This window comes from Georgenia sp. Marseille-Q6866 (genome assembly GCF_965111665.1).
The window spans coordinates 169276-261433 of the sequence record NZ_CBCOOR010000004.1 but is presented as its reverse complement, the minus strand read 5'-3'; the positions used below and the strand labels follow the sequence as shown (position 1 = coordinate 261433).

General features: G+C 72.7%; 84 protein-coding genes and 3 pseudogenes (1 of these 87 cut by a window edge). 46 read left to right on the top strand and 41 right to left on the bottom strand.

Going from position 1 to position 92158, the window contains the following annotated elements:
* Positions 1 to 207, bottom strand: a pseudogene (locus tag ACWPXV_RS05750) (hypothetical protein); the annotation flags it as partial.
* A gap of 158 nt (positions 208 to 365) precedes the next feature.
* On the opposite strand from ACWPXV_RS05750, the gene ACWPXV_RS05745 reads away from it, so the two are divergent.
* The 8 genes from ACWPXV_RS05745 to ACWPXV_RS05710 all read left to right on the top strand — a co-directional run bounded on the left by ACWPXV_RS05745 (position 366) and on the right by ACWPXV_RS05710 (position 12293).
* Entirely contained in the window at positions 366 to 1844 is a 1479-nt protein-coding gene (locus ACWPXV_RS05745) for a LysM peptidoglycan-binding domain-containing protein (protein ID WP_454084333.1), read from the top strand.
* A gap of 76 nt (positions 1845 to 1920) precedes the next feature.
* Complete coding sequence (pknB, locus tag ACWPXV_RS05740; protein WP_454084332.1) at positions 1921 to 3840, top strand: Stk1 family PASTA domain-containing Ser/Thr kinase; 1920 nt, start codon at positions 1921 to 1923, stop codon at positions 3838 to 3840.
* Between the two features lie 169 nt (positions 3841 to 4009).
* Positions 4010 to 5842, top strand: a complete 1833-nt coding sequence (locus ACWPXV_RS05735) for a ribonucleoside triphosphate reductase (protein ID WP_454084331.1) — start codon at positions 4010 to 4012, stop codon at positions 5840 to 5842.
* A complete protein-coding gene (locus ACWPXV_RS05730; protein ID WP_454084330.1) occupies positions 5839 to 6597 on the top strand; it encodes an anaerobic ribonucleoside-triphosphate reductase activating protein in 759 nt (252 codons plus the stop codon). The genes ACWPXV_RS05735 and ACWPXV_RS05730 overlap by 4 nt, the downstream gene beginning before the upstream one ends.
* Before the next feature lie 158 nt (positions 6598 to 6755).
* The gene (locus tag ACWPXV_RS05725; RefSeq protein ID WP_454084329.1) at positions 6756 to 9023 is read left to right on the top strand and encodes an HAD-IB family hydrolase; all 2268 of its coding nucleotides are present in this window, start codon (positions 6756 to 6758) and stop codon (positions 9021 to 9023) included.
* A complete protein-coding gene (locus tag ACWPXV_RS05720; RefSeq protein ID WP_454084328.1) occupies positions 9020 to 9841 on the top strand; it encodes an SDR family NAD(P)-dependent oxidoreductase in 822 nt (273 codons plus the stop codon). Before ACWPXV_RS05725 ends, ACWPXV_RS05720 begins: the two co-directional genes overlap by 4 nt.
* Positions 9838 to 10608 (top strand): lysophospholipid acyltransferase family protein, encoded by a 771-nt coding sequence (locus ACWPXV_RS05715; protein WP_454084327.1) that lies wholly within the window; start codon positions 9838 to 9840, stop codon positions 10606 to 10608. The genes ACWPXV_RS05720 and ACWPXV_RS05715 overlap by 4 nt, the downstream gene beginning before the upstream one ends.
* On the top strand, positions 10605 to 12293 hold the full coding sequence (locus ACWPXV_RS05710) for an FAD-binding oxidoreductase (protein ID WP_454084326.1): 1689 nt from the start codon (positions 10605 to 10607) through the stop codon (positions 12291 to 12293). The genes ACWPXV_RS05715 and ACWPXV_RS05710 overlap by 4 nt, the downstream gene beginning before the upstream one ends.
* Before the next feature lie 95 nt (positions 12294 to 12388).
* Here the strand turns inward: ACWPXV_RS05710 and ACWPXV_RS05705 are convergent, their stop codons facing one another.
* From ACWPXV_RS05705 to ACWPXV_RS05690, 4 genes are all read right to left on the bottom strand, one after another.
* Positions 12389 to 12910, bottom strand: coding sequence for a molybdopterin-dependent oxidoreductase (locus ACWPXV_RS05705; protein WP_454084340.1), 522 nt, complete (start codon positions 12908 to 12910; stop codon positions 12389 to 12391).
* Between the two features lie 103 nt (positions 12911 to 13013).
* On the bottom strand, positions 13014 to 14366 hold the full coding sequence (locus ACWPXV_RS05700) for a class II 3-deoxy-7-phosphoheptulonate synthase (RefSeq protein ID WP_454084325.1): 1353 nt from the start codon (positions 14364 to 14366) through the stop codon (positions 13014 to 13016).
* A gap of 91 nt (positions 14367 to 14457) precedes the next feature.
* Positions 14458 to 15687 (bottom strand): pyrophosphate--fructose-6-phosphate 1-phosphotransferase, encoded by a 1230-nt coding sequence (locus ACWPXV_RS05695; protein WP_454084324.1) that lies wholly within the window; start codon positions 15685 to 15687, stop codon positions 14458 to 14460.
* Positions 15688 to 15795: 108 nt separating this feature from the next.
* The gene (locus ACWPXV_RS05690; protein WP_454084323.1) at positions 15796 to 16674 is read right to left on the bottom strand and encodes a lysophospholipid acyltransferase family protein; all 879 of its coding nucleotides are present in this window, start codon (positions 16672 to 16674) and stop codon (positions 15796 to 15798) included.
* 71 nt (positions 16675 to 16745) lie between these two features.
* Between ACWPXV_RS05690 and ACWPXV_RS05685 the strand changes: the two genes are divergently transcribed.
* On the top strand, positions 16746 to 17219 hold the full coding sequence (locus ACWPXV_RS05685) for a hypothetical protein (RefSeq protein ID WP_454084322.1): 474 nt from the start codon (positions 16746 to 16748) through the stop codon (positions 17217 to 17219).
* A gap of 43 nt (positions 17220 to 17262) precedes the next feature.
* Here ACWPXV_RS05685 and ACWPXV_RS05680 read toward each other — a convergent pair whose 3' ends face one another.
* A complete protein-coding gene (locus tag ACWPXV_RS05680) occupies positions 17263 to 18201 on the bottom strand; it encodes an ROK family glucokinase (RefSeq protein WP_454084321.1) in 939 nt (312 codons plus the stop codon).
* A 126-nt stretch (positions 18202 to 18327) separates the two neighbouring features.
* Here ACWPXV_RS05680 and ACWPXV_RS05675 point away from each other — a divergent pair, with 126 nt between their 5' ends.
* On the top strand, positions 18328 to 20151 hold the full coding sequence (locus ACWPXV_RS05675; RefSeq protein ID WP_454084320.1) for an AMP-dependent synthetase/ligase: 1824 nt from the start codon (positions 18328 to 18330) through the stop codon (positions 20149 to 20151).
* A 115-nt stretch (positions 20152 to 20266) separates the two neighbouring features.
* Here the strand turns inward: ACWPXV_RS05675 and ACWPXV_RS05670 are convergent, their stop codons facing one another.
* Positions 20267 to 20464 (bottom strand): hypothetical protein, encoded by a 198-nt coding sequence (locus ACWPXV_RS05670; RefSeq protein WP_454084319.1) that lies wholly within the window; start codon positions 20462 to 20464, stop codon positions 20267 to 20269.
* Positions 20465 to 20550: 86 nt separating this feature from the next.
* On the opposite strand from ACWPXV_RS05670, the gene ACWPXV_RS05665 reads away from it, so the two are divergent.
* Complete coding sequence (locus tag ACWPXV_RS05665; RefSeq protein ID WP_454084318.1) at positions 20551 to 22323, top strand: DEDD exonuclease domain-containing protein; 1773 nt, start codon at positions 20551 to 20553, stop codon at positions 22321 to 22323.
* Positions 22324 to 22341: 18 nt separating this feature from the next.
* Here the strand turns inward: ACWPXV_RS05665 and ACWPXV_RS05660 are convergent, their stop codons facing one another.
* The 3 genes from ACWPXV_RS05660 to ACWPXV_RS05650 form a co-directional block, all read right to left on the bottom strand.
* Positions 22342 to 22623, bottom strand: coding sequence for an Lrp/AsnC family transcriptional regulator (locus ACWPXV_RS05660; RefSeq protein ID WP_110850950.1), 282 nt, complete (start codon positions 22621 to 22623; stop codon positions 22342 to 22344).
* Between the two features lie 69 nt (positions 22624 to 22692).
* Positions 22693 to 23769: an anthranilate phosphoribosyltransferase gene (gene trpD, locus ACWPXV_RS05655; RefSeq protein WP_454084317.1), complete on the bottom strand. Its 1077-nt coding sequence runs from the start codon at positions 23767 to 23769 to the stop codon at positions 22693 to 22695.
* Complete coding sequence (locus ACWPXV_RS05650; RefSeq protein ID WP_454084316.1) at positions 23766 to 24197, bottom strand: hypothetical protein; 432 nt, start codon at positions 24195 to 24197, stop codon at positions 23766 to 23768. Before ACWPXV_RS05650 ends, trpD begins: the two co-directional genes overlap by 4 nt.
* 282 nt (positions 24198 to 24479) lie before the next feature.
* On the opposite strand from ACWPXV_RS05650, the gene ctaE reads away from it, so the two are divergent.
* The 5 genes from ctaE to ACWPXV_RS05625 all read left to right on the top strand — a co-directional run bounded on the left by ctaE (position 24480) and on the right by ACWPXV_RS05625 (position 29535).
* On the top strand, positions 24480 to 25130 hold the full coding sequence (gene ctaE / locus ACWPXV_RS05645; RefSeq protein ID WP_454084315.1) for an aa3-type cytochrome oxidase subunit III: 651 nt from the start codon (positions 24480 to 24482) through the stop codon (positions 25128 to 25130).
* 55 nt (positions 25131 to 25185) lie between these two features.
* On the top strand, positions 25186 to 25965 hold the full coding sequence (gene qcrC / locus ACWPXV_RS05640; RefSeq protein WP_454084314.1) for a cytochrome bc1 complex diheme cytochrome c subunit: 780 nt from the start codon (positions 25186 to 25188) through the stop codon (positions 25963 to 25965).
* A complete protein-coding gene (gene qcrA / locus ACWPXV_RS05635) occupies positions 25962 to 27056 on the top strand; it encodes a cytochrome bc1 complex Rieske iron-sulfur subunit (RefSeq protein ID WP_454084313.1) in 1095 nt (364 codons plus the stop codon). Before qcrC ends, qcrA begins: the two co-directional genes overlap by 4 nt.
* Positions 27053 to 28801: a cytochrome bc1 complex cytochrome b subunit gene (qcrB, locus tag ACWPXV_RS05630; protein ID WP_454084312.1), complete on the top strand. Its 1749-nt coding sequence runs from the start codon at positions 27053 to 27055 to the stop codon at positions 28799 to 28801. The genes qcrA and qcrB overlap by 4 nt, the downstream gene beginning before the upstream one ends.
* Positions 28802 to 28899: 98 nt before the next feature.
* Positions 28900 to 29535: a superoxide dismutase gene (locus ACWPXV_RS05625; RefSeq protein ID WP_251838283.1), complete on the top strand. Its 636-nt coding sequence runs from the start codon at positions 28900 to 28902 to the stop codon at positions 29533 to 29535.
* 608 nt (positions 29536 to 30143) lie between these two features.
* On the opposite strand, the gene ACWPXV_RS05620 is transcribed toward ACWPXV_RS05625, so the two are convergent.
* The 7 genes and pseudogenes from ACWPXV_RS05620 to ACWPXV_RS05590 form a co-directional block, all read right to left on the bottom strand.
* On the bottom strand, positions 30144 to 30599 hold the full coding sequence (locus tag ACWPXV_RS05620; protein WP_454084311.1) for a cytochrome c oxidase subunit 4: 456 nt from the start codon (positions 30597 to 30599) through the stop codon (positions 30144 to 30146).
* Positions 30599 to 32413 (bottom strand): aa3-type cytochrome oxidase subunit I, encoded by a 1815-nt coding sequence (gene ctaD, locus ACWPXV_RS05615; RefSeq protein ID WP_454084310.1) that lies wholly within the window; start codon positions 32411 to 32413, stop codon positions 30599 to 30601. Before ctaD ends, ACWPXV_RS05620 begins: the two co-directional genes overlap by 1 nt.
* Positions 32413 to 33294 (bottom strand): aa3-type cytochrome oxidase subunit II, encoded by an 882-nt coding sequence (ctaC, locus tag ACWPXV_RS05610; protein WP_454084309.1) that lies wholly within the window; start codon positions 33292 to 33294, stop codon positions 32413 to 32415. Before ctaC ends, ctaD begins: the two co-directional genes overlap by 1 nt.
* Positions 33295 to 33452: 158 nt before the next feature.
* Positions 33453 to 33818, bottom strand: coding sequence for a HesB/IscA family protein (locus ACWPXV_RS05605; RefSeq protein WP_454084308.1), 366 nt, complete (start codon positions 33816 to 33818; stop codon positions 33453 to 33455).
* Positions 33819 to 33892: 74 nt separating this feature from the next.
* Positions 33893 to 35014: a glycerate kinase gene (locus ACWPXV_RS05600; protein ID WP_454084307.1), complete on the bottom strand. Its 1122-nt coding sequence runs from the start codon at positions 35012 to 35014 to the stop codon at positions 33893 to 33895.
* 28 nt (positions 35015 to 35042) lie between these two features.
* Positions 35043 to 36400, bottom strand: a pseudogene (locus ACWPXV_RS05595) (M20/M25/M40 family metallo-hydrolase).
* 32 nt (positions 36401 to 36432) lie between these two features.
* Positions 36433 to 37179: an MBL fold metallo-hydrolase gene (locus ACWPXV_RS05590; RefSeq protein WP_454084306.1), complete on the bottom strand. Its 747-nt coding sequence runs from the start codon at positions 37177 to 37179 to the stop codon at positions 36433 to 36435.
* Positions 37180 to 37312: 133 nt separating this feature from the next.
* Here ACWPXV_RS05590 and ACWPXV_RS05585 point away from each other — a divergent pair, with 133 nt between their 5' ends.
* Positions 37313 to 37894: a DUF3043 domain-containing protein gene (locus ACWPXV_RS05585; RefSeq protein ID WP_454084305.1), complete on the top strand. Its 582-nt coding sequence runs from the start codon at positions 37313 to 37315 to the stop codon at positions 37892 to 37894.
* 26 nt (positions 37895 to 37920) lie between these two features.
* Positions 37921 to 38943: a quinone-dependent dihydroorotate dehydrogenase gene (locus tag ACWPXV_RS05580; protein WP_454084304.1), complete on the top strand. Its 1023-nt coding sequence runs from the start codon at positions 37921 to 37923 to the stop codon at positions 38941 to 38943.
* Between the two features lies 1 nt (position 38944).
* On the opposite strand, the gene ACWPXV_RS05575 is transcribed toward ACWPXV_RS05580, so the two are convergent.
* Both ACWPXV_RS05575 and ACWPXV_RS05570 read right to left on the bottom strand, forming a co-directional pair.
* Entirely contained in the window at positions 38945 to 39400 is a 456-nt protein-coding gene (locus ACWPXV_RS05575) for a hypothetical protein (RefSeq protein WP_454084303.1), read from the bottom strand.
* Positions 39397 to 39750, bottom strand: coding sequence for a hypothetical protein (locus tag ACWPXV_RS05570; RefSeq protein ID WP_454084302.1), 354 nt, complete (start codon positions 39748 to 39750; stop codon positions 39397 to 39399). Before ACWPXV_RS05570 ends, ACWPXV_RS05575 begins: the two co-directional genes overlap by 4 nt.
* A gap of 76 nt (positions 39751 to 39826) precedes the next feature.
* Between ACWPXV_RS05570 and ACWPXV_RS05565 the strand changes: the two genes are divergently transcribed.
* Positions 39827 to 41449, top strand: coding sequence for a leucyl aminopeptidase (locus tag ACWPXV_RS05565; protein ID WP_454084301.1), 1623 nt, complete (start codon positions 39827 to 39829; stop codon positions 41447 to 41449).
* Here the strand turns inward: ACWPXV_RS05565 and ACWPXV_RS05560 are convergent.
* Positions 41394 to 41720, bottom strand: coding sequence for an oxidoreductase (locus ACWPXV_RS05560; RefSeq protein ID WP_454084300.1), 327 nt, complete (start codon positions 41718 to 41720; stop codon positions 41394 to 41396). The two genes, ACWPXV_RS05565 and ACWPXV_RS05560, sit on opposite strands and share 56 nt — an antisense overlap.
* A gap of 132 nt (positions 41721 to 41852) precedes the next feature.
* Here ACWPXV_RS05560 and lpdA point away from each other — a divergent pair, with 132 nt between their 5' ends.
* Both lpdA and sucB read left to right on the top strand, forming a co-directional pair.
* Positions 41853 to 43241, top strand: coding sequence for a dihydrolipoyl dehydrogenase (lpdA, locus tag ACWPXV_RS05555; protein WP_454084299.1), 1389 nt, complete (start codon positions 41853 to 41855; stop codon positions 43239 to 43241).
* Positions 43242 to 43267: 26 nt separating this feature from the next.
* Positions 43268 to 45108 (top strand): annotated as a pseudogene (gene sucB, locus ACWPXV_RS05550) (2-oxoglutarate dehydrogenase, E2 component, dihydrolipoamide succinyltransferase).
* A 58-nt stretch (positions 45109 to 45166) separates the two neighbouring features.
* Here sucB and ACWPXV_RS05545 read toward each other — a convergent pair.
* The gene (locus ACWPXV_RS05545; protein ID WP_454084298.1) at positions 45167 to 46759 is read right to left on the bottom strand and encodes a protein kinase domain-containing protein; all 1593 of its coding nucleotides are present in this window, start codon (positions 46757 to 46759) and stop codon (positions 45167 to 45169) included.
* 96 nt (positions 46760 to 46855) lie between these two features.
* Between ACWPXV_RS05545 and ACWPXV_RS05540 the strand changes: the two genes are divergently transcribed.
* The 3 genes from ACWPXV_RS05540 (at position 46856) to glnA (ACWPXV_RS05530) (ending at position 49512) form a co-directional block, all read left to right on the top strand.
* On the top strand, positions 46856 to 47578 hold the full coding sequence (locus ACWPXV_RS05540; RefSeq protein WP_454084297.1) for a DUF4191 domain-containing protein: 723 nt from the start codon (positions 46856 to 46858) through the stop codon (positions 47576 to 47578).
* Positions 47579 to 47598: 20 nt separating this feature from the next.
* Complete coding sequence (locus ACWPXV_RS05535; RefSeq protein ID WP_454084296.1) at positions 47599 to 47952, top strand: RDD family protein; 354 nt, start codon at positions 47599 to 47601, stop codon at positions 47950 to 47952.
* Positions 47953 to 48087: 135 nt separating this feature from the next.
* Entirely contained in the window at positions 48088 to 49512 is a 1425-nt protein-coding gene (gene glnA / locus ACWPXV_RS05530; protein ID WP_454084295.1) for a type I glutamate--ammonia ligase, read from the top strand.
* Between the two features lie 51 nt (positions 49513 to 49563).
* Here glnA (ACWPXV_RS05530) and ACWPXV_RS05525 read toward each other — a convergent pair whose 3' ends face one another.
* Entirely contained in the window at positions 49564 to 50151 is a 588-nt protein-coding gene (locus ACWPXV_RS05525) for a GNAT family N-acetyltransferase (protein WP_454084294.1), read from the bottom strand.
* Positions 50152 to 50227: 76 nt separating this feature from the next.
* Positions 50228 to 50737: a metallophosphoesterase family protein gene (locus tag ACWPXV_RS05520; RefSeq protein ID WP_454084293.1), complete on the bottom strand. Its 510-nt coding sequence runs from the start codon at positions 50735 to 50737 to the stop codon at positions 50228 to 50230.
* Positions 50738 to 50985: 248 nt separating this feature from the next.
* Between ACWPXV_RS05520 and ACWPXV_RS05515 the strand changes: the two genes are divergently transcribed.
* Positions 50986 to 51516, top strand: coding sequence for a hypothetical protein (locus tag ACWPXV_RS05515; RefSeq protein WP_454084292.1), 531 nt, complete (start codon positions 50986 to 50988; stop codon positions 51514 to 51516).
* A gap of 30 nt (positions 51517 to 51546) precedes the next feature.
* On the opposite strand, the gene ACWPXV_RS05510 is transcribed toward ACWPXV_RS05515, so the two are convergent.
* Positions 51547 to 52227 carry a histidine phosphatase family protein gene (locus tag ACWPXV_RS05510; protein ID WP_454084291.1) on the bottom strand — a complete coding sequence of 227 codons (681 nt, stop codon included), beginning with the start codon at positions 52225 to 52227 and terminating at the stop codon, positions 51547 to 51549.
* A gap of 56 nt (positions 52228 to 52283) precedes the next feature.
* Between ACWPXV_RS05510 and ACWPXV_RS05505 the strand changes: the two genes are divergently transcribed.
* The gene (locus ACWPXV_RS05505; RefSeq protein WP_454084290.1) at positions 52284 to 52718 is read left to right on the top strand and encodes a DUF1801 domain-containing protein; all 435 of its coding nucleotides are present in this window, start codon (positions 52284 to 52286) and stop codon (positions 52716 to 52718) included.
* Positions 52719 to 52821: 103 nt separating this feature from the next.
* On the opposite strand, the gene ACWPXV_RS05500 is transcribed toward ACWPXV_RS05505, so the two are convergent.
* The 4 genes from ACWPXV_RS05500 to ACWPXV_RS05485 form a co-directional block, all read right to left on the bottom strand.
* Positions 52822 to 55863, bottom strand: coding sequence for a bifunctional [glutamine synthetase] adenylyltransferase/[glutamine synthetase]-adenylyl-L-tyrosine phosphorylase (locus ACWPXV_RS05500; protein ID WP_454084289.1), 3042 nt, complete (start codon positions 55861 to 55863; stop codon positions 52822 to 52824).
* 6 nt (positions 55864 to 55869) lie between these two features.
* Positions 55870 to 57207: a type I glutamate--ammonia ligase gene (gene glnA, locus ACWPXV_RS05495; RefSeq protein ID WP_454084288.1), complete on the bottom strand. Its 1338-nt coding sequence runs from the start codon at positions 57205 to 57207 to the stop codon at positions 55870 to 55872.
* 102 nt (positions 57208 to 57309) lie between these two features.
* Complete coding sequence (locus tag ACWPXV_RS05490; protein ID WP_454084287.1) at positions 57310 to 58251, bottom strand: 5'-3' exonuclease; 942 nt, start codon at positions 58249 to 58251, stop codon at positions 57310 to 57312.
* 18 nt (positions 58252 to 58269) lie between these two features.
* A complete protein-coding gene (locus ACWPXV_RS05485; RefSeq protein WP_454084286.1) occupies positions 58270 to 58632 on the bottom strand; it encodes a hypothetical protein in 363 nt (120 codons plus the stop codon).
* Between the two features lie 93 nt (positions 58633 to 58725).
* Between ACWPXV_RS05485 and ACWPXV_RS05480 the strand changes: the two genes are divergently transcribed.
* Positions 58726 to 59166: an acyl-CoA thioesterase gene (locus ACWPXV_RS05480; protein ID WP_454084285.1), complete on the top strand. Its 441-nt coding sequence runs from the start codon at positions 58726 to 58728 to the stop codon at positions 59164 to 59166.
* A 90-nt stretch (positions 59167 to 59256) separates the two neighbouring features.
* Here ACWPXV_RS05480 and ACWPXV_RS05475 read toward each other — a convergent pair whose 3' ends face one another.
* The 7 genes from ACWPXV_RS05475 to ACWPXV_RS05445 form a co-directional block, all read right to left on the bottom strand.
* Positions 59257 to 60270: a PHP domain-containing protein gene (locus tag ACWPXV_RS05475; protein ID WP_454084284.1), complete on the bottom strand. Its 1014-nt coding sequence runs from the start codon at positions 60268 to 60270 to the stop codon at positions 59257 to 59259.
* A 40-nt stretch (positions 60271 to 60310) separates the two neighbouring features.
* A complete protein-coding gene (locus ACWPXV_RS05470) occupies positions 60311 to 60964 on the bottom strand; it encodes an META domain-containing protein (RefSeq protein WP_454084283.1) in 654 nt (217 codons plus the stop codon).
* Between the two features lie 232 nt (positions 60965 to 61196).
* Positions 61197 to 62837 carry a RecQ family ATP-dependent DNA helicase gene (locus tag ACWPXV_RS05465; RefSeq protein WP_454084282.1) on the bottom strand — a complete coding sequence of 547 codons (1641 nt, stop codon included), beginning with the start codon at positions 62835 to 62837 and terminating at the stop codon, positions 61197 to 61199.
* Between the two features lie 45 nt (positions 62838 to 62882).
* Positions 62883 to 63833, bottom strand: coding sequence for a DUF368 domain-containing protein (locus ACWPXV_RS05460; RefSeq protein WP_454084281.1), 951 nt, complete (start codon positions 63831 to 63833; stop codon positions 62883 to 62885).
* Positions 63823 to 64593 (bottom strand): LLM class F420-dependent oxidoreductase, encoded by a 771-nt coding sequence (locus ACWPXV_RS05455; RefSeq protein ID WP_454084280.1) that lies wholly within the window; start codon positions 64591 to 64593, stop codon positions 63823 to 63825. Before ACWPXV_RS05455 ends, ACWPXV_RS05460 begins: the two co-directional genes overlap by 11 nt.
* 50 nt (positions 64594 to 64643) lie before the next feature.
* Positions 64644 to 65570, bottom strand: coding sequence for a quinone oxidoreductase family protein (locus ACWPXV_RS05450; RefSeq protein WP_454084279.1), 927 nt, complete (start codon positions 65568 to 65570; stop codon positions 64644 to 64646).
* Positions 65571 to 65614: 44 nt separating this feature from the next.
* A complete protein-coding gene (locus ACWPXV_RS05445) occupies positions 65615 to 66412 on the bottom strand; it encodes an SDR family NAD(P)-dependent oxidoreductase (protein WP_454084278.1) in 798 nt (265 codons plus the stop codon).
* Between the two features lie 137 nt (positions 66413 to 66549).
* Between ACWPXV_RS05445 and ACWPXV_RS05440 the strand changes: the two genes are divergently transcribed.
* The 3 genes from ACWPXV_RS05440 (at position 66550) to ACWPXV_RS05430 (ending at position 69427) form a co-directional block, all read left to right on the top strand.
* Positions 66550 to 68061, top strand: a complete 1512-nt coding sequence (locus tag ACWPXV_RS05440; RefSeq protein WP_454084277.1) for an SIR2 family protein — start codon at positions 66550 to 66552, stop codon at positions 68059 to 68061.
* 94 nt (positions 68062 to 68155) lie between these two features.
* Complete coding sequence (locus ACWPXV_RS05435) at positions 68156 to 68491, top strand: STAS domain-containing protein (RefSeq protein ID WP_454084276.1); 336 nt, start codon at positions 68156 to 68158, stop codon at positions 68489 to 68491.
* Positions 68492 to 68542: 51 nt separating this feature from the next.
* Positions 68543 to 69427 carry an oxygenase MpaB family protein gene (locus tag ACWPXV_RS05430; protein WP_454084275.1) on the top strand — a complete coding sequence of 295 codons (885 nt, stop codon included), beginning with the start codon at positions 68543 to 68545 and terminating at the stop codon, positions 69425 to 69427.
* On the opposite strand, the gene ACWPXV_RS05425 is transcribed toward ACWPXV_RS05430, so the two are convergent.
* Entirely contained in the window at positions 69414 to 69617 is a 204-nt protein-coding gene (locus tag ACWPXV_RS05425; protein WP_454084274.1) for a DUF3072 domain-containing protein, read from the bottom strand. The genes ACWPXV_RS05430 and ACWPXV_RS05425 overlap by 14 nt on opposite strands.
* Before the next feature lie 41 nt (positions 69618 to 69658).
* Positions 69659 to 70234: a CueP family metal-binding protein gene (locus tag ACWPXV_RS05420; protein WP_454084273.1), complete on the bottom strand. Its 576-nt coding sequence runs from the start codon at positions 70232 to 70234 to the stop codon at positions 69659 to 69661.
* A gap of 70 nt (positions 70235 to 70304) precedes the next feature.
* Between ACWPXV_RS05420 and ACWPXV_RS05415 the strand changes: the two genes are divergently transcribed.
* Complete coding sequence (locus tag ACWPXV_RS05415) at positions 70305 to 71300, top strand: asparaginase (protein WP_454084272.1); 996 nt, start codon at positions 70305 to 70307, stop codon at positions 71298 to 71300.
* Positions 71301 to 71303: 3 nt separating this feature from the next.
* On the opposite strand, the gene ACWPXV_RS05410 is transcribed toward ACWPXV_RS05415, so the two are convergent.
* Positions 71304 to 73193, bottom strand: coding sequence for a penicillin-binding transpeptidase domain-containing protein (locus tag ACWPXV_RS05410; protein WP_454084271.1), 1890 nt, complete (start codon positions 73191 to 73193; stop codon positions 71304 to 71306).
* Between the two features lie 81 nt (positions 73194 to 73274).
* Between ACWPXV_RS05410 and ACWPXV_RS05405 the strand changes: the two genes are divergently transcribed.
* The 4 genes from ACWPXV_RS05405 to ACWPXV_RS05390 all read left to right on the top strand — a co-directional run bounded on the left by ACWPXV_RS05405 (position 73275) and on the right by ACWPXV_RS05390 (position 76131).
* Positions 73275 to 74237, top strand: coding sequence for a TIGR03885 family FMN-dependent LLM class oxidoreductase (locus ACWPXV_RS05405; protein ID WP_454084270.1), 963 nt, complete (start codon positions 73275 to 73277; stop codon positions 74235 to 74237).
* 137 nt (positions 74238 to 74374) lie between these two features.
* Positions 74375 to 75082 carry an alpha/beta fold hydrolase gene (locus tag ACWPXV_RS05400; protein ID WP_454084269.1) on the top strand — a complete coding sequence of 236 codons (708 nt, stop codon included), beginning with the start codon at positions 74375 to 74377 and terminating at the stop codon, positions 75080 to 75082.
* A 234-nt stretch (positions 75083 to 75316) separates the two neighbouring features.
* Positions 75317 to 75658 carry an ArsR/SmtB family transcription factor gene (locus ACWPXV_RS05395; RefSeq protein WP_454084268.1) on the top strand — a complete coding sequence of 114 codons (342 nt, stop codon included), beginning with the start codon at positions 75317 to 75319 and terminating at the stop codon, positions 75656 to 75658.
* Positions 75655 to 76131: an SRPBCC domain-containing protein gene (locus ACWPXV_RS05390; RefSeq protein ID WP_454084267.1), complete on the top strand. Its 477-nt coding sequence runs from the start codon at positions 75655 to 75657 to the stop codon at positions 76129 to 76131. The genes ACWPXV_RS05395 and ACWPXV_RS05390 overlap by 4 nt, the downstream gene beginning before the upstream one ends.
* A 207-nt stretch (positions 76132 to 76338) precedes the next feature.
* On the opposite strand, the gene ACWPXV_RS05385 is transcribed toward ACWPXV_RS05390, so the two are convergent.
* The gene (locus ACWPXV_RS05385; RefSeq protein WP_454084266.1) at positions 76339 to 76866 is read right to left on the bottom strand and encodes a class I SAM-dependent methyltransferase; all 528 of its coding nucleotides are present in this window, start codon (positions 76864 to 76866) and stop codon (positions 76339 to 76341) included.
* A 322-nt stretch (positions 76867 to 77188) separates the two neighbouring features.
* On the opposite strand from ACWPXV_RS05385, the gene ACWPXV_RS05380 reads away from it, so the two are divergent.
* The 7 genes from ACWPXV_RS05380 to ACWPXV_RS05350 all read left to right on the top strand — a co-directional run bounded on the left by ACWPXV_RS05380 (position 77189) and on the right by ACWPXV_RS05350 (position 86702).
* Positions 77189 to 78829 (top strand): ABC transporter substrate-binding protein, encoded by a 1641-nt coding sequence (locus ACWPXV_RS05380; RefSeq protein WP_454084265.1) that lies wholly within the window; start codon positions 77189 to 77191, stop codon positions 78827 to 78829.
* Between the two features lie 79 nt (positions 78830 to 78908).
* Positions 78909 to 79985: an ABC transporter permease gene (locus ACWPXV_RS05375; RefSeq protein WP_454084264.1), complete on the top strand. Its 1077-nt coding sequence runs from the start codon at positions 78909 to 78911 to the stop codon at positions 79983 to 79985.
* Between the two features lie 2 nt (positions 79986 to 79987).
* Positions 79988 to 80989 (top strand): ABC transporter permease, encoded by a 1002-nt coding sequence (locus tag ACWPXV_RS05370; protein ID WP_454084263.1) that lies wholly within the window; start codon positions 79988 to 79990, stop codon positions 80987 to 80989.
* Positions 80989 to 82653 (top strand): ABC transporter ATP-binding protein, encoded by a 1665-nt coding sequence (locus tag ACWPXV_RS05365; protein WP_454084262.1) that lies wholly within the window; start codon positions 80989 to 80991, stop codon positions 82651 to 82653. The genes ACWPXV_RS05370 and ACWPXV_RS05365 overlap by 1 nt, the downstream gene beginning before the upstream one ends.
* A gap of 158 nt (positions 82654 to 82811) precedes the next feature.
* Positions 82812 to 84485, top strand: a complete 1674-nt coding sequence (locus ACWPXV_RS05360) for an alpha-amylase family protein (RefSeq protein WP_454084261.1) — start codon at positions 82812 to 82814, stop codon at positions 84483 to 84485.
* Positions 84486 to 84570: 85 nt separating this feature from the next.
* Positions 84571 to 84819: a hypothetical protein gene (locus tag ACWPXV_RS05355; protein WP_454084260.1), complete on the top strand. Its 249-nt coding sequence runs from the start codon at positions 84571 to 84573 to the stop codon at positions 84817 to 84819.
* Entirely contained in the window at positions 84816 to 86702 is a 1887-nt protein-coding gene (locus ACWPXV_RS05350) for an NHL domain-containing thioredoxin family protein (protein WP_454084259.1), read from the top strand. Before ACWPXV_RS05355 ends, ACWPXV_RS05350 begins: the two co-directional genes overlap by 4 nt.
* Before the next feature lie 126 nt (positions 86703 to 86828).
* On the opposite strand, the gene ACWPXV_RS05345 is transcribed toward ACWPXV_RS05350, so the two are convergent.
* Together ACWPXV_RS05345 and ACWPXV_RS05340 are read right to left on the bottom strand one after the other, a co-directional pair.
* Entirely contained in the window at positions 86829 to 87527 is a 699-nt protein-coding gene (locus ACWPXV_RS05345; RefSeq protein ID WP_454084258.1) for a sortase domain-containing protein, read from the bottom strand.
* A gap of 222 nt (positions 87528 to 87749) precedes the next feature.
* On the bottom strand, positions 87750 to 88394 hold the full coding sequence (locus ACWPXV_RS05340; RefSeq protein ID WP_454084257.1) for a DUF4142 domain-containing protein: 645 nt from the start codon (positions 88392 to 88394) through the stop codon (positions 87750 to 87752).
* 155 nt (positions 88395 to 88549) lie between these two features.
* Here ACWPXV_RS05340 and ACWPXV_RS05335 point away from each other — a divergent pair, with 155 nt between their 5' ends.
* The 4 genes from ACWPXV_RS05335 to ACWPXV_RS05320 form a co-directional block, all read left to right on the top strand.
* Positions 88550 to 89347, top strand: a complete 798-nt coding sequence (locus ACWPXV_RS05335) for a hypothetical protein (RefSeq protein WP_454084256.1) — start codon at positions 88550 to 88552, stop codon at positions 89345 to 89347.
* Between the two features lie 10 nt (positions 89348 to 89357).
* Positions 89358 to 89861, top strand: coding sequence for a thermonuclease family protein (locus ACWPXV_RS05330; protein WP_454084255.1), 504 nt, complete (start codon positions 89358 to 89360; stop codon positions 89859 to 89861).
* Positions 89862 to 89981: 120 nt separating this feature from the next.
* Entirely contained in the window at positions 89982 to 91319 is a 1338-nt protein-coding gene (locus ACWPXV_RS05325) for a M20 family metallopeptidase (protein WP_454084254.1), read from the top strand.
* A 15-nt stretch (positions 91320 to 91334) separates the two neighbouring features.
* On the top strand, positions 91335 to 92158 hold the 5' portion of the coding sequence (locus tag ACWPXV_RS05320; RefSeq protein ID WP_454084253.1) for an AbgT family transporter. It continues 754 nt past the right edge of the window; 824 of the gene's 1578 nt are visible here — the first part of the coding sequence; its start codon is at positions 91335 to 91337; its stop codon lies beyond the right edge, outside the window.

Sequence of the window (92158 nt, the reverse complement as noted above, 5' to 3'; positions counted from 1 at the left end):
GCGCAGCGAGGGCACCGGCCCGGGCTGCGCGGCGCCGTCCTCCGCGGTGACGATGAAGTCGCGCGGGACGAGGAAGGGCCCCTCCGCCTGCGGGCGCGTGCCGGCCAGGTGGTGGTCGCGCAGGAGGTCCCGGACGTCGCGCAGCCGCACGTCGAGAATCTCGGCGACCTCGGGCAGGGAGCACCAGCGAGGGTCTGAGTCGGTCATCCCGGCAGCCTACTGAGCCCTGGAGGCCACTGCCGTCCCCCGCCTTTACGTGCCGCCTCGATAACGCTAGTGTCACAGCGTTCACACTCGCCCCACCAATAACACCAGCCACTGTGGTCCCGTGAGCGACACGCCGGGACCTGTCGCGGAGGACATCGATGAAGGCTCGCACTCGCACCCGGGCGCCCCGCCCCGCCGGCCGCACCGGCGTGGGCCTCGTGCTCGCGGCGACCACCGTCGCGGCGATGACCGTGCCGGCCGGCGCCGCCACCGCGGCCCCGGCCGCGCCCACCGTGGGCGCCACGGCGCTCGCGCTCACCGCGCCCGCCACCCAGCGCAGCCTGCCGACGGGCACCTACCTGGTCCGCGCCGGTGACACCGTCAGCACCATCGCCGCCCGCGCGGGCACGACCGTCTCCGCGATCGTCTCGGCCAACAACCTCAACTCCCGGGCCCTCATCAAGGTGGGACAGGTGCTGCGCCTACCGGCCGCCGGCAAGGCCGCGACCGCTGCCCCCACCCGCGCCGCCAGCTCCACCACGCACACGGTCGCAGCGGGTGACACCGTCTCTGCGCTCGCGAAGCGGTACGGCAGCACGGTCGAGAAGATCGTCTCCGCCAACCGCCTCGGCTCGCGCGCGCTCATCATCATCGGCCAGCGCCTCACCATCCCCGGCACCTCAGCGCCGGCCACCGGCGTGAGCGCCGCCCCCGCGGCGAGCCGCTCGGCCGCCCAGAGCGCGAGCACCCACGTGGTCCGCGCCGGGGACACCGTCTCGGGCATCGCCCAGCGCTACGGCACCACGGTCGAGCGCATCGCCTCCGCCAACGGCCTCAGCGACCCCGGCCTCATCCGTATCGGCCAGCGCCTCACCGTCTCGGGCGGCGGCTCCGGCTCGGCCCCCGCCGCCAAGCCCGCCGCCAGGCCGGCCACCGTCCCGGTGAGCAGCACCGCCTCCCGCACGCACGTCGTCGCGGGCGGCGACACCGTCTCGGGCCTCGCCTCGCGCTACGGCTCGACGACGTCGGCGATCATCTCCGCCAACAACCTCCCCAGCTCCGGGCTCATCTACGTCGGCCAGCGGCTCACCGTGCCCGGCCGCTCCGGTGGCGGCGCGAGCGCGGGCGGCGGCGGCAGCACGAGCGGCGGCCAGCTCGTCGGCAGCACCTTCCTCGGGCGCACCTACGCGAGCGACGTCGTGGGGGCGGCCAACACGAACAAGGCGACGCTGCTGTCGATGAGCGTCCCCTCCCGCGACCAGATGCGCGCCATGGTGCGCAGCACCGCGGTGAGCATGGGCGTGGACCCGGCGCTGGCCCTGGCCATCGCCCAGCAGGAGTCCGGCTTCGACGCCCGCGCCGTCTCCCCGGCCAACGCCGTCGGCGTCATGCAGGTCATCCCGAGCTCGGGCCAGTGGGCCTCGGACCTCGTCGGGCGCCAGCTCAACCTGCTCGACCCGCAGGACAACGTCGTCGCCGGCGTCGCGATCCTGCGCCAGCTCGTCCGCACCGCCGACAGCTTCGACCAGGCCGTCGCCGGGTACTACCAGGGCCTGGCCGGGGTCAAGCGCAACGGCATGTACGCCGACACCCGCAACTACGTCGCGGGCATCAAGAACCTCATGCGGCAGTTCTGACGGAGCACGACGACGCGGCCCGCCTCACCGGTCCCCTTACCGGTCGGGGCGGGCCCGCCGCTCTAGACTCGGCCCCGTGCAGCGCACCGTGAGCGACCCGATGCTCGGCCGTCTCGTCGACGGCCGGTACGAGGTGCGTGCCCGCATCGCACGGGGCGGGATGGCCACCGTCTACCGGGCGCTGGACCGGCGCCTGGACCGCACCGTGGCCCTCAAGGCCATGCACCCGCACCTGGCGGAGAGCGCGGACTTCGTCGCCCGCTTCCGCCGCGAGGCACGGTCGGCCGCCCGGCTCAACCACCCCGGGATCGTCGCGATCTACGACCAGGGCCTGGCCGACGACACGAGCTACCTCACGATGGAGCTCATCGAGGGCCACAACCTGCGCACCGAGCTGCGCCGGCAGGGTGCCCTGCCGCTCGGCCGCGCGCTCGACGTCGTCGACGGCGTGCTCGACGCCCTCGCCTGCGCGCACCGCGCCGGCGTGGTCCACCGCGACGTCAAGCCGGAGAACGTCCTCCTCGAGCGTGACGGGCGCCCCAAGGTCACCGACTTCGGCCTCGCACGCGCCGTCACCGAGGCCACGGCCGCCTCGACCGGCACCGTGCTCGGCACCGTCGCGTACCTCGCCCCCGAGATCGTCACCTCCGGGGTCGCGGACGCGCGCGCCGACGTCTACGCCGTCGGGATCGTCCTGTTCGAGCTCATCACCGGCGCCCAGCCCTTCGTCGCCGACCAGCCGATCCGGGTGGCCTTCCAGCACGTCAACGACGGCGTGCCGCGGCCCTCCACCCGGGTCGAGTGGCTCCCGGCGGAGGTGGACGAGCTCGTCGCCGCCCTCACCGCGCGGGACGCCGAGGACCGGCCGACCGACGCCGACGGCGCCCTCGCGCTCCTGCGCCGCACCCGTGCCGCCCTGGACGAGGCCACCCTCGCCCGCCGCGCGGACGTGGCCCCCGCCGTCGAGGGAGAGGACGCCGAGGCGGCGGGCGGCTCCCCCACCGACGTCACGCCGCTGCCCGCCGGCACGGTCGCCCTGCCGATCGGCGCGATCCACGCCGGCGCCCCCGACCCCGGACCCGCCGGGCCGGCCCGTCGCCGCCGTCGTCGCCGGGTCTTCGCGCTCACCATGGTGCTGGCCCTGCTCGCCCTCGCCGGCGGCGGCTCGTGGTGGTGGTTCACCCACGGGCCCGGCGCCTACGTCACCGTGCCCGAGGTCGTCGGGCTGCCCGAGGACGACGCCGTCGCCGTGCTCAGCGAGGCGGGTATCGACCTCACCGTCGAGCGCGAGCACCACGACACCGTGCCCGAGGACGAGGTGGTCTCCGCCGACCCCGCCCCGGGCGACCGCGTGCGCACCGACGGCACCGTCGTCCTCCACGTCTCCCGCGGCATCCTCATGGTCGAGGTGCCCGAGCTCGTCGGCCTCACGCAGGACGAGGCGACCACCGTGCTGGAGGAGGCGCAGCTGGGCGTCGGCGAGGTCGAGACCCCGTACGACGCCGACGTCCCCGAGGGCGAGGTGATGTCCGCGAGCCAGGAGGCCGGGGAGGTCATCCCCTACGACCAGCCCGTGGACCTCGTCGTGTCCGCCGGCCGGGAGCCGGTCGAGCTCGTCTCCGTGGTCGGTGCCGACACCGACACCGCCGTGTCCGACCTCGAGAACGCCGGCCTGAGCGCCGTCGTCGAGGAGGACCACCACCCCGACGTGCCGGCCGGCCGGGTCGTGAGCCAGAGCCCCGAGCCGGGCGAGGACGTCCAGCTCTACCGTGGCGACGAGGTGACCATCACGGTCTCCCTCGGCCCGCAGCCGGTCGAGCTCCCCGACCTCATCGGCCGCCAGGTGGGTGCCGCCACCGACGAGCTCGAGGCCGCGGGCTTCGTCGTCGAGGTCGAGCGGGTGCTCGGCGGGATCTTCGGGACCGTGCGCAGCATGTCGCCGGACGCGGGCGAGCTCGCGGTGCCGGGCACGACCGTCACCCTCACCGTCGTCTGACGCCTCCTGGTGCCGGGACCATGGTCCCATGACGGTCGCCTTCGTCCCGTTGGACCACTACATCTTGTGGCCCTCGGCGCGACTCACCCCAACACCTGGCGGGTCCTCCATCGCGCGCCGGCTCTAGCGTCTGTCCTGCCACAGACCGCACGAGCCTCGGGAGAAGCCCATGGACCACCGCCCCACCCACGTCGACCCGGTCACCACCGTCGAGGAGTACCTGGACCGCAGCGACTGGCGGGTCAACGCCAACGCCAACCAGGGCTACTCCCTGGGCGGGATGATGCTCAACACCTCGGGCAAGGTCGTGGCCAACTACTGGCTCGACCGCGTCTACTCGCCCGAGGCGGGCCGCGCCCACCGCGAGGGCGACCTCCACATCCACGACCTCGACATGTTCGCCGGCTACTGCGCGGGCTGGTCCCTGCGCCGGCTCCTCGAGGAGGGCCTCAACGGCGTCCCCGGAGCCATCTCCGCCGCGCCCGCCCGCCACCTCTCCTCCGCCGTCGGGCAGGTCGTCAACTTCCTCGGGACCCTGCAGAACGAGTGGGCCGGAGCGCAGGCCTTCAGCTCCTTCGACACCTACATGGCACCCTTCGTCCGGCTCGACGACATGACCTACGACCAGGTCAAGCAGTGCGTGCAGGAGCTCGTGTACAACCTCAACGTCCCCTCCCGCTGGGGCACCCAGACCCCCTTCACCAACCTCACCTTCGACTGGACCTGCCCGGCCGACCTGCGCGAGCAGGTGCCGCTCATCGGCGGGGAGCCCTGCGACTTCACCTACGGCGAGCTCCAGCACGAGATGGACCTCGTCAACCGCGCCTACATGGAGGTGATGACCGAGGGGGACGCGAACGGGCAGGTCTTCACCTTCCCGATCCCCACGTACAACATCACCAAGGACTTCGACTGGGACGCGGAGAACACCGAGCGGCTCTTCGCGATGACCGCGAAGTACGGGCTTCCCTACTTCCAGAACTTCATCAGCTCCGACCTCGACCCGGGCATGATCCGCTCGATGTGCTGCCGGCTGCAGCTCGACCTGCGCGAGCTCCTCAAGCGCGGCAACGGCCTGTTCGGCTCGGCGGAGCAGACCGGCTCGCTCGGCGTCGTCACCGTCAACATGGCCCGCCTCGGCTACGTCCACGCCCACGACGAGGCCGGGCTCGTGCGCCGCCTGGACGAGCTCATGGACATCGCCCGCGACACCCTCGAGCTCAAGCGCATCGTCATCCAGCAGCACATCGACGGCGGCCTGTTCCCCTGGACCCGTCGCTACCTCGGGACGCTGGAGAACCACTTCTCGACCATCGGCGTCAACGGCATGAACGAGATGGTCCGCAACTTCACCCTCGGCGAGTACGACCTCACCGACCCGCGGGGGCACGCGCTGTGCGCCCGTCTCCTCGACCACGTGCGCGAGCGGATGGTCGAGTACCAGGAGGCCACCGGGCACCTGTACAACCTCGAGGCGACGCCGGCCGAGGGCACGACCTACCGCTTCGCCAAGGAGGACCGCAAGCGCTTCCCCGGCATCCTCCAGGCCGGCACCGACGCCAACCCCTACTACACGAACTCCTCCCAGCTGCCGGTCGGCTTCACCGACGACCCCTTCGAGGCGCTCGAGCGGCAGGAGGAGCTGCAGGGGAAGTACACCGGCGGCACGGTCCTGCACCTGTACATGAGCGAGCGGATCTCCTCGGCGCAGGCGTGCAAGGAGCTCGTCCGCCGGGCGCTGGAGAGCTTCCGCCTGCCCTACATCACCATCACCCCGACCTTCTCGGTGTGCCCGAACCACGGCTACCTCTCCGGTGAGCACCACACCTGCCCGCGCTGCGCCGTCGAGCGCGAGGAGCCGGTGGCCTGCGAGGTGTGGACCCGCGTCATGGGCTACTTCCGGCCCGTCAGCTCCTTCAACATCGGCAAGAAGGGCGAGCACGCCGAACGGGAGCTCTTCACCGAGCAGGCCGCCGCCTCCTCCCCCGTCGTGGCGCCGTGACCGCCGTCGCGGCGGGCCGGCCGCCCGCACCGGCCCGCGCCGACGACCTCCAGGTGGCTGGCATGACGCCGCTGTCGACGGTCGACTGGCCCGGACGGCTCGCCGCGACGGTCTTCTGCCAGGGCTGCCCCTGGGACTGCTCCTACTGCCACAACCCGGCGCTCATCGCGCCGCGCACCCCCGGCACGCTGCCCTGGGCGGACGTGCTCGCCTTCCTCCGCCGACGACGGCGCCTCCTGGACGCCGTCGTCATGTCCGGCGGGGAGGCCACCCGGCAGGGCGCGCTCCTCCCGGCCGTCCGCGAGGTGCGCGGGCTGGGGTTCGCCGTCGGCCTGCACACCGCGGGCCCCTACCCGCGGCGGCTGGCCGCGGTGCTGGGTGACGTCGACTGGGTGGGCCTGGACCTCAAGGCGCTGCCCGCGGACTACGACGACGTCGTGCGGCGGCCCGGCTCCGGCCACCTCGCGTGGGAGTGCCTCGACCTGCTCGTCGCGTCGGGCGTCGACCACGAGGTGCGCACGACCGTCGTGCCCGGCTCCCCCGCCGCCCGCCACGCCGTCGAGATCGCCCGGCGCGCACGCGACGCCGGTGCCCTCGCCTTCGCCCTCCAGGTGGTCCGCACCGCCGGCACGCGCCCGGAGTTCGCCGCCGCGCACACGTCGGCCGACCACCGCGCCTGGCAGGAGGAGGTGGCAACCCTCGACGAGCAGATCGGCGCGCTCGGCCTGCCGCACTACGAGCTGCGCCCCGCCTGATCCGCCCCGACGAACCGCATATGCGGGAAAGCCGCGGTCCTCGCGGGCGAACGGCTGCAGGGATCCCGCATATGACGGGTGGTGGTGGAGGTGGCCGGGCGGCACGCGGGACCGGAGGGAGTTCTGGACTCGGGGCCCTCGGCTATAGAGTTCGGCAAATGCACTCACCGTTGGAGCACGCGCACGTCCTCGTCACGGGCGCCACCGGCTTCGTCGGCCAGGCCGTCGTCGAGAAGCTGCTCGCCGCCTACCCGACAACCCGTGTCAGCATCCTCGTCCGCCCCCGGGGCGACCTCAGCGCCCAGCGCCGCGCGGAGAAGCTCCTGCGCAAGCCGGTCTTCCGCAGCTGGCGCGACTCGGTCGGCGAGGAGAACGCGCTGGCCGCGTTCACCGAGCGGGTCACCGTCATCCCCGGCGACCTCGAGGACGTCCCCGAGCTGCCCGACGACCTCGACGTCGTCGTCCACTCCGCCTCGAGCGTGTCCTTCGACCTGCCCGTGGACGAGGCCTTCGCCGCCAACGTCGCCGGGCCGGTCAACCTCTACGAGCGGCTCCTCGCCACCGGGACCGACCCGCATGTCGTCCACGTCTCGACGAGCTACGTCGCCGGCCTGCGCAAGGGCGTGGCCGAGGAGCGCAGCCTCGACCACGAGGTCGACTACCGCACCGAGCTCCGCTCGGCCCTCGCCGCCCGGCAGACGGCCGAGGAGGCCTCCCGCCGTCCCGAGGTTCTCGAGCCGCTGCTGCGCCAGGCCGACGCCGACCACCGCCGCGCCGGGCCCCGCGCCGTCTCCCAGGCCGCCGAGGCCGCCCGCTCCGCGTGGGTCCGCGAGGAGCTCGTCCACCACGCCCGCACCCGCGCCGAGTCCCTCGGCTGGCCCGACGTCTACACCTTCACCAAGGCGATGGGCGAGCGGGTCGCGGAGACCCTCTGGCAGGGCGGCGGCCACCGCCTGTCGGTCGTGCGCCCCACGATCATCGAGTCCTCCTTCCGCCACCCCTACCCTGGCTGGATCGACGGCTTCAAGGTCGCCGACCCCCTCATCGCCGCCTACGGGCGCGGCATGCTCCCGGAGTTCCCCGCGCTGGCGGACACGGTCCTCGACGTCATCCCCGTCGACTTCGTCGTCAACGCGATCCTCGCCGCAGCCGCCGCACCGCCGCAGACGGGTGAGGCCAACTACTTCCAGGTCTCCTCGGGGATCACCAACCCGCTGCGCTTCGGCAAGCTCTACGAGTACGTCCGCGAGTACTTCTCCGCCAACCCGCTCAAGGACTCCAGCGGCTCCCACGTCTCGGTCCCCTCGTGGTCCTTCCCCCACCGCGGCGCCGTCGAGCGCGCGGTGCGCCGCCGGGAGAAGGCCGTGGAGATCGCCGACCGCGCCGTCGGGCGCCTGCCCGCCCGCGCCCGCACCCGCGAATGGATGTCCACGCTGTACAAGGCGCGCCGCGACATCAACACGCTGCGCAAGTTCACCGCGCTCTACCAGCCGTACACGCAGATCGAGGTCATCTTCGACGACGCCCGCACCCGGGCGCTGCACGCCTCCCTGCCTCCGGAGCGGCAGGTCGAGCACGGCTTCGACGTCACCGCGATCGACTGGCGCCACTACCTCCAGGACGTCCACATCCCCGGGGTGCCCGGGCTCATGCGCGGGGAGCGGCCCAAGGCCGCGACGCCGCGGGTGACCGAGCTGCCCGAGCGCAGCGACGTCGTCGCCGTCTTCGACCTCCAGCGCACCGTCATCGCCGCGACCCTCGTCGAGCAGTACCTGTGGGTCGAGCTCGCCACGCAGCCGCCCTCCGGCTGGCCCAAGGCGCTGAGCAACCTCGTCGCCCTCGGCCCGCGCTACCTCCAGGCCGAGATGCGCGACCGCGGTGACTTCATCCGCACGTTCATGCGCCGCTACGCCGGCACCCACGAGACCGAGCTGCGGGCCGCGATCGCGGAGCGCGTCCAGGACTCCCTGCGCCGTGACGTCCTCGTCGAGGCCGTCCGGCAGATCCGCGCGCACCGCGCCGCCGGCCACCGCACCGTCCTCGTCACCGGGGAGATCGACGTCTTCGTCGAGCCGCTCGCCCCGCTCTTCGACGTCGTCGTCGCGGGACAGATGGAGAAGGACGACGACGGCCGCTGGACCGGCCACCTCCTCGCCTCCCCGCTGGTCGGGGAGTCGCGGGCCACCTGGCTGACGCGCTACGCCCGCGACGAGGACCTGGACCTGTCCGCGTCCTACGCCTACGGCGACAGCTACGCCGACCGCCCCTGGCTCGAGGTCGTCGGCAACCCCCGTGTGGTCAACCCCGACGCCCAGCTCTACCGTTACGCACGTGCCCAGCGCTGGCCCGTCCTCTCGTGGACGACGACGGTCGAGGGCCGGGTGGCACCCGTCCTGCGCAGCCTCAAGGAGGGCGTCCAGCGATGACGACCAGTCCCCGGCGCCCGCTCTCGGCGCCCGCCGAGTCCTCCGTCCTGGGCGGGCGGGCGCTCGTCACCGGCGGCACCTCCGGCCTCGGGCTCGAGTTCGCCCGCGCGCTGGCCGCCCGGGGCCTGTCGCTCGTGCTCGTCGCCCGGAACCAGGAACGTCTGGAGAAGACGGCCGAGCAGCTGCGGTGGCGCTACGGTGTCGAGGTGGAGACGCTCGTGGCCGACCTGGCGGCGCGCGACGACGTGGACGCCGTCGCGGCGCGGCTCCTCGACGCGGACTCCCCCGTCGACGTCCTCGTCAACAACGCCGGCCACGGCGTGCACGTGCCCCTCCTCGCGGAGGACCTCACCGAGGTCGAGCGGTCGCTGGACGTCATGGTCCGCGCCGTCCTCGTCCTCGGCAACGCCGCGGGCCGCGCGATGGTCACCCGGGGGCGCGGCGTCATCGTCAACGTCGCCTCGGTGGCCGGGCTCGTCCCCATGGGCGCCTACTCGGCGATCAAGTCCTGGGTGGGGACCTACTCCGAGTCCCTGTCCCTCGAGCTCGCCGGGACCGGCGTCCAGGCCACCGCCCTCGTGCCGGGCTGGGTGCGCACCGAGTTCCACGAGCGGGCGAAGATCCGCACGAGCGCCATCCCCGGCTTCCTCTGGCTCGAGGCCGACCGCGTCGTCGCCGACGCGCTGGAGGACGTCGAGAAGGGACGGGTCCGCTCGGTGCCCTCCCTCCGCTTCCGCGTCATCGCGTTCCTTGCCGCGCACGCGCCGCGGCCGCTCGTGCGGCGCGCCACCGCACTCATCCAGGGAGGTCGGTCGTGACCGAGGGGGACTCCGCACGCGGCGGCCGTGGGGGCGAAGAAGCCTCCAGCCTGAGCCGCTACCACGCCCGCTGGCACCGGGCCATGCGCTTCGTCGCGCAGCGGCTCGTGCTGCGCCCCGTGGTCTCGGCGGTGACGACGACGTCGGTCGAGGGCACCGACAACGTCGACTCGCTGCGTGGCCCCTTCGTCGTCGTCGCCAACCACTGCAGCCACCTGGACACCGGCGTCCTCGTGTCCCAGCTGCCCTACCGCCTCACCAAGCGGCTGACCGTCGGCGCCGCCGCCGACTACTTCTACTCCCGCTGGTGGGTCAAGGCACTCACCTCGCTCTTCTTCAACACCTACCCGATCGAGCGCACCGGCGGCCGCGGGCGCAACAAGGGCATGTCCCAGCGCCTGCTCAGCAGCGGCCTGCCGATCCTGCTCTTCCCGGAGGGCACGCGCAGCCGTGACGGCGTCATGCGCCCCTTCAAGCCCGGTGCGGCCGTGCTGTGCTCGACCTCCGGGGTCCCGTGCGTGCCGGTCGCGCTCCTCGGCACCCACGAGGCGATGCCGGTGGGCCGCTTCTGGCCCGTGCCCGGCCGCCCGAGCGTCCGGGTGCTCGTCGGCCGACCGATGCGGCCCCACCCCGGGGAGACGGCCCGCGAGTTCAGCGACCGCGTCGCCCAGCACATCAGCACCATGATGACCATGCAGACGCCGTACGTCGTCGGCGACTCGAGGAGGGGCGGGCCGGAGGGCCGGTCCCAGGAGGAGGCTTCGTGACGGGAGTGACACACCAGAAGTGGTGGGGCTGGGGAGTGGAGGGCATCGCCTTCAACTACCGGGACAAGCCGAAGATGGCGCCCTTCGTCCTGGACAGGATCGGGATCGACCTCTCGGCCCCGGGCACGCCCCCGCCGTCCTTCGACGACATCGACGTCCCCGCCTCCCGCCTCCCCGAGGAGCTCGCCGCCGAGCTGCGCTCCGCCCTCGGTGAGGACCACGTCGTCACCTCCGACCTCGACCGTGTCGTCCACACCTACGGCAAGGGCCTCGCCGACCTCGTCAAGATCCGCGCCGGCCACCTGCCGCGCGTGCCAGACGTCGTCGTCTACCCCGGCACCGAGGAGGAGGTGCGCGCCGTCGTCGACGCCGTCGTCGCGAGCGACGCCGTCCTCATCCCCTTCGGTGGCGGCTCGAACATCTCCGGCTCCCTCACCCCGCCCGCCGAGGAGGCCCGCCCGGTCGTCTCCCTCGACCTCGGACGCCTCAACCGCGTCCTGGAGGTCGACGAGGACGCGGGCCTGGCCCGCGTGCAGGCCGGCGTCCTGGGCCCGGACCTCGAGGAGCAGCTGACCGCCCGCGGGTGGACGATGGGCCACCAGCCCGACAGCTTCAAGCACTCGACGCTCGGCGGGTGGATCGCCACCCGCTCCTCGGGCATGCAGTCCGACAAGTACGGCGACATCGCTGACATCACGCGCGGCATGCGGGTCGTGCTGCCGGGCAAGGTCATCGCCCTGCGCCCGCTGCCGAGCACGTCCTCGGGCCCCAGCGTGCGGGAGATGATCCTCGGCTCCGAGGGGCGCCTGGGCGTCATCACCGAGGCGTGGGTGCACGTGCACCGGCTCCCGGAGAACCGCGAGATCATCGCCTACCTCTTCCCCAACTGGGGCAGCGCGGTCCAGGCCATGCACGCCATCTCGGTGTCCGACGCCCGCCCGTCCGTCACCCGCGTCTCCGACGGCAACGAGACGACGTTCTCGCTGTCGACACAGAAGGCGTCCAAGGGCGCGAAGAAGGCTGTCCAGGACGGGCTGTTCGGCTTCCTCGAGAAGCGCGGCTGGGACCTGGACAAGGCCTGCCTCAGCTACGTCGGCTACGAGGGCGGCAGCGCCCGGGTCAAGGCCGACAAGGCGACGGTCGGGAAGATCGTCCGGGAGCACGGCGGCGTCAAGCTCGGCAAGGGCCCCGGCGCGCTGTACGACCAGAAGAAGTTCGACACCCCCTACCTGCGCGACTTCCTCCTCGACATCGGCGCCCTCGCCGACGTCTCGGAGACGGCGATGCCGTGGTCCCGGCTCATGGAGGTCTACCACCTCACCGTCCGCGCGGCCCGGGACGCCTTCGACTCCCTCGGCGTGCGCGGCTACATCATGTGCCACCTCTCGCACAGCTACCACTCCGGCGCCTGCCTGTACTTCACCTTCGCCTTCGTGTCCGGGAGCCCGGACATGGAGGAGCAGCTGCGTCAGTACTGGGTGGTCAAGAGCGCGATCCAGCAGTCCTTCGTCGACAACGGCGGGACCATCTCCCACCACCACGGCGTGGGCACCGACCACACGCCGTGGCTGGAGGAGGACATCTCCGCCGCCGGCGTCGACGTCCAGGTGACCCTGCTCAAGGGCGTGGACCCGGGCCGCAACCTCAACCCCGGCACCCTCATCCCCGCCGCCCGCGAGTGGTGACAGAGTAGCCCCGCGCCCCCCAGAACCGCCGAGAGCTGAGTTGTTACCGGATCCGGTCACAACTCAGCTCTCGGCGTCTATGGGGGGAGGTGAGGTCACTCCTGGTAGGAGTAGCGCTCCTCGCGCCAGGCGTCGCCGCGCAGGTGGTAGCCGCGCTGCTCCCAGAAGCCGCGCTCGGGGGCGGCGGTGTAGTTCCAGCCGCGCACCCACTTGGGGCCCTTCCACGAGTACAGGTGCGGGATGACCAGGCGCAGCGGCGCGCCGCGCTCCTGGGTGAGGGGCACGCCGTCGTGGTGGGTGGCGAGGACGGCGCGGGCGGACATGAGGTCGTCGACCCGGATGGTGGCGCTGTAGCCGTACTCGGCGAAGACGAGGACGTCCTCGATGCCGTCCGCCGGGGGCGCGGCCTCGACCAGCGCGCGGGCCGCCACGCCGGACCACCGCTCGTCCAGCGTGCTCCACCGCGCCGAGCAGTGGAGGTCACCGAGGACCTCGACCGGTGCCATCGCGAGCACCTCGTCCAGCGAGAAGCGGTGCTCCGCGCCGTCGCGGGTCAGCCCACCGACGGCGAAGTCCCACCGGTCCGGCCGCGGGCGCGGCACCGGGCCGTAGTGCATGACCGGTGCCTCGACGACGAGGTGCTGCCCGGGCGGGACGCTCCGCTCGGGCGGAACCTCGATCGCCCCCGCCGTGCTCACCGCTCCCCCCGATCCCTGGCCATCAGCTCCCGCGGAGCATCTCCGCGACGGCGAAGGCCATCTCCAGCGACTGCTGGTGGTTGAGCCGGGGGTCGACGAGCGTCTCGTAGCGGCGGCTGAGCGCGCCCTCGTCGATCTCCTCGCCGCCGCCGAGCACCTCGGTGACGTCGTCACCGGTGAGCTCCACGTGCAGGCCACCGGGGACGGTGCCCGCCGTCTGGTGCGCCTCGAAGAAGCCGCGGACCTCGTCGAGGACCGTGTCGAAGCGGCGGGTCTTGTACCCGCTCGGCGAGGAGAAGGTGTTGCCGTGCATCGGGTCGCACACCCACGTGACGGGGCCGCTCTCCGCGGCGACGGCGGACAGCAGGCCCGGCAGGACGTCGCGGATGCGCTCGGCGCCCATGCGGGTGATGAAGGTGAGGCGCCCGGGGGTGCCCTCCGGGTTGAGCCGCTCCTGCAGGGCGAGGGCGGTCTCCGGCGTGGTCGTCGGCCCGAGCTTGACGCCGATGGGGTTGTGCACGCGGGAGAGGAGGTCGACGTGGGCGCCGTCGAGCTCACGGGTGCGCTCCCCGATCCACAGGAAGTGTCCCGAGGTGTTGTACGGGTGCCCGGTGCGCGAGTCGATGCGCGTCATCGCGCGCTCGTAGTCGAGGAGCAGCGCCTCGTGGCTGGAGTAGAAGTCCACGGTGCGCAGCGCGTCGAAGTCGGCGCCCGCGGCAGCCATGAAGCGCACCGCGCGGTCGATCTCCGCGGCCAGCTGCTCGTAGCGCTTGTACGCCGGGTTGGTGGTGAAGCCGCGGTTCCACTCGTGCACGAGCCGCAGGTCGGCGAAACCACCGCCGGTGAAGGCCCGGATGAGGTTGAGCGTCGTGGCGGACCGGTGGTAGGCGGACAGCAGCCGGTTCGGGTCCGGCACCCGCGACTCGGGGGTGAAGGCGTGCCCGTTGACGGCGTCCCCGCGGTAGGCGGGCAGCTCGACGCCCTCGCGCGTCTCCATCGTGTTGCTGCGCGGCTTGGCGTACTGCCCGGCCATCCGGCCCATCTTGATGATGGGCAGGCTTGCGCCGTAGGTGAGGACGACCGCCATCTGGAGGATGGTGCGGATCTTGTTGCGGATGTTGTCCGCCGTCGACTCCGCGAAGGTCTCGGCGCAGTCACCGCCCTGGAGGAGGAACGCCTCACCCCGGGAGGCCTTGGCCAGGTGCTCACGCAGCTGGTCGGCCTCGCCGGCGAAGACGAGCGGCGGGGAGGCGGCGAGCTCGTCGGTGACGGCGCGCAGCTCCTCGGCGCTGCGCCACTCCGGCTGCTGTGATGCAGGAAGGTCGCGCCAGTTGTCCAGCCCGCGCAGGACCGCGGGATCAGCCTCGATACTCACGGGCGTCAGGATACGGGAGGTCCGGAACGTGGAACGCCGCCGGTCCGCACCGTGGGAATCGGTGGGACCGGCGGCGCCTGGGGCGGCCGGGTCAGTGGGAGGGGTGCTCCGCCGGGGTGACGTCCTGGCCGAGGCTCGCCATGAGCTCGGTGAACCACGGCTGGGTGATGTCGAAGGCCTTGCCGCCGGCGATGCGCGGGAAGGCGATCGTCGTCAGCTCGTCGCCGTTCTCCTCGTCGTGGCCGACGACGCCGGAGACGTCCTTGAAGGCGCTGTCGACCGCGAGGTCGACCATCGACTTGATGAGCGCGATGTCCTGGTCGTTGGCCGCGGCCGAGCGGGAGAAGTAGCCCGACTTCTGGACCATGACCTTCTCGGCGCCGATGAGCTCGGCGAACTGCTTGGCGAACCACTGGCCGGGGTTGATCGTGTCGAGCTTGACGTGGCCGAAGGGGTCGCGCTGGACCTCCTCGCCCTTCGCCTCGAGCTCGGCGATGATCTCCGGCACCCCGGCGCCCTCGGAGAGGAAGATGTTGACGTTGCCGATCTCGTCCATGACGGCGCGCAGACGCTGCGCCTCGCCCTCGAGGTCGAGCTTCATCTCGGGCAGGAAGACGGCGTGGACGTCCCAGCGCTCCTTGCTCAGGCCGGCGCTCGGGTTCCACTCGGGACGCTCGGCGACCCACTGGTGGTAGTCGCGGGCGGCGGCGGCGGTGAGCCAGCCGCAGTGACGCCCCATGACCTCGTGGACGATGAGCATCCGCGGGTTGGAGCGGTGCTCGCCGATGATGTTCTGGGCGAAGCGGCTGGCCTGCTCCGCGGCGGTGTGGGCGCCGAGGGACTGGCGGATCGGGATGATGTCGTTGTCGATGGTCTTCGGCAGGCCGACGACGGCCATGTGGTAGCCGTTGTCCTCGAGGTAGGCGGCGAGGTCCGCGGCCGTCGTGTTGGTGTCGTCGCCACCGATGGTGTGGAGGACATCGACGCCGTCGGCGCGCAGCTGCTCGGCGGCGACCTTGAGCGGGTCGTCACCCTCCTTGACGAGACCACGCTCGACGAGGTTCTTGGCGTTGGTGAGCTTGACGCGACTGTTTCCGATCGGGCTGCCACCGAAGTCGTGCAGCACGCTCGCCTTGGCGCGCGCCTCGTCGTCGATGACGACCTTCGTGCCCGTCAGCAGGCCGTGGTAGCCGTACTGGTAGGCGATGATCTCCACGTCCGGCGCCACCTCGGTGTAGCGCTCGATCAGGCCTCCGACCGCGGAGGACAGGCAGGGGGCGAAGCCACCTGCGGTGAGCAGGGCGACACGGCGGACGGACATCGGCAACCTTTCGTCGGGTGGCGGCCGCGGGGCAGCGGCCGGCGAGCAGGGAGTGCTCGCGCGCGTGCCCCCAGTGTAGGTCCGTCGGCGGGGTGGGCCGGGGTCCTCCTAGCTCGTGGACGACGACGGCGGGGCGCCCGCGCCGTCCTCGTCCTCGCCGGACGCGGCCTCGGCCTCCTGGGCGGCGGCCTCGAGGAGCTCCTTGCCCTCGGCGAGCTCGCGCTCGGTGGGCTCGGGCACGCCCGTGCCCGGGACGCGGCGGCCGCCGGGGCCGGCCGGGGCGGCGGGCGCGGCGGTGGCCGGGGCCGTGCCGGAGGCGGCGCGTGCCTTGACCGAGGCGGCGTAGGCGTCGACGTACTCCTGGCCGGACAGGCGCAGGATCTCGTACATGATCTCGTCGGTGACCGAGCGCAGCACGAAGCGGTCGTCCTCGAGGCCGGCGTAGCGGCTGAAGTCGAGGGGCTTGCCGATGACGATGCCGATCGGACGCAGCCGCGGGATGCGGGTGCCGATCGGCTGGGCGATGTTCGTGCCGATCATCGCGACCGGGATGACGGGGGCGCCGGACTGGAGGGCGAGGCGGGCCACGCCGGTCTTGCCGCGGTAGAGGCGGCCGTCGGGGCTGCGGGTGCCCTCGGGGTAGATCCCGAACAGGCCCCCCTCCTCGAGGCGGCGCAGCCCGGTGCGCAGTGCGGCCTCGCTGGCGCGTCCGCCGCTGCGGTCGACCGGGATCGTCCCGACACCGCGCATGAAGCCGGCCACGAGCTTGCCCTTGACGCCGCGCCCGGTGAAGTAGTCCTGCTTGCCGAGGAAGACGACGGACCGGCGCACCATGAGCGGGAGGAAGAAGGAGTCGATGACGGCGAGGTGGTTGCTCGCGAGGATCGCCGCGCCCTCCTCGGGCACGTTCTCCGCGCCGCGGATCCACGGCTGGTAGAAGACGCGCAGCGTCGTGCCCAGCGTCGCCTTCATCAAGCCGTAGAACACTCACTACCCCTTTTGCTGCCGACGGCGCCGGATCGGGCCGCACGTTCCTGAAGCACTCTAGAGTGCTCCCCATGGCTGGTCCTACCCGGGGCGCCGCTGACGGCGACCACGTGCCCGACGACGACCTCGACGCCCAGTGGGCCGAGCTCACCGCGCGTCTGGGTGAGCTGCGCCTGCCTCCGGAGGAGGAGTCCGGGCAGGACCCCGAGCCGCTGCCGCCGGCCGCGCCGCCCGCGCCGGGGCCGCGCGACTACTCCCCCGCCGCCGAGACGGAGGACGACGACCGCGCCCGCGACGTCGTCGACGGCTTCACCGAGCCCGACCCGGACCCGCTGTCCCGTTCGGAGCCGGTGCTCGTCGTCGCCTGGGGCGGGGTGCTCGGCGGGCTGGCGGTCATGGTGCTGTGCGTCCTGCTGTGGCGCTCGGCGCCGGGCGTGGTCTGGCTCGTCGCCGTCGGGGCGCTGGCGGTGGGCGTGGGCCTGCTCCTGTGGCGCATGCCGGCCCGCAAGGACACCGACGACTACGGCGACGGCGCCGTCGTCTGACCCCGGGTACCGCCCGGCCCCGCGGGCCGGGCGGTACCCGACGTCAGTGACGGACGAGGTCGGCGGCGCCGACGATGCCGGCCTCGCTGCCCATCTCGGCGAGGACGATCTGCGCCTCGGGCCGGTAGCCGCGGGCGGAGAGCTGGTCACGGAAGGACGCCCGGGCGGCCTCGAGGACGAGGTCCCCGGTGTCGGCGACGCCGCCGCCGATGACGAAGAGCTCGGGGTCGAGGATCGCGACGAGGTCGGCGATCCCGGCCCCCACCCAGCGGCCGAGCTCAGTGACGAGGTCACGGGACAGCGGGTCGCCCTCGGCGGCGGCCAGCGTGACGTGCTGGCCGCGCACCTTGCCGCCGTCGGCGGCCGCGAGCTCGCGCAGGCGGCCGGCGCGGTCCTCGTCGGTGATGAGGGCGTTGCGGGCGGCGCGGGTGAGCGCGCGGCCGGAGGCGTACATCTCCCAGCAGCCCTCGTGGCCGCAGCCGCAGTAGTGGCCCGAGGGCACCACGCGCATGTGGCCCAGCTCGGCCGCCACGCCGAAGGCCCCGCGGAGCAGACGGTCGTCCAGGACGATCGCGCCGCCGAGCCCGGTACCGAGCGTGAGCATGACCATCGAGCGGGCGCTGCGGCCGGCGCCGAAGCGGAACTCCGCCCAGCCGGCGGCGTTCGCGTCGTTCTCGATGACGATCGGGACCTCGATGCCGCGCGCCAGCCGGTCACGGAGCGGGTAGTCGCGCCACGCGATGTTCGGGGCGAAGCGCATGCCGTCGCGGTTCGGGCTGACGAAGCCGGCCGCGGCCACGCCCACGCCGGTGATGTCGTACCCGGACCGCAGCTCGGCGACGCACGCGATGACCGCGCTCTCGATCGCCTCGGGGTCCAGCGCGTCCGTCGCGCGGCGGGTCTGCGCGAGCACCCGGCCGGTCTCGTCGACAACACCGGCGGCGATCTTCGTCCCGCCGATGTCGATACCGATCGTCGTCATCGATGATTCCTGTCCGTCGTCGTGGACACGGCGCCGCTTCCCTGTGGAGGTGGCCCCGAAACGCCCAGATCTGCCATATCGTGGAGCCGGTAGTCATTCCCTCCTACCGCTGCCACTGGAGTCAGTATGGACGAGTTCCATGTCCCCCTTGCCGTGACGTCCGAATCGTCGACCAGCGTGAGCGACCTCCTCATCGCGCAGGCCACGTCCTCCCCCTCCAAGGTGCTCATCGAGCGCCAGGAGAACGGGGTCTGGCGCGAGCACACGACCAGCGCGGTCCTCGAGCTCGTCGAGAGCGTGGCGAAGGGGCTCATGGCCGCCGGCGTCGGTCCCGGGGACCACGTCGCGATCATGTCCCGCACCCGCTTCGAGTGGACGATCCTCGACTTCGCGATCTGGCACGCCGGCGCCGTCCCGGTGCCGGTCTACGAGACCTCCTCCCCCGACCAGTGCGCGTGGATCCTCGGGGACTCCGACTGCGTGGCCGCCGTCGTGGAGACCCCCGCCCACGCCGCGACCGTCGCGCAGGCCCGCGAGGAGAACGGCGGCCTGCCGCACCTCGGGGAGGTGTGGACACTCGACGACGGTGCCATCGACACCCTTGTGGCCCTCGGGCGTGAGGTCAGCGACGCCGACCTCGCCGCCCGTCACTCCGCCGTCGGCCTCGACGACATCGCGACGATCATCTACACCTCCGGGACCACCGGCCGCCCCAAGGGCGCCGAGCTCACCCACGGCAACTTCGTCGAGCTGTGCCGCAACGCCATCGAGGACCTCCACGAGGTGTTCGACTACCCCGGCGCACGCACGCTGCTGTTCATGCCGCTGGCCCACGTGTTCGCACGCTTCGTCCAGGTCCTCGTCATCGCCGCCGGCGTCCCGCTCGGCCACACGCCGGACACCAAGGACCTCGTCGCCGACATGGGCACCTACCGCCCGACCTTCATCCTCTCGGTGCCGCGCGTCTTCGAGAAGGTCTACAACGCCGCCGAGCAGAAGGCCGCGGCCGGCGGCAAGGTGAAGATCTTCCGGTGGGCCGCGAAGGTCAACATCGCCTACTCCCGTGCGCTGGACCAGCCGGGCGGCCCCGGAGTCCGGCTCAAGGCGCTCCACAAGGTCGCCGACGCGCTGGTGCTCAAGAAGATCCGGGCCGTGCTCGGCGGGCAGGCCGTCTACGCGGTCTCGGGCGGCGCCCCGCTCGGCGAGCGTCTCGGGCACTTCTTCCGTGGCCTGGGCCTCGTGGTGCTCGAGGGCTACGGCCTCACCGAGACCACCGCGCCCGTCGCCGTCGCGCGTCCCGGACGCGTGAAGATCGGCACCGTGGGCACCCCGTTGCCCGGCTGCGGCATCAGGATCGCCGACGACGGCGAGATCCTCGCCAAGGGGATCGCGGTGTTCCGCGGCTACCACAACAACCCCGAGGCGACCGCGGAGGCCTTCTCCGACGGCTGGTTCCACACCGGCGACGTCGGACAGCTCGACGAGGACGGCTGCCTGACGATCACCGGCCGCAAGAAGGAGATCATCGTGACGGCCGGGGGCAAGAATGTGGCACCCAGCCAGCTCGAGGACCCCACGCGCGCCCACCCGCTGATCTCCCAGTGCCTGGCGATCGGCGACCGCCGGCACTTCATCAGCATGCTCATCACGCTCGACGCCGAGATGCTGCCCAGCTGGCTGAAGAACCACGGCAAGGAGCCGATGAGGGTCGAGGAGGCCGCCCAGGACCCGCTCGTCCGTGAACACATCCAGATGGAGATCGACCGGACGAACAAGAAGGTCTCGCGCGCCGAGTCCATCCGGAAGTTCGTCATCCTCGACGAGGACTTCACCGTGGACAACGGCTACCTCACGCCCTCGATGAAAGTGCGACGCAACGCGGTGCTCCGCGACTACGCGGAGACCATCGACGACCTCTACGCCGAGGCGCCCGCCGCCGCCCGCGGCTGACGTCCTCGACCCGACCTCCACGGCCGGTGCCCGCGACCGCGCGGGTACCGGCCGTGGCACGTGCGGGGCGCGGCACACCGCCGCCGGGTCCCGGGCGCGGTGGGCGGGCACGGGCTCAGGCCGTCCCGGCCCGCCGCAGCCGCAGCGGCGGCACGAGCCCGCTGTCGGCGAGGACGGCCAGCGCCGTCCGCTCGTCCTCCCCGAGGTCACGGGCCCCTGGCGCCTGCTCGCGGCCGGGGCCGGTGAGGAAGCTGACCACGCAGTCGTCGCAGGCGATGGTCCGCATGGTGCAGGAGTCGCAGTCGATGATCATGCCGTGACCGTAGGGGCGACCTCTGACATCGCGGGTCTCGGCACGGCACCGGTGGCTTGTCGGTGGTCGCACGTACGGTCGGACTCGTGACCGCGAACCTGCTTGCTCCCGCCCCCGGTGGTCGGCTGGACCTCGAGGGCGCCACCCGCGCCGGGGCCGGGACGCCGCTCCAGATCGGCTTCGACGAGATCGGCGTGCCGCTGTCGGAGGTCACCTTCGTCGTCGTCGACCTCGAGACCACCGGCGGCTCCCCCACCCAGTGCGCGATCACCGAGGTCGGCGCGGTCAAGGTGCGCGGCGGCGAGGTCCTCGGGGAGTTCCAGACCCTCGTGGACCCCGGCGGGCCCGTCCCGCCGATGATCACCGTCCTCACCGGCATCACCGACGCCATGCTGGTCGGCGCGCCACGGATCGGGGAGGTGCTGCCCGCCTTCCTCGAGTTTGCCGGCTTCGGCCCCACCACCGTGCTCGTCGCGCACAACGCCCGCTTCGACGTCGGCTTCCTCCGCGCGGCCGCCTCACGTCTCGACATGCCGTGGCCCTCACCCGCCGTCGTCGACACCGTCGCCCTGGCTCGCCGCACCGTCACGCGCGACGAGGCGCCCAACAACAAGCTCGGCACGCTCGCCGCCCTCTTCGGTGCCACCACCAGCCCCGACCACCGCGCACTGCACGACGCACGGGCCACGGTGGACGTCCTCCACGGCCTGCTCGGCCGGCTCGCGCCGCTCGGAGCCACCCACCTCGAGGACCTCGCCACCCTGGGGGACCCCGTCCCCCACAAGCGGCGCCGCAAGGCCACCCTCGCCGACTCCCTGCCCACCGGTCCCGGCGTCTACCAGTTCCTGGGCCCCGGGGGCGAGGTGCTCTACGTGGGCAAGGCCGTCAACCTGCGCCGGCGGGTGCGGTCCTACTTCACCGCCGCGGAGAAGCGCAAGCGCATCGGGGAGATGGTCGACCTCACCCAGGAGGTCCGTCCCATCCCGTGCGCCACCGAGCTCGAGGCAGCGGTGCGGGAGCTGCGGCTCATCGCCGAGCTCGACCCTCCCTACAACCGCCGCTCCCGCAAGCCGCACCGCCGTCCGTGGATCAGGCTCACCGACGAGCCCTTCCCGCGTCTGTCGATCGTCCGCAGCGTGCCCGCCGGGCGCAGCGCGGAGGCGATCGGCCCCTTCGCCTCCCGGGCCGCCGCGCAGTCGGCGCTCGAGGCGCTGGAGGAGGCCTTCACCGTGCGGCGCTGCAGCCAGCGCCTGCCCGTCGTCCCCTCGGCCGAGGCCCGCGCCTGCGCCCTGGCCGAGATGGGCCGCTGCGGTGCCCCGTGCACCGGGGCCCAGAGCCTGGAGGAGTACGCGGAGGTCGCCGACTCCGTGCGGGCGGGCCTCACCTCCGCGGCTGGGCCCGTCGTGGCCGCGCTGCGCGCCCGGATCAGCACGCTCGCGGGGCAGCAGCGCTACGAGGAGGCGGCCGCCGAGCGTGACCGGCTGCGTGCCTACCTCGTCGCGGCGCGGCGCACGCAGCGCCTGCGCCCGCTGTGGCGCAGCCCGCAGCTCGTGGCCGCGCGGCGCACCGAGGACGGCGGCTGGGAGGTCGTGCTCGTGCGGTACGGCCGGCTCGCCGCCACCGGCACGGTGCCCCGCGGGGTCAACCCGATGCCGACCATCGACGCCCTCGTCGCGACCGGTGAGGAGGTCCCGGCGCCCTCCACCGTCCTCGGTGCCTCCGGCTCGGAGGAGGCCGAGCTCATCGCGGACTGGATCGAGCACCCCGCCACGCGCCTGGTCCAGCACGAGGAGGGCGACGAGCCGCTCGCGTGGCCCGTGGACGGCGCCGCCAAGTACCCCCTGCCCCCGACCGCCTAGCCGGGAGCGGGGGCGGCGTCAGTCGCCCAGGCCGATGGCGAAGGCCGACTCGAGGTCGTGCTTGGAGTAGGCCTGGAAGGCGATGTAGGTGCGGGTGTTGGTCACGCCCTTGACCTTGCCCACGCGGTCGGCGACGACGTCGGCCAGGTCCTCGTGGCGGCGCACCCGCGCCAGCGCGATGAGGTCGACGTCGCCGGTGACCGAGTAGACCTCGCTGATCCCGTCCAGCTCGGCGACCTCCTTGGCGACCTCGGGCACGCGTGAGGCGTCGGTGTCGATGAGGACGATGGCGGTGAGCATGGGGTCTCCTTCGTCTCGGTGTCGGCGGGAACCCGCCGACGGTCTCGCGGACGGCCGGTGCCGTCCGCGTCAGAGGGCGGCGCTGGCCGCCGCCCACCGGTCGAGCACGCCGCGCGCCCGTCCCTCGTCGATGGCCGCGGCGGCCAGGTCCATCCCGGCACGCAGCCGGGTGACGAGGTCACCGTCGTCGGCCCCCGTGCCGGGGAGGGTGCCGTGCGCGACGAGCGCGGCGGCGGAGTTGAGCATCACGGCGTCGCGGACGGGTCCGGTGGCGCCGTCGAGGATCTCCCGGGCGACCCCGGCGTTGAAGCCGGCGTCCGCGCCGCGCAGGTCGGCGATGGTCGCCGGCGCGAGGCCGAAGACCTCCCGGGTGTCGAGGAGGTGCTCCGTCACCTCGCCGTCGGCGACGTGCCACACCCGGCTGGGCGCCGTCGTCGTCAGCTCGTCCAGGCCGTCCTCGCCGCGGAAGACGAGCCCGCGCGTCCCCCGGCGGGCGAGCACACCCGCGACGAGGGGGGCGATACGCCGGTCGGCGACGCCGATCGCGGCGGCCCGCGGGCGGGCCGGGTTGGTGAGCGGGCCGAGCACGTTGAAGGCCGTGGCGACGGCGAGCTCCCGGCGGGCGACGGCGGTGTGCCGGAACGAGGGGTGAAAGGTCTGCGCGAAGCAGAAGGTGATCCCGACCTCGCGGAAGACCGCCTCCACCTGGGGGACGGACATGTCGAGGCGGACGCCAAGCGCCTCCAGGACGTCGGCGGAGCCGCTCGCCGAGCTCGAGGCCCGGTTGCCGTGCTTGACCACGGGTACCCCCGCGCCCGCGATGACGAGGGAGGACATCGTGGAGATGTTGACCGTCCGGGCGCGGTCCCCGCCCGTACCGACGATGTCGACGACGTCGTCAGGGACGTCGATCGGCACCGAGTGCTCGAGCATGACGTCGGCCAGGCCGGTGAGCTCGGCCACCGTCTCCCCCTTGGCCCGCAGCGCAATGAGGAAGCCGGCGAGCTGGACGGGACTGGCCAGGCCCGACATCACCTGGTCCATCGCCCAGCCGGTCTGCGTGGCGCTGAGGTGCTCCCCGGCGACGAGGGAGGTGATGACGTCCGCCCACGTGGGCTGGACCGGCTCGACGCCCTCCACCGTCACCGACGACCGCCCGAGCGCAGCAGTCCGGCCACGGCCTCCTGGATCTCGATCGGGTCGATCGGCGCCTGGACGATCGCGTCGGCCTGCGCCCACGTCGCCAGCCACGCGTCCTGCGGGCGGGCGGTGAGGATGACGACGGGCGGGCACTGGTACATCTCGCTCTTCAGCTCGCGGCTCACGGCCATGCCGCCGGCCTTGGCCGCCTCGCCGTCGAGCACGATGAGTGCGAAGTCACCCTCCCTGGCCTTCATCACCACACCCTCGTGCGTGGCCGCCTCCGTCCACCGGATCCGGGGGACGTCGACCGCGGCACGGCGGCCGATGGCCCGGCGGACCTGCTCACGGGTCGTGACGTCGTCGCTGTAGAGCAGCACGTCCACGACGTCGGTGTCGGTGGTCGCGGCTGCGTCGGGCTGCGCGGGCGTCATCGTCGTCCTCCAGGTTCGCTCGGTACACACCGCGAGGCGCGGTGACCTCCTCGAATGGTAGTCACGCCGCGGGACCAGGGCGCACAAGCCGCGGCCGCGACCACGCCGTCGTCGCCATGAATGAGACGAAGCGGACACCGGCCCCACCGGCGTGTTGTGTCGTGACCGGATCGGGACCAAGGACTCAGGCGCGAGATGTCGCGGAACTCCTAGCCTGAGGCGGAGGCTCGGGAGGAATCGCACGCGCCCGGAGTGGTCACCCACGTGAACTTTCGGGCCATAATGGCAATCGTGTCGTCTACTACGGCTGCTCCGAGCGCCCCCCACGTGAACGTCAACCGGCCGAACGCAGTGTCGGTCGGCACCATCGTGTGGCTGTCCAGCGAGCTGATGTTCTTCGCTGGTCTCTTCGCCATGTACTTCACCCACCGGTCGGTGTCGGCGGAGATCTGGCCCGAGAACTACTCGATGCTCAACATCCCCTGGGCACTGACCATCACCCTGGTCCTCGTCGCCAGCTCCGTGACCGCGCAGATGGGTGTGTTCGCCGCCGAACGCTTCCAGCCGCGCCGCACCGGCAAGCTGCTGGACGTGCGCCGCTGGGGCATGGAGGAGTGGTTCGTCCTCACCTTCATCATGGGCGCGTTCTTCGTCGCCGGTCAGACCTTCGAGTACGCCGAGCTCGTCTCGCACGGCATCACGGTGTCCTCCAGCCCCTACGGCTCGGTCTTCTACATCATGACGGGCTTCCACGCCCTCCACGTGCTCGGCGGCCTCATCGCCTTCCTCTTCATCCTCGGCCGCTCGTTCGCGGCCAACCGCTTCGGCCACTACGAGGCCACCGGCGCGGTCGTCGTGTCCTACTACTGGCACTTCGTCGACGTCGTCTGGGTCGCGATGTTCTTCATCATCTACTTCCTCGAGATGTTCTAGAGCACCGGCGACCCGCCCCCGTTCCACCCGCAACGCCAGAGAAGGACACATCACCGTGAAGGCACTCGCCGCCAGCAGGAGGCACCGGCTCGCGCCGGTCGTCCTCCTGCTCCTGGCCCTGATCCTCACGGGGGTGGCGTACTCAGCCGTCACCTCCGAGCCGGCCAACGCGCAGGCCGCCAGCCAGGACATGATCGAGGAAGGCGAGGCGCTGTTCCGCTCGAACTGCTCCACCTGCCACGGCCTGGACGCCCAGGGCACCGACCTCGCGCCGTCGCTGGTCGGCGTGGGTGCCGCCTCCGTGCATTTCCAGGTCTCCACCGGCCGCATGCCGATGGCCAACAACTCCCCGCAGGCGGAGCGCAAGGACCCGCAGATGAACGAGGAGCAGACGGCCGCGCTCGCCGCGTACGTCGCCAGCCTCGGCCCGGGCCCGGCCATCCCCTCCGACGAGCAGGTCGACCCCGAGCTCGGTGACGCCGCGAACGGCATGGAGCTGTTCCGCACGAACTGCTCGATGTGCCACAACGCCGTCGGCGCCGGTGGTGCGCTGACCGAGGGCAAGGTCGCCCCGCCGCTCGACGACGCGACGCCCACCCAGATCTGGGAGGCCATGCGCATCGGCCCGCAGTCCATGCCGATCTTCAACGAGGCCTCGGTGACCGACGAGGGCGCCCGCGACGTCATCGCCTACATCATGGAGCAGCGTGAGGTCTCCCCCGGCGGCTTCTCGCTGGGCAACCTCGGTCCCGTCTCCGAGGGCTTCTGGGTCTGGCTCGTCGGCATCGGCGGCATCATCGGTATCGCAGTGTGGATGGGAGCACGGTCCTCGTGAGCACGAATCGTCCCTCTGGTGACCTGACCCCCGCCACGGGCGGGGCACCGGTCGCCGACGTCCCCGAGCGTTTCGAGGACCCGGGTCTGCCGCACCACCCCGAGCGCATGGCCGACCGCGACCCCAAGGCCGCCAAGCGCGCCGAGCGCCAGGTCGTCACCCTTCTGCTCGTCTCGATCCTCGCCTCCGTCGGCGGGGTCGTCGGTTTCCTCTTCATCCCGGTCGGGACGACCCTCCTGGACGTGCGCCTCTCCACGATCGCGCTCGGCGTCGGGCTGGGTCTGGGCATGCTGGGGATCGGCCTCGCCGCGGTCCACTGGTCCAAGACCCTCATGTCGAACACCGAGTACGTCGAGCAGCGCAAGCCCGCCGCCTCCTCCCCCGAGGTCCGTGAGCAGGCCGTGACGATGCTCGAGACCGGTGTCGCCGAGGCCGGCATCGCCCGTCGTCCCGTCCTCAAGGGCGCCCTCGTCGGTGCCGCGGCCCTCGCGCCGCTGCCCTTCGTCGTCCCGCTCGTCGGTGAGCTCAGCCCGTCGTGGGACACCCGCAAGTTCCGCTACACCGCCTGGGGCGACGTCCCCGAGGGCACCGGTGGCCGCCTGCCGGACGGCTCGATGGGCCGCCGCCTCGCGACCGACCCGGACAACCGCCTCATCCGCGCCGCCGACGTCACCAACGGGTCCGCCTTCCAGGTGATCCCCCACGGCATCAGCGACCAGGAGCACTACCTGGAGGAGAAGGCCAAGGCGGTCGTGTTCATGACGCGCATCGACCCCTCCGAGCTCAACATCTCCCCCGAGCGCCGGGACTGGAGCTACGACGGCATCGTCGCCTACTCCAAGGTCTGCACCCACGTGGGCTGCCCCGTCGCTCTCTACGAGCAGCAGACGCACCACCTGCTGTGCCCCTGCCACCAGTCCACCTTCGACATCGCCAACGAGGCGAAGGTGGTCTTCGGACCGGCCAAGCGCGCCCTTCCGCAGCTCCCCATCACCGTGGACACCGAGGGCTACCTCGTGGCCCGCTCGGACTTCCACGAGACCGTGGGCCCGAGCTTCTGGGAGCGCGAGCGAATGGATGAGAACCGATGAGCACGACCACGGCTCGCAAGCCCAGCAAGGCGGCACCGGCCGCTGACTACCTCGACCAGCGCACGGGCATCGGCAAGGCCGTCAAGGAGTTCGCGCGCAAGGTCTTCCCGGACCACTGGTCCTTCCTCCTCGGCGAGGTCGCGCTCTACAGCTTCATCGTCCTGGTGCTGTCGGGCTTCTTCCTCACGATGTTCTTCGTGCCCAGCATGGGTCACATCACCTACCCCGAGGACGCACTGCCCGAGGCGATGCAGGGCGTGGCGATGTCCGAGGCCTTCGCCTCGACCCTGCGCATCTCCTTCGAGGTGCGCGGCGGCCTGCTCATGCGCCAGATCCACCACTGGGCAGCGCTGCTGTTCGTGGCGTCGATCGTCGCCCACATGCTCCGCGTCTTCTTCACCGGCGCCTTCCGCAAGCCCCGTGAGCTCAACTGGCTCGTCGGATTCTCGCTGATGATCCTCGCGCTCCTCGCCGGCTTCTCCGGCTACTCCCTGCCCGACGACGTCCTGTCGGGCAACGGCCTGCGCATCGCCGACGGCGTCGCGCGAGCCATCCCGATCATCGGGTCCTACGCCTCCCTCGCCCTCTTCGGCGGGGAGTTCCCGGGAACCGACATCGTCCCGCGCCTGTTCACCATCCACATCCTCGTCGTGCCCGGCCTGATCATCGCGCTGGTGACGGTCCACCTCATCCTCGTCGTCGTGCACAAGCACACGCAGTACCCCGGGCCCGGCAAGACGGAGAAGAACGTCGTGGGCTACCCGGTCCTGCCGGTGTACGCCGCGAAGGCCGGTGGCTTCTTCTTCATCGTCTTCGGCTTCCTCGCCCTCCTCGGCGGCCTCGTGTCGATCAACCCGGTGTGGACCCACGGGCCCTACGACCCCTCGCCAGTGGGCGCGGGTGCCCAGCCCGACTGGTACATGCTCTTCCTCGAGGGCGCGCTGCGGCTGATGCCGGGCTTCGCCGAGTTCACGATCTTCGGCTACGTGCTGTCGCTCAACGTGCTCATCCCGGGTGTCGTCGTACCGGGCATCCTGTTCACCGCCCTGGCCGCGTGGCCCTTCCTCGAGGCGGCCGTCACCAAGGACCGCGGCGAGCACCACGTCCTGGACCGTCCGCGCAACGCACCGACCCGTACCGCCGTCGGTGTCGCGATCGTCACCGCCTTCATGGTGCTCAACGTCGCCGGTTCCAACGACCTCGTCGCCACGCACTTCGAGCTGTCGCTCAACGGCATCACGTGGTTCCTGCGCGTCGCCTTCTTCGTCGCGCCGGTCTTCGCGTTCTGGCTCACCAAGCGCATCTGCCTCTCGCTGCAGCGCCGTGACCGCGAGCTCGCGCTCCACGGCCACGAGACCGGCCGCATCGTGCGCATGCCCACCGGTGAGTTCCTCGAGGTGCACCAGCCCCTCACGCAGGAGGAGCGCTGGCTGCTCGTCCACCACGAGGCGGACCGCATGCTCGAGATCGAGCCGCCCGAGGACGAGAACGGTGTGCGCCGCCCCGGCGCCGCCAAGGACAAGCCGCTCCTGCGCCTGTCCCGCTTCCTCTACGAGGACCGTGTCGAGCCGGCGACCCCGGCCGAGCTGGCCGCTGCGAACGCCGAGCACGGCGCCCACGGCAACGGCAACGGCAACCACGCCGAGGTCGAGTCCGGGGGCCTGCGTGAGGCCTTCGACCGTCCCGAGGAGCGCGCGTCCATCGGCGCTGGAACCGACGGGCGGAACAACCCGACATCGTCGTAGGTTAGACCGATGAGTGCATGTGCCCGGCATCACTGCCGGGCACATGCCATATGTAGGCCGGTGCGTTCCCGCACCGGGACGACCTGAGGAGGAGACACATGACCGTGTACACCCTGCCGGAGCTCCCGTACGACTACAGCGCCCTCGAGCCGCACATCAGCGGCAAGATCATGGAGCTGCACCACTCCAAGCACCACAAAACCTACGTCGACGGTGCGAACACCGCCCTCGAGAAGCTGGCCGCGGCCCGCGAGAGCGGCGACAACGCCGCGATCAACCTGCTCGAGAAGAACCTCGCGTTCAACCTCGGCGGCCACGTCAACCACACGGTCTTCTGGAACAACCTCTCTCCCGAGGGTGGCGGTGAGCCCGAGGGCGAGCTCGCCGAGGCCATCAAGGACCAGCTCGGCTCCTTCGAGGGCTTCAAGGCGCAGTTCACCGCCAACGCGACGAGCATCCAGGGCTCCGGCTGGTCCGTCCTGGGCTGGGACTCGATCGGCCAGAAGCTGTCGATCTTCCAGCTCTTCGACCAGCAGGGCAACGTCCCGCTGGGCCTGACCCCGGTGCTCATGCTCGACATGTGGGAGCACGCCTTCTACCTCGACTACCTCAACGTCAAGGCGGACTACGTCAAGGCGTTCTGGAACATCGTCAACTGGCGCGACGTCGCCGCTCGCCTCGAGCGCGCGCGCACCCAGACGGCGGGTCTCATCACCCCCGTGACGGTCGTCTGACGCCCCTGTAGCGCCCGCGAAGGCCCGGCAGCCCCCAGGGGGGGTGCCGGGCTTTTGCGTGCCTCTGTGCCTGCGCCTGTGCCTGGTACGCGCCTCCCGACCGCTGGACGCCCCTGCCGCACGCCACGGAGGTACCGGAGGTGCGTCCCAGAGACGCAGCTGCCCGCCCGCCCTGAGCGCGCGCGCACCCCGACGGGCGGGCTCACCCCGTGGACGGTGGTCCGACGCCCCCGTACCGCCCGCAGAGGTGCGGCGGTCCCTGGGCGGTGCCCCGTCTGGGTGCCTCGCCTAGGACGCACGTCCGGACCTCTGGACGCACGTCCCGCGCGACGCTGGGGTACCGGAGGTGCGTCCTAGAGACGCAGCTGCCTGCTCGCGGCCGCCGGCCCGCTCTCGCCCTCCGCCCGTCCGGACCCTCGTCGCGTTTCCGGACCCGACGTCGCGCCACGCCTCGTGTGTGACGCCCCTGCGGTCGTCTCAACGCACGTCCGGGCTCCTCACCACGTGCCGGGTGTGCGTCCCCCGGCCCCGGGCTGCCCACGGGAATGCCGAACGGGCGGCACTCCTGGTGGAGTGCCGCCCGTTCAGGGACGTGTGAGGGGTCCGGCTCAGTGCGCGTGCGGGCCCCGCGAGAACTCGTAGGTGTGACCCACGAGGCCGACGACGCCGACGGCGATGCCGATCCCGAAGATCCACCAGCCGACCGCCACACCGGCGAAGGCCAGCGCCGCGGCGACGCCGAGGACGAGCGGCCACCAGGAGTGCGGCGCGTACACGCCGATCTCACCGGCGTGCTCGTCGACGTCGCTGACCGGGTTGTCCTCCGGGCGCGGGTCGACGCGACGGGCCACCAGCGCCAGGTAGAAGCCGGAGAGGCCGTACAGCCCGACGAGGAGGAGCAGGGCGACCGTCCCGATCGGCTCCCAACCCGTCCAGAAGCCGTAGACCAGGCCCACGGGGAGGAAGAAGGCGACGCCGGCGATGAACAGCCACTTCTCGACGCCCAGCGGCTTGGGGTGCTCGGCGGACTGCTCGCCGGGTGCGCGGTCGTGCTCGCGTGCCATCAGGCCTTGCCCTTCTTCTCGTCGTCGTCCTCACGCTCGAGCGTGGCCGTGGACGTGCGTCCCGGCTGCGGCTGGGACGCGGCGTCCCCGCCGCCGGTGCGCTGGGCGTCGCCCAGTGCCTGCTCGAGGACACCCTGGTCCGGCACCGCCGCCTGGTCCATCGCTGCGACCTCGGGGTGGTGCAGGTCGAAGGCGGGACGCTCGGAACGGATCCGGGGCAGGGAGGTGAAGTTGTGCCGCGGCGGCGGGCAGCTCGTGGCCCACTCGAGGGAGTTGGCGAAGCCCCACGGGTCGTCGACGAACACGGTGCGCGGGCCGCGCGAGGTGACGTAGACGTTCCACAGGAACGGCAGCGTGGACAGCGTGAGCAGCGCGGCGCCGGCGGTGGAGACCTGGTTCATCAGCGTGAACCCGTCCTCGACCATGTAGTCGGGGTAGCGGCGGGGCATGCCCTGCGCGCCGAGCCAGTGCTGGATGAGGAAGGTGCCGTGGAAGCCGAAGAACAGCATCCAGAAGTGGACCTTGCCCAGACGCTCGTTGAGCATCCGGCCGGTCATCTTGGGCCACCAGAAGTAGAAGCCGGCGAACATCGCGAAGACCACGGTGCCGAAGACGGTGTAGTGGAAGTGCGCGACGACGAAGTAGGAGTCGTGGACCTGGAAGTCCATCGCCGGGCTCGCGAGGATGATGCCGGTGACACCGCCAAAGAGGAAGGTGACGAGGAAGCCGAGCGACCACAGCATCGGCGTCTCGAAGGTGAGCTTGCCCCGCCACAGTGTGCCGACCCAGTTGAAGAACTTCACGCCGGTGGGCACCGCGATGAGCATCGTCATGAGGGCGAAGAAGTCGAGCAGCGCTCCGCCGGTCGTGTACATGTGGTGCGCCCACACGGTCATCGACAGGGCGGCTATCGCGATCGTCGCGAAGACGATGCCCTTGTAGCCGAAGATCGGCTTGCGGGCGAAGACCGGGAAGATCTCGCTGACGATCCCGAAGAACGGCAGCGCGATGACGTACACCTCGGGGTGACCGAAGAACCAGAAGAGGTGCTGCCACAGCAGGGCACCGCCGCTCTCCGGGTTGTAGATCTGCCCGCCGAGGACGCGGTCGAAGGCCAGCCCGAACAGCGCGGCCGCGAGGACCGGGAACGCCATGAGGACGAGCAGCGAGGTGATGAGGATGTTCCAGGTGAAGATGGGCATCCGGAACATCGTCATGCCGGGCATGCGCATCGTGATGATCGTGGCGACGAAGTTGACCGAGCCGAAGATCGTGCCGAAACCGGTCAGCGCGATGCCGAGGACCCACAGGTTGCCACCGAGACCCGGTGAGAACGGCTCGAGCGAGAGTGGCGTGTAGGCCGTCCAGCCGAAGCTCGCCGCGCCCTTGGGGGTGAGGAAGCCGGCCAGCGCGATGAGCCCACCGAAGAGGAACAGCCAGTAGCTGAACATGTTGAGCCGCGGGAAGGCGACGTCAGGGGCGCCGATCTGCAGCGGCACGAAGACGTTCCCGAAGCCGGTGAACAGCGGCGTCGCGAACAGGAACAGCATGATCGTGCCGTGCATGGTGAAGAACTGGTTGTACTGCTCCTTGGACTGGAACAGCGCCATGCCGGGGTCGAAGAGCTCCAGGCGCATCGCCATGGCGAGCACGCCGCCGATGAGGAAGAAGAGGAAGGCGGTGATGAGGTAGAGATAGCCGATGACCTTGTGGTCCGTCGACGTCACCCAGCTGACGACCGTGCGGCCCAGGCTCTGACGCTCCGGTCGCAGCCCGGGAACGAGCTGGGGGCGTGCCTCGTCGGTGGTGGCCATCAGTTGTTTACCGTCCCGTCCTGCAGGTAGCCGCGCTGGTCGTACACGCGGTTGTACTCCTCACCGCGGACGCCGACGTTGCCGGCCTCCCGCAGCGCATCCATCTGGGCGTCGTAGGTCGCACGGTCGACGACCTCGACGTTGAAGAGCATCTCCGAGTGGAACTCGCCGCACAGCTCGGCGCACTTGCCCTGGTAGTGCCCCTCCTCCTGCGGCGTCACCTGGAAGACGTTGGTGTGCCCGGGGATCATGTCGATCTTGAAGAGGAAGGCGGGGATCCAGAACGAGTGCTGGACGTCGCGGGAGTCGACGATGAACTCGACGGTCTCCCCGACCGGCAGGTAGAGGGTCGGGAGGGTCTCCTCGACGCCCTCCTCACCAGTGAGCTGGACGCGGCCGCCCTCGGAGAAGACGCCGTCGTCGATGTAGTTGAAGTCCCAGCTCCACTGCTTGCCGTAGGCCTGGATCGTGAGGTCCGGCTCCTCGCTCGTGTCCGTGAGCTCGTGGGTGACCTGGGTGGAGTAGAAGTACAGCACCCCGATCATGAGGATCGGCACGACGACGTACATGAGCTCGAGCGGCACGTGGTAGCGCAGCTGGACCGGCAGCGTGTTGTCGTTCTTGCGCTTGCGGTAGGCCACGATGCACCAGATCGTCAGGCCCCACACGATGACGCCGACGGCGAGGGCGGCGACCCAGGCGCCGCTCCAGTGGTTGATGATCGACTCGGTCTTGTCGGTCAAGCCCGGCTCGGAGGGCAGGAAGCCGTTCCGCGGGGCGCCGAGCTCGGCACAGCCGGCGAGGGTGAGGGCCGCCACAAGGCCCAGGACTACCAGTCGCCAACCGCGGGGCGAGCGGCTACCGGAGGACGGTGATCGCACTTCAAGACCTTCCGACACGACGCGTTTAGGGCATTTCAGACAGGACCTACGTCCCTCCGGCCACCTTACCGCTAACACTGCCCTGGTACGCGAAACGGCCCGCCGGGCCAGGGGTGTAACCCTGGTCCCAACGGGCCGCGGCGTGAGATCCGCGTGTCTCAGTGGAAGGAGTCGCCACACGCGCAGGAGCCGCCCGCGTTCGGGTTGTCGATCGTGAAGCCCTGCTTCTCGATGGTGTCGGCGAAGTCGATCGTCGCGCCGGCGAGGTAGGGCACGCTCATCCGGTCGACGATGACCTCGACGCCACCGAAGTTGCGCACGGCGTCGCCGTCGAGCAGGCGCTCGTCGAAGTAGAGCTGGTAGATGAGGCCGGAGCAGCCACCGGGCTGCACGGCGATCCGCAGCCGCAGGTCGTCACGGCCCTCCTGCGCGAGAAGGGTCTTGACCTTCTGGGCGGCGACGTCGGTGAGTTCGATCTCGTGCGTCGGGACCTCGGTGGGCGTCGTAGCCGTCGTCTCGCTCATGCTCACATCTCCGCTGTCTTTGGGGCAGTACAACCGGGCCAACCACGGCGCGGCCGCAGTTGTTCCCGTCCAGCCTACGCCTCGAGCGCCCAGGTGCGCGCAAGACGTACGGCCCAGGCCTCGAGCCCCTCGACCCCCGTGGTGCCCGTGGCGTAGGTGGCGCTGATCCCCGCGCGGGCGACCTCGCGCCGCGAGGTGTGGACCTCCTCGGCGAGGACGACGACGGGCAGCCCCAGCTCCATCGCGGCTCGTCCCACCGTGGCGACGACGGAGGTGTCGACCGCGGGGGCGTCCAGGACCGCGGTCGCGGTGAGGACGACGTCGGCGCTCCCCACCGCCTCCGGCAGGCCGATGGCGGCGGCGACGACGTCGGGACCGTGGAGCAGCCGCCCGCCCAGCACCGTGAGGGCGTGGGCCGCCCCTCCCCCGGCGCCGGACCCGTCGGTGCGTCCGGGACGCGCCGCGGCGCCGTGCCCGCCGGGCGCGGGCAGCAGCGCGGTCCGGGCGGGCAGGGCGCGCCCGAGGCGGTCCAGGTGGGCGGCGAGCTCGCCGGCCCGGGTGTCCAGCCGCTGCGCCTCGGCGGGACCGAGACGGTCGGACAGGAGCGCGCCGGCGCCGTGCAGCCCGAGGAGGGGCACCTGCGTGGCGGCGGCGACGACCACGTCGGCGCCGGCGAGCACGGCGTGGGCGGCCGCCAGCACGTCGGCGTCGATCTCGTCCCCGGCGTCCGCGCCGGCGAGCGTCCGGACCAGGCCGGCGCCGCCGTCGTGCGTGGCCGCCTCCCCCACGCCGACGACGACGCGCCCGGCCCCGAGCTCACGGGCGGCGAGGAGCAGCTCACCGAGGCCGGCGCTGCTGCCCTCCTCGGCGTGCCGCAGCTCCTGGCCGGGCGCGACGAGCTGGCGGCCGAGGACCTGCCCGGCCTCGACGTAGGCGGTGCCGCCCCCGGTGCCGGGGACGTGGAGGAGGGTGGCCGGCACCGGCTCCCCGAGGGGCCCGCGGGCGGTGACCGAGACGAGCTCCCCGCCGCACGCGGTCTGGACGGCGTCGAGCAGGCCCGCCGCGCCGTCGGACATCGGCAGCGCGCGGACGTCGGTACCGGGGGCAGTGTGCAGCCAGCCGCGGCGCACGGCGGCGGCGACCTGGGCCGCGCTCAGGGCGCCGGACAGGCGCCCGGGGCTCAGGAGCAGGCGCACGGTGCCTCCTCTCCGTGGCGGGGCGCGGTCACAGGCGGTCGGCGAGGCGGGCGAGGAGCAGCGCCTCGGCGAGGACGACCTTCTCCAGCTCCCCGAGGTGCACCGACTCGTTCTCCGAGTGCGCCCGGGAGTCGGGGTCCTCCACGCCGGTGACGAGGATCGCAGCCTGCGGGTACACCTCGGCGAGGTCGGCGATGAACGGGATCGAACCGCCCACGCCGAGGTCGACCGGCTCGGTGCCCCACGCGGTGGTGAAGGCCCAGCGGGCGGCCTGCATGGCCGCGGAGTCCTCCGGCGCCTGGAAGGCCTGCCCGGTCTCCCCCGGCGTCACGGTGACGCGCGCGCCGAAGGGGGCGCTGGCCACGAGGTGGTCGTGCAGGGCGCGCTCGGCGGCGGCGGGGTCCTGCCCGGGCGCGATGCGCATGGAGAGCTTGGCCCGCGCCGAGGGGATGACGGTGTTGGAGGCGTGGTCCACGCTCGTGGCGTCCAGGCCGATGACCGAGATCGCCGGCTTGGTCCACAGCCGCGCGGCGAGCGGGCCGGTGCCGGCGAGGCGGACGCCGTCGAGCACACCGGCGTCGGCCCGGAAGTCGGCCTCCGGGTAGTCGACGTCCGCGTGGTCGGTCGCGACGAGGCCGGGGACGGCGACGTTCCCGTCGTCGTCGTGGAGGGTGGCGACGAGGCGCGACATGAGCGTGAGCGCGTCGAGGACGGGGCCGCCGAACATGCCGGAGTGGACGGCGTGGTCGAGGACGGACAGCTCGACGGTGCAGTCGACGAGCCCGCGCAGGGAGGTGGTGAGGCCGGGGACGCCGACCTTCCAGTTGGAGGAGTCCGCGACGACGATGACGTCGGCGGCCAGGCGGTCCCGGTAGGTCTCGAGGAAGGTGCGGAAGGTCGGGGAGCCGATCTCCTCCTCGCCCTCGCTGAAGACGGTGACGCCGACGCCGAGCTCGTCACCGAGCACGCGCAGCGCCCCGACGTGGGCCATGATCCCGGCCTTGTCGTCGGCGGCGCCGCGGCCGTAGAGCCGCCCGTCCCGCTCGGTGGGCTCGAAGGGCGGGGAGGTCCAGCCGGCCGGGTCGCCCGGGGCTGGACGTCGTGGTGGGCGTAGAGGAGGACGGTGGGCGCGCTGGCCGGGGCGGGCTTGTGGGCGAGCACGGCGGGTGCACCGGGGCGGCCGTCGGGGCCGGTGACGCGCACGACCTCGACCTCGGGCAGCCCGGCGTCGCGGAACAGCTGCGCGACGGCGGCGGCGCTGTCCTCCAGGTGCTGGGGGTCGAAGGCGGGCGCCGAGACGCTGGGGATGCGCACGAGCGACTCGAGGTCGCTGCGGATGCGGGGGAACTCGGCGGCGGTGCGGGTGGTCAGGTCCTCGATGGTCACCCCGGCAGCCTAACGGCGGCCGGCGCGTCGGGTCAGGCCGCCCCGGCGGCGCGCGCGTGCTCGACGGCGGAGCGGGCGCCCTCCGTCCACGGCTCACCGTGGCCCGGCAGCACCGTGCCGGCGCCGGTGTCCGCGATGGCGTCGAGCGAGGCGAAGCTGAGTGCGAAGTCCGCCGTCGCCGCCCCGGCGACGATGCGGGGCCCGGTCCGGGCGGTGTAGGGGTCGAGCGTGACGAGGGCGTCGCCGGAGATGACGACGTCACGGTCCGGCAGGTGGAGGGCGACGTGCCCGTAGGTGTGGCCGGGGGTGGCGATGACGTGCGGGCGGCCGGGGACGTCGAGGATCCCGCCGGTCTGCAGGGTGCGCACGCCTGTGGTGCCGCGCACGAGGGGCAGCCCGGCGAGGAGCATCGAGGTGAGGATCGGCAGGGCCGCGGGGTGACGGATCGGGTAGAGCGCCCGCGGGTTCTCGTGGGCGTAGGAGAAGGGGTGGGCCACGAGGTGGTGCTCCGCGGCCGCGGCCCACACGGGCACGCCGATCCCCTGGATCTTGCGGACCACACCGACGTGGTCGAAGTGGGCATGGGTGAGCACGAGGGCCCGCAGGTCCCGGGGACGGCGCCCGATCGCGCGGATCGCCTCGCCCAGGGGCCGCCAGACGGCGGGCAGGCCGGCGTCAACGAGCGTGACGCCGTCGTCGTCCTCGACGAGGTAGCAGTTGACGTGGGCGTGGGAGACGAGGTGCACGCCGGGGGCGACCTCGCGGACGGTGGCACTCATGGATGCTCCCCTTCGTCGGTCGGCTCGCGGCGGTGGGGCGGGACCCGCCGCGCCGTCCACTATCGCCCGCACCACCGGGACCCGCACCCGGGCGCGACGCCGAGCAGCACCCGCGGTCGACTACCCTCGGGGGGTGATCGGACGGAGCAAGAAGGAGACCCCGGCGCCCGCCCCCGCGCCGGAGGTGACGCCCGCGGGCAAGGGCCGCCCCACGCCGAAGCGCAAGGAGGCCCAGGCGCGCAACCAGCGTCCGCTGGTCCCGACCGACCGCAAGGTCGCCAAGGCGGAGGCGCGCCGGCAGCGCAACGAGATGTACGCCAAGCAGCAGGAGGCCATGCGCACCGGCGACGAGCGCTACCTGCCCGTGCGGGACAAGGGCCCGGTCCGCCGCTGGGTGCGCGACTACGTCGACGCGCGCTTCAGCCCCAGCGAGTACTTCCTCCCGCTCGCGATGGCCTCGATCGTCCTGCTGTTCTTCGCGAACATCGTCCCCGAGGTCGCCGTCGTCGGCATGGTCGTCATGTACGTCGCCTTCGCGATCTCCCTCGCCTTTGCGATCGGCCTGTCCCTCGTCATCAAGCGCAAGCTCAAGGCGCGCTTCGGCGAGGAGCAGATCCCGCGCTTCACCGGCATCTACGCCTTCAGCCGGCTCTTCCAGCCGCGCTTCCTGCGCGCACCCAAGCCCCAGGTGAAGCGGGGCGAGCGGCGGGACTGACCTCCGGCGCTGGCTACCCTTACCGGGTGCGCCTGTACCGCCTGGTCTTCCGGTCCCTCCTCCTCCGCGCCGACCCCGAACGGGCCCACGAGCTCGCGCTGCGGCTCATCCGCGGCGTCGCGGCCACCCCCGTCGTGGCCGACGCCGTGCGCGGCACCCTCGGGCGCCGGCCCGCCTCGCGGGTGACGACGGCGCTCGGCCGCCCCGTCCCCGGCGTCGTCGGGCTCGCTGCGGGCATGGACAAGGACGCCCGCTCGGTGCTCGGCATGGACATGCTCGGCTTCGGGCACGTCGAGGTCGGGACGATCACCGCCCACCCGCAGCCGGGCAACGACCGCCCGCGGCTGTGGCGCCACCCCGAGGAGGGGGCGCTGCGCAACCGGATGGGCTTCAACAACGCGGGTGCGGAGGCGGCGGCCGAGCGGCTGCGGCAGCTGCGCAGCACCCGCCGGGGACGGTCCGTCGTCGTCGGCGTCAACATCGGCAAGTCGCGGGTGACGCCCGTGGACGACGCCGTGGGTGACTACGCGACCAGCGCCCGCCTCCTCGCGCGCTGGGCGGACTACCTCACGGTCAACGTCTCCTCCCCCAACACCCCCGGCCTGCGGGACCTGCAGTCCGTCGACGCGCTGCGCCCCATCCTCACCGCGGTGCAGCGGGAGGCGGACGCCGCCGCCGGCCGCCGCGTCCCGGTCCTCGTCAAGGTGGCCCCGGACCTCGACGACGACGACGTCACGGCCGTCGCGGACCTCGTCACCGAGCTCTCGCTCGCCGGGGTCGTCGCGACGAACACGACCATCACCCACGACCACGGGCCTGGCGGGCTCTCAGGCCGGCCGCTGCAGGCGCGCGCCCTGGAGGTCGTGCGGCTGCTGCGCGGGCGGCTCGCTACGGACGCGCTCGTCGTCGGGGTCGGCGGCATCGACGACGTCGCCTCCGCCCGCCGGATGCTCGACGCCGGCGCGGACCTGCTCCAGGCCTACACGGCCTTCGTCTACCAGGGCCCGACGTGGCCGGGCTCGGTGAACCGGGCGCTGGCGCGCCGCTGAGTCAGCGGCTCTCGCTCGCGCGCGCCACCCGTCCGGGGCTCGAGCGCCACAGCCAGAACAGGCCGAGGACGGGCAGGACGAGCGGGACGTAGCCGTAGCCGCTGCCGAAGTGCGACCACACGGTGTCCCGCGGGAAGAGCTCGGGCTGGGCGACGCTGAGGATCCCGACGGCGAGGACACCGACGAGCTCGATGGTGACGGCGGTCCAGGCCAGGCGGCGCATGCGGCGGCCGTTGTGGGCCAGGGCGACCGCGGCGAGGACGTAGACGACGGCCGCGAAGCCCGACAGCCCGTAGGCCAGTGGCGCCTCGGCCGCGTCACGCACGAGCTGGACGCCGGCGCGGGCGGAGGCCGCCAGCGCGAAGACGACGTAGACGGCGACGACGAGGAGCCCGGCACCGCGGGCGGGCGGACGGTCGTCGGTGGCCGGTGCGGTGTGCACCGGCTGCTTGCTCATGCCTGCCACAGCTGCCACATCCGAAGCTCCATGACGATGATGGTGAAGGCCGCGACGACCAGGACGACAGAGCTCCAGCGGGTCCGCTCGACGAAGGCCGCCAGGGCGGCTCCCGGCAGGAGCATCATCGCGACGAGCAGGTACCCCCACATGAGGATCGGGTCGCTCGTGAGCGAGCCCGTCACCTGCGTGACCGCGAGGACGAGGCCCTGGACGACGAGCGCCCCCTCGACCACACCCCCCGCGATGAGCTGGCGCAGCACGACCGCGCGGTCGGTCACCGCGAAGACGAGTGCCCATACACCGAGCACGGCCGCAAGGACCGAGACGACGAGGACGACGGGGAGCACCGCGTCATCCTAACGGCGCGACCGCGGCCGCCCCGCACCGTGCCGTGCCCGAGACGGGCCGGATAGAGTCGGGTGCGTGACTGAACTGACGCTGACCACGAAGACCGTTGCTCGTATCCAGGCCGACGCCGTCGTCGTCGCCGTCGGCCGGCGCGGTGAGGACGCCGTCCTCCTCCCGGGCGCCGACCTCCCCTCCGCGACCGTCAAGACGCTGACCTCCCTCCTGCCGGCCCTCGGGGTCTCCGGCAAGGCCGACGAGGTGCTGCGCGTGGCCGCGGGCAAGGAGCTCGCCGCCGACGTCGTCGTCCTCACCGGCGTGGGCCCCGTGGGCGAGGACGGGCCGGACCTCGAGGCGCTGCGCCGCGCCGCCGGTGCGGCCGTCCGCTCCCTCGCCGGGACCGCCGACGTCGCGCTCGCGCTGCCGGCCGCCACGGCCGAGCAGGTCGGCGCCGTCGCCGAGGGTGCGCTCCTCGGTGCCTACAGCTTCGACCGCTACCGCACCACGCGCACCGCGCCGGTCGCGCGCCTCGAACTCGTCTCCGACGTTGCCAAGACCAAGGAGGCCAAGGCGGCCCACGCCCGCGCCGTCGTCGTCGCCGACGCCGTCGCCGGGGTCCGCGACCTCGTCAACGCCTCCCCCGCCGACCTCTACCCGGAGTCCTTCGCCGAGGAGGCGACGGCCGGTGCCAAGGGCACGAAGGTCAAGGTCACCGTCCTCGACGAGAAGGAGCTCGCGGCCGGCGGCTTCGGCGGGCTCATCGGCGTGGGCATGGGCTCGGCCCGTCCCCCGCGCCTCGTCAAGGTCACCTACTCCCCCGCGCGCGCCAAGGCGCACGTGGGCCTCGTGGGCAAGGGCATCACCTTCGACTCCGGCGGCCTGTCCATCAAGCCCGCCAAGGGCATGGAGACGATGAAGATGGACATGGCCGGCGCCGCGACCGTCCTCCACACGGTCCTCGCCGCCGCGGCCCTCGAGCTGCCCGTCCGGGTGACCGGCTGGCTCGCCCTCGCCGAGAACATGCCCTCGGGCACCGCCCAGCGGCCCTCCGACGTCATCACCATCCGCGGCGGCAAGACCGTCGAGGTGCTCAACACCGACGCCGAGGGCCGTCTCGTCATGGCCGACGCGCTCGTCGCCGCCGGGGAGGAGAGCCCCGACCTCCTCATCGACATCGCGACGCTCACCGGGGCGCAGATGGTGGCGCTCGGCTCGCGGGTCGGCGCCGTCATGGGCACCGACGGCGTCCGCGAGCAGGTCGTGGCCGCTGCCGGCGCCGCCGGTGAGCAGTTCTGGCCGATGCCGCTGCCCGCCGAGCTCGCCGACTCGATGAAGTCCCAGGTGGCCGACATCGCGAACATGGGCGACCGCTTCGGCGGGATGCTCGTCGCCGGCCTGTTCCTCAAGGAGTTCGTCGGGGACACCCCGTGGGCCCACCTCGACATCGCCGGCCCCGCCTACAACGAGGGCAGCCCCCGCGGCTACACGCCGGAAGGCGGAACGGGCATGGGCGTCCGCACCCTCCTGACGGTCCTGGAGCAGGCCGCCCCCGCTGACCCCCTCCCCTCCCCCCACTCCGCATATGGGAAAAGCGCAGTCCTCCGCGTCGGAAGGCTGCGCTTTTCCCGCATATGCGGGGAGGGGGCTACTTCCTGCGCTGGGCGGCGCTCCAGCGGCGCATGCTGCTGGGGTAGCCGGTGAGGTTGACGTCGTAGACCGGGATCTCGAGCTCGCGGGCCAGCGCCCAGGCGGCCTTCTGGTCCGGTATCCGGCGGCGCGTCCACTCCCCGGTGCGGGCCACGAGGACCATCGTCGTCGGGTCGTTGGGGGTCGGCGGCTCGATGTACGCCTCCACCCCGACCCGGGTCGTGACGAAGTCACGGAAGTGGGCGATGACCTCCGCGCGTCGCTGCGCGGTGGGAACCTCGGTGCTCGTGGAGCCCTGGTTCCTGCGTCGGGAGAACAGCCGCATGCGCACTAGCGTACGGCTCCGGTTGTGACCCGACGGACACTGTGTCAGGTGGTCCCGGCAGCGTGGACGGTGACAAGATGGACCGAAGCCCCGGCTGCGGCCCGGGATCGTCGTGTGCTCGAGGAGAGGTTTGTGACCGACAGCCCTGAAGGAAATGTCTACGACCTGGTCATCCTGGGAGCCGGGAGCGGAGGCTACGCAGCAGCCCTGCGCGCCGCCCAGCTCGGGCTGTCCATCGCCCTGATCGAAGCCGACAAGGTCGGCGGCACCTGCCTCCACCGCGGGTGCATCCCCACCAAGGCCCTCCTCCACAGCGCCGCCGTCGCTGACGAGATCCAGCACAGCCACGCCGTCGGCGTCAACAGCTCCTTCGAGGGCATCGACATGCCGGCGGTCAACTCGTACAAGGACGGCGTCATCGGCCGCCTGTACAAGGGCCTGCAGGGCCTCATCAAGGCCGGCAAGATCGACTACATCACCGGCTGGGGACGGCTCACCGGCAAGGACACCGTCGAGGTCGACGGCGCCACCTACCGCGGCCGCAACATCATCCTCGCGACCGGCTCCTACGCCCGCTCCCTGCCCGGCCTCGAGATCGGCGGCCGGGTCATCACGAGCGAGCAGGCCCTCACCCTCGACTACGTGCCCAAGAGCGCGATCGTCCTCGGCGGCGGCGTCATCGGCGTCGAGTTCGCGTCCGTGTGGAAGTCCTTCGGGGTCGACGTCACGATCATCGAGGCGCTGCCGAACCTCGTCCCGAACGAGGACATCTCCCTCTCCAAGGCGCTCGAGCGGGCCTTCCGCAAGCGGAAGATCAGCTTCGCGACGGGCACCCGCTTCTCCGGCGTCGAGCAGAACGACTCGGGCGTCGTCGTGTCCACCGAGGACGGCAAGACCTACGAGGCCGACCTCCTGCTCGTCGCCGTCGGCCGCGGGCCGGCGACGGCGAACCTCGGCTACGAGGAGCAGGGCGTGCCCATGGAGCGCGGCTTCGTCCTGACCAACGAGCGTCTCCACACGGGCGTCGCCAACATCTACGCCGTCGGCGACATCGTCCCCGGCCTGCAGCTCGCCCACCGCGGCTTCCAGCAGGGCGTGTTCGTGGCCGAGGAGATCGCCGGCCTCAACCCGGCGACCATCGTCGAGTCCGGCATCCCGCGCGTCACCTACTGCGAGCCCGAGGTGGCCTCCGTCGGCCTCACCGAGGCGCAGGCCAAGGAGGCGCACGGCGAGGACGGCGTCGAGACCGTCGACTTCAACCTCGCCGGCAACGGCAAGAGCCAGATCCTGCAGACCACCGGCTTCGTCAAGCTGGTGCGCCAGAAGGACGGCCCCATCGTGGGTGTCCACATGATCGGCTCCCGCGCCGGCGAGCTCATCGGCGAGGGTCAGCTCATCGTCAACTGGGAGGCGTACCCCGACGACGTCGCCTCGCTCATCCACGCCCACCCGACGCAGAACGAGGCCCTTGGCGAGGCAGCTCTCGCCCTCGCGGGCAAGCCGCTGCACTCCCACAACTGACCCTCGATCGAAGGAGACACCAGGTCATGTCCGACTCCGTGCAGATGCCCGCCCTGGGCGAGTCCGTCACCGAGGGAACCGTCACCCGCTGGCTGAAGAGCGAGGGGGACCGGGTCGAGCTCGACGAGCCCTTGCTCGAGGTCTCGACCGACAAGGTCGACACCGAGGTGCCCTCGCCCTTCGCCGGCGTGCTCGAGAAGATCCTCGTCCAGGAGGACGAGACCGTCGAGGTCGGCGCCGAGCTCGCCGTCATCGGCTCCGGTGAGGGCGGCGGCGACTCCGCGCCCGCGCAGGACGAGCAGCCCGCCGAGCAGGAGCAGGCGCCCGAGCCCGCCGAGAAGGAGCAGCCTGCCGAGCAGGAGCAGCACTCCGAGCAGGAGGTGGCCCAGGAGGCGAAGCAGCAGGCCTCGTCCGGGTCCTCCGGCTCCGGCGAGGGCCAGAAGGTCCAGATGCCGGCGCTCGGTGAGTCCGTCACCGAGGGCACCGTCACCCGCTGGCTCAAGAGCGAGGGCGAGCAGGTCGAGGTCGACGAGCCGCTGCTCGAGGTCTCGACCGACAAGGTCGACACCGAGGTCCCCTCCCCCTACGCCGGTGTGCTGAGCAAGATCCTCGTCCAGGAGGACGAGACCGTGGAGGTCGGCACCGACCTCGCCGTCATCGGCGGCGAGAGCGGCGGCGGCTCCTCCGCATCCGCGTCCGAGGAGGCCCCGCAGGGTGCCGAGGAGCAGGCCAAGGAGGAGGAGCAGCCCTCCGAGCAGCGCGCCGAGCAGCACCAGGGTGCGGCGACGAGCACGGTCCCCTCCGAGGAGGCCGCGCCCGCGCCGAGCGAGCCGAAGCAGGCCGAGCAGCCCAAGCAGGAGCAGCCCAAGGCCGAGCAGCAGCAGACGCCGCCGCAGGAGGCCTCGACCACGCCGGCCGAGCGTCCCAGCGCCGCGGAGACCGCCAAGACCGCCTACGTCACCCCGATCGTGCGCAAGCTCGCCAAGGAGAAGGGCGTCGACCTCGACTCCCTCCAGGGCACGGGCGTCGGTGGACGGATCCGCAAGGAGGACGTCCTCGCGGCCGCGGAGAAGGCCCAGCAGCAGGCCGCCCCGGCTCCGGCCGCGGCCCCCGCCGCCGCCAAGGCCCCTCGGTCCCCGAGGTCTCCCCGCTGCGTGGCACCACCGAGAAGATGTCGCGCCTGCGCAAGGTCATCGCCAAGCGCATGCTCGAGTCCCTCGACACCTCCGCCCAGCTGACCACGGTCATCGAGGTGGACGTCACGCGCATCGCCAAGCTGCGCGCCCGCGCGAAGAACAGCTTCCAGGAGCGGGAGGGCGTCAAGCTCACCTACCTGCCGTTCTTCATCAAGGCTGCGACCGAGGCGCTCAAGGCCCACCCGGCCCTCAACGCCTCCATCGACGGCGACCAGATCGTCTACCACGGCGAGGAGAACATCGGCATCGCGGTGGACACCCCCCGCGGGCTCCTGGTGCCGGTGATCAAGGAGGCCGGTGACCTCACCATCGCGGGCATCTCCAAGCGCGTCGCGGACCTCGCGGCCCGCACCCGGGACAACAAGGTCACCCCCGACGAGCTCGGTGGCTCCACCTTCACGATCACCAACCTCGGCTCGAACGGGGCCCTGTTCGACACCCCGATCATCAACCAGCCCGAGGTCGCGATCCTCGGCCTCGGCGCGATCGTCAAGCGCCCGGTCGTCGTCACCGACGCGGACGGCAACGAGACGATCGGCATCCGCTCGATGGTCTACCTGCCCCTCACCTACGACCACCGCCTGGTCGACGGTGCGGACGCCGGTCGCTTCATGCAGACCATCAAGAAGCGCCTCGAGGAGGGTGCCTTCGAGGCCGACCTCGGCCTCTGAGCACCTCCCCCGTGACGGGGCCCGCACCTTCGGGTGCGGGCCCCGTCGCCGTTCCGCCTCAGGGGCACGGCTCGCTGCCCAGTAGGCGCCACGTGTCGCCCGGCCCGGCGACGAGCACGAGCCGCGCGCAGGCCGGGTCCTGCGCCGGCACGGTGGTCCGTTGGCCGCCCACGACGCGCTCGTGCGCGTCCTGCACGAGGACGACGTCGACGGCGACGCCCTCGTCCACCGCCACCACCCCCTCCACGGCACTCACCTCCGTGCGCAGGTCCTCCAGCGCCGTCCCGGTGGCCGTGAGGCGGTCGAGGAGGACGACGTCGTCACGCGCCGCGGGCCCGCCGGGCACCGTCGTGGCCGCGAGGGCGGCGGCGTCACCGGCCACGAGCGCGCCGTCGCGCCGGGCGAGGAGGGTTGCCACCGCCTCGGCGTACTTCGCGGTGCCCGTCGCGGCCGCCGGGGCGTGCCCGTAGTCGCCGGCCCGCTCGCCCGGCCCCGACCACACGATGAGGCCGGTGAGGATCGCCGCCACGCCCAGCGTGAGTGCGCCGCCGAGCCACGGCGTGGGCGGGGTCTGCTCACGGACATGGCGGGGCACCCGGACCGCGGGAGCCGGCGCACGCCCGCGCGCCGCGGTGACCGTGGGACCTGCTCCGGCGGCAGGCGCCGGTGCACGCGACGCCACCGTGGCAACCGTGGGAGCCGCTCGCGCGGCGGGCGCGGGTCGACGCGAGGACGCAGCGGTGACCGTGGGCCCCGTCCCGACGGCACTAATCCGCACGGCGGCGTCACCGCCGTCGGCTCCCAGCCGGCCCGCCGCCCGCTCGGCCTGTCGGCCACGCCGGGTGGCCGTGCGCCGGCGCGTGGGGGCGACGTCGTCGCGCATGCGAGCCTGGGCCAGCGCGGCTGCGGGCGGGACGGCTACCGGGCCTCCGGGGGCGATGCCCGGGGCCCGGCTGGCGAGGTCACGGGCGGACGGGCGCCGCTCCGCCGCGACGTCGAGCGCGGGACCGAGCAGCCGCAGCAGGTCCGGGTCCGGTGTCGGGCCCGCTGCCCACTCGACGAGCCGGGCCAGGGCCCACACGTCGCCCGGCGCGCCGGCCGCGCTTCCCCGCTCCCGCTCGGGCGGCACGAAGCCGGGGGTGCCGAGCTCGTGGGCGCCCTGGCCGGCGAGGTCGACGAGGACGGGTACGCCGTCGCCGGTGACGACGACGTTCGCGGGCGAGACGTCGCCGTGGACGACGCCGCGCTCGTGGAGGTGGCCGAGAGCGCTGCCCAGCGCACCGAGCAGGCCGGCGAGCTCCGGGGGCCCGAGCGCGCCGCGCGCGGCCAGCACCGTGGCGAGGGTGGGGCCGGGCACGTGGTCGCTGACGACGGCACAGCGTCCGCCGTCGAGGGTGAGGACCTGACGGATGCAGGCGAGGTGGGGGTGGGTGCCGTGGCGCAGCGCGGCCAGGCGCCGCAGCTGGGCCGTCCCCGCCTCCCCGCGCGGCAGCGCGAGCACACTGACGACGACGTCCCGCCCGGCCCGGTCTCGCGCCGACCACACCGCCCCGTTCGCACCGAAACCGGCCGTGCCGACGATCTCGTGGCCCGGCAGCTGAGGCGGGCGCGTGCCACCCATCACCCCCGGGCTGCGCCGTCGTCGTGCCATGACCCAAGCCAAGCGCACGGTGGCGCGGCGCGCTGGCGTCATCCACAGGCCCGGGGGCAGCAGAGGCACGTCCGCGGGCCGGTAGGATTGGCGATCATGGCCCTGAAGAAGAAGAAGGACGCCGCAGAGGGCGCCGCGCCGAAGCAGAAGAAGAAGCGCTGGTACCACCAACTGTGGGAAGTCTTCCAGATGACCCGCGAGGCGCAGCCCTCGATCACCTGGTGGCTCCTCGGCGCCTTCGTCGGGATCCTCGCCCTCGGGCTCGTCATCGGCCTGGCCGTCGGCCACCCGGTGTACGTGACGCTCCTGAGCCTGCCCGTGGCGCTCATCGTCGTCATGCTCCTGCTCTCGCGTCGCGCCGAGCGCGCCGCCTACTCGCGCATCGAGGGCACCCCCGGCGCCTCCGCCTCCGCCCTGGGGACCATCCGGCGCGGCTGGAACATCGAGGAGCAGCCGGTCGCCATCGACCCGCGCACCCAGGACGTCGTCTTCCGCGCCGTCGGCCGTCCCGGCGTCGTCCTCATCGGCGAGGGCCCGAGCCACCGCGTCAAGCGTCTCCTCGAGGGTGAGCGCAAGAAGGTCGCACGCGTGGCCCCGAACGTCACGGTCCACCTCGTCGAGGTGGGTCGCGACGAGGGCCAGACCCCGCTGCCCAAGCTCGTGCGCACCATCCAGAAGCTCCGCCCGAGCCTCACCAAGGCCGAGGTGGCCGCGGTGTCCAAGCGGCTGCGCGCCCTGCAGTCCTCGCGCCCGCCGATCCCCAAGGGCGTCGACCCGCTGCGGGCCCGCCCGGACCGCAAGGGCATGCGCGGGCGCTGAGCGTGAGACAGGAGCAGTCCGTGACCGCCGAGGCGCGCAGCACCCCCGCGCCGCTGGGCCGTCGCGTCATCGCCCTCGCCGTCGACTGGGCGGTCGCGACCGCGATCTCCGCGGGCTTCCTCGACAACCACCCGCTCGCCACGCTCGGTGTCTTCGCCGCCGTGACCTTCCTCCTCGTCGCCACGCGGGGGGCCACGATCGGCCACACCCTGCTCGGCCTCCGGGTGCGCGCCGCCGACGGCGGAGCAGCGCGCCCCGTCCAGGTCCTCATCCGCACCGTCAGCCTGTGCCTCGTCGTGCCCGCCGTCGTGTGGGGGCTCGACGGACGCGGGCTGCACGACGTGTGGGCCGGCACGCGGATCGTGCGCGCCTGACCGAGGCTCCGCCGTCGTCGTCCACGTAACATGCCGGACACATAGGGGTGACGACGACGAAACGCGACGCCGATAACGTCGTCGCCGTCGGGACCGTGATGGTCCCCCGGAATTCCCACGCCAGAGGAGCGGTACATGTTCAGCAATGCCGAGGAGGCCATCGCCTTCACCCGGGAGGAGGGCGTCAAGTTCGTCGACGTCCGCTTCTGCGACCTGCCGGGCGTGATGCAGCACTTCAACATCCCCGTCGAGTCCTTCGCCGCTGACGCCTTCACCGACGGCCTCATGTTCGACGGCTCCTCGATCCGCGGGTTCCAGGCGATCCACGAGTCCGACATGAAGCTCATCCCGGACGTGACGAGCGCCTTCATCGACCCGTTCCGCAAGGAGAAGACGCTCGTCGTCAACTTCTCGATCGTCGACCCCTTCACCGACGAGGCCTACTCCCGCGACCCGCGCAACATCGCCGCCAAGGCCGAGGCCTACCTGCGCAGCACGGGCATCGCCGACACCGTCTACTTCGGTGCCGAGGCGGAGTTCTACATCTTCGACGACGTGCGGTTCCAGACGAACCAGCACTCGAGCTTCTACCACCTCAACTCCAGCGAGGCCGCGTGGAACACCGGCCGTGAGGAGGAGGGCGGGAACCTCGGGTACAAGACGCGCTACAAGGGCGGCTACTTCCCCGTCTCCCCCAACGACCAGATGGCCGACCTGCGCGACGAGATGGTCACCGTCCTCCAGCAGGTGGGGCTCGAGGTCGAGCGCGCCCACCACGAGGTCGGCACCGCCGGCCAGCAGGAGATCAACTACCGCTTCGACACGCTGCGCGCCGCCGCCGACGACGTCATGAAGTTCAAGTACGTCATCAAGAACACGGCGTGGGTCAACGGCAAGACGGCCACCTTCATGCCGAAGCCGATCTTCGGTGACAACGGCTCGGGCATGCACTCCCACCAGAGCCTGTGGAAGGACGGCAAGCCGCTGTTCTTCGACGAGCGCGGCTACGGCGGCCTGTCCGACCTGGCCCGCTGGTACATCGGCGGCCTGCTCAAGCACGCGCCGGCGCTGCTCGCCTTCACCAACCCGTCGGTGAACTCCTTCCACCGTCTGGTGCCGGGCTTCGAGGCGCCGGTCAACCTCGTGTACTCGGCGCGCAACCGCTCCGCGTGCATCCGCATCCCGGTGACGGGCACCTCGCCCAAGGCCAAGCGCATCGAGTTCCGCGTGCCGGACCCGTCGGCCAACCCGTACCTCGCCTTCTCGGCGATGCTCATGGCGGGCCTGGACGGCATCAAGAACCGCATCGAGCCGCCGGAGCCGATCGACAAGGACCTCTACGAGCTGCCGCCGGAGGAGCACGCTCAGATCGAGCAGGTCCCCGACTCGCTCCAGGGCGCGCTCCTCGCCCTCGAGGCCGACCACGACTTCCTCACCGAGGGCGACGTGTTCACCCCCGACCTCATCTCGACCTGGATCGAGTACAAGCGCACCCAGGAGATCGACCCGCTGCGTCTGCGCCCGCACCCGCACGAGTTCGAGCTGTACTTCGACATCTAGACCGCTCCCCGCAGCCCCCGGCGCCGTTCTCGGTGCCGGGGGCTGCGGCGTTCACCGGGTGGCCGCCTCCCACTCCTCGGCGAGGACGGCGTAGACGAGGGAGTCGAGCCACTCCCCCGAGCGGTGGAGCGAGTCACGGACGGTGTACGCCTCGCGGCGCATGCCCACCCGTTCCATGAGCCGCCACGACGGATCGTTCGCGGCGAAGCAGTTGGCGACGGCGCGGCGCACGCCGAGCTCGGTGAAGCTGTAGCGCAGCAGCTCCCGGACGGCCTCCGTGCCGTAGCCGCGGCCGCGGTGGGCGGGGTCGAGGACCCAGCCGACCTCGACCTCCGTCCCGGCCGCGAGGTGGGCGACGTCCGTCTGCGCCCAGCCGTCCGTGCGCCGCAGCATGAGGTCGCCGACGACCTCCCCGCCGCCGTCGTGCCCGAGCTCGACGAGGAGGGTGAGGCCGAGCCGGCCCGGGTCGGTGAAGTGCTCACGGTGCCCGGCGAGGGTGGTCTGGCGGCTGGTGAGCCAGGCGTTTGCCTCGTCTAGCCGGCGGTAGCGCCAGGTGAGCTCGGCGTCCTCGGGGACGGCCGCGCGCAGCGTGAGGCGCTCGGTGTGCAGCGGGTGCTCGGGCAGGGCGATGGCGGTCATGGTGCTCCGTGCGGGCGTGGGTGCGTGCCGCCGCAGCCTATGCGGACTGCCGACGTCCCGGGCACGGGGCCGTATCTCAGGCGGCGTTCGCTCCCGGCGGCAGGCGGTGGAGCTCGACGTCCCGCACCTCGCCGGCCGCGAGCGTGAGTGTCATGTACGTGCAGTGCGGCTGGCGGCGCCGGTCGGTGGGCGAGCCGGGGTTGAGCAGGCGCAGCCCGCCTGCCGCCCCGTCCCACGGGATGTGGCTGTGGCCGAAGACGAGCAGGTCCGTGTCCGGGTAGGCGGCGCGCATCCGCTCGTCGCGGCCGCGGGACTGCCCCGTCTCGTGGACGACGGCGATGCGCACCCCCTCGACCTCGGCTCGCGCGACCTCGGGGAGACGACGGCGCAGCTCGGCACCGTCGTTGTTGCCCCAGCAGGCGAGGAGCGCAGCAGTGCGGTCCTCGAGCTCGTCGAGGAGCTCGGGCACCACCCAGTCCCCCGCGTGGACGACGAGGTCCGCCGCCTCGACCTCCTGCCACACCTGCTCCGGCAGCTGCTTCGCGCGCGTGGGGAGGTGGGTGTCGGCGAGAAGGAGGACGCGCATGGCGACCACCGTGCCACGGTCACTGTGACACCGCGCCCCGTCGAGACAACGCCCCTGCGCGAAAGGCTGCCCGCACGGGTCCGTGGTCACGGTGGCCCGGTCACTACCGTCGGGTCGACACGAATAGGGGGGCGACAGTGGCAGGTCGACGGGACCACGACAACGACGCGATATCTCCGCCTGTGCCCAGGGCGAGTTCGCGTGCTCCGACGACGGGTCACCCTGCAGGCCTCCTCCCGCCGCACAGCGTGGTCACCCTCGCTGCCCTCCAGCGTGCATCTGGCAACCGGGCCGTGGTGCGCAGCCTGGCTCGCTCTGCGTCGCCACATGGCGTCATCGTTCAGCGGTACAAAAGAGAAGAGGTCAAGGGCCAGGGCGGCTACTTCATCAGGGGCAACGCCCAGGTCCACCTCCATCTCGGCATCGGCGCCAAGAGCCACCTCAAGATCGAGGGCAAGTTCTACAACGTCAACGCGGGCACGGAACTCGACGTGGCGCGTATGAAGAGCGCTCTGGAGAACCTTCTCGCGTTCCGCGAGAGCATCGCGAACGACAGGGGCAGGAAGCGGAAGTACGCCACAGCGATCCAGGACTGCATCGAGTGGTTTCGGGACAACGGTGTGGTCCCCGCTGAGCCGGTGCCGACGCCGGTCGCCAGCGGAGGTGGCGGCAAGGAGGAGAAGAAGGACCCCGACAACCCCGGAGGGGGCTACGACGACTTCTTCGCCCCGGAGAAGATGAGCGCCAACCGGCCCGTCGGCGACGACGACTTCATGTAGCCGGGGTGGTCATGCGTGCCTCCCGGTGCGTCAGGACTCGGACGGAACCGCCTCGGCAGGGGCGGGGTCGGCGGCGGGGCCGTCGTGGGCGGCGTCGCTCACGCGCTCCCCGCCGAGGGGCTCCCCCTCCCACAGCTCGGCCCACCAGCCCTCGCGCGGGCTGCCCTCGAGGACGACGGCGCCGGTGTTGCTGATCGGGTGGTAGGCGGCGTGCTCGCCGGTGACGTTCTCCGCCCGCGCAGCCGTCCACGAGCGGATGACGGCGCCGTGGCTGAACATCACCGCCGTCCCGACGCCCGCGGCGTGCGCCTCGACGACGACCTCGTCGAAGCGCTCCCACACCTCGTGCCCGTTCTCGCCGCCCGGGACCCGGCGGAGCGGGTCGTCGGCCCAGCTGAAGATCGTGCCGACGTAGGCGCGGATCGACGCCTCGTCCCCGAGCATCTCGAGCTCGCCCGCCTTGATCTCGCGGATGCCGTCGCGCACCCGAAGGTCGAGTCCGCGCTCGGCGAGGAGCGGCGCGGCGGTCTGCTGGGTGCGGACCAGGGTGGAGGCGTAGACGGCGCCTATGTCCTCGTCAGCCAGGCTGCGCGGGACGGCGGCGGCCTGCTGCCGGCCGAGCTCGGTGAGGGCGGCGCCGGGTTCGGCCGTGTCGAGGAGGTCCGCGACGTTCGAGCTGGTCTGGCCGTGGCGGATGAGGATGAGGCGCATTCGTCCATCATCGCCCAGGCGGTCAGGCGCCGGTCAACCGGGCGTAGGTTGGAGAGATGAGCCAGTCCATGCGCCCGACCGACGTGTCCGTCGACGAGTTCATCGCCGCGAACGACCCCGACGGCTCACTCGCCACGCTCGACGGCGTCATCACCGCAGCCCTGCCCGGCGCCACCCGCGTGCTGTGGCAGGGCGTGATGTGGGGCGGCACCGACCAGTCGATCATCGGGTACGGCGCCACCGTCCAGCCCCGCCCGCGAGGCGCGGATGTCGAGTGGTTCCTCGTGGGGCTGGCGCGGCAGTCGACGTACCTCAGCCTCTACGTCAACGCCGCCGAGGACGGCCAGTACCTCGCCAAGCCCTACGGCAAGCGGCTCGGGAGGACGAAGGTGGGGTCGGCGAGCATCTCCTTCGCGTCGGCCGACGCCATCGACCTCGCAGTGCTCGACGAGATGGTCCGCCACGCCGGACGCGTCATGGAGTGGTGCTGAGGCCCGAGCGGTTGGGTGACCCTCGGGCGGGATCCAGCTCTCGGCGGTAGGTCGGCTGCCGGTAACAAGTCAGCTGTCGGCGCGGAGAGGGGCGGGGCGAGGGCTAGTCGAAGAAGATGCGCTCGACGACGGCGCGGGCGCGGCGGGTGGCGCGGAGGTAGTCCTCCTCGAGCTCGGCGGTCTCGCCGGGGCCGTAGCCGAGAAGGCGGGCGACGGCGGTGAGCTGACCCGGGTCGTGCGGCAGGACGTCGATCTTCGCGCCGGTGACCCGGCCGGTGGCCAGCGCGATCCCGGCGCGCAGCCGTGAGGCGAGCGTCCACGCGGTGACGAGCAGCGCGCAGTCCTCCTCCCCCAGCAGCCCCGCGTCCCGCGCCGCGGTGAGCGCCTCGACCGTGCGCGGCGTCCGCAGCTCGGGCACTCGGCCGGCGTGCTGCAGCTGGAGGAGCTGAGCGGTCCACTCGACGTCGGACAGCCCCCCGCGCCCGAGCTTGAGCTGCCGGCTGGCGGGGACGCCGCGCGGCATCCGCTCGGACTCGACCCGGGCCTTGACGCGCCGCAGCTCCCGCAGGGCGCGGTCGTCCAGGCCGTCGGCCGGGTAGCGGTAGCGGTCGATGAGCGCACCGAAGCGCTCGAGCAGCCCCTCGTCGCCGGCCACCGGCCGGGCCCGCAGCAGCGCCTGCTGCTCCCACGGCTCGGCCCAGCGCTCGTAGTACTGGGCGTAGGACGCGAGCGAGCGGACCATCGGCCCGTTGCGCCCCTCGGGCCGCAGCGCGGAGTCGACGGGGAGCGGGAGCTCCGCGCCGGGGTCGCCGAGCAGGGCGCGCACGTGCCCGGCGACGGCGACGGCGAACTCCTGGGCGACGTCGTCGTCCTCGCCCACCGGCTCGTGGACGAACAGGACGTCGGCGTCGGAGCCGTACCCCATCTCCTGCCCGCCCAGGCGGCCCATCGCGATGATCCCGAAGCGGACCGGCGGCTGCGCCAGGCCGCGCTGCTCGGAGGCGAGCCTCATGGCGACCTCGAGCGTCGTCGTCAGCGCCTGGTCGGCCGCGACCGACAGGACGGTGCGGTCCCGCTCGTCGCCCACGCCGTCGAGCGCGTCCCCGACGGCGCCGCGCAGCAGCTCGCGGCGGCGCAGGTAGCGCACGGCGCGCACCGCCTCCTCCGGGTCGGGGCGACGGCGGACGAGGGCAGCGGCCTCGCGCGCCAGCTGCTCCGGCGTGCGGGGACGCAGTGCCTCGTCCTCCCCGAGCCAGGCCGCGGCCTCGGGCAGCGCCTCGAGCCCCTCGGAGACGTACCGGCTCGTCGCCAGGAGATAGCTCAGCCGGGGCGCGGCCACGCCGGAGTCGCGGAGCATCTGGAGGTACCAGTGGGTGCTGCCGAGCGCCTCGGAGACCTTGCGGAAGGCGAGCAGCCCGCCGTCGGGGTCCGCGCCGCGCGCGAACATGCCGAGCATGGCGGGCAGGATCTGGCGCTGGATCGCGGCGGTGCGGGAGACGCCCGACGTCAACGAGTCGAGGTGCCGCACGGCCCCGGCGGGGTCGCGGTAGCCGATCGCCGCGAGCCGCTCCTGGACCGCCTCGGGGCTCAGGCGGGCGTCCTCGGGGCTGAGCTTGGCGATGAGCGGCAGCATCGGCCGGTAGAAGATGTCCTCGTGGAGGTCGCGGACCTCCCGGCGCACGGCGCGCAGCCGCTGCTCGAGAGTCTCCGCGCTGCGCGTTCCGTCGCCGGGCAGCGCCCGCGCCAGGCGCCGCAGGTCCGCCTCGCCGCTGGGGATGACGTGCGTGCGACGCAGCCGGTACAGCTGCATCCGGTGCTCGAGGACGCGCAGGTAGCGGTAGCACTCGTCGAGCCGCTCGGCCGGGTCGCGGCCGATGTACCCGGTCTCGGCGAGGCGGGCGATGGCGTCGAGCGTGCCCGCGGTCCTGATGGCCTCCTCGGTGCGGCCGTGGACGAGCTGGAGGAGCTGGACGGTGAACTCGACGTCCCGCAGTCCCCCGCGCCCGAGCTTGAGCTGCCGCTCCGCCTCGGCGACCGGGATGGTGTCCTCGACGCGGCGGCGCATCGCCTGGGAGTCCTCGACGAAGTTCTCCCGGCCCACTGCCGACCACACGAAGGGCTCGACCGCGGCGACGTACTCCGCTCCCAGCGCGGCGTCCCCGGCCACCGGCCGGGCCTTGAGCAGCGCCTGGAACTCCCAGGTCTTGGCCCAGCGCTCGTAGTACGCGACGTGGGAGGCGACGGTCCGCACGAGCGGGCCGTCCTTGCCCTCCGGGCGCAGGTTCGCGTCCACCGGCCACAGCGGCGGCTCGGTCCCGACGGCGCCGCTCACGTTCTTCGCCAGCGCGCCCGCGAGGCGGGTGGCGACGGCGGTGGCCTCGTCCTCGTCGGTGCCCTCCGCGGGCGCGACGACGTAGACGACGTCGACGTCGGAGATGTAGTTGAGCTCGCGGCCACCGGTCTTGCCCATGCCGATGACGGTCAGGCGGGTGCCGCGGCCGTGGTCGGGCAGGTCGGCGCGGGCGACGGCGAGGGCGGCCTCGAGGGCAGCCGCCGCGAGGTCCGACAGGGCCGCGGCCACCGCGGGGAAGGCACCGAGCGGGTCGGGGCTGGTGAGGTCCGCGGCGGCCACCTCGAGGAGCCGGCGGCGGTAGCAGCGGCGCAGTGCCTCGACCCCGGCGGTGCCGGTGACCGTGGCGACGGGTGCGGCGTCGAACGGGTCGGCGCCGACCGCCTCCAGCGCGCGTTCCCGCTCGTCCTGCGGGGTGAGGTCGAGGACGCCGTCGGCGTGCTCGTCACTGAGGAGGGCGGCGTCGGCGGGGCGGGCGACGAGCATGTCGCCCAGCGCGCTCGAGGAGCCGAGGACGGCGAGGAGCCGACGTCGGTGCCCACCGTCGGAGGCGAGCACCGCCGCGAGGTCCGGTGCGCCGTCGTCGCCCTGCGCCGCCTCGAGCAGACGGACCAGGGTGAGGAGCGCGAGGTCCGGGTCGGCCACCCGCCCGAGCGCGACGGTCAGCGGCGCGCCGCCGTCCTCCGCGCGGGCGAGGGGCGCGGCGAGGACCGGCTCGTCGAGGAGCCCCGCCGCCCGGCGCGGATCGGTGAAGCCGAGCCGGAGCAGCTCCTGGGTGGGCGTGGGGGCGCGCACGGCGGGTCAGATGCCGGGCAGCAGGCTACGCAGCTCGTAGGGCGTGACCTGGGAGCGGTACTCGGTCCACTCCTGGCGCTTGTTGCGGACGAAGAACTCGAAGACGTCCTCCCCGAGTGTCTCGGCGACGAGCTCGGAGGACTCCATGACCTCCAGCGCCTGCTCGAGGCTTCCGGGCAGCGGCTTGATGCCCATGGCCTTGCGCTCGACGTCCGACAGCGCCCACACGTTGTCCTCGGCGCCGTCGGGCAGCTCGTAGCCCTCCTCGATTCCCTTGAGGCCGGCGGCGATGAGCATGGCGAAGGCGAGGTACGGGTTGGCGGCGGAGTCCAGCGCGCGGTACTCGGCGCGGGTGGAGGGGCCCTTGTCCGGCTTGTGCATGGGCACGCGGACGAGCGCGGACCGGTTGTTGTGGCCCCAGCACACGTAGCTGGGTGCCTCTCCCCCGCCCCACAGGCGCTTGTAGGAGTTGACGTACTGGTTGGTGACGGCGGTGATCTCGGCGGCGTGGTGGAGCAGCCCGGCGATGAACGAGCGGCCGGTCGAGGACAGCTGGTACTGCCCGGCCGGGTCGTAGAAGGCGTTGGCGTCCCCCTCGAAGAGGGAGAAGTGCGTGTGCATGCCGGAGCCGGGCGCCTCGATGAGGGGCTTGGGCATGAAGGTGGCCATGATGCCCTGCTGGAGGGCGACCTCCTTGACCACGGTGCGGAAGGTCATGATGTTGTCCGCAGTGGACAGGGCGTCCGCGTAGCGCAGGTCGATCTCGTTCTGCCCCGGGCCGGCCTCGTGGTGGGAGTACTCCACCGAGATGCCCATGGACTCGAGCAGCGTGATGGTGTCGCGCCGGAAGTCGTGGGCGGTGCCGCGGGCGACGTGGTCGAAGTAGCCGGCCGTGTCGATCGGGACGAGGGGCGCGTCAGGGCTCTGGCGCTGCTCGAAGAGGTAGAACTCGATCTCGGGGTGGGTGTAGCAGGTGAAGCCGGCGTCCTTGGCGCGCTCGAGCGTGCGCTTGAGGACGTTGCGGGGGTCGGAGCGGGCGGGCTCGCCGTCGGGGGTGAGGATGTCGCAGAACATCCGCGCGACGCCGTTCTCGTCCCCGCGCCACGGCAGCAGCTGGAAGGTCGACGGGTCCGGCTTGGCCAGCATGTCGGCCTCGTACACGCGGGTGAGGCCCTCGATGGAGCTGCCGTCGAAGCCGATGCCCTCGGAGAAGGCCGCCTCGATCTCGGCCGGCGCGATCGCCACGGACTTCAGCACGCCGAGCACGTCGGTGAACCACAGCCGGATGAACCGGATGTCACGCTCCTCGATCGCCCGGAGCACGTACTCCTGCTGCCTGTCCATCGGCGGCTTCCTCTCGTCGTCGCGTTCCTGCCACCCTCTGCGCCGAGAGTACAGTTCCCGGCCGACATCCCCGGTCAGCGGTCACCCGCTGACCGCGCTGCGTCAGGACGCCGCGGCGCACGCGTCCACGAGGCGCCTGAGCGGGGACTCCAGGCCCCACCGCTCGGCCAGCTCGAGGAGCGCGTCCCCGTCCGCAGGGACGTCGCCCAGCTCCCCGCGGCCCTCGGCGAGAGGGGCGTCACGGGCGACCTGGACGACGGTCGGGGCGACGGCGAGGTAGTCCGCCCCCGCCAGGATGCGCTTGCGCTGGGTGGCGGTGAGCGAGGAGCCGGAGTCGTTCGCCGCCTCGATGATCCCGGCGAGCGTGCCGTGCTGGGCGAGGAGCGACGCGGCCGTCTTCTCCCCGATGCCCGCGACGCCTGGCAGACCGTCGCTGGGGTCCCCGCGCAGGGTGGCCATGTCGGCGTAGGCCTGTCCGCGGTCGACCCCGTACTTTTCCCGCAGCCACGCCTCGTCGATGCGCTGCGGCTCCTTCTGCCCGCGCATCGGGTAGAGGACCGTGACGGCCGCGTCGTCGTCGACGAGCTGGAACAGGTCCCGGTCCCCCGTCATGACGAGCACCTCGGGAGCGCGGTCGGCGGCCGCCACCTCGCGGGCGACGAGCGTGCCGATGACGTCGTCGGCCTCGTAGCCGGGCGAGCCGAGACGCGGGATCCCGACGGCGGAGAGCACGTCGACGATGATCGGCACCTGAGCGGTGAGCAGCTCGGGGACCTCCTCGCCGCCGTCGTCGGAGAGCCGGTGCTCCTTGTAGGAGGGGATGGCCGCGACGCGGAAGGCCGGGCGCCAGTCGTCGTCCCAGCACGCGATGACGCGCGAGGGCCGGTGCGCCTCCACGAGCCGGGAGATCGCGTCGAGGAAGCCGCGCACGGCGTTGATCGGCGTCCCGTCCGGGGCGGTCATCGTGTCCGGCAGGGCGAAGAACGCCCGGAAGTACATGGAGGCGGAGTCGAGAAGAAGCAGCGGTCCCGGCTGGTCACTCATGCGGTGATCCTTGCAGGCTCAGTCGAGCGGGGTGTCGACCACGCCGACGAAGCGACTGCCGATGCCGACGATCTCTTCACGTCCGTGGCCGGGGAGGGGAGGCGGCAGGTCGCCGGGCCGATGGTCGTCGCAGCTGATGTGGGTGAACCTCGGCCACCACTTCTTCGGCCGGGACTTCTCGGTATACCCGCAGACGGTGCACACGAGGTCGACCCACACGGCCTTGCCGGTCCGGTTGGCGCGGGACTGGACCAGCCACGGTGGCGGGTTGTCCTCGATCTCACGCAGCTGACCGGCGGTGAGCTTCGGGGGCAGGCCGTGCCGGGTGGCCATCTCCACGGGGATGTCCAGGCGTTGGGCAGCGTCGCGTCGGGTGATCATCACCCGCCACGATAGTCGGGGCGCCGTGCGCCGTGGCGGGTCGCACGCCGCCCCCGCCGGGTTTAGGCCGGTTTGCGGACCTAACCTGGACTCATGCACTCCGACGACATCAACTTCCACACCCGCAAGTGGATCCGGCCCGAGGACCTCAACGCCAACGGCACCCTCTTCGGTGGCAGCCTGCTGCGGTGGATCGACGAGGAGGCCGCGATCTACGCGATGATCCAGCTCGGCAACGAGCGCGTGGTCACGAAGTACATGTCGGAGATCAACTTCCTCAGCTCGGCCACGCAGGGTGACATCGTCGAGATGGGCCTGCGGGCCACCCGCTTCGGGCGGACCTCGCTGACGATGCGGGCCGAGGTGCGCAACCTCTTCACCCGCCACAGCATCCTCACGATCGACTCGATCGTCTTCGTCAACCTCGGTGAGGACGGCCGCCCCACCCCTCACGGCCAGTCGTCCATCACCTTCGAGCGCGACCGCATCCCCGAGCGCCTGCGCCCGGACGTCCACGAACCGCGTCCCCGCTGAGCCGGCACCTGTGGGCAGCGGCTCCGTCCACAGGTCCGGGAAGAAGTCAGCGCTCGGCGGGAGAGGGTGGGGGTGAGGGGCGGCGGGTGCCTACCGGTTGGTCCAGGTGAGGAGATCGTCGAGGGGCAGCGCGTTGACGATGCGGTCGCGCGGGACCTGCGCCTCGGCGGCGCGCGCGCAGCCGTGGTCGAGGAACTCCAGCTGACCCGGCGCGTGGGCGTCGGTGTCGATCGCCACCAGGCAGCCGAGGTCGACGACGAGCTCGAGGAGCCGCATGGGCGGGTCGAGCCGCTCCGGGCGTGAGTTGAGCTCGACGGCGACGTCGTTGTCCCGGCACGCACCGAAGACCGCCTCCGCGTCGAACTCCGACTCCGGCCGGGTGCCGCGACCGCCGGTGACGAGTCGCCCGGTGCAGTGCCCCAGGACGTCGACGAGCGGGTGCTCGACGGCGGCGACCATCCGCCGGGTCATCGCGCGGCTGTCCATCCGGAGCTTGGAGTGGACGCTGGCGACGACGACGTCGAGGCGGGCGAGCAGCTCCGGCTCCTGGTCGAGCTCGCCGTCGTCGAGGATGTCGACCTCGATGCCGGTGAGGATCCGGAAGGGCGCGAGCTCGGCATTGAGCGCGTCGACGACGTCGAGCTGCTCACGCAGCCGCTCGGGCGACAGCCCGCGCGCGACCGTGAGCCGCGGGGAGTGGTCGGTGAGCGCGAGGTAGTCGTGCCCGAGCTCGACGGCGGCCCGGGCCATGTCGATGATCGGGGTGCCGCCGTCGGACCACTCGGAGTGGGAGTGCAGGTCCCCGCGCAGCCAGCCGCGGACCTCCTCCCCGCCCTCGGCGAGTGGCGTACCCGCCCGCTCCTCCAGCGCCGTGAGGTAGTCGGGCACCTGCCCGCGCGCGGCCTCCATCGCGACGCCGGCCGTCCGCTGCCCCACGTCGGGCAGCTCGGTGAGCGTCCCGGTGGCGAGGCGCCGCTCCAGCTCCTGCGGGTCGAGGTCCTCCAGGCGCCGCGCCGCCTTACGGAACGCGGTGGCACGCCGGGCTTCCGCGCGCTCGCGCTCCATGAGGTAGGCCACGCGCTTGAGTGCCGCTACTGGGTCCATCCGGGGAGGCTACGACGGCGCAGCACGCCATGCTCGGGGGTCACCCGCGCACGAGGCGGCCGAGCTCGGCACCGTCCGAGCCGAGGAGCACGAGCTCGGCACCGTCGACGACGGCGTGGGAGGCACCACCGACCCAGGCGCCCACGGGCGCTCCGGGGCAGCCGATGAGGGTCATCGGTCCGGACAGCGCGAGCAGCCGCCCCTCCGAGACGGTCCACCGGCCGCCCTGCCCGTTGCAGCCGTCGCTGCCGCCCCAGGTCCCGTCGTCCTCGAAGACGACGTATGGCTCAGTCTCGACCGCCGGACCGGCCGGCACCCACCTGCCGAGGAGGTGGTCGGCGCTCGCCGCCCGGGCGCCGTCCGGGAGCTCCGGGACGGCCAGCGCTGCCCGCACGTCGTCCGTGACCTCCGGCGGCTGCGCGTACCACTCGGCCACGGTGGCGACAGGCTCGGGAGCGCCGTCGACCGCGAGGGTGGCCACCACCGCGCCGTCGTCGTCCTCGAGCTGCCAGCCGTCCTCGGAGACCCGGTAGCCGTGGGCGCCGACGAGCCAGTCCGGCGAGATGTCGTCGACCGGCTGGCCGCTGAAACCGTCCACCGCGGCGAGGATCGTCCGTCCGTCAGCGGTCCAGCTGCCCGACAGCACCGTCGGCCCGCGCCACAGGACGAGCCCGCCCCGTCGAGCCGCAGCCACGTGTCGCGGGCCTCTCCCGCACCGCTGACCCGCCACAGTCCGACGAGGTCGACCGGGTCCGCCCAGTCGTCCTCACCGCCCTGCGGTGCCGGTCGCTCCGCGCACCCGCCGAGGAGGAGCAGCGCCACCGCTGCGGCCAGGAGTACGCGCGCACTCACCAGGACCTCCTCACGTCGTCGTCCGTTTAGTCAAGCACGGGCGCGGGCGGGAGAACGGCGAACCGTCGGCAGCGTCAGTCGGCTGCGGTGCGCAGCAGCCCCTGCTCCTCCACCACCTGCTTGGACAGGGTCTTGTACCCCTCGTCGGGGAAGAACACGGTGAGCCGGTCGTCCTCCGTGTTCATCACCGTGCCGCGACCCCACTGCTCGTGGACCACCTCGTCCTGCATGCCCGGTCCGTCGCCCGCGGCGGCCGCGTCCTCGGCGGCGCGCTCCTGGGCGGTACCGGCCGCGCAGGTGTCGCAGTTCTCGCAGGGGCCGGGGTAGTCCTCGCCGAAGTAGCCGAGGAGGAACTCGCGGCGGCAGGACAGGGTCTCGGCGTAGCCGCGCATCATCTCCACGCGGGAGCGCTCGACCCGCTGGCGGGACTCGGTCTGCTCCTCGGCGAGGGCGACGACCTCCCCCGCGCGCTGCTTGCCGCGCGCGACGATCCCGCGCCGCGTCTGGCGGACGGCGCCGACCTCCTGGAGGAGGTTGACGGCGGCGGTCACCCGCCGGGGCGGCAGCTCCAGCGCGTTGCGCAGCGCTGTCGCGCCCAGCGGCCGGTCGGCACGGCGGACCGCACCGAGTACCGCGCGCAGGTCCTCCTCGCGGACGCTCGCCGTCGCGAAGAATGACCGTAGCCCGAGGTCCTCGGGGCGGTAGTGGAGCACCGCCAGCGCGGGGTCGCCGTCGCGGCCGGCGCGGCCGACCTCCTGGTAGTAGCTGTCGAGGGAACCGGGCGGGTCGGCGTGCAGGACGAAGCGGACGTCGGCCTTGTCGATGCCCATGCCGAAGGCGGATGTCGCGACGACGACGTCGAGCCGGCCCGCGGAGAAGTCCTCGTGGACCTGCTCGCGCACCTGGGCGCGCAGCCCCGCGTGGTAGGCGGCGGCGCGCAGCCCGCGCTCGCTGAGCTCGGCAGCGAGGTCCTCGGTGTCCTTGCGGCGCCCGGCGTACACGAGGCCCGGACCCGGCAGCGTAGCGGCGTCCTCGAGCAGCGCCCGGCGCTTGCGTCCGGCGTCGACGTGCCGCACCACCCGCAGCTCGAGGTTGGGCCGGTCGAAGCCGCGGGTGATGAGCAGCGGGTCGCGCAGGCCCAGGCGCCGGGCGATGTCGTCGCGGACGGGAGGCGCCGCCGTCGCCGTGAGGGCGACGACGGGCGGGCGGCCAAGCCGGTCGATCGCGTGCCCCAGGCGCAGGTAGTCGGGGCGGAAGTCGTGGCCCCAGGCGGAGACGCAGTGCGCCTCGTCGACGACGACGAGCGAGGGCTCGACCTGCGCCAGCCGCTCGACGACGTCGTCCTTGGCCAGCTGCTCCGGGGACAGGAAGAAGTACTCCGCCGCCCCCGCCGTCACGGCCCGCCACGCCTCCTTGCGCTCCGCGGCCGGCAACGCGGAGTTGAGGGCGACGGCGTCGGGTGCCTCGGGCGCGTCGGTGATGCCGGCGATCTGGTCGCCCTGGAGGGCGATGAGCGGGGAGACGACGATGGTCGCCCCCGGCAGGACGACGCCCGTCACCTGGTAGATGGCGGACTTGCCGTAGCCCGTGGGCATGATCGCGAGGACGTCACGCCCGGCGACGACACCCTCGATCGCCTCGAGCTGCCCGCCGCGCAGGTCGTCCCAGCCGAACTGGTCCCGTGCGATCACCTGCAGCTCGTCGCGTGTCGTCATCCCCCAACGGTCCGGGCTGACGGCGGGGTCGGCAACCGCTCGCCGCTACGGCGTCGCGCCCTCCCGCCGGCTCGACACCCGCCGTCCGAGCAGGTCGACGCCGACGACGACGGCGAACCCGCCCAGCGCGAGCAGCACCGGGACGAGCACCGGACCGGACGGCGCGCCGAGCGACGTGCTCTCCAGGCCGTGCGGCCAGGGCCACAGGATGCGCAGGGAGCCGAGCATGAGGCCGATGAGCGCGGCGAGCACGAGGTCGTGGTGCCGGTCGAGGAGCCAGGTGAGCAGCGAGGAGAAGGCAGCCAGCCCGAGGCCGCAGCCGAGCAGGAAGACGAGGAGGACGCCGAGCTGCCGCTCGTTCACCGCCCCCAGCACCTCGGTGTACATCCCGAGCAGCACGAGGATGAACGAGCCGCTGATGCCGGGCAGGATCATCGCGCAGATCGCGACGGCACCGGCGAGGAAGAACACCCACACCGGCCTCGTCACGGTCTCGGAGCCGGCGGCATGGGTGGTGTCCTGCAGCCCGAGGAAGAGGAAGAAGGCGAGGGCCGCTGCTCCAGTGACCACACCGAGCCAGGGCCGCGGCTGCTTGACCAGCCGCCACGACACGACGACCGCCCCGAGGATCAGCCCGAAGAAGAGGCCGGCCATCTCCTGCGGCCGCTCGGCGAGGAGCTGCTCGAGCGGACCGGAGAGCAGGACGACTGCCGCCCCGATGCCGGCGAGCAGGGACAGGACCCAGACCCACGGGACGGCCGCGAGCCGGCGACCGGTCTCGCGCAGGTCTCCTCGCACGAGCGCGCCGAGCGCGGAGGCGGCCGTGGAGATCGCGTGGACGAGGTGCTCGTAGATGCCCAGGACCAGCGCGATGGTCCCTCCGGAGACGCCGGGGACGATGTCCGCGGCGCCCATGAGGAAGCCACGGACGAACTGGGGCACCGGCTGGCCGCGCCCGCTACGGGCCGCAACGGCGGTGCGGGCGTCAGCGGGCATCGCGCCAGGCCACCCACTCGCTCAGCGAGGAGAGGTCGTAGTCGGGGCCGCTCGCCGAGACGGTGAAGAGGGTGGCGCCGGCCTCGACGAGCGCCTCGCCGCTGTCGCGCGGGTCGCCCCTGACGCCCACCGAGCGCTCGATCTCGCCGGGGTCGCGGCCGATGTCCGCGCAGTGCTGGTCGAGGACGGCGCTCTTGTGCCGCAGCGTCTCCAGGTCGGCGAAGCTGTGCCAGATGTCGGCGTGCTCGGCGGTGTAGCGCAGCGTCTTGCGCTCCCCTCCCCCGCCCACGAGGACCGGGATGTCGCGGGTGGGCGGCGGGTTGAGCCGGGTCCAGCGCTCCTTGATCCGGGGCAGCGCCTGGGACAGGTCGGCCAGCCGTGTCCCGGGGGTGCCGAACTCGTAGCCGTACTCGTCGTAGTCGCGCTCGAACCAGCCCGCCCCGATGCCGAGGATGAGCCGACCGCCGCTGATGTGGTCGACCGTGCGGGCCATGTCGGCGAGCAGCTCAGGGTTGCGGTAGCTGTTGCACGTGACGAGCGCACCGATCTCCACCCGGCTCGTCTGCTCGGCCCACGCCCCGAGCATCGTCCAGCACTCGAAGTGCTTGCCGTCCGGCTCCCCCGTGAGCGGGAAGAAGTGGTCCCAGGTGAAGACGACGTCCGCGCCGGCGTCCTCCGCGCGCCGCAGGGCGTCGCGGATCTGGCTGTAGTCAGCGTGCTGGGGCTGGAGCTGGACGGCGATCCTCACGGGGTGGGTCATGGCGTCATCGTGCCAGCCGGCACCGACGTCCCGCGCGACGTGCCCGCCCGTCAGAAGGTCAGCACCAGCCGCCCGCGCGTGCCGCCCGCCTCGAGCTGGCGGTGCGCCTCGGCGGCCTCCTCGGCCGGGAAGGTCCGGGCGACGCGCAGCGACAGCACCTCGTGGGTGGCGAGGTCGACGAGCTCGGCCAGCCCCTCGGCGTCGTGCACGTAGTCGGCCGGGGTGACGGTGTAGACGTCGATGCCGCGCTCGGGCTCGCCGTCGAAGGGACGCACGCAGGCGACGACCCCGCCGTCACGCACGGCGGTCAGCACCGCGGCACCCATGACGGCGGCGTCGAGCAGCGCGTCCACGCCACCGGGCTCGTGCTCGAGCACCGCCTGCGGGAATCCTTCCCCGCGCGGCAGGACGAGGTCGGCGCCGAAGGACTCGACGAGCGCCCGGTCCTCCTCCTTGGCGTCCGCGACGACCCGCAGGCCCGCATGCTTGGCCAGCTCGATCGCGTACCCGCCGACCGCACCCGCGGCGCCGGTCACCGCGATCGTGCCGGCCAGCGGGACCCGCATGCGCCGGAGGGCGTGGCGTGCGGTGAGCGCATTGAGCGGGAGGGAGGACGCCGCGACGAGGTCGACGTCGTCGGGCAGGCGGGCGACGCCGCTGGCGGGGACGACGACGAGCTCGGCGTAGGCACCGCCGCGCGGGGTGCGCGGATCGATGATCGCGACGACGCGGTCCCCCGGCGACAGCTCGACCCCCTCCCCGACGGCGTCCACGACGCCTGCCGCGTCCATGCCGGGCACCCACGGCGGCTCGAGGCCGTCGGGTCCGCCCCGCTCGCGCAGCACGGTGTCGGTGGGGTTGACGGCGGCCGCGACGACGGCGATGCGCAGCTCGCCGGGCCCGGGCTGGGGTAGGGGCCGGTCGAGGACCTCCAGCTGCTCAGGTCCGCCAGGCGTGGTGACTCCGATGACTCGCATCTGCCCACGCTAGGACGACGGCGGTGCCCCCGCCCGCCCGGGGCTCACTCGCCGTCGTCCAGCGGCTTGGTGAGCCGGGCCTGGGTGGCCGCCTTGGTCCGCTCGGGCAGCGGCTTGGTGGCGCGGGACATGAGCGTGTTGCGCACCGTGGCGCCGACGACGGCGTCGTCCTTGCCCTCGAGCATCGCGGCGATCCCGTCGCGGGCGACCTCGACGGGGTCGTCCTTGCTGTCGCTCCGTCCCACCCGGGTGTCCTCCATGCCGGCCCGCTCGAAGAACTCGGTGTCAGTGGGGCCGGGCATCATCGTCGTGAGGGTGACGCCGGTGTCCTTGAGCTCATACCTCACCGACTGCGCGAAGTTGAGGAGGAAGGCCTTGGAGGCGCTGTAGGTGGCGTAGTAGGGCCCCGGCATCATGCTCGTCACCGAGCCGGTGAGCAGGACGCGCCCGCGTCCGGCGGCGACCATCCGGGGAAGGAGGCGCTTGGCGAGATGGACGTTGGCGCTGATGTTGAGTCCGATGAGGGCGAGGTCGTCGTCGAGGGACGTCTCGACGAACTCCCCACCGACGGCGACGCCCGCGTTGAGGACGAGCGCGTCGACGCCACGGTCCCCCACGGCGTCGAGGAGGTCCTCCACGCCGTCGTAGGTGGACAGGTCCGCCTGGACCGGCTCGACGGTGAGCCCCGGCGACTCGGGCAGGACCGTGTGGATCTCGGCGTCGTCGGCGCAGATGACAAGGTCGTAGCCCTGCTCGGCCAGCAGGATGGCGACCTCGCGGCCGATCCCGCTCGAGGCGCCGGTGACGACGGCGAGGGGGTGGTCGGACTGGGTACCTGACATGGGTTCTCCCGAGGACTGGTAGGTGCGGCCCACGGTAGGCGCGGCGGGTGCCCGACGCGCGGCGGCCACCATTGTCCACAGCCTTGTCCACCAGTTGTGCATGAGCGCGTCAGGGCCGCGCCGGGTAGCGTCGGCGCATGGGGCACGTCTTCGTCGTCCGGGGCCGGATCGGGCACCTGGACTGCGACGCGGTCGTCGTGCCCACCGACCGGGCCTTCGTCGTCGAGGAGCACTGGCACGCGGCGCTGGGCGTGGGCGCGGAGGAGGTCGCCGGGCTCGAGCCGGAGGGCTGGGCCGAGCGCGGCGTCGGTCGCGGCCGCTCACGCGGGCTCCGTCAGCCGGCGTGGTTCGTCGACGTCGTGCGCGGGGAGGGTGACACGAGCAGCGAGCTGCGTGCCGTCATGGGACGGCTGCACCGGGCGCTGGGGGACGTCACCGCTGCCGGGCTGGCCCCTGGTGCCGGCCGGGCGAAGCTGCTCGTCGCGCTGCCGACGCTCGGTACGGGCGGAGGGGGCTTCGCGGACGTCACGGGCGCCGTCGTCGACGCCCAGCTCGCCGCCTGCCAGGACGCCGTCGCCGGGCACGACCTCGACGTCGTCATCGTCGCCGCCACGGCGTCGGACTACACCGCCTTCCAGGCCGCGCGCCTCACCCGCGGGCTGGAGCCGGACGTCTCGCCGGAGGCGGCCGACGCTGTCCGCGCCCTTGCCGAGCGCGCGCGCCGCGGGGAGCTCGCGCTCTTCGTCGGCGCCGGCGTGAGCATGGCGGCGGGCCTGCCCTCGTGGGAGGCGCTCATCGCGACCATCGCCGAGCAGTCCGGCGTCGACCTCGACGACGTCCCCTCCCCTCTCGACCGGGCGGAGCTGCTGCGTCGCGAGCTCGGTGCGGACTTCGGTGCCGCCGTCGCCCGGGAGACCTCCAGCGTCGACCGCTACGCCATCACCCACAGCCTGCTCGCCGCGCTGGGATGCCGGGAGATCGTCACGACCAACTACGACGCCCTCTACGAGAGCGCCGCCCGTGACGTCGAGGGCACCGACGCCGTGCCCGCCCTGCCCTACGGACAGCCGGTGAGCGGCAGCCCGTGGGTCCTCAAGATGCACGGGGACGTCAGCGACCCCGGTGGGATCGTCCTCACCCGCAGCGACTTCGTCCGCTACGACTCCCGGTCCCGGCCGCTCGGCTCGGTCGTCCAGGCGCTCATGCTCACCCGGCACCTGCTCGTCGTCGGCGCCTCGCTCACCGACGACAACTTCCTGCGCCTGGCCCACGAGGTCGTCGACTTCCAGAAGCAGGGCCCGGACGGCCAGGAGCCCCGCGTGCCGCTGGGCACCGTCCTCGACCGCCGGCACGTGGGCGGCAAGGCCCGCCTGTGGGCGGGCGTCTTCAACTACGTCGCGGCCTCGCAACGGGAGCGGCCCGAGGAGCAGTCCCGCGACCTCGCGGTGGTCCTCGACCTCCTCGCCGCACACGCCGCCGGCAACCACCACCTTCTCGACCCGCGCTACGCCGACCTCCTCACCTCCGACGATGAGCGGGCGGCGGCAGCCGCGGCACGCGAGCTGCACGCTCGCGTCGCCTCCCTCGGCGCCCCGTGGGAGACCCTCGCCCAGGCGCTCGCCCTCCTCGGCGGTGACCGGCCCACCTGACAACCGAGTGGCAAATCGTTCCGGTGCGGGCCGCGCCGTGCCATGATCAGCCCACGATCACGGCGTGGGGGACGTCATGGAGCGAACAGGACCGGTGAGCAGCCAGGGTTGGGTGCGCCTGCGGCGCAGCGACGGCCTGGTCCGCCTTGAGCTGGGCGGCGAGGTCGACGCCCTCATGGAGCAGGCCCTCGAGCACGCGGTGACCGAGGCCCGGACGGGAGACCTCCCGGTGGAGGTCGACACCAGCTCCGTCACCTTCATGGACTCCCTCGCGCTGACGAGCCTCGCCCGCCTCGCGGTCGGGCACCACACCGCCGTCTTCGTCGACCCGCCCGACCTCGTCCGTTTCCTCCTCGACGTCACCCGCCTCGGTGAGGTCGTCCAGATCCGCGAGACCGGGACCGGCGCAGGCGCCACCGCGAGCACCTGAGCCCGTACCGCCCGGTGCGCACCGCCGTCGGGAATCACGCAGACTGAAGAGGTGACGCCCGTACACGCCGCCCGCAGGCGGCTTTCCGACCTCCTGCTGGCCCGAGTCGCGGGACCTGACGCGCACGACGCGCGCCACCGGATCCACGGTGAGCCCGGCGAGCGGTGGTTCGGCCCGGAGGACCCCGTCCAGCGGGTCCACGGTGACGCGTCGATGTACGTCGGCGGCCTGCGCGCCCTGCTCCTGCAGTCGCTGCACCCGCTGGCCATGGCCGCCGTCGCCCAGCACTCCGACTACCGGAATGACCCGTGGGGGCGGCTGGCCCGCACGAGCACCTTCATCGCGGAGACCACCTACGCGAAGGTGGAGGACGCGGAGCGGGCGATCGCGATCGTCCGTGCCGTCCACCGGCACATCTCCGGCACGACGACGGACGGCGTCCCCTACCGGGCCGACGACCCCCACCTCATCACGTGGGTGCACATCGCCGAGGTCGACAGCTTCCTCACCGCCCACCAGCGCTTCGGCACCCGTCCGCTGACGGCGGCGGAGACCGACACCTACGTCGCGCAGGCGGCGGGCGTGGCGCGGCGGCTGGGCGGGGAGGCGGTGCCGACGACGCACGCCGAGCTCCGCGCCGGCCTCGAGCGCTACCGCCCCGAGCTGCGCTCGAGGCCCGAGGCGCTGGAGGCGGCGCAGTTCCTCCTCCACCGCCCCCCGGTCACCGGCCCGGCGCGGGCCGGCTACGCCCTCATCGGGCGGGCCGCGGTCGCGACCCTGCCGCGCTGGGCGCGCGAGCCGCTGCGCCTGCCCGACCACCCGCGCCGCGACGCGACCCTCGGGGCCGCCGCGGGGCACGCGGCCACGCGCAGCCTGCGCTGGGTGCTCGGCGGGCTGGACGCGGCGCCGGAGCCGGAGCCCGTCAGTCCCCGCTGACGCGCTCGCTGCCCTGCTGCAGCTCGTCGATGAGGCTGGACGCCTGTGCCTTGGTGAGGTTCTCGGGCACCTCGCGCCCGGCCTCGCGGGCCAGGGTGCTGAGGTAGCTGAGCTGGGCACCGGTGGCCGGCTCCTCGCCGGTGGTCCAGTCCTCGGGGTCCTTGATGGTGTCGCTGGGCTGATCGCTCATGCGCTCACGCTAGGACGGTGCCGGGCGCCCGGCGAGCGGAGTCAGACGAGCTGCAGCGTGGTGAGGCAGGTGGGGTCCTCGGCGCCGGTGGCGACGGAGACCTGCCCGGTGCGGCCGTCATGGGTGACCTCGAGGACCCCCTCGACGTCGCGCGGGAGCCAGAACCCGGCGAAGCCGTTGGCGAACGTCGTCGTCGTCTCCTCCAGCAGCACCTCGCCGTCCGTCGTCGTGAAGGTGACCTCGATGTCCGCCTCGGTGAGCTCGCCCTGGCACGTCGTCAAGGAGTGGAAGAAGCACTCGTGGCTGCTGTCCACGTAAGGCGCGACGGACAGGTAGAACTCGTCCTCGGGTAGCGCGACGGCGAGCTCCTCGGTGCCGTCGGACACGATGAGCTCCTCGGGGCGGACGGAGGCCATGAGGTCCGCGGGCCGCTCGGCGCCGCCGAGCCGGTCGAGGTGGTCGACGATCTCCCGGCCGCTCATGCCGTCGAGCCCGTGCTCCGCGAGGAGCGGCGCGGGCTCGGGCGCGGGCGCGGTGTCCTCCGCGGCGTCGGAGCAGGCGGTCAGGGCGAGCAGCAGGGTGGCGGCAGCGGCGGCCACGCGTGAGGTTCGTGTCATATGTCCAGTGTCGGGCAGTGGGGCGGGCGGCGTCACGGGTCCAAGGTCCCGCGGGTGGCATCCTGGCGGGATGCAGCCGATCCTTGCCGTGGCCGCGATGGGCGGGACCATCGCGATGACCGCCCCCGCACCCGGGGCCGCCGCCCAGCCTCGCCTCGACGCCGTCGACCTCGTCCGTGGCGTCCCGGAGCTCGCCAACCTCGCCGCCGTCCTCGTGACGTCCGTGTGCACCAAGCCCTCCGCCTCCGTCGAGGTCGCCGACGTCCTCGAGGCCCTCACCTGGGCGCGCGCACAGGTGGACGAAGGCGCGCGCGGCGTCGTCGTCACCCACGGCACCGACACCCTCGAGGAGACGGCTTACCTCCTCGACCTCCTGTGGGACCGGCCCGAGCCGCTCGTCGTCACCGGCGCGATGCGCCAGGCCGACCTCACCGGCACCGACGCGCCGGCCAACCTCCTCGCCGCCGCCCGGGTCGCGCTGGCCGCCGAGGCACGTGAGCGGGGCGTGCTCGTCGTCCTCAACGACGAGATCCACCTCGCCGCGCGGGTGACGAAGGAGAGCTCGACGGCGCTCGACACCTTCGTCTCACCGGGCTTCGGCCCCGTGGGCAGGGTCCAGGAGCGCCATGCCCGCTTCGCCTCACCGGCCGCCCGACGGCCCGCCCCGCTGCCCCCGCCGGAGGCAGGGCCGGTGGACGTCGCCCTCGTCGAGGCGCCCCTCGCCGACGACGGCCGCGTCGTCCGCGCCCTCCTCACCGCGGGCTTCCGCGCCCTCGTCGTGGACGGCAGCGGGCTCGGGCACGTCTCGGCGGCCACCTCCGAGGTGCTCGCGACGGCGGTGGCCGACGGCGTCGTCGTCGTGGTCTCCTCCCGCACCTCCCGCGGGGGCACGGGCCGGGCGACGTACGGGTACATCGGCTCCGAGGCGCAGCTCATCGAGGCGGGGGTGCTCATGGCCGGTGAGCTCTCGGGGCGCAAGGCGCGGCTGCTCCTCCACGTCCTCCGCCACGCCGGGTACTCCGGCGAGAACCTCGCGGCCGCGCTGGAGGAGCGCTCGCGCGTGTGACCCTCAGTCCGCGAGGGCGGTGAGGAGCTCCTCGAGGATCGGGCCGGCGGTCTGCGCGCCGGAGACGCCGGTCTCGACGAGGACGGCGACGGCGAGGTCGCCCTGGGCGGCGATCATCCAGGTGTGCGTCTCGTGCGCGCCGTCGTCGTCGGGGTTGCCGTACTCCGCGGTGCCGGTCTTCGCGAGGACGGGCTCGCCGGGGACGTCGTCGAGGGCGATGCCGGACCCCTCGGTGACGACGCCGCGCATGAGCTCGCGCAGCTGCTCGGCCTCCTCCTCGGTGAGCGGCTGGGCGGGCTCGGCGGACTCCGGAGCGGCGTCGGCCACGAGCTGCGGGAGGACGGCGTGGCCGGCCTGCACCGACGCGGCGACCGTCGCCATCGCCAGGGGGCTGGCGAGGACGCGGCCCTGCCCGATGAGGGAGGCAGCCCGCTCCGTCTCGCTCTCCGGCTCGGGGACCTGGCCGAGGTAGGCGGGGAACCCGAGCTCGCGCTCGACCCCGATGCCCAGCGCCTCGGCGGCCGCGGCGAGGTCGCCGTCCTCGAGGAGGTCGCGCTGGTCCATGAGGGCGGTGTTGCACGAGTGCGCGAGGGCGGTGCGGAAGGGCACCTCGCCGAGCGCGGAGGCCGGGTAGTCGTCGTAGTTGGTGAACTCGCGGCCGTCGACGGTGAGGGTCTCGGAGCAGGTGACGGCGTCGTCGGGCGCGAGGCCGGCGCGCAGCAGGGCGAGGGAGGTGACGACCTTGAAGGTGGAGCCGGGCGCGTACTGGCCGGCGGTCGCGGCGTTGAGGCCCTCGTTGCCGGGCCCGTTCGCGGCGGCGAGCACCTCGCCGGTGGAGGGACGCAGCGCGACGATCGCGCTCGCGGAGCCCTCGGTGTCCTCGCTGGAGTAGAGGACCTCCTCGGCGGTCTGCTGGACGCCGACGTCCAGGGTGAGGCGCAGGTCCTCCGGCTCCGTGCCCTCCCCCTCGAAGAGGGTGCGGCGCGTGTCAGCGGCGTCGACGGCGGCCACCGCGATGTCCGGCGTGCCGCGCAGCTGATCCTCGAAGGCGGCCTGGAGCCCGGACAGGCCCACCTCGTCCCCGGCCCGGACCCGGCCCTCGGAGGCCTCGACGACCTCCGCCGTCGCCGGCCCGACCCTCCCGAGGAGCTCGCGGGCGAACTCCCGGGTGGGGGCCAGCGGGATGGCGTCCTCGACGACGCGGGCGCCGGGGATGTCGGCGAAGTCCTCGCCGACGTCCTCGGCGTCCTCCGGGCGCAGGACGATCGCCTCGACGAAGGCCCGCGGGCCCATCGCCTCGGCGCGCTCGCGGAAGGCGGCGGGGTCGATGCCGAGCGCCTCGGCCACCTCCTCGGCGCGCTCCCCCACCTCCTCGGCCTCGACGAGTGTCTTGTCCAGGCCGTAGCGGCCGACGGGACGCTCGGTGACGATGACCTCGCCGTCCGCGCCGAGGACGTCGGCGCGCTCGGGCAGGGTGCGGCTGACCTCGAGACGTGCCCCCTCGGTGAGGCCGGGGGCCAGGACGTCGGGCTGCCAGGTGACCGCCCAGCCGCCGTCGTCCTCCTGCTCGACGAGCTCCGCCGTCGTCGTGTAGGCCCACTCGTGGTCCTCGATCGTCCACGACCACGCGAGCTCGACGCTCGCGGCGCCGCCGTCCTCCGCGCGCGTCACCTCCTGCGCGTCCACCGTGACCTCGTACTCGGTGAGCGGCTCGACGAGCTCGGCGAAGGACCCGGCGGCCGCCGGGTCGGTGAGGGTCACGCCGTCGAGGCTCTGCCCGGCCAGTGCGGAGGCGAGGGCGGAGGCGGCGTCGTCGAGGCCGTCGTCCTCGGGGCCCGAGCAGGCGGTGAGGAGCAGCGCGAGGCCACAGACGGGTGCGAGGCGGCGGATCACCCGGGCGAGTATTCCCGGGGGCGGCCACGAGGGGCAAGGCTCCGGGTGCCGGAGGACGCGGCGCACGTTAGACAAGGACGCATGCCTCGCTACGGATTCCACGCCTCGCACGAGCAGATCGCCCCCTCCCAGCTCCTCCGCGACGTCCAGCAGGCCGAACGGGCCGGCTTCGACATGGCGATGTGCTCCGACCACTTCGCCCCGTGGTCCGCGCGGCAGGGCCACTCCGGCTTCACCTGGTCGTGGCTCGGCGCCGCCCTCGCGACGACGACCCTGCGCCTGGGAACGGTCAACGCCCCGGGCCAGCGCTACCACCCGGCGATCGTCGCGCAGGCCTCGGCCACGCTCGCCGAGATGTTCCCCGGCCGTTTCTGGGTGGCGCTGGGCAGCGGGCAGAACATGAACGAGCACATCACGGGCGCCAAGTGGATCGGCAAGGACCTGCGCCAGGAGCGGCTCGAGGAGTGCGTCGAGGTGATCCGCCGTCTCCACGCCGGTGAGGAGCTCACCTTCCGGGGCCGGCACGTGACCGTGGAGCGCGCCCGCCTCTACGACCTGCCGCAGCAGGCGCCGGCGCTCAAGGGCCCGGCCCTGTCCCCCGGCACCGCCGCGCGCGCCGCCCGCTGGGCCGACGGCCTCATCACGATCAACACCGAGATCGGGTCGATGCGCGAGATCGTCGGCGCCTATCGGGAGGCCGGCGGAAACGGCACGCTGGCCCTCCAGGTGCACGTCTCGATCGCCCCGACGCTGAGCGAGGCGCGCGACATCGCCCGCGACCAGTGGCAGAACAACACCTTCCCCGAGCCGATCGCCCACGACACCGCCACGCCCGAGGACTTCGACAAGATGGGCCGGTACGTGCCCGACGACGTCGTCGCCGGCGCCGTCGTCGTCACCGACTCCGTGGCCGGGCTGGTGGAACAGCTGCGCGAGTACGAGGCGCTCGGCTTCGACGAGGTGTACCTCCACCACGTCGGCCAGGAGCAGGCGCCCTTCCTCGAGCTCGCCGAGCGCGCGCTGCTGCCCGCCCTGCGCGCCTGACCTTCCCACCGCAAGTACGCACATACGGTCACTCAGCGGCCTCCGGAGGGGCTCCGCGGTGACCGTCGGTGCGTACTCGCGCAGAGGACGACGGCGAGTGGCGGTGAGTTTCGCGGCGCGCTCAGGTCTGTTCCTCCATGGCCACCTTCATGCTGCTTCCCGGCGCCGGCGGTTCCGGCTGGGTCTGGCACCTCGTCGCCCGCGAGCTCGAGGGCCGAGGACACCGCGCCGTCCCCGTCGACCTCCCCGCCGGCGATGACGACGCCGGGCTGGGTGAGTACGTCGACGCCGTCGTCCGTGCGTTGCCGGCCGGGGCGGAGGACCTCGCCGTCGTCGCGCTGTCGATGGGCGCGCTCACCGCGCCGCTCGTCTGCGAGCGCCTCCCGGTCCGTCTCCTCGTCCTGCACAACGCGATGGTCCCCACGCCGGGTGAGACCGGCGGGGACTGGTGGCGGGTGACGGGGCAGCACGAGGCGATGGTCGAGCACGCGCGGGGCATCGGTCTCAGCGAGGCGGACCTCGAGGACGAGGCGGTGCTCTACGGCCACGACGTCCCGCCGACGCTCTTCGCGGAGGAGGGCGAGCGGGACAGCGAGCAGTCCGGCCGACCGTTCGCCGACCCGTGGCCGCTCACCCGGTGGCCCGACGTCCCCACCCGCGTCATCGCCGGCCGCGACGACCGTCTCTTCCCCCGCGACTTCCAGCACCGCCTCGCCCGCGAGCGCCTCGGGATCGTCGCCGACGACGTCGACGGCGGGCACCTCGCCGTCCTCAGCCACCCCGAGCAGGTGGCCGCACTGCTCGACCGGTACGCGGCAGAGGTCCTCGGCGCGCGGGCCGGCTGACCGGCCCCCTCCGCACCGTGCGCCTCCTGGTCCCACCGTGCTGCCGGCAGACCGGGCGCACGGTGGACCGGCGGCGCACGGTCGGAGCGAGCGGTGTCCGCCCCCGGCCCCTCCGCACTATGCGCCTCCTGGTCCCACCGTGCTGCCGGTAGACCGCGCGCACGGTGGACCGGCGGGCGCACAGTGCGACGATGGGCCTTGATAGGTGACCGTTCAGTCACCTATGCTCGCCGTGTGGACGAGGACCTCGTGTTCAAGGCACTGGCGGACCCGATCCGTCGGCTGCTCCTGGACGCCCTCTTCGAGCGCGACGGGCGTGCGCTCGGGGAGCTCGAGGTCGTCGTCGCCGAGCATGTCGAGATGACGCGCTTCGGCGTCGCCAAGCACCTGCGCCTCCTCGAGGCGGCAGGACTGGTGACCACCCGCAAGGTCGGCCGGGTCAAGGAGCACTACCTCAACCCGGTCCCGGTCCAGCAGATCCACCGCCGCTGGATCGGCAAGTACACCGACAGGGCGCGCACCGCTGACGCCCTCATCGATCTCAAGGAACGACTCGAGGACAAGGACCCGTCATGAGCACAGCCGTCATCCACACGATCTACATCAACGCTCCGGCCCAGCGGGTCTGGGACGCCATCACCACCTCCGAGGGCACGAACCAGTGGGGCTACGGCGGCGACGTCGAGATGGACCCCCGCCCCGGCGGCGCCTACCGCAACCTCTCCACCCCGGACATGGTCGCCTTCGGCATGGGACCGGTGGCCGTCGAGGGCGAGGTCGTCGACATCGACCCGCCCCGCCTCCTCGTGCTGTCCTGGAGCCCCACGTGGCGGCCGGGAGCGCCGGCCACCCGCCTCACCTGGGAGCTCACCGAGTACCCCAACGGCCAGACCAAGGTCGTCCTCACCCACGACGTGAGCGCCGCGCCCGACCAGGCCGAGGAGCTCAACGGCGGCGGCGACCCCGAGGGCGGCGGCGGTGGCTGGCCGTGGTCGCTGTCCGGGCTCAAGACCTTCGTCGAGACCGGGAGGTCGATGGACGCGGCCTGAGGCGCGGCGACCGTGCGCCCATGGCGGCGACCGTGACTCCGCAGCGGACGCACGGTCGCACGAGAGGGCGCACGGTCGGCGTCGTCAGTACGTGACACGCGCGCAACCTCGGGCTCCAGCCCGCGAACCCGAAGGACCCGTCCGGCCGCGCCATGCGCAGCCACCAGGAACACATCGTGGACCTGCTCGACCGCCACGCCGCCGAGGTCATGCGGGAGTCGCGGACACCGCCACGAGGTGCCGCCGTCCGGGCATCGCGTCCCGCACGGCGAGCGGGCGCTTCCTGCGTACCTTCCACGTCCAGCCGCCCTGCTGGAGGGACTCCTCGACGCCGCTCACCACCCACGGGTCCGGACCGGGCGGCTCGTAGACCAGGTGCAGCACTCCCCCGGGCCGCAGGATGCGGCGCAGGACGGCGAGCTCTCGCTCGGCGCGCGAGGTCCAGAACACGTTGACGTTCACCCCGAAGGCGACGTCGATGGACGCCTCCGGCAGGTCGAGGCCAGCGAGAGTGACGTGGTGCAGCGACACCCGCTCGCCGTCGAGACGGTTGCCCTGCCGGACCGCCGCGCGCTGCACCGCGACCGGGGACCGGTCGATCCCGATGATCCGGGCCTCGGGCAGCGCCTCCGCCAGCCGCTGGAGCGCCGCACCCGGGCCGCAGCCGATCTCGAGCACCGTCTGAGGTCGCGCCGCGACGACGTGCTGCACCGCCCACTGCTGCCGGTCGAGCACCAGCCCCACCTCCCGAGCCGCCCGAGGCTCGAGAGTAGCGACCCGGCGAACCCCCCGCCTCGGAGCCCCGCGACCACCGCACCCGCCGCGGAGGGGCACGGCAGGCCCTCATCCACCCCGGGCGGAATCCCGCTTCGGGCGTAGAGGACGGGAGGGTGTCTACGATGTGAACCGAATACCGGGTTCCGGATGTTCAGGGACTGAGACGCCGTGTGTTAGTTTCCATACCCGCGCCCCTCCCGGCCGGGCGGAGCGCGAGAGCAGCTGCCGCTCGTCCGCTCTCGCAAGGGCGAGTGGCCCCCTTCTCATAAGGAAGTGAACTATGGCCCTCGCTCACCAGCGGCGCCGGGTACTGGTTGGTGCCTCGACCGCCCTCATCCTCGTCCTCGCGGCATGCGCGGAGACCGACGACGGCGGCGGCGGGGGCTCCGGCGACGACGCCTCGGGCTCCAGCGGCGACGGCATCACCGTCGGCACCACCGACGTCATCTTCTCCCTGGACCCGGCGGGCTCGTACGACAACGGCTCCTTCCTCGTGCAGAACCAGGTCTTCCCCTTCCTGCTCAACACCCCGTACGGCAGCCCCGACGTCGAGCCGGACATCGCCGAGTCGGCCGACTTCACCGCGCCCACGGAGTACACGGTCACCCTCAAGGAGGGCCTGACCTTCGCCAACGGCAACGAGCTCACCTCCTCGGACGTGAAGTTCAGCTTCGACCGCCAGCTCGCGATCGCGGACCCCAACGGTCCGTCCTCGCTGCTGTACAACCTCGACAGCGTCGAGGCGCCGGACGAGCTCACCGTCGTCTTCCAGCTCAAGAGCGAGAACGACCAGACCTTCCCGCAGGTGCTCTCCTCGCCCGTCGGCCCGATCGTCGACGAGGACGTCTTCTCGGCCACCGAGCTGACCCCGGCCGAGGAGATCGTCGAGGGCAACGCCTTCGCCGGCCAGTACGCGATCACCGACTACACGCAGAACGAGCTCGTCCGCTACGAGGCCTTCGCCGACTACGGCGGCATGCTCGGCGCCCCGGAGACCGACGTCGTCACCGCGCAGTACTTCACCGAGGAGACCTCCCTCAAGCTGGCCGTCCAGCAGGGTGACGTCGACGTCGCGTTCCGCAACCTCTCCCCCACCGACCTCGCCGACCTCGAGGGCGACGACGGCGTGACGATCCACGACGGGCCCGGCGGCGAGATCCGCTACATCACCTGGGACTTCAACGCCCAGCCCTTCGGTGAGGCGACCGAGGACGCCGACCCGGCCAAGGCCCTGGCCGTGCGCCAGGCCGCCGCGCACCTGCTCGACCGCGAGGCGCTGAGCCAGGAGATCTACCAGGGCACCTACACCCCGCTGTACTCCTACGTGCCCGAGGGCCTGAGCGGCGCCGCCGAGCCCCTCCTCGAGATGTACGGCGACGGCCAGGGCGGCCCCGACGCCGAGGCTGCCGCCGCGGCCCTCGAGGAGGCCGGTGTCCAGACGCCGGTCGCGCTCAACCTCCAGTACAGCCCCGACCACTACGGCAACTCCTCCGACGAGGAGTACGCGATGATCGAGAGCCAGCTCGAGGCCGGTGGCGTGTTCGACGTGACGCTCCAGTCGACGCTGTGGGACACCTACAACACCGAGCGCGTCGAGAGCGTCTACCCCGCCTACCAGCTCGGCTGGTTCCCGGACTACTCCGACGCGGACAACTACCTCTCCCCGTTCTTCCTCACGGAGAACTTCCTCGCCAACGGGTACGAGAACCAGGAGGTCAACGACCTCATCCTCGACCAGGCCACCGAGCCGGACCCGGCCGCGCGTGAGCAGAAGATCGCCCAGGTGCAGCAGCTCGTCGCCGAGGACCTCTCCACCCTGCCCTACCTCCAGGGCGCCCAGGTGGCCGTGGCCCAGAACGACATCACCGGCGTCACCCTCGACGCCTCCTTCAAGTTCCGCTACGCCCCGCTCGGACGCTAAGGCCCGAGCGCAAGATCCACGACGACGCGACGGGGTGCCGCCACAAGCGGCACCCCGTCCGTCCGTGAGAGGAGTCTTCGTGACGATCGCTGACGAACGGACGGTGGTCACCCCAGCCGCCGACAAGTCCGGCGGGTCGGGCCTGGGCCGCTACATCCTCGTGCGGTTCCTGCTCATCATCCCCACGGTGTTCATCCTGGTCACCCTGGTGTTCTTCCTCATGCGGGTGGTCGGTGACCCGATCTCCGCGTCGGTGGGTGGGCGGCTGACCCCCGACCAGCTCGCCGAGCGGCTCGCCGCCGCGGGCTACGACCGACCGGTGCTCGTCCAGTACGTCGAGTACCTCGGCCAGATCTTCACCGGCGACTTCGGCCGCACGGTGACCGACAACCGCGCGATCAGCGAGATCCTCCTCACCTACGGGACCGCGACCCTCGAGCTCGTCGTCTTCGCGCTCGTCGTCGCGCTCCTCGTCGGCATCCCGCTGGGCCGCATCGCCGCCTACCGCCGCGACCAGCTGCCTGACGCCGTGCTCCGCGTCTTCGCGATCCTCTGCTACGCCACCCCGGTGTTCTTCGCCGGACTGCTCCTCAAGCTCGTCTTCTCCGTGTGGCTGGGCTGGTTCCCGCTGGGCGGGCGCGCCACGCCGGGCACCCAGCTCACGCTGGACCGGATCTCCGGGTCCAGCGGCATCAACATCATCGACGCGCTGCGCACCGGCCGCTGGGACCTCATCTCCGACGTCCTGTCCCACGCCGTCCTGCCCGCCGTCGCCCTGGGCCTGCTCACCGCAGGCGTCTTCCTGCGGCTCGTGCGCACCAACCTCATCGGGACACTCGGCATGGACTACGTCGACGCTGCCCGCTCCCGCGGCGTGCCCGAGGGACGCCTGCTGCGCAAGCACGCCTACAAGCCGGCGCTCATCCCCATCATCACGGTCATGGGCATGCAGATCGCCCTCATGCTCGGCGGGGCGATCCTCACCGAGACGACCTTCGAGTGGCGCGGCCTGGGCTTCCAGCTGGCCCAGTACCTCGGGGCGCGCGACTTCGTCGCCGTCCAGGGCATCGTCGCGCTCCTCGCGGTGATCGTCGCGGTGACGAACTTCGTCGTCGACGTCATCGCCGCCCTCATCGACCCGAGAGTGAGGTACTGACGATGAGCACCGCACCCGACCCGATCGAGCACGGCGCCGCCGCGCACGTGGCACGGTGGAAGAAGCTCCCGCTCGTGTGGCAGCTGCGGCGCAGCGTGGGCCTGCAGCGCGGCATGCTCATCGCCGGCCTCGTCATCTGCGCCGTCTTCGTCCTCACGGCCGTCCTCGCACCGCTGATCGCGCCGTACTCCTTCAACCAGCTCAGCGGCCCCGACGGCTCCTTCCCCCGGCAGGCACCGCCGTCGGGCGAGTTCTGGTGGGGGACGACGGTAGGCGGCTACGACGTCTTCTCGCGCGTCGTGTGGGGCACCCAGACGGCGCTGCTCACGGTGGTCCTCGCCGTCGTCGCCTCGATCTTCCTCGGCATCGCCCTGGGCCTGGTCTCCGGTTACCTCGGCGGCTGGCTGGACCGGGTCCTCGTGACCGTCGCCGACGCGATCTACGCCTTCCCGTCCCTGCTGCTGGCGATCGTCGTCTCGATCATCATCTCCGGCGGGCAGTCGAGCTTCTTCGGCGGGATCGCCGCCGCGGCCATCTCGATCACCGTGGTCTTCGTGCCGCAGTACTTCCGCGTGGTGCGCGCCGAGACGGTCCGGCTCAAGGCCGAGGCCTTCGTCGAGTCCGCCCGCGTGCTCGGCGCCTCCACGCCGCGGATCCTCTCGCGGCACGTGCTGCGCAACGCGACGCGCTCGCTGCCGCTCATCGTCACGCTCAACGCCTCCGAGGCGATCCTCACCCTCGCCGGGCTCGGCTTCCTCGGCTTCGGCATCAACCCGACGGCGGCCGCCGAGTGGGGCTACGACCTCAACCGGGCGATCTCCGACGTCGCGAGCGGCATCTGGTGGACCGGTGTCTTCCCCGGCGTCGCCATCGTCATGCTCGTCATGGGGATCACCCTCGTCGGTGAGAGCCTCAACGACCTGTCCGACCCGCGCCTGCGGATCCGTCGCCGGCCCCCGCGGCCCCCGCGCCGCGTCGCCACCGCCATGAAGGGAGCGGCGTGATGACCACGCACGACGCCGACGGCGGCCCCGTCGTCGACATCCGGGACCTGCACATCACCTTCGCCACGGACGGGGAGCCGGTCCGCGCCGTCGACGGCGTCTCCCTGCACGTCAACCCCGGGGAGGTGCTCGCCGTCGTCGGGGAGTCCGGCTCGGGCAAGACCGTGACCGCCAAGAGCGTCCTCGGGCTGCTGCCCGACAACGCGAGCGTCGAGGGCGCCGTCGTCCTCGCGGGCAGCGACATCGTCCAGCTCAAGCCGGGCGAGCTGCGCAAGGCCCGCGGGCGCGACGTCGCCATGGTCTTCCAGGAGCCCTCGACGGCGCTCAACCCGGTCTTCACGGTCGGGTGGCAGCTCGCCGAGGGGCTGCGCGCCCACGGGGAGTACTCGAAGAAGGAGGCCCGGGCGCGGGCGGTGGAGATGCTCGGGAAGGTCGGCATCCCCGACCCGGAGAAGAGGGTGGACCACTACCCCCACCAGTTCTCCGGCGGCCAGAAGCAGCGCATCGTGATCGCGATGGCCCTCGCGCTGGACCCCAAGGTCATCGTCGCCGACGAGCCGACGACGGCGCTGGACGTCACCGTCCAGGCCGAGATCCTCGACCTGCTCCGGGCGGTGCGCGACGAGTTCGGCCGCGCCATCATCCTCATCACCCACAACATGGGCGTGGTCGCCGACCTCGCCGACCGGGTCGCGGTCATGTACCGCGGGAAGGTCGTCGAGCAGGCGCCGGCGCGTGAGCTCTTCGCCGCCCCGCAGCACGAGTACACCCGCCAGCTGCTCGGGGCGGTGCCCAGGCTCGGTGCCGCGATCGGCACCCCGGCCACCGCACCGGCCGCCACCGAGCCGGTGGTGCGCGCCCGCGACCTCGAGATCGTCTACCCCGGGCGGCTCCGTCAGCCCGACTTCCGGGCGGTCAACCAGGTGAGCTTCGACATCGCGCCCGGTGAGGTCCTCGGCCTCGTCGGTGAGTCCGGCTCGGGCAAGACGACGATCGGCCGTGCCATCGCGGGGCTCACCCGCGCCACCGGCGGCTCGCTGCAGGTGCTGGGCCACGAGATGGTCGGGTTCAAGGAGAAGACGTTCCGGCCGCTGCGCGCCCGGGTCGGCTTCGTCTTCCAGGACCCGGCGACGAGCTTCAACCCGCTCCTCACCATCGGAGAGGCGGTCGCCGAGCCGCTCCTCATCCACGGGCGGGCGAAGGACGCCGCGGCGGCACGGCCCCGGGTCAACGAGCTGCTCGACGCCGTCCACCTGCCCACGCACTACGCGGAGCGCTACCCCCACGAGCTCTCCGGCGGGCAGCGTCAGCGGGCGAGCCTGGCCCGCGGGCTCGCGCTGGACCCGGACCTGCTCGTGGCCGACGAGCCGACCTCGGCGCTGGACGTGTCGGTGCAGGCGAAGGTGCTCGAGGTGTTCAGCGAGCTCCAGGAGCGTCTCGGCTTCGCCACGCTCTTCATCAGCCACGACCTCGCGGTGGTCGGCATGCTCGCCGACCGCATCGCGGTGCTCTACCGCGGTGACCTCGTCGAGCTCGGCACCGGCGAGCAGGTGCTGCAGGCGCCGCAGCACCCCTACACGCAGAAGCTGCTCGCCTCGGTGCCGGTGCCCGACCCGGTCGAGCAGCAGCAGCGGCGCGAGGCGCTGGCGGCCCTGCGCGGCTGAACCCGCCCGGGCGGTACGCGGCGCAGGAGGTGCTGTCGCGGAGACGTGAGATTGCCCCAGCTGGTGGAGCAGTCTCACGTCTCCGCACCACGTCCCCTCCTGCCCGCCGAGCCCCGGCCCGGATGCCGCGACGCTCCCCCACCGGTAGACAGGGCCGCATGACCCGCATCACCGAGACCTCCGACCAGTGGTGGAAGACCGCCGTCATCTACTGCCTCGACGTCGAGACCTTCTTCGACTCCGACGGCGACGGCGTGGGTGACGTCGCCGGCCTCGTCGACCGCATCGGCTACCTCGACCAGCTCGGCGTCACGTGCCTGTGGCTCATGCCCTTCTACCCCACCCCCGACCGCGACGACGGCTACGACGTCACCGACTTCTACGGCGTCGACCCGCGCCTGGGCAGCCTGGGCGACGTCGTCGAGCTCGTCCGCACCGCCAAGGACCGCGGCATGCGGGTGATCGTCGACCTCCTCATCAACCACACCTCCGACCAGCACCCCTGGTTCAAGGCTGCCCGGCGGTCGAAGGACAACCCGTTCCGCGACTACTACGTGTGGCGCGCCGACACCCCGCCGGACACCTCCGACATGGCCGTCTTCCCCGACCAGGAGGGCGGGATCTGGACCTTCGACGAGAAGACCGAGGAGTGGTACCTCCACCACTTCTACTCCCACCAGCCGGACCTCAACGTCGCCAACCCCAAGGTGCGCGACGAGATCATGAAGGTCGTCGGCTTCTGGCTCGAGCTCGGTATCGACGGCTTCCGGGTCGACGCCGTGCCCTTCTTCCTCGAGGACATCGGCATGACCGGCCAGGACGCCGACGCGATGGCCCAGCCGCACGACCACCTCAAGGACATCCGGGCCTTCCTCTCGCGCCGCCGGGGCGACGCCGTCCTGCTCGGGGAGGTCAACGTGCCCCACGAGGAGCAGGTGACGTACTTCGGCGACGGCCACCAGCTCCACATGATGTTCGACTTCATCACGATGCAGAAGCTCTACCTCTCCCTCGCCCGCGGCGACGCCGGGCCGCTCACCGAGGCGCTGCTGGCCCGCCCGGAGATCCCCGAGGACTGCCAGTGGGCCACCTTCGTGCGCAACCACGACGAGCTCACCCTCGACAAGCTCTCCGAGGACGAACGCGCGGAGGTCTTCGCCGCCTTCGGGCCGGAGGAGGAGATGCAGATCTACGGGCGCGGTCTCAAGCGGCGGGTGCCGCCGATGATGGACGGCGACCCGCGGCGCATCCGCCTCGTCTACTCGCTGCTGTTCTCCCTGCCCGGCACGCCGTCCCTGTTCTACGGCGAGGAGATCGGCATGGGTGAGGACCTCGCCGCCGACGGCCGCATGGCGGTGCGCACCCCCATGCAGTGGTCCCCGGAGCCGAACGGCGCCTTCTCCACCGCTGCGCCCGCCAAGCTCGTGGCCCGGCCGGTGCCGGACGGCTACGGCCCCCAGTTCGTCAACGCGTGGGACCAGATGCGCGACCCGGACTCGCTGTGGAGCTTCGTGCGTCAGCTCGTCCAGACCTACCGCTCCCACCCCGAGCTCGGCCGCGGCACCTTCCACGTCCTCGACCAGCCCCACGCCGAGGTCCTCGCGCACTGCGTCGCGTGGGACGGGCGGATGGTCGTGGCCGTCCACAACCTCGGCGGCGCGGCGCGCACCGTCCCGCTGCGGATCGACGCCCCGCCCGGGTCCGCGCTCGAGAGCCTTCTGGGCGACGAACGCCTCGTCCTGGACGACGACGGCGCAGCCGAGCTGGCCCTGGACGGTTACGGCTACCGATGGTTCCACGTCCACCACGCCGGCGGCCTGCGCCTGCCCTAGGGTCCGACCACGGGTGGACCCCGGGCCATCAAGGTCAGCCGCGAGGCCGACGCGGGCCGGTGCCCCGCCCGGCGAGGATCGTGCTGTGAGCACAGACCGGACCCGCACCCCGCTTCCCGAGATCGCCGGCGCCATCGTGGTCGGCGCCGCGCTCGTCGTCCTGACCCTCGCCGTCCTCGTCGCCATGCACGTCCTCACCGGCCGGCTCCTCACCGACGGCGACGCGCAGGGGCAGGAGGCCGGTGCCGCCGCCGGGCTCCGTGTCCCATCCCACGAGACGACCGGTGTCCTCGTGCTCGGAGGCGAAGCGGCCCCGGCGACAATGAGGGCATGACCTCCGCTCGCACCCAGCCCCGTGTCCGCGCCTCCGAGCTCGTCGGGCGCGGCTGGCTCAACACCGGTGGCCGCGAGCTCTCGCTGGCAGAGCTGCGCGGCAAGATCGTCCTTCTCGACTTCTGGACCTTCTGCTGCATCAACTGTCTTCACGTCATCGACGAGCTGCGCGAGCTGGAGGAGAAGTACCACGACGTCCTCGTGACGATCGGGGTCCACTCCCCCAAGTTCGTCCACGAGGCCGCCCCTGACGCGCTCGTCGCCGCCGTCGAGCGCTACGACGTCGCCCACCCGGTCCTCGACGACCCCGAGCTCGTCACCTGGAAGGCCTACACCGCCCGCGCGTGGCCCACGCTCGTGCTCATCGACCCCGAGGGCTACATCGTCGGTCACATGGCCGGGGAGGGGCACACCCCGAACATCGCCGCCGCCATCGACCAGCTCGTCGCCGAGCACGAGGCCAAGGGCACCCTCCACCGCGGCAGCGGCCCCTACGTGCCGCCCGAGCCCACGGCCGGCCTCCTCAAGTTCCCCGCCAAGGCCATCACCCTGCCCGGCGGCAACCTCCTCGTCGCCGACGCCGGCCACCACCGCCTCGCCGAGCTCGAGCCCGACGGCGAGACGCTCGTCCGCGCCATCGGCTCCGGTACCCGCGGGCGCACCGACGGCCCCGCCGACGTCGCCGAGCTCAACGAGCCCAACGGCCTGTGCCTCCTCCCGGGTGAGGTCGCCGAGCAGGTGGGTTACGACGTCGTCGTCGCCGACACCGTCAACCACCTCCTGCGCGGCGTGCGGCTGTCCGACGGGCATGTGACGACGCTGGCCGGCACCGGCGAGCAGTTCATGGTCGGCGCGCCGGACAACGTCGAGCCGGGCGAGGAGCCGGCCACGGAGGACTACGGCCCCGCGCGCCGGATCCGCCTGTCCTCGCCGTGGGACGTCACCTGGTCCGCCGAGGCGAAGGCCGCCGTCGTCGCCATGGCCGGGCACCACACGCTGTGGACCTTCGACCCCGCCGCCGGCTTTCTCGCGCGGCTCGGCGGGACGATGAACGAGGGCCTCGTCGACGGCGAGCTGCGCCAGGCCTGGTTCGCCCAGCCCTCGGGGCTCTCGGTCGGCTCGGACGGCCGTATCTGGCTCGCCGACGCCGAGACCTCCGCGCTGCGCTACGTCGACGTGCCCGCCGGCAAGGTGCGCACCGCCGTCGGGCAGGGCCTGTTCGACTTCGGCCACCGCGACGGTGCCGCCGCCGACGCGCTGCTCCAGCACCCGCTCGGCGTCGCCGCCCTCCCGGGCGGGCAGGTCGCCGTCGCCGACACGTACAACGGCGCCGTGCGCCTCTACGACCCCGCGACCGGGCAGGTGAGCACCGTGGCCACCGGTCTGCGCGAGCCGTCCGGTCTCCTCGTGGACGACGACGGCACGCACCTCCTCGTCGTCGAGTCCGCCGCCCACCGGCTCACCCGGGTGCCGCTGCCCGAGGGCACGGCCGACCTGCACGACGGCGGCGCGCATCGCACCCACCGGCCCGCCACCGAGGTGGCGCCGAGCTTCACGCTGCGCGTCGTCTTCACCCCGCCGGCCGGCAAGAAGCTCGACGACCGCTTCGGGCCCTCGACCCAGCTCTCCGTCTCCGCCGACTCCCTCGTCGCCGGCGGCGGCACGGGCACGGATCTCGAGCGGGAGGTCACGCTCAGCCTCGGCTCCCTCGACGGTGACAGCGACGGCCAGACCGTCCTGTCGGTGACCGCCAAGGCCGCGTCCTGCGACGACGACCCGGCCATCGAGTTCCCCGCCTGCCACCTCGCGGCGCAGGACTGGGGCATCCCGGTGCGGGTCGTCGAGGGCGGACCGGAGGAGCTCGTCCTCAACCTCCACGGCTGAGTCGCCGCGTTCCGCCGGGCATGTGCCACAAGCGCTGGCCGTGGGAGCCCCGGGCAACACCTGTCACGGCGTGTCGTCCGGTGTGTCGCCGTCGCGCCGGAGCGGTTGTGGCACCTGCCTTCGGGCTCAGCCGACCGGCTCGGCGACGACGACGATGTTCTCGGAGTACCGCCCCGTCGCCTCGTCGTAGGTCCCACCGCAGGTGACGAGCACGAGCCGGTGTGGCCCGTCCGTCGCGAAGATCGACGGGTCCAGGCTCTCCTGCGGGGTCGTGCTGCGCTCGACCACCCGGTACTCGTGGGCGCGCCCGCGGCTGTCCTCGAGGGAGACGACGTCCCCGGACGCGACCTCGAGCATGGCGCTCATCGCCCCGCCGCGACGCAGTCCGTCCATGTGGCCGGCGAGCACCACCGTGCCCTCACCCTGGCCGGGCACGGCACCGGCGGCCCACCACCCCACGCGCGCCGGGTCCTCAGGCAGCTGCAGCTCACCGGACGGCAGCACGCCCACCGGCACGACCTCCGCCGCGACGTCGGTGAGCGTCACCCGGGCGGGCGGGACCGGCGTCGGCGCATGGGCGACGGCGGAGACGGCACCTGGGACCGCCCATGCGGGGCCGGCCACCTCGGGCACAGTCACCGACGACGACGCCGGTGCCCCCGCCGTCGTCGGCCCGAAGTCCGCCGCCCGGACCACGGGATCCTGAACGAGCAGCTGCACTCCGCCGAGCACGAGCCCTATGCCGGCCACCGCGGCCATCGCGACCGCACCCAACGGGACGCCGCGTTGCGCCGCGGCCCCGTGCCGCGGGGTGCCACGCCGCACGGGAGCCTCCCGCCGACGCGCACCGGTCTGCGCGAGAGCCTCACGGCGTCGGGCAGCGCCCCGCGGGGACGCCACGTGCCGTGCGGCCGCACGCACTGCCGGAGCTCCGTGTGGTGGGGTCGCGCCCAGCGCGGCAATCCGGCGCCGCGCTGTGCCGCGGCGTTCGAGAGCCGCGCGCCACGGGAAGCCCCGTCGCGCGCGGGCCGCGTGCCGTGGGACCACCTACGCCCGGACCTGCCTGCGTCGCACGACCACGGCCGCGGAGCCGGCCACGAGGACGGCGCCGAGGGCGATCGCCGCGACACCGAGCGCGTCCGTGCCGCTGTCCGGTGCAATGCCGCCTGGGACCGCCCCTGGTGCGTCACCGGACATGGCGAGCAGGTGGTCGAGGTGACGCTGGATCACCGGAGCGGCGGCCTCGGCGAGCGCGATGACGTCCTCGTCCGACCCGTTCGCGATCTCCTCCTGCCCCGCGGCCAGGGACATCCGGTGCCCCTCGATCTGCGAGGCGATCCACGCGGTGTCGAAGGCCTCCCCCTGCTGCTCCCGCACCTCGGTGAGCGCAGCCTCCTGCTCCGGTGACGGCTGGTCCGGCAGGTCGACGCCGAGCTCCTCGGCGAGGGCGACGAGGTCGGCGTCCAGCGCCTCGTGGTCGGCGATGAGCGTCGCGCCCATCTCGCGCACCGCATCCGTCGTGGCCTGCTCCTGCGCGGTCGTGCCTGCGGCGATCTCGGCGAGGTTGCTCTGGTGGGCGGCGACCATCCAGGCCTCGTCCTGCTCGGAAGGTTCGGCGGCAGCGGGTGACACCGCGAGCACCGCGGCACCGAGCAGGACGCCGGCACCCAGGACAGCGCGTCGTAGAACCATGTCGAGCCCCCATCAGGAAGAGGTGTGACAGTCGCCACACGGGCTTAAGGTACTGGCGCGACAGAGATCGCGCGCGCGAACGCCTGTGTTGCAACTACGTCTCGACGGCGCCCAGTCGCGCCGTGGAGACGGCGCTCGGCACTAGCGTGCTCGACATGCGACGAACACTCCCCGCGGCCATCCTCGCGGCCGGCCTGCTCCTCACCGCGTGCGGCACCGAGACCGCGCAGGACTCTCCCGGTGCGGAGCCGAGCTCCACCGCTCCCTCCCCTTCCGAGGCGAGCACCGAGCCCAGCACGGAGGAGCCCACCAGCGCGGAGGAACCGACCACCCCCGAGCCGACCGGTTCGGAGGAGCCCACGGACTCCGGCGCCGCCGCCGGCGAGCTGCCGGGTGAGGTCGTCGACATTCCTCCCCTCAACGAGGTCGTCGCCGTCATCGGCGTCGAGGCGGGCAGCGGCCTCCACTACCGGAGCGGGCCGGGGACGGAGTTCGAGTCCGTCGGCACCCTGGAGCCGCTCGGCGTGAGCCCCGCGTACGGCGAGATCCGCCGCCGCGAGGACGGCTCGCACTGGGCGCAAGTCATGAAGACCGACGGCTGGTTCTTCTGGATGGACATGAAGCACCTCGCCTTCCCCGGCGAGACCACCGACATCACTGCCGACCTTCCCGAGCTGCCCTCGGCCGGCACGGTCGAAGAGGCCGGCCTGCTCGTCGCCCGACAGCGGACCGGCGACCAGCCGCCGTCGGTCGAGACGGTGGTCGTGGACGGCCCCGTCGAGGGTGACGACGGAGAGGTGGTCATCGACGTCGTCGGCCTCGGTGACGACGCCCTCGCCGGGGAGCGGCTCCACGTCGTCACCGAGCGGACCGGTCAGGGGCACACCGTCCGGTCCGTCGAGCTCACCCCGCTGTGCGCGCGCGGCGTGACCGAGAACGGCCTGTGCGAGTGAGGCCGTAGGCGTGCCACGGCGCACTGGGCCTCGGGCGTGGCACGCGGCGCTCGCCGTCGTCACCGCGCTTGTCGCCGCGTGCGCCCCGGCCGAGGAGACGGCCGGTGAGGTCGCCGTCGTCACCCACGTCGTCGACGGTGACACGATCCGCGTCGACCTGGACGGCGAGGAGGTCCCCGCCCGGCTCCTCAACATCGACACCCCCGAGAAGGACGGTCCGTACACCGAGGCCGAGTGCCTGGGCGACGAGGCCACCGCCTTCCTCGCCGACCTCATCCCTCCCGGCACGGAGGTGCGCCTGGTCGAGGACGTCGAGCCGACCGACCGGTACGGCCGCCGCCTCGCCGGTGTCTACCTCGGCGACGTCCTCATCAACGCGGAGGTTGCCCGCGCCGGCCTCGCGGTGCCGGTGCTCGTGGAGCCGAACGACCGCTTCCACGATGCCGTCGTCGCGGCTCACGAGGAGGCGCGAGCAGCGTCCCGCGGCCTCTACGACCCCGCGAACGGCTGCTGACTCGGACGTCGAGCTCGTCGTCGGCGTCCCGCTGTGCACCCGCGCGTCCCAGCCTTACCCGTCAGGCCGGGCCACGGGGCCGGTCGAGCAGCTTCCGAGGCCCGTCGTTACATTGGCGAGGTGCCTCACACCGACCCGCTCGAGCCGAGCACTGCCTACCTGGCGCACCTCGCGGACGAGACCGACGCGCGGATGCGGCAGTCCACCGCCCCCGAGTCCCCCTTCCACGGCGCGCCCGCCGAGCTGAGCGACGCAGTCGAGTCCGCCGCCGAGTCGCTCGCCCCGGACCTCGACCACGTCGTCGCCGCGCTCCACGCCGAGCCCGAGACCGCCTACGAGGAGCACCGCAGCGTCGCCACGCTCGTCGCGCTCCTCGACCGGCACGGCATCCGGGCCGAGGCCGGCGTCCACGGCGTCGGCACCGCCTTCCGGGCCGAGGTCCGCGGCCGTGAGAACGGCCCCACCATCGCGATCCTCGCCGAGTACGACGCCCTGCCGAACCTCGGCCACGCCTGCGGGCACAACGTCATCGCCGCCGCGGGCGTCGGGGCCTTCCTCGCCCTGGCGCGCACCCTCGCGGACCGGCCCGACGCCGTCGCCGGCCGGGTCGTGCTGCTCGGCACGCCCGCCGAGGAGGGGCACTCCGGCAAGGAGGTGCTCGCGCTCGACGGCGCCTTCGACGACGTCGACGCCGCGGTCATGGTCCACCCCTACGGCTACGACCTCGCCGACCAGGTGTGGCTCGGACGCCGGCTGCTGCGCTGGGTCTTCACCGGCGTCTCCGCCCACGCCTCGGCCCAGCCCTTCATGGGCCGCAACGCCCTGGACGCCGCCGCCCTCGCCTACCAGGGCATCGGCCTGCTCCGCCAGCAGCTGCCGCCCGTGGACCGGGTCCACGCCGTCGTCACCCACGGCGGGACGCGGCCCAGCGTCATCCCCGACCGCGCCGTCGTCGACCTCTACGCGCGCTCCAAGTACCCCGACACGCTGCGCGACCTCAGCCGCCGGCTCGACGACATCGCCCGCGGCGCCGCGCTCATGACCGGCACGAGCGTGGAGATCGAGTGGGACGAGCACCCGCCGTCGCTGCCGGTGCGCACCAACGAGGCGCTCACCGCCCGCTGGGTCGCCGCCCAGCGGCGCCGCGGCCGTGAGCCGCTCGCCGGCGGCGTCGTGCCCGAGACGCTCGCCGCCTCCACCGACTTCGGCAACGTCAGCTACCGCGTGCCGGGCATCCACCCGCTCATCGCGATCGCCCCGCCGGACGTCGCGCTCCACACGGAGGACTTCGCGCGGGCCGCCGCCGGCCCGGCCGCCCGCTCCGGCGCGCTCGACGGCGCGGTCGGGCTGGCCCTCACGGCCCTGGACTACCTGTGCGACCCCGAGCTGCGCGACGCTGTCGACGCCGAGTTCGCCGCCCAGGGCGGGCCGCTCGACGTCCCGCACTACTTCGACTGAGACACGAGGGGCGACATGACCGCGGACACCACCGCCACGCGCCGCGGCTGGGGCTCCCGGCTGCTCGACGGCGTCGAGCGCGTCGGGAACCGGCTCCCCGAGCCCTTCACCCTCTTCCTCGCGCTCTTCGTCATCGTCGCGGTCGCGTCGACGGCGATGGCCTGGGCCGGGGTGACCGTCCAGATCCCCGGCAGCGACGACGTGACGGAGATCCGCGGCTTCTTCACCGGCGAGGGCCTGGTGTGGCTCACCGAGAACCTCGGCGCGAACTACGTCGGCTTCCCGCCGCTCGTCACGGTGCTGCCGATCCTCCTCGCCGTCGGGGTCGCGGAGAAGTCCGGGATGCTCGCGGCGGCGATCCGCAAGCTCATCGGGTCCGCGCCGACGTGGGCGCTGCCGTACGCCGTCGGCGTCGTCGGTGTGCTCGGCTCGGTGCTGTCCGACGCGTCCTTCGTCGTCATCCCGCCGCTCACGGCGCTGGCCTTCAAGGCCGCCGGCCGCCACCCCGTGGCCGGGCTCATCGGCGGCTTCGCGGCGACCGGCGCCGGGTACTCGACGAACATCCTCGTCACGAGCCTCGACGCGCTCTTCGCCGGCATCACCCAGTCCGTCGTCGGCGTCCTGCCGGACCCGGGCGCGCCGGTCAACCCGGTGTCGAACTGGTTCTTCAACATCGCTGCCGCCCTCATCCTCATGGCGCTGGCCGGCCTGCTCATCGACAAGGTCCTCGAGCCGCGCCTCACCCGCCAGGGCGTGCCGCAGACGGAGCAGGCCGACGACGAGGAGGACGGGACGTCGTCGAGCGAGGCGGTGACGGCGGAGCTCACCGCCATCGAGCG

What these genes read in the sequence shown, in the direction of transcription:
- ACWPXV_RS05685 (WP_454084322.1), top strand. Translation starts at nt 16,746, where the DNA reads ATGGCTGGTCCTACCCGGGGCGCCGCTGACGGCGACCACGTGCCCGAC.
- ACWPXV_RS05620 (WP_454084311.1), bottom strand. Translation starts at nt 30,599, where the DNA reads ATGGCACGCGAGCACGACCGCGCACCCGGCGAGCAGTCCGCCGAGCAC.
- ACWPXV_RS05525 (WP_454084294.1), bottom strand. Translation starts at nt 50,151, where the DNA reads ATGACCGCCATCGCCCTGCCCGAGCACCCGCTGCACACCGAGCGCCTC.
- ACWPXV_RS05445 (WP_454084278.1), bottom strand. Translation starts at nt 66,412, where the DNA reads ATGTCAGGTACCCAGTCCGACCACCCCCTCGCCGTCGTCACCGGCGCC.
- ACWPXV_RS05650 (WP_454084316.1), bottom strand. Translation starts at nt 24,197, where the DNA reads ATGACGCCCGCGCAGCCCGACGCAGCCGCGACCACCGACACCGACGTC.
- ACWPXV_RS05540 (WP_454084297.1), top strand. Translation starts at nt 46,856, where the DNA reads ATGGCCCTGAAGAAGAAGAAGGACGCCGCAGAGGGCGCCGCGCCGAAG.
- ACWPXV_RS05380 (WP_454084265.1), top strand. Translation starts at nt 77,189, where the DNA reads ATGGCCCTCGCTCACCAGCGGCGCCGGGTACTGGTTGGTGCCTCGACC.
- ACWPXV_RS05405 (WP_454084270.1), top strand. Translation starts at nt 73,275, where the DNA reads ATGCCTCGCTACGGATTCCACGCCTCGCACGAGCAGATCGCCCCCTCC.
- ACWPXV_RS05480 (WP_454084285.1), top strand. Translation starts at nt 58,726, where the DNA reads ATGCACTCCGACGACATCAACTTCCACACCCGCAAGTGGATCCGGCCC.
- ACWPXV_RS05510 (WP_454084291.1), bottom strand. Translation starts at nt 52,227, where the DNA reads ATGCGCCTCATCCTCATCCGCCACGGCCAGACCAGCTCGAACGTCGCG.
- glnA (WP_454084295.1), top strand. Translation starts at nt 48,088, where the DNA reads ATGTTCAGCAATGCCGAGGAGGCCATCGCCTTCACCCGGGAGGAGGGC.
- glnA (WP_454084288.1), bottom strand. Translation starts at nt 57,207, where the DNA reads ATGGACAGGCAGCAGGAGTACGTGCTCCGGGCGATCGAGGAGCGTGAC.
- ACWPXV_RS05680 (WP_454084321.1), bottom strand. Translation starts at nt 18,201, where the DNA reads ATGACGACGATCGGTATCGACATCGGCGGGACGAAGATCGCCGCCGGT.
- ACWPXV_RS05485 (WP_454084286.1), bottom strand. Translation starts at nt 58,632, where the DNA reads ATGATCACCCGACGCGACGCTGCCCAACGCCTGGACATCCCCGTGGAG.
- ACWPXV_RS05400 (WP_454084269.1), top strand. Translation starts at nt 74,375, where the DNA reads ATGGCCACCTTCATGCTGCTTCCCGGCGCCGGCGGTTCCGGCTGGGTC.
- ACWPXV_RS05335 (WP_454084256.1), top strand. Translation starts at nt 88,550, where the DNA reads ATGCGACGAACACTCCCCGCGGCCATCCTCGCGGCCGGCCTGCTCCTC.
- ACWPXV_RS05490 (WP_454084287.1), bottom strand. Translation starts at nt 58,251, where the DNA reads ATGAGTGACCAGCCGGGACCGCTGCTTCTTCTCGACTCCGCCTCCATG.
- ACWPXV_RS05625 (WP_251838283.1), top strand. Translation starts at nt 28,900, where the DNA reads ATGACCGTGTACACCCTGCCGGAGCTCCCGTACGACTACAGCGCCCTC.
- ACWPXV_RS05465 (WP_454084282.1), bottom strand. Translation starts at nt 62,837, where the DNA reads ATGACGACACGCGACGAGCTGCAGGTGATCGCACGGGACCAGTTCGGC.
- ACWPXV_RS05360 (WP_454084261.1), top strand. Translation starts at nt 82,812, where the DNA reads ATGACCCGCATCACCGAGACCTCCGACCAGTGGTGGAAGACCGCCGTC.
- ctaE (WP_454084315.1), top strand. Translation starts at nt 24,480, where the DNA reads ATGGCAATCGTGTCGTCTACTACGGCTGCTCCGAGCGCCCCCCACGTG.
- ACWPXV_RS05660 (WP_110850950.1), bottom strand. Translation starts at nt 22,623, where the DNA reads ATGCTCACCGCCATCGTCCTCATCGACACCGACGCCTCACGCGTGCCC.
- ACWPXV_RS05425 (WP_454084274.1), bottom strand. Translation starts at nt 69,617, where the DNA reads ATGAGCGATCAGCCCAGCGACACCATCAAGGACCCCGAGGACTGGACC.
- ACWPXV_RS05545 (WP_454084298.1), bottom strand. Translation starts at nt 46,759, where the DNA reads ATGGCACGACGACGGCGCAGCCCGGGGGTGATGGGTGGCACGCGCCCG.
- ACWPXV_RS05350 (WP_454084259.1), top strand. Translation starts at nt 84,816, where the DNA reads ATGACCTCCGCTCGCACCCAGCCCCGTGTCCGCGCCTCCGAGCTCGTC.
- ACWPXV_RS05420 (WP_454084273.1), bottom strand. Translation starts at nt 70,234, where the DNA reads ATGACACGAACCTCACGCGTGGCCGCCGCTGCCGCCACCCTGCTGCTC.
- ACWPXV_RS05725 (WP_454084329.1), top strand. Translation starts at nt 6,756, where the DNA reads ATGCACTCACCGTTGGAGCACGCGCACGTCCTCGTCACGGGCGCCACC.
- ACWPXV_RS05560 (WP_454084300.1), bottom strand. Translation starts at nt 41,720, where the DNA reads ATGCGGCTGTTCTCCCGACGCAGGAACCAGGGCTCCACGAGCACCGAG.
- ACWPXV_RS05745 (WP_454084333.1), top strand. Translation starts at nt 366, where the DNA reads ATGAAGGCTCGCACTCGCACCCGGGCGCCCCGCCCCGCCGGCCGCACC.
- ACWPXV_RS05590 (WP_454084306.1), bottom strand. Translation starts at nt 37,179, where the DNA reads ATGAGTGCCACCGTCCGCGAGGTCGCCCCCGGCGTGCACCTCGTCTCC.
- ACWPXV_RS05475 (WP_454084284.1), bottom strand. Translation starts at nt 60,270, where the DNA reads ATGGACCCAGTAGCGGCACTCAAGCGCGTGGCCTACCTCATGGAGCGC.
- ACWPXV_RS05520 (WP_454084293.1), bottom strand. Translation starts at nt 50,737, where the DNA reads ATGCGCGTCCTCCTTCTCGCCGACACCCACCTCCCCACGCGCGCGAAG.
- ACWPXV_RS05670 (WP_454084319.1), bottom strand. Translation starts at nt 20,464, where the DNA reads ATGATCATCGACTGCGACTCCTGCACCATGCGGACCATCGCCTGCGAC.
- ACWPXV_RS05695 (WP_454084324.1), bottom strand. Translation starts at nt 15,687, where the DNA reads ATGTCCGTCCGCCGTGTCGCCCTGCTCACCGCAGGTGGCTTCGCCCCC.
- ACWPXV_RS05460 (WP_454084281.1), bottom strand. Translation starts at nt 63,833, where the DNA reads ATGCCCGCTGACGCCCGCACCGCCGTTGCGGCCCGTAGCGGGCGCGGC.
- ACWPXV_RS05455 (WP_454084280.1), bottom strand. Translation starts at nt 64,593, where the DNA reads ATGACCCACCCCGTGAGGATCGCCGTCCAGCTCCAGCCCCAGCACGCT.
- ACWPXV_RS05415 (WP_454084272.1), top strand. Translation starts at nt 70,305, where the DNA reads ATGCAGCCGATCCTTGCCGTGGCCGCGATGGGCGGGACCATCGCGATG.
- ACWPXV_RS05720 (WP_454084328.1), top strand. Translation starts at nt 9,020, where the DNA reads ATGACGACCAGTCCCCGGCGCCCGCTCTCGGCGCCCGCCGAGTCCTCC.
- qcrB (WP_454084312.1), top strand. Translation starts at nt 27,053, where the DNA reads ATGAGCACGACCACGGCTCGCAAGCCCAGCAAGGCGGCACCGGCCGCT.
- ACWPXV_RS05505 (WP_454084290.1), top strand. Translation starts at nt 52,284, where the DNA reads ATGAGCCAGTCCATGCGCCCGACCGACGTGTCCGTCGACGAGTTCATC.
- ACWPXV_RS05605 (WP_454084308.1), bottom strand. Translation starts at nt 33,818, where the DNA reads ATGAGCGAGACGACGGCTACGACGCCCACCGAGGTCCCGACGCACGAG.
- ACWPXV_RS05370 (WP_454084263.1), top strand. Translation starts at nt 79,988, where the DNA reads ATGAGCACCGCACCCGACCCGATCGAGCACGGCGCCGCCGCGCACGTG.
- ACWPXV_RS05705 (WP_454084340.1), bottom strand. Translation starts at nt 12,910, where the DNA reads ATGCACTACGGCCCGGTGCCGCGCCCGCGGCCGGACCGGTGGGACTTC.
- ctaD (WP_454084310.1), bottom strand. Translation starts at nt 32,413, where the DNA reads ATGGCCACCACCGACGAGGCACGCCCCCAGCTCGTTCCCGGGCTGCGA.
- ACWPXV_RS05575 (WP_454084303.1), bottom strand. Translation starts at nt 39,400, where the DNA reads ATGAGCAAGCAGCCGGTGCACACCGCACCGGCCACCGACGACCGTCCG.
- ACWPXV_RS05390 (WP_454084267.1), top strand. Translation starts at nt 75,655, where the DNA reads ATGAGCACAGCCGTCATCCACACGATCTACATCAACGCTCCGGCCCAG.
- ACWPXV_RS05735 (WP_454084331.1), top strand. Translation starts at nt 4,010, where the DNA reads ATGGACCACCGCCCCACCCACGTCGACCCGGTCACCACCGTCGAGGAG.
- ACWPXV_RS05365 (WP_454084262.1), top strand. Translation starts at nt 80,989, where the DNA reads ATGACCACGCACGACGCCGACGGCGGCCCCGTCGTCGACATCCGGGAC.
- ACWPXV_RS05450 (WP_454084279.1), bottom strand. Translation starts at nt 65,570, where the DNA reads ATGCGAGTCATCGGAGTCACCACGCCTGGCGGACCTGAGCAGCTGGAG.
- ACWPXV_RS05440 (WP_454084277.1), top strand. Translation starts at nt 66,550, where the DNA reads ATGGGGCACGTCTTCGTCGTCCGGGGCCGGATCGGGCACCTGGACTGC.
- ACWPXV_RS05675 (WP_454084320.1), top strand. Translation starts at nt 18,328, where the DNA reads ATGGACGAGTTCCATGTCCCCCTTGCCGTGACGTCCGAATCGTCGACC.
- ACWPXV_RS05340 (WP_454084257.1), bottom strand. Translation starts at nt 88,394, where the DNA reads ATGGTTCTACGACGCGCTGTCCTGGGTGCCGGCGTCCTGCTCGGTGCC.